The sequence below is a fragment of the Marinobacter sp. genome, assembly GCF_039977835.1.
Classification (GTDB): domain Bacteria; phylum Pseudomonadota; class Gammaproteobacteria; order Pseudomonadales; family Oleiphilaceae; genus Marinobacter.
Map to the genome: position 1 here is coordinate 1 of NZ_JBDWCL010000064.1, position 112,839 is coordinate 112,839.

103 protein-coding genes (1 of these 103 only partly in view) are annotated in these 112,839 nt (G+C 58.6%); 52 read left to right on the top strand and 51 right to left on the bottom strand.

Annotated elements, in window-relative coordinates; translation table 11 throughout:
* Positions 1–42 precede the first annotated feature (42 nt).
* Complete coding sequence (gene arsB / locus ABJM11_RS17820; protein ID WP_348294060.1) at positions 43–1,110, bottom strand: ACR3 family arsenite efflux transporter; 1,068 nt, start codon at positions 1,108–1,110, stop codon at positions 43–45.
* Between the two features lie 99 nt (positions 1,111–1,209).
* Between arsB and ABJM11_RS17825 the strand changes: the two genes are divergently transcribed.
* The 3 genes from ABJM11_RS17825 to arsJ are packed head-to-tail and all read left to right on the top strand — an operon-like array spanning position 1,210 to position 4,217.
* Positions 1,210–1,974 (top strand): metalloregulator ArsR/SmtB family transcription factor, encoded by a 765-nt coding sequence (locus tag ABJM11_RS17825; RefSeq protein WP_348294061.1) that lies wholly within the window; start codon positions 1,210–1,212, stop codon positions 1,972–1,974.
* A gap of 43 nt (positions 1,975–2,017) precedes the next feature.
* Positions 2,018–3,022 (top strand): ArsJ-associated glyceraldehyde-3-phosphate dehydrogenase, encoded by a 1,005-nt coding sequence (locus ABJM11_RS17830; RefSeq protein ID WP_348294062.1) that lies wholly within the window; start codon positions 2,018–2,020, stop codon positions 3,020–3,022.
* Between the two features lies 1 nt (position 3,023).
* The gene (arsJ, locus tag ABJM11_RS17835) at positions 3,024–4,217 is read left to right on the top strand and encodes an organoarsenical effux MFS transporter ArsJ (RefSeq protein WP_348294063.1); all 1,194 of its coding nucleotides are present in this window, start codon (positions 3,024–3,026) and stop codon (positions 4,215–4,217) included.
* 7 nt (positions 4,218–4,224) lie between these two features.
* Here arsJ and ABJM11_RS17840 read toward each other — a convergent pair whose 3' ends face one another.
* Positions 4,225–4,848 (bottom strand): hypothetical protein, encoded by a 624-nt coding sequence (locus ABJM11_RS17840; RefSeq protein ID WP_348294064.1) that lies wholly within the window; start codon positions 4,846–4,848, stop codon positions 4,225–4,227.
* A gap of 88 nt (positions 4,849–4,936) precedes the next feature.
* Here ABJM11_RS17840 and ABJM11_RS17845 point away from each other — a divergent pair, with 88 nt between their 5' ends.
* Entirely contained in the window at positions 4,937–5,545 is a 609-nt protein-coding gene (locus ABJM11_RS17845) for an ATP-binding cassette domain-containing protein (protein WP_348294066.1), read from the top strand.
* Positions 5,532–6,329, top strand: a complete 798-nt coding sequence (locus tag ABJM11_RS17850; protein ID WP_348294068.1) for an ABC transporter permease — start codon at positions 5,532–5,534, stop codon at positions 6,327–6,329. Before ABJM11_RS17845 ends, ABJM11_RS17850 begins: the two co-directional genes overlap by 14 nt.
* Before the next feature lie 6 nt (positions 6,330–6,335).
* Here ABJM11_RS17850 and ABJM11_RS17855 read toward each other — a convergent pair whose 3' ends face one another.
* Complete coding sequence (locus tag ABJM11_RS17855) at positions 6,336–7,292, bottom strand: arsenic resistance protein (RefSeq protein WP_348294069.1); 957 nt, start codon at positions 7,290–7,292, stop codon at positions 6,336–6,338.
* 12 nt (positions 7,293–7,304) lie between these two features.
* The gene (locus ABJM11_RS17860) at positions 7,305–7,709 is read right to left on the bottom strand and encodes an acyl-CoA thioesterase (RefSeq protein ID WP_348294070.1); all 405 of its coding nucleotides are present in this window, start codon (positions 7,707–7,709) and stop codon (positions 7,305–7,307) included.
* A 194-nt stretch (positions 7,710–7,903) separates the two neighbouring features.
* Here ABJM11_RS17860 and ABJM11_RS17865 point away from each other — a divergent pair, with 194 nt between their 5' ends.
* The 5 genes from ABJM11_RS17865 (at position 7,904) to phoU (ending at position 13,425) form a co-directional block, all read left to right on the top strand.
* Entirely contained in the window at positions 7,904–8,962 is a 1,059-nt protein-coding gene (locus ABJM11_RS17865) for a substrate-binding domain-containing protein (protein ID WP_348294071.1), read from the top strand.
* Positions 8,963–9,110: 148 nt separating this feature from the next.
* Positions 9,111–10,499, top strand: a complete 1,389-nt coding sequence (gene pstC / locus ABJM11_RS17870; RefSeq protein ID WP_348294073.1) for a phosphate ABC transporter permease subunit PstC — start codon at positions 9,111–9,113, stop codon at positions 10,497–10,499.
* The gene (gene pstA / locus ABJM11_RS17875; RefSeq protein ID WP_348294075.1) at positions 10,492–11,769 is read left to right on the top strand and encodes a phosphate ABC transporter permease PstA; all 1,278 of its coding nucleotides are present in this window, start codon (positions 10,492–10,494) and stop codon (positions 11,767–11,769) included. The genes pstC and pstA overlap by 8 nt, the downstream gene beginning before the upstream one ends.
* Before the next feature lie 10 nt (positions 11,770–11,779).
* Positions 11,780–12,670: a phosphate ABC transporter ATP-binding protein PstB gene (gene pstB / locus ABJM11_RS17880; RefSeq protein ID WP_348294076.1), complete on the top strand. Its 891-nt coding sequence runs from the start codon at positions 11,780–11,782 to the stop codon at positions 12,668–12,670.
* 32 nt (positions 12,671–12,702) lie between these two features.
* The gene (phoU, locus tag ABJM11_RS17885) at positions 12,703–13,425 is read left to right on the top strand and encodes a phosphate signaling complex protein PhoU (RefSeq protein ID WP_348294077.1); all 723 of its coding nucleotides are present in this window, start codon (positions 12,703–12,705) and stop codon (positions 13,423–13,425) included.
* A 186-nt stretch (positions 13,426–13,611) separates the two neighbouring features.
* Here the strand turns inward: phoU and ABJM11_RS17890 are convergent, their stop codons facing one another.
* From ABJM11_RS17890 to mnmH, 5 genes are all read right to left on the bottom strand, one after another.
* Positions 13,612–13,977 carry a histidine triad nucleotide-binding protein gene (locus tag ABJM11_RS17890; RefSeq protein ID WP_348294079.1) on the bottom strand — a complete coding sequence of 122 codons (366 nt, stop codon included), beginning with the start codon at positions 13,975–13,977 and terminating at the stop codon, positions 13,612–13,614.
* Positions 13,978–14,016: 39 nt separating this feature from the next.
* Positions 14,017–15,303 (bottom strand): FAD-dependent monooxygenase, encoded by a 1,287-nt coding sequence (locus ABJM11_RS17895; protein ID WP_348294080.1) that lies wholly within the window; start codon positions 15,301–15,303, stop codon positions 14,017–14,019.
* A gap of 86 nt (positions 15,304–15,389) precedes the next feature.
* The gene (locus ABJM11_RS17900) at positions 15,390–15,947 is read right to left on the bottom strand and encodes a YbaK/EbsC family protein (RefSeq protein ID WP_348294081.1); all 558 of its coding nucleotides are present in this window, start codon (positions 15,945–15,947) and stop codon (positions 15,390–15,392) included.
* A gap of 169 nt (positions 15,948–16,116) precedes the next feature.
* Positions 16,117–16,950 carry a mechanosensitive ion channel domain-containing protein gene (locus ABJM11_RS17905; RefSeq protein ID WP_348294082.1) on the bottom strand — a complete coding sequence of 278 codons (834 nt, stop codon included), beginning with the start codon at positions 16,948–16,950 and terminating at the stop codon, positions 16,117–16,119.
* 147 nt (positions 16,951–17,097) lie between these two features.
* A complete protein-coding gene (gene mnmH, locus ABJM11_RS17910; RefSeq protein WP_348294242.1) occupies positions 17,098–18,201 on the bottom strand; it encodes a tRNA 2-selenouridine(34) synthase MnmH in 1,104 nt (367 codons plus the stop codon).
* Positions 18,202–18,298: 97 nt separating this feature from the next.
* On the opposite strand from mnmH, the gene ABJM11_RS17915 reads away from it, so the two are divergent.
* A complete protein-coding gene (locus ABJM11_RS17915) occupies positions 18,299–18,964 on the top strand; it encodes a 50S ribosomal protein L11 methyltransferase (protein ID WP_348294083.1) in 666 nt (221 codons plus the stop codon).
* A 423-nt stretch (positions 18,965–19,387) separates the two neighbouring features.
* Here the strand turns inward: ABJM11_RS17915 and ABJM11_RS17920 are convergent, their stop codons facing one another.
* Positions 19,388–19,801 (bottom strand): VanZ family protein, encoded by a 414-nt coding sequence (locus ABJM11_RS17920; protein WP_348294084.1) that lies wholly within the window; start codon positions 19,799–19,801, stop codon positions 19,388–19,390.
* 84 nt (positions 19,802–19,885) lie between these two features.
* Here ABJM11_RS17920 and cysZ point away from each other — a divergent pair, with 84 nt between their 5' ends.
* The 3 genes from cysZ to ABJM11_RS17935 all read left to right on the top strand — a co-directional run bounded on the left by cysZ (position 19,886) and on the right by ABJM11_RS17935 (position 26,098).
* Positions 19,886–20,641 carry a sulfate transporter CysZ gene (cysZ, locus tag ABJM11_RS17925; RefSeq protein ID WP_348294085.1) on the top strand — a complete coding sequence of 252 codons (756 nt, stop codon included), beginning with the start codon at positions 19,886–19,888 and terminating at the stop codon, positions 20,639–20,641.
* A 35-nt stretch (positions 20,642–20,676) separates the two neighbouring features.
* Positions 20,677–23,541: an RNA polymerase-associated protein RapA gene (gene rapA, locus ABJM11_RS17930; RefSeq protein ID WP_348294086.1), complete on the top strand. Its 2,865-nt coding sequence runs from the start codon at positions 20,677–20,679 to the stop codon at positions 23,539–23,541.
* A 103-nt stretch (positions 23,542–23,644) separates the two neighbouring features.
* Positions 23,645–26,098, top strand: coding sequence for an acyl-CoA dehydrogenase (locus ABJM11_RS17935; RefSeq protein WP_348294244.1), 2,454 nt, complete (start codon positions 23,645–23,647; stop codon positions 26,096–26,098).
* A gap of 7 nt (positions 26,099–26,105) precedes the next feature.
* On the opposite strand, the gene ABJM11_RS17940 is transcribed toward ABJM11_RS17935, so the two are convergent.
* The gene (locus ABJM11_RS17940) at positions 26,106–27,776 is read right to left on the bottom strand and encodes a GMC family oxidoreductase N-terminal domain-containing protein (protein WP_348294087.1); all 1,671 of its coding nucleotides are present in this window, start codon (positions 27,774–27,776) and stop codon (positions 26,106–26,108) included.
* Positions 27,777–27,804: 28 nt separating this feature from the next.
* On the bottom strand, positions 27,805–29,316 hold the full coding sequence (locus ABJM11_RS17945; RefSeq protein WP_348294088.1) for a CoA-acylating methylmalonate-semialdehyde dehydrogenase: 1,512 nt from the start codon (positions 29,314–29,316) through the stop codon (positions 27,805–27,807).
* A 188-nt stretch (positions 29,317–29,504) separates the two neighbouring features.
* Here ABJM11_RS17945 and ABJM11_RS17950 point away from each other — a divergent pair, with 188 nt between their 5' ends.
* The 4 genes from ABJM11_RS17950 to ABJM11_RS17965 all read left to right on the top strand — a co-directional run bounded on the left by ABJM11_RS17950 (position 29,505) and on the right by ABJM11_RS17965 (position 32,141).
* The gene (locus ABJM11_RS17950; RefSeq protein ID WP_348294090.1) at positions 29,505–30,419 is read left to right on the top strand and encodes a LysR family transcriptional regulator; all 915 of its coding nucleotides are present in this window, start codon (positions 29,505–29,507) and stop codon (positions 30,417–30,419) included.
* Positions 30,420–30,479: 60 nt separating this feature from the next.
* On the top strand, positions 30,480–30,860 hold the full coding sequence (gene crcB, locus ABJM11_RS17955) for a fluoride efflux transporter CrcB (protein WP_348294092.1): 381 nt from the start codon (positions 30,480–30,482) through the stop codon (positions 30,858–30,860).
* A 240-nt stretch (positions 30,861–31,100) separates the two neighbouring features.
* Positions 31,101–31,307 (top strand): cold-shock protein, encoded by a 207-nt coding sequence (locus ABJM11_RS17960; RefSeq protein WP_007154967.1) that lies wholly within the window; start codon positions 31,101–31,103, stop codon positions 31,305–31,307.
* A 138-nt stretch (positions 31,308–31,445) separates the two neighbouring features.
* Positions 31,446–32,141, top strand: coding sequence for a lysophospholipid acyltransferase family protein (locus tag ABJM11_RS17965; RefSeq protein WP_348294093.1), 696 nt, complete (start codon positions 31,446–31,448; stop codon positions 32,139–32,141).
* Between the two features lie 4 nt (positions 32,142–32,145).
* Here the strand turns inward: ABJM11_RS17965 and ABJM11_RS17970 are convergent, their stop codons facing one another.
* Positions 32,146–32,979 carry a dienelactone hydrolase family protein gene (locus ABJM11_RS17970; RefSeq protein WP_407070013.1) on the bottom strand — a complete coding sequence of 278 codons (834 nt, stop codon included), beginning with the start codon at positions 32,977–32,979 and terminating at the stop codon, positions 32,146–32,148.
* A gap of 159 nt (positions 32,980–33,138) precedes the next feature.
* Between ABJM11_RS17970 and ald the strand changes: the two genes are divergently transcribed.
* The 4 genes from ald (at position 33,139) to ABJM11_RS17990 (ending at position 38,743) form a co-directional block, all read left to right on the top strand.
* Positions 33,139–34,257: an alanine dehydrogenase gene (gene ald / locus ABJM11_RS17975; protein ID WP_348294094.1), complete on the top strand. Its 1,119-nt coding sequence runs from the start codon at positions 33,139–33,141 to the stop codon at positions 34,255–34,257.
* Positions 34,258–34,280: 23 nt separating this feature from the next.
* Positions 34,281–34,853: a glutathione S-transferase family protein gene (locus ABJM11_RS17980; protein ID WP_348294095.1), complete on the top strand. Its 573-nt coding sequence runs from the start codon at positions 34,281–34,283 to the stop codon at positions 34,851–34,853.
* Positions 34,854–35,238: 385 nt separating this feature from the next.
* A complete protein-coding gene (locus ABJM11_RS17985) occupies positions 35,239–35,850 on the top strand; it encodes a Yip1 family protein (protein WP_348294096.1) in 612 nt (203 codons plus the stop codon).
* Positions 35,851–35,986: 136 nt separating this feature from the next.
* On the top strand, positions 35,987–38,743 hold the full coding sequence (locus ABJM11_RS17990; protein ID WP_348294097.1) for an HAD-IC family P-type ATPase: 2,757 nt from the start codon (positions 35,987–35,989) through the stop codon (positions 38,741–38,743).
* Here ABJM11_RS17990 and ABJM11_RS17995 read toward each other — a convergent pair.
* Both ABJM11_RS17995 and ABJM11_RS18000 read right to left on the bottom strand, forming a co-directional pair.
* Positions 38,724–41,132, bottom strand: coding sequence for a xylulose 5-phosphate 3-epimerase (locus tag ABJM11_RS17995; RefSeq protein WP_348294098.1), 2,409 nt, complete (start codon positions 41,130–41,132; stop codon positions 38,724–38,726). The two genes, ABJM11_RS17990 and ABJM11_RS17995, sit on opposite strands and share 20 nt — an antisense overlap.
* Before the next feature lie 126 nt (positions 41,133–41,258).
* On the bottom strand, positions 41,259–41,654 hold the full coding sequence (locus ABJM11_RS18000) for a glutaredoxin (RefSeq protein WP_348294100.1): 396 nt from the start codon (positions 41,652–41,654) through the stop codon (positions 41,259–41,261).
* Between the two features lie 212 nt (positions 41,655–41,866).
* On the opposite strand from ABJM11_RS18000, the gene ilvD reads away from it, so the two are divergent.
* The gene (gene ilvD, locus ABJM11_RS18005; RefSeq protein ID WP_348294101.1) at positions 41,867–43,543 is read left to right on the top strand and encodes a dihydroxy-acid dehydratase; all 1,677 of its coding nucleotides are present in this window, start codon (positions 41,867–41,869) and stop codon (positions 43,541–43,543) included.
* Between the two features lie 5 nt (positions 43,544–43,548).
* Here ilvD and ABJM11_RS18010 read toward each other — a convergent pair whose 3' ends face one another.
* The gene (locus ABJM11_RS18010) at positions 43,549–45,177 is read right to left on the bottom strand and encodes an EAL domain-containing protein (RefSeq protein WP_348294102.1); all 1,629 of its coding nucleotides are present in this window, start codon (positions 45,175–45,177) and stop codon (positions 43,549–43,551) included.
* A 300-nt stretch (positions 45,178–45,477) separates the two neighbouring features.
* Here ABJM11_RS18010 and pbpG point away from each other — a divergent pair, with 300 nt between their 5' ends.
* Both pbpG and ABJM11_RS18020 read left to right on the top strand, forming a co-directional pair.
* Positions 45,478–46,395: a D-alanyl-D-alanine endopeptidase gene (gene pbpG, locus ABJM11_RS18015; RefSeq protein WP_348294104.1), complete on the top strand. Its 918-nt coding sequence runs from the start codon at positions 45,478–45,480 to the stop codon at positions 46,393–46,395.
* 26 nt (positions 46,396–46,421) lie between these two features.
* Positions 46,422–46,901, top strand: coding sequence for an asparaginase domain-containing protein (locus ABJM11_RS18020; protein ID WP_348294105.1), 480 nt, complete (start codon positions 46,422–46,424; stop codon positions 46,899–46,901).
* On the opposite strand, the gene ABJM11_RS18025 is transcribed toward ABJM11_RS18020, so the two are convergent.
* From ABJM11_RS18025 to ABJM11_RS18040, 4 genes are all read right to left on the bottom strand, one after another.
* Positions 46,902–47,594, bottom strand: coding sequence for a pseudouridine synthase (locus ABJM11_RS18025; RefSeq protein ID WP_348294106.1), 693 nt, complete (start codon positions 47,592–47,594; stop codon positions 46,902–46,904). It lies immediately after the preceding gene.
* Between the two features lie 2 nt (positions 47,595–47,596).
* The gene (locus ABJM11_RS18030) at positions 47,597–48,628 is read right to left on the bottom strand and encodes a metal-dependent hydrolase (RefSeq protein WP_348294108.1); all 1,032 of its coding nucleotides are present in this window, start codon (positions 48,626–48,628) and stop codon (positions 47,597–47,599) included.
* A gap of 159 nt (positions 48,629–48,787) precedes the next feature.
* On the bottom strand, positions 48,788–49,498 hold the full coding sequence (locus ABJM11_RS18035) for a THxN family PEP-CTERM protein (protein WP_348294109.1): 711 nt from the start codon (positions 49,496–49,498) through the stop codon (positions 48,788–48,790).
* A gap of 158 nt (positions 49,499–49,656) precedes the next feature.
* Positions 49,657–50,835 (bottom strand): lytic murein transglycosylase, encoded by a 1,179-nt coding sequence (locus tag ABJM11_RS18040; protein WP_407070017.1) that lies wholly within the window; start codon positions 50,833–50,835, stop codon positions 49,657–49,659.
* Between the two features lie 277 nt (positions 50,836–51,112).
* Between ABJM11_RS18040 and ABJM11_RS18045 the strand changes: the two genes are divergently transcribed.
* A complete protein-coding gene (locus tag ABJM11_RS18045) occupies positions 51,113–51,964 on the top strand; it encodes a response regulator (RefSeq protein WP_348294112.1) in 852 nt (283 codons plus the stop codon).
* A 17-nt stretch (positions 51,965–51,981) separates the two neighbouring features.
* Here the strand turns inward: ABJM11_RS18045 and phoR are convergent, their stop codons facing one another.
* The 5 genes from phoR to ABJM11_RS18070 form a co-directional block, all read right to left on the bottom strand.
* Positions 51,982–53,298, bottom strand: a complete 1,317-nt coding sequence (gene phoR, locus ABJM11_RS18050; protein WP_348294113.1) for a phosphate regulon sensor histidine kinase PhoR — start codon at positions 53,296–53,298, stop codon at positions 51,982–51,984.
* Between the two features lie 56 nt (positions 53,299–53,354).
* Complete coding sequence (phoB, locus tag ABJM11_RS18055; protein ID WP_348294114.1) at positions 53,355–54,047, bottom strand: phosphate regulon transcriptional regulator PhoB; 693 nt, start codon at positions 54,045–54,047, stop codon at positions 53,355–53,357.
* A gap of 101 nt (positions 54,048–54,148) precedes the next feature.
* Entirely contained in the window at positions 54,149–55,036 is an 888-nt protein-coding gene (ubiA, locus tag ABJM11_RS18060) for a 4-hydroxybenzoate octaprenyltransferase (protein WP_348294116.1), read from the bottom strand.
* Between the two features lie 90 nt (positions 55,037–55,126).
* Complete coding sequence (locus ABJM11_RS18065) at positions 55,127–55,669, bottom strand: chorismate lyase (protein ID WP_348294117.1); 543 nt, start codon at positions 55,667–55,669, stop codon at positions 55,127–55,129.
* On the bottom strand, positions 55,650–56,207 hold the full coding sequence (locus ABJM11_RS18070) for a hypoxanthine-guanine phosphoribosyltransferase (RefSeq protein ID WP_348294119.1): 558 nt from the start codon (positions 56,205–56,207) through the stop codon (positions 55,650–55,652). Before ABJM11_RS18070 ends, ABJM11_RS18065 begins: the two co-directional genes overlap by 20 nt.
* A gap of 263 nt (positions 56,208–56,470) precedes the next feature.
* Between ABJM11_RS18070 and ABJM11_RS18075 the strand changes: the two genes are divergently transcribed.
* From ABJM11_RS18075 to tesB, 3 genes are all read left to right on the top strand, one after another.
* A complete protein-coding gene (locus ABJM11_RS18075) occupies positions 56,471–56,638 on the top strand; it encodes a rubredoxin (RefSeq protein WP_135803992.1) in 168 nt (55 codons plus the stop codon).
* A gap of 37 nt (positions 56,639–56,675) precedes the next feature.
* Positions 56,676–57,830 (top strand): FAD-dependent oxidoreductase, encoded by a 1,155-nt coding sequence (locus ABJM11_RS18080; protein WP_348294120.1) that lies wholly within the window; start codon positions 56,676–56,678, stop codon positions 57,828–57,830.
* An 80-nt stretch (positions 57,831–57,910) separates the two neighbouring features.
* Positions 57,911–58,768: an acyl-CoA thioesterase II gene (tesB, locus tag ABJM11_RS18085; protein WP_348294121.1), complete on the top strand. Its 858-nt coding sequence runs from the start codon at positions 57,911–57,913 to the stop codon at positions 58,766–58,768.
* On the opposite strand, the gene ABJM11_RS18090 is transcribed toward tesB, so the two are convergent.
* From ABJM11_RS18090 to ABJM11_RS18100, 3 genes are read right to left on the bottom strand one after another with little or no spacing between them, the layout of a single operon-like run.
* Positions 58,765–61,338, bottom strand: a complete 2,574-nt coding sequence (locus ABJM11_RS18090; RefSeq protein ID WP_348294123.1) for an EAL domain-containing protein — start codon at positions 61,336–61,338, stop codon at positions 58,765–58,767. The two genes, tesB and ABJM11_RS18090, sit on opposite strands and share 4 nt — an antisense overlap.
* A 57-nt stretch (positions 61,339–61,395) precedes the next feature.
* Complete coding sequence (locus tag ABJM11_RS18095; RefSeq protein ID WP_348294124.1) at positions 61,396–61,854, bottom strand: flavodoxin; 459 nt, start codon at positions 61,852–61,854, stop codon at positions 61,396–61,398.
* A gap of 55 nt (positions 61,855–61,909) precedes the next feature.
* Positions 61,910–63,016 carry a GGDEF domain-containing protein gene (locus ABJM11_RS18100; RefSeq protein WP_348294126.1) on the bottom strand — a complete coding sequence of 369 codons (1,107 nt, stop codon included), beginning with the start codon at positions 63,014–63,016 and terminating at the stop codon, positions 61,910–61,912.
* 203 nt (positions 63,017–63,219) lie between these two features.
* Here ABJM11_RS18100 and ABJM11_RS18105 point away from each other — a divergent pair, with 203 nt between their 5' ends.
* Together ABJM11_RS18105 and ABJM11_RS18110 are read left to right on the top strand one after the other, a co-directional pair.
* Positions 63,220–64,779, top strand: coding sequence for an inorganic phosphate transporter (locus ABJM11_RS18105; protein WP_348294128.1), 1,560 nt, complete (start codon positions 63,220–63,222; stop codon positions 64,777–64,779).
* Between the two features lie 104 nt (positions 64,780–64,883).
* Positions 64,884–65,150: a hypothetical protein gene (locus ABJM11_RS18110; protein ID WP_150990625.1), complete on the top strand. Its 267-nt coding sequence runs from the start codon at positions 64,884–64,886 to the stop codon at positions 65,148–65,150.
* A 157-nt stretch (positions 65,151–65,307) separates the two neighbouring features.
* Here the strand turns inward: ABJM11_RS18110 and panP are convergent, their stop codons facing one another.
* From panP to ABJM11_RS18130, 4 genes are all read right to left on the bottom strand, one after another.
* Positions 65,308–66,984 carry a pyridoxal-dependent aspartate 1-decarboxylase PanP gene (gene panP, locus ABJM11_RS18115; RefSeq protein ID WP_348294130.1) on the bottom strand — a complete coding sequence of 559 codons (1,677 nt, stop codon included), beginning with the start codon at positions 66,982–66,984 and terminating at the stop codon, positions 65,308–65,310.
* Positions 66,985–67,177: 193 nt separating this feature from the next.
* A complete protein-coding gene (locus ABJM11_RS18120; protein WP_348294131.1) occupies positions 67,178–67,519 on the bottom strand; it encodes a DUF503 domain-containing protein in 342 nt (113 codons plus the stop codon).
* Between the two features lie 196 nt (positions 67,520–67,715).
* On the bottom strand, positions 67,716–69,419 hold the full coding sequence (locus ABJM11_RS18125; RefSeq protein ID WP_348294132.1) for an isovaleryl-CoA dehydrogenase: 1,704 nt from the start codon (positions 69,417–69,419) through the stop codon (positions 67,716–67,718).
* A 2-nt stretch (positions 69,420–69,421) separates the two neighbouring features.
* A complete protein-coding gene (locus tag ABJM11_RS18130; RefSeq protein ID WP_348294133.1) occupies positions 69,422–70,054 on the bottom strand; it encodes a TetR/AcrR family transcriptional regulator in 633 nt (210 codons plus the stop codon).
* A gap of 269 nt (positions 70,055–70,323) precedes the next feature.
* Here ABJM11_RS18130 and ABJM11_RS18135 point away from each other — a divergent pair, with 269 nt between their 5' ends.
* From ABJM11_RS18135 to ABJM11_RS18155, 5 genes are all read left to right on the top strand, one after another.
* A complete protein-coding gene (locus ABJM11_RS18135; protein WP_348294135.1) occupies positions 70,324–70,545 on the top strand; it encodes a hypothetical protein in 222 nt (73 codons plus the stop codon).
* 146 nt (positions 70,546–70,691) lie between these two features.
* Positions 70,692–71,720, top strand: coding sequence for a lipase secretion chaperone (locus ABJM11_RS18140; RefSeq protein ID WP_348294136.1), 1,029 nt, complete (start codon positions 70,692–70,694; stop codon positions 71,718–71,720).
* A 121-nt stretch (positions 71,721–71,841) separates the two neighbouring features.
* Positions 71,842–72,855 carry a porphobilinogen synthase gene (gene hemB / locus ABJM11_RS18145; protein WP_348294137.1) on the top strand — a complete coding sequence of 338 codons (1,014 nt, stop codon included), beginning with the start codon at positions 71,842–71,844 and terminating at the stop codon, positions 72,853–72,855.
* Positions 72,856–72,914: 59 nt separating this feature from the next.
* Positions 72,915–75,053 (top strand): polyphosphate kinase 1, encoded by a 2,139-nt coding sequence (gene ppk1 / locus ABJM11_RS18150; RefSeq protein WP_348294139.1) that lies wholly within the window; start codon positions 72,915–72,917, stop codon positions 75,051–75,053.
* Between the two features lie 67 nt (positions 75,054–75,120).
* Positions 75,121–76,413 (top strand): DUF945 family protein, encoded by a 1,293-nt coding sequence (locus ABJM11_RS18155; RefSeq protein ID WP_348294140.1) that lies wholly within the window; start codon positions 75,121–75,123, stop codon positions 76,411–76,413.
* 53 nt (positions 76,414–76,466) lie between these two features.
* On the opposite strand, the gene coaD is transcribed toward ABJM11_RS18155, so the two are convergent.
* From coaD to ABJM11_RS18175, 4 genes are all read right to left on the bottom strand, one after another.
* Complete coding sequence (coaD, locus tag ABJM11_RS18160; protein ID WP_348294141.1) at positions 76,467–76,949, bottom strand: pantetheine-phosphate adenylyltransferase; 483 nt, start codon at positions 76,947–76,949, stop codon at positions 76,467–76,469.
* Between the two features lie 47 nt (positions 76,950–76,996).
* On the bottom strand, positions 76,997–78,592 hold the full coding sequence (locus tag ABJM11_RS18165; RefSeq protein WP_348294142.1) for a GMC family oxidoreductase: 1,596 nt from the start codon (positions 78,590–78,592) through the stop codon (positions 76,997–76,999).
* Positions 78,593–78,621: 29 nt separating this feature from the next.
* Positions 78,622–79,266 carry a hypothetical protein gene (locus tag ABJM11_RS18170; protein ID WP_348294143.1) on the bottom strand — a complete coding sequence of 215 codons (645 nt, stop codon included), beginning with the start codon at positions 79,264–79,266 and terminating at the stop codon, positions 78,622–78,624.
* A 191-nt stretch (positions 79,267–79,457) separates the two neighbouring features.
* Entirely contained in the window at positions 79,458–80,903 is a 1,446-nt protein-coding gene (locus ABJM11_RS18175) for a coniferyl aldehyde dehydrogenase (protein ID WP_348294144.1), read from the bottom strand.
* 204 nt (positions 80,904–81,107) lie between these two features.
* Between ABJM11_RS18175 and ABJM11_RS18180 the strand changes: the two genes are divergently transcribed.
* Positions 81,108–81,800, top strand: coding sequence for a TetR/AcrR family transcriptional regulator (locus ABJM11_RS18180; RefSeq protein ID WP_348294145.1), 693 nt, complete (start codon positions 81,108–81,110; stop codon positions 81,798–81,800).
* 142 nt (positions 81,801–81,942) lie between these two features.
* On the opposite strand, the gene yihA is transcribed toward ABJM11_RS18180, so the two are convergent.
* A complete protein-coding gene (gene yihA / locus ABJM11_RS18185; protein WP_348294146.1) occupies positions 81,943–82,584 on the bottom strand; it encodes a ribosome biogenesis GTP-binding protein YihA/YsxC in 642 nt (213 codons plus the stop codon).
* Positions 82,585–82,758: 174 nt separating this feature from the next.
* On the opposite strand from yihA, the gene ABJM11_RS18190 reads away from it, so the two are divergent.
* The 3 genes from ABJM11_RS18190 to ABJM11_RS18200 all read left to right on the top strand — a co-directional run bounded on the left by ABJM11_RS18190 (position 82,759) and on the right by ABJM11_RS18200 (position 85,070).
* Entirely contained in the window at positions 82,759–83,367 is a 609-nt protein-coding gene (locus tag ABJM11_RS18190; protein WP_348294147.1) for a c-type cytochrome, read from the top strand.
* Between the two features lie 141 nt (positions 83,368–83,508).
* The gene (locus ABJM11_RS18195) at positions 83,509–84,147 is read left to right on the top strand and encodes a thiol:disulfide interchange protein DsbA/DsbL (RefSeq protein ID WP_348294148.1); all 639 of its coding nucleotides are present in this window, start codon (positions 83,509–83,511) and stop codon (positions 84,145–84,147) included.
* Between the two features lie 62 nt (positions 84,148–84,209).
* Complete coding sequence (locus ABJM11_RS18200) at positions 84,210–85,070, top strand: endonuclease/exonuclease/phosphatase family protein (protein ID WP_348294149.1); 861 nt, start codon at positions 84,210–84,212, stop codon at positions 85,068–85,070.
* Positions 85,071–85,119: 49 nt separating this feature from the next.
* Here ABJM11_RS18200 and rpmG read toward each other — a convergent pair whose 3' ends face one another.
* The 3 genes from rpmG to radC form a co-directional block, all read right to left on the bottom strand.
* On the bottom strand, positions 85,120–85,275 hold the full coding sequence (rpmG, locus tag ABJM11_RS18205; RefSeq protein WP_007153739.1) for a 50S ribosomal protein L33: 156 nt from the start codon (positions 85,273–85,275) through the stop codon (positions 85,120–85,122).
* A gap of 11 nt (positions 85,276–85,286) precedes the next feature.
* Positions 85,287–85,523, bottom strand: a complete 237-nt coding sequence (gene rpmB / locus ABJM11_RS18210) for a 50S ribosomal protein L28 (RefSeq protein ID WP_027829915.1) — start codon at positions 85,521–85,523, stop codon at positions 85,287–85,289.
* A 201-nt stretch (positions 85,524–85,724) separates the two neighbouring features.
* Entirely contained in the window at positions 85,725–86,399 is a 675-nt protein-coding gene (gene radC, locus ABJM11_RS18215) for a DNA repair protein RadC (protein WP_348294150.1), read from the bottom strand.
* 140 nt (positions 86,400–86,539) lie between these two features.
* Between radC and coaBC the strand changes: the two genes are divergently transcribed.
* The 7 genes from coaBC (at position 86,540) to argA (ending at position 95,693) form a co-directional block, all read left to right on the top strand.
* Positions 86,540–87,754 carry a bifunctional phosphopantothenoylcysteine decarboxylase/phosphopantothenate--cysteine ligase CoaBC gene (coaBC, locus tag ABJM11_RS18220; RefSeq protein WP_348294151.1) on the top strand — a complete coding sequence of 405 codons (1,215 nt, stop codon included), beginning with the start codon at positions 86,540–86,542 and terminating at the stop codon, positions 87,752–87,754.
* A 12-nt stretch (positions 87,755–87,766) separates the two neighbouring features.
* Entirely contained in the window at positions 87,767–88,228 is a 462-nt protein-coding gene (gene dut / locus ABJM11_RS18225; RefSeq protein WP_348294152.1) for a dUTP diphosphatase, read from the top strand.
* Positions 88,229–88,314: 86 nt separating this feature from the next.
* On the top strand, positions 88,315–90,945 hold the full coding sequence (locus ABJM11_RS18230) for a phosphomannomutase/phosphoglucomutase (RefSeq protein WP_348294154.1): 2,631 nt from the start codon (positions 88,315–88,317) through the stop codon (positions 90,943–90,945).
* A 58-nt stretch (positions 90,946–91,003) separates the two neighbouring features.
* The gene (argB, locus tag ABJM11_RS18235; RefSeq protein WP_348294156.1) at positions 91,004–91,900 is read left to right on the top strand and encodes an acetylglutamate kinase; all 897 of its coding nucleotides are present in this window, start codon (positions 91,004–91,006) and stop codon (positions 91,898–91,900) included.
* 20 nt (positions 91,901–91,920) lie between these two features.
* Positions 91,921–93,174: an acetylornithine deacetylase gene (locus ABJM11_RS18240; protein WP_348294158.1), complete on the top strand. Its 1,254-nt coding sequence runs from the start codon at positions 91,921–91,923 to the stop codon at positions 93,172–93,174.
* Positions 93,175–93,203: 29 nt separating this feature from the next.
* On the top strand, positions 93,204–94,364 hold the full coding sequence (gene argE / locus ABJM11_RS18245) for an acetylornithine deacetylase (protein WP_348294159.1): 1,161 nt from the start codon (positions 93,204–93,206) through the stop codon (positions 94,362–94,364).
* Between the two features lie 18 nt (positions 94,365–94,382).
* The gene (gene argA, locus ABJM11_RS18250; RefSeq protein ID WP_348294161.1) at positions 94,383–95,693 is read left to right on the top strand and encodes an amino-acid N-acetyltransferase; all 1,311 of its coding nucleotides are present in this window, start codon (positions 94,383–94,385) and stop codon (positions 95,691–95,693) included.
* Here the strand turns inward: argA and ABJM11_RS18255 are convergent.
* The gene (locus tag ABJM11_RS18255) at positions 95,664–96,734 is read right to left on the bottom strand and encodes an aminopeptidase (RefSeq protein ID WP_348294162.1); all 1,071 of its coding nucleotides are present in this window, start codon (positions 96,732–96,734) and stop codon (positions 95,664–95,666) included. The genes argA and ABJM11_RS18255 overlap by 30 nt on opposite strands.
* A gap of 168 nt (positions 96,735–96,902) precedes the next feature.
* Between ABJM11_RS18255 and ABJM11_RS18260 the strand changes: the two genes are divergently transcribed.
* Both ABJM11_RS18260 and ABJM11_RS18265 read left to right on the top strand, forming a co-directional pair.
* The gene (locus tag ABJM11_RS18260; RefSeq protein WP_348294163.1) at positions 96,903–100,661 is read left to right on the top strand and encodes a DUF1631 family protein; all 3,759 of its coding nucleotides are present in this window, start codon (positions 96,903–96,905) and stop codon (positions 100,659–100,661) included.
* 18 nt (positions 100,662–100,679) lie between these two features.
* Positions 100,680–101,546 (top strand): phosphoribulokinase, encoded by an 867-nt coding sequence (locus ABJM11_RS18265; protein ID WP_348294165.1) that lies wholly within the window; start codon positions 100,680–100,682, stop codon positions 101,544–101,546.
* On the opposite strand, the gene ABJM11_RS18270 is transcribed toward ABJM11_RS18265, so the two are convergent.
* The 3 genes from ABJM11_RS18270 to ABJM11_RS18280 all read right to left on the bottom strand — a co-directional run bounded on the left by ABJM11_RS18270 (position 101,547) and on the right by ABJM11_RS18280 (position 103,958).
* Complete coding sequence (locus ABJM11_RS18270) at positions 101,547–102,404, bottom strand: pirin family protein (protein ID WP_348294166.1); 858 nt, start codon at positions 102,402–102,404, stop codon at positions 101,547–101,549. It lies immediately after the preceding gene.
* Positions 102,405–102,542: 138 nt separating this feature from the next.
* On the bottom strand, positions 102,543–103,334 hold the full coding sequence (gene speD / locus ABJM11_RS18275) for an adenosylmethionine decarboxylase (protein WP_348294168.1): 792 nt from the start codon (positions 103,332–103,334) through the stop codon (positions 102,543–102,545).
* Positions 103,335–103,535: 201 nt separating this feature from the next.
* Positions 103,536–103,958 carry an OsmC family protein gene (locus ABJM11_RS18280; RefSeq protein ID WP_348294169.1) on the bottom strand — a complete coding sequence of 141 codons (423 nt, stop codon included), beginning with the start codon at positions 103,956–103,958 and terminating at the stop codon, positions 103,536–103,538.
* 237 nt (positions 103,959–104,195) lie between these two features.
* On the opposite strand from ABJM11_RS18280, the gene crp reads away from it, so the two are divergent.
* Positions 104,196–104,837: a cAMP-activated global transcriptional regulator CRP gene (gene crp, locus ABJM11_RS18285; RefSeq protein ID WP_007153756.1), complete on the top strand. Its 642-nt coding sequence runs from the start codon at positions 104,196–104,198 to the stop codon at positions 104,835–104,837.
* A gap of 10 nt (positions 104,838–104,847) precedes the next feature.
* Here the strand turns inward: crp and modC are convergent, their stop codons facing one another.
* The 5 genes from modC to ABJM11_RS18310 form a co-directional block, all read right to left on the bottom strand.
* Positions 104,848–105,927: a molybdenum ABC transporter ATP-binding protein gene (gene modC / locus ABJM11_RS18290; protein ID WP_348294171.1), complete on the bottom strand. Its 1,080-nt coding sequence runs from the start codon at positions 105,925–105,927 to the stop codon at positions 104,848–104,850.
* Positions 105,924–106,604 (bottom strand): molybdate ABC transporter permease subunit, encoded by a 681-nt coding sequence (modB, locus tag ABJM11_RS18295; RefSeq protein ID WP_348294172.1) that lies wholly within the window; start codon positions 106,602–106,604, stop codon positions 105,924–105,926. Before modB ends, modC begins: the two co-directional genes overlap by 4 nt.
* Positions 106,605–106,618: 14 nt before the next feature.
* Positions 106,619–107,380: a molybdate ABC transporter substrate-binding protein gene (gene modA / locus ABJM11_RS18300; RefSeq protein ID WP_348294173.1), complete on the bottom strand. Its 762-nt coding sequence runs from the start codon at positions 107,378–107,380 to the stop codon at positions 106,619–106,621.
* A 63-nt stretch (positions 107,381–107,443) separates the two neighbouring features.
* Positions 107,444–108,367, bottom strand: coding sequence for an alpha/beta fold hydrolase (locus tag ABJM11_RS18305; protein ID WP_348294175.1), 924 nt, complete (start codon positions 108,365–108,367; stop codon positions 107,444–107,446).
* Between the two features lie 97 nt (positions 108,368–108,464).
* Positions 108,465–109,382, bottom strand: coding sequence for a sterol desaturase family protein (locus tag ABJM11_RS18310; protein ID WP_348294176.1), 918 nt, complete (start codon positions 109,380–109,382; stop codon positions 108,465–108,467).
* Positions 109,383–109,521: 139 nt separating this feature from the next.
* On the opposite strand from ABJM11_RS18310, the gene ABJM11_RS18315 reads away from it, so the two are divergent.
* Complete coding sequence (locus ABJM11_RS18315) at positions 109,522–110,559, top strand: helix-turn-helix domain-containing protein (protein WP_348294177.1); 1,038 nt, start codon at positions 109,522–109,524, stop codon at positions 110,557–110,559.
* Here ABJM11_RS18315 and ABJM11_RS18320 read toward each other — a convergent pair.
* Positions 110,549–111,286, bottom strand: coding sequence for a glutathione S-transferase family protein (locus ABJM11_RS18320; RefSeq protein ID WP_348294178.1), 738 nt, complete (start codon positions 111,284–111,286; stop codon positions 110,549–110,551). The two genes, ABJM11_RS18315 and ABJM11_RS18320, sit on opposite strands and share 11 nt — an antisense overlap.
* Before the next feature lie 141 nt (positions 111,287–111,427).
* Here ABJM11_RS18320 and ABJM11_RS18325 point away from each other — a divergent pair, with 141 nt between their 5' ends.
* Positions 111,428–112,180 (top strand): META domain-containing protein, encoded by a 753-nt coding sequence (locus ABJM11_RS18325; protein WP_348294180.1) that lies wholly within the window; start codon positions 111,428–111,430, stop codon positions 112,178–112,180.
* On the opposite strand, the gene ABJM11_RS18330 is transcribed toward ABJM11_RS18325, so the two are convergent.
* Positions 112,155–112,839: the 3' portion of a transporter substrate-binding domain-containing protein gene (locus tag ABJM11_RS18330; RefSeq protein ID WP_348294182.1), read on the bottom strand. Its footprint extends 170 nt past the window's final position; 685 of the gene's 855 nt are visible here — the last part of the coding sequence; its start codon lies beyond the right edge, outside the window — the gene reads right to left on this strand; its stop codon occupies positions 112,155–112,157. The two genes, ABJM11_RS18325 and ABJM11_RS18330, sit on opposite strands and share 26 nt — an antisense overlap.

Consider the following 112,839-nt stretch of genomic DNA (forward strand, 5'->3'; position numbering starts at 1 on the left):
GTTCGCTTTTGTTTAAAAGTGGACCTATTGAGCGGCCCCTAACTAGGCCGGAAACCGCCCCCGGGTTTGATTGGCAATCCGAACCAGAACCAGCATCAAAGGCACCTCAACAAGAACGCCAACCACTGTCGCTAAGGCCGCTCCAGATTGTAGACCAAACAGGGCGATAGCGGCCGCCACCGCAAGCTCGAAAAAGTTACTGGCGCCGATCATTGCGCCGGGTGCTGCGATGCAATGGCGGACTTTCCACAATCGTGCCCAGCCGTAGGCCAGGAAGAAAATCAGGAAGGTCTGCACGATCAGTGGCACCGCAATCAGCACGATATGCAGCGGATTGTTCAGAATGACTTCGCCCTGGAACGCAAAGAGCAGCACCAGGGTTACGATCAGTGCTGCCGGTGTAACCGGGCCAAGGCGCTTCATGAACACCTCGTCGTACCAGCGTTGCCCCCGCTTTGCGATCAGGATGCGGCGAGTGAGGTAGCCAGCAGTTAACGGAATGACGATGTACAGCACAACGGAAAGGAGGACCGTGTCCCAAGGCACCTGAATGTGGGAGATGCCCAGCAGGAACACCACAATGGGCGCGAAGGCGAACAGCATGATGATGTCGTTCAGGGACACCTGCACAAGGGTGTAGGCAGCGTCACCCTTGGTCAGGTAGCTCCAGACAAACACCATGGCGGTGCAGGGTGCGGCCCCAAGCAGGATGGCGCCGGCCAGGTATTCGCTGGCCAGTTGCGGGGCAATGAATGGCTCGAATACCACCATCAGGAAAAACCAGGCGATGGCGAACATGGTGAACGGCTTGATCAGCCAGTTCACAATGGTGGTAATAGCCAGTCCTTTGGGCTCCTTGCGTACGCCCACCACAGCACTGAAATCGATCTGCGCCATCATTGGGAAGATCATGGCCCAAATCAGAATGGCGATGGGGATGGACACCTGGGCGTATTCAAAACGGGACAATGTCTCCGGCACCACGGGGGCCAACTGACCCAGAGCCACTCCGGCGACGATGGCCAGAGCTACCCAGACTGACAGATATTTCCCGAACAGGTCCATGCCACCGCTGAGGTTTTCATTGGTAGCTTCGGCATTGCTGGTCATGGCCTACCTCTTTCCATATTGCTGACTTTACGCTGTCATATTGGTGGGCTATTATCGCAAAAAATGAATATATGGCAATCCGAATATACGGAATATCATATGAAGAGAAGAGTCCTGTTTGTCTGTACTGCCAACAGTGCGCGCTCACTGATGGCTGAAGCCCTGCTCCGTCATATGGCCGGTGACCGGTTCGAGGTGGCCAGTGCCGGCACCGAACCTGCCGAGCCCCATCCTATGGCACTGCAGGTATTGCACGAAGCGGGTGTTTCTGTCGACGGGCTCTACAGCAAGTCCCTGAAAGAGCTGCAGGGCCGCTACTGGGACTACGTAATCACCCTGTGTGAAAAGGCTGCGCGGGAATGCGTCTCGGTGGCTTCGGAAGCCCAGCAGATTGCCTGGGACTTCCCGGACCCTGCCGAAAGCAACCGCCATCTCACCTTTGCGTTGACGCTCAAGGAGCTCAAGGAGCGCATCGGCCTGTTCACCCTGGTCCATAAGAAAGAGACCAACCTGAAACCTGCCAGCTTCAACCCGGCGAGTATTTTCAAAGCGATGGCCGATGAGCTTCGCCTGGCTGCCCTGTTATTGATCAGGGGTGAGGAAAAACTGTGCGTATGCGAACTGACTGAGGCTTTTGACGTATCCCAACCGAAAGTCAGTCGCCACCTGGCGTCATTACGTGACGCGGGATTGCTGGAAACGGAGCGCCGGGGCCAATGGGTCTATTATTACCTTAACCCGTACCTGCCAGGCTGGGTGTTGCGGGTTCTGGAGGAAACCGCACACAACAATGCTGCACTGGTTGAGCAACCATTGGCCAGGTTGCAGGCCATGGCGGATCGCCCGGTAGTGCAGTGCCCCTGATCGGACACATTCCACGGATTGCGAATCCCGCAAGGAGAACATCATGAGCAAGATCAAAGTTGGTATTAACGGATTCGGCCGCATTGGCCGTTTGGCACTGAGGGCAGCCTGGGGCTGGCCGGAACTGGAATTTGTCGCCATTAACGATCCCGGGGCAGACACCCACACCCTGGCGCACCTGCTGAATTTTGACAGTGTGCATGGCCACTGGGGCCACGAAGCCGCCGCCGATGGCGATGATGTGGTGATCGATGGCCAGCGCATCCGCGTAACCCACAACAGGGCCATTGCCGAGACTGACTGGTCCGGCTGTGATCTGGTCATCGAGGCCAGTGGCGTGAACAAGAAGGTGGCGGTGCTGCAGGGCTACCTTGATCAGGGCGTGAAGCGCGTGGTGGTTACCGCGCCGGTGAAGGAAGCCGGGGCGAAGAACATCGTGTTGGGAGTGAATGACCACATCTTCGACCCGGCCAACGACCGGATCATCACTGCAGCTTCCTGCACCACCAACTGCCTGGCCCCGGTGGTGAAGGTGATTCATGAGAACCTGGGGATCAAACACGGCTCCCTGACCACTATCCATAGTCTGACCAACACGCAGACCATCATTGACGCGCCCCACAAAGACCTGCGTCGTGCCAGGGCCTGTGGCAGTTCGCTGATTCCCACCAGCACCGGTTCCGCCACCGCCATTATCGAGATTTTTCCGGAACTCAAGGGCCGTCTGGATGGCCATGCGGTGCGGATTCCGCTCATTAACGCGTCGCTGACCGACTGTGTGTTCGAAGTGAACCAGCCCACGGATAGAGACGAGGTGAACCGGTTGCTGAAAGAAGCCGCCGAGGGCGAACTGAAAGGCATTCTGGGCTACGAAGAGCGACCGCTGGTGTCCATCGACTACAAGACCGATCCCCGTTCTTCCATTGTCGATGCCCTGTCCACCCTGGTGGTCAACGGCACCCACGTGAAAATATACGCCTGGTACGATAACGAGTGGGGTTACGCCAACCGCACTGCGGAGCTGGCCCGCAAGGTAGGTTCCGCCTGATATGACCGCCGCCATCAGACAGTACCTGGTGATCACCGGCAATTACTGGGCCTTCACCCTGACGGATGGGGCTCTGAGGATGCTGGTGGTACTGCATTTTCACCAGCTTGGTTATTCGCCGCTGGAAATTGCCCTGTTGTTCATTTTCTACGAGTTTTTCGGGGTGGTTACCAATCTGGTGGGTGGGTATCTGGGCGCCCGAATGGGCCTGAACCGCACCATGAACATCGGACTGTTCCTGCAGATAGTGGCACTGGGCATGCTGGCGGTCCCCGCGGCCATGCTTACCGTGCCCTGGGTGATGGCTGCCCAGGCGCTTTCGGGTATCGCCAAGGATCTGAACAAGATGTCTGCCAAGAGTGGCATCAAGCTGCTGGTGCCGGACGAGCACCAGGGCACCCTGTACAAATGGGTGGCGATACTTACCGGCTCAAAGAACACTTTGAAAGGCGTCGGCTTTTTCCTTGGTGGTGTGCTTTTGATGGCGGCCGGCTTCAAAGGTGCCGTCATTATCATGGCGGTGGCACTGGGCGCTGTCTGGCTCGCCAGCCTGTTCCTGCTGGGGCAGGACCTGGGCAAAAGCAAGGCCAAGCCAAAGTTCAGCGAGATTCTTTCCAAGAGCCGGGCTATCAATGTCCTTTCGGCGGCGCGGATGTTCCTGTTTGGTGCCCGGGATGTCTGGTTTGTGGTGGCTTTGCCGGTCTACCTGCACACGGTCTTTGGCTGGGACTTCTGGAAAGTGGGCGGCTTTATGGCCAGCTGGATCATTGGCTATGGCTTTATCCAGACCATTGCGCCGCGCATCACTGGCAATATGGAAGGCAAACAACCCGCGGTGCTCTGGGCTGCTGCGCTGGCTCTGATTCCCGCTGCCATTGCCGGGGGCCTGATGGCAGGCGGGCCGCCACAGGTTGTGATTGTGGGCGGATTACTGTTGTTCGGGGTGCTGTTCGCCATTAACTCCTCGCTGCACAGCTACCTGATTGTCAGCTATGCCCGAGGCGATGGCGTGTCGTTGGATGTGGGGTTTTACTACATGTCCAATGCCGCCGGTCGCCTGCTGGGAACGATTCTGTCCGGCTGGGTTTACCAGGCCTACGGGCTGGAAGCCTGTCTGTGGATATCATCGGCGTTGGTGGCCATGGCAGCGCTACTGTCTTTGTTATTGCCCGAGAGACGGCCCGCAGTGGCGTGAGCCGGCCTCAGAAACGCATGACCAATCCTGCGCCGGCTTCCACCTGCAGGTAGCCGTCGCTGCGAAACCTGAGCGCGCATCCGCCGGAGCAGAACGCCGAGCCTCCCGAGTTCAGCGCGGTGTAAATGCCGCGAAGATCCAGCCGCAGGCGCAGTTGTTCGGTGAGGAAAAACTGATAGCCGCCACCGAGCGACAGAGCTGCCCGGTGGTGGTTATCGTATCTCGAGTCCTCCGGCTCCAGGCGGGTAACGCCCAGCACGCCGGAGACAAACCCACCGTAGCTTTCCCCGCCCGGAAAATAGAGCCCCCCGAACTGGAGTTGGTAGATCGTAAGATCAATGGACTCGACGCCCGGGGCGAACAGGCCGTTGTCCAGCCTGGCGGCGGTACTTTGCCGGCTGAAGTAAACTTCCCCCTGCTTGCCCGGTTCGGCCAGGTCAAAATTGAGTGCCAGCCCCTGGCTCGGGGCATCCCGGAAGTGGATCTGATCGTCGGCGCTGGCCCCGGCCGTTTCGATATCCACCGAGCTGCTCATGCGAAAGCCTGCAAATGGCGACAAGCCAACCTCTGCCACCGCTGGCGCTGGCAGGGTAAGGGCGAATAGGACCGCTGTGAAAGTTCGGAGGTTCATACATGCCCGCTCTGTATGGCTGGTTGCTGGCAAAATCCTCTGCAATGGTGTAACCATTATGGATTCTGCAAGCCCTGGTGAACCTATTTTGACAGAACTTTTGTTGGAAAACGTCAGTGTTGGCGCCCTGACTGAAGTGTCACTGGTGGTGCCTGCCGGGCAGATCGTTTGCCTGTCCGGCCCCTCCGGCAGTGGCAAAAGTCGCCTGCTGAGGGCAGTGGCCGATCTGGAACCTCATGATGGTGGCATTTATCTGGGGGGCACCCGTCAGCAAGACATGCCTGCCCATCAGTGGCGGAGCCGGGTGGTGATGGTGCCGGCTGACAGCCAGTGGTGGTTTGATGAGGTGGGAGGGCATTTCCCAGAGGACGACGGTTCGCGACTGCCGTCGGCTCTGGGATTCCCGGCCGAGGTGATGGGCTGGTCGGTTAGTCGGCTGTCCTCCGGCGAGCGTCAGCGGCTGGCCCTCTGGCGGGCGCTTTCTCTGGAGCCGGAGGCTCTGTTGCTGGACGAACCGACTGCCAATCTGGATGGCAGCAGCACGGAAGCCCTGGAAACCTGGTTGCTTGAGGAGATTCGGCGGCGGCATATCGCTACCCTTTGGGTCGCCCATGACCCTGGTCAGATTCATCGTGTGGCAGAGGCCCACTACCGGATTCACGGAACCAGACTGGAGCCTGTCCATGGAGGTGATTGACCTTGCCTGGTGGAAACTGGGGTTGGCGGCTCTGTTGATTCTGGCACTGGCCGGGACCGGGTATCTTGCCCGCCTGGGTATTACCCGCAGTCTGCTGATTGCCGGTACTCGAACTGTCATCCAGTTGGCCTTGATCGGGCTGGTACTGGAAGCCCTGTTTGCTTCCTCTGAACTTTACTGGATTGCCCTTCTTGCCGTCATCATGCTGATGGTCGCCGGCCGCGAAGTGGTGGCCCGTCAGGGCCGCCGACTGCATGGTTGGTGGGCTTTTGGTATTGGTACCGGAGCGATGTTTGTCTCTTCTTTCACGGTCACGGTCCTGGCCCTCACCGTGGTCATCGGGCCCACCCCCTGGTACGCCCCCCAATACGCCATCCCTTTGCTGGGCATGATGCTCGGCAATACCATGACCGGCGTCAGTCTGGCCCTGGATCGTCTTAATGAATCTGCCTGGCGGCAGCGGGCGGTCATCGAAAACCGGCTGATGCTGGGACAGACCTGGCAGCAAGCGCTGGAGGATATCCGCAGGGATGCCATGCGCAGCGGCATGATGCCATCGATCAATGCCATGGCGGCGGCCGGCATTGTCAGCCTGCCGGGCATGATGACGGGACAGATCCTTGCCGGTAGCCCGCCGGCGGTGGCGGTGAAGTACCAGATTCTGGTCATGCTGATCATTACTGTCGGCACCGGCTTCGGTGCATTGATCGCGGTTGCCTGGGGTGGCCGCCGGCTGTTTGATGATCGTGAGCGTTTACGGCTGGACCGGTTGGTAAGTTCCTGATGCCGGTCAGTCTGGTGCCCTGAACATCCGCGGTAACCACTTCAGGTAAGCGGTCATACCGAACAGCTCCACAAGTGACTGGAATACGACCACCACGACGGCCGGTGCCCACAGGTCGGGCAACGCCAGGGCAAAGGGGAGTACCACAAAGGAGTTGCGGGTGCCAAAGCTGAAGGTCAGGGTCCGTCCCCGTGCGCCGGGCAGGCGGAAGGCATTACTTAGCAGCTTGCCAACCAGCGCGGCGGCAAGCAGATAACCTGAAAAAATCAGGAGCAAATGAGGCAGCATGCGCCCGGTCTCCAGCACCAGGGCGATCTGTGATGCTGCAATCAGAAAAACCACCATAGCCAGGGCCGGCACCGGCAGCCAGCCCAGGTAGTGGATATAACCTGCAAGCGCAGGCCTTTTTTCAACGGTTTTCTCGGTAAGCCAGGCCAGCACCAATGGCGTAATGATCAGCCCGAAGAAGACGGGAACGAGGTGCGCGGTCAGGTTCGCACTGGCCACCTCCTCGCCGAGAAAGAGCCAGAGGTAAACCGGGAGTGTCAGAATTTGCAGAAGCAGCAGAACCGGAGTGGCTGCGATGGCCCTGCTGCTGTCCCCGCCGCCAAGGTGGGTAAAGCTGATAAACCAGTCAGTGCAGGGCACCAGCAGCACCAGCGCAATGCCAAGACGCATGGCAGGGTCTGCCGGCGCAAGGAACAGCAGCAGCCAGACGAAGGCGGGCATGATGATAAAATTGCCCGTTACCATGGCAGCATTGAACTGCCTGTCACGGATGGCCGTTGCCAGTCGGGTCAGTGGCACTTGCGTAAAGGTGGCATAAAGCAGTATGCCCAGCGCCGGCCAAAGCAGAACGTCAAACGCGTCCGCGACCGCAGGCCAGATCCAGCCGGTCATCATACCCAGAATGATCGTTGCCAGATAAAGCCAGACTTGATACCGCTCCAGCACATCTTTCATCAGGGCACCGGCTCAGCGGTTCTGTGAGGGGACTTCCCGAATACGGCCATGCTCGTCAATAGCAACATAAATGAAGAGCCCTTCGGTCACCTTCCGTGGGGCTTTGGCAGAGCGGTCCAGGGTCCAGACTTCAATGTTGATTTTCATCGAGCTGCGACCCACTTCGACCAGCTCGCCATAGCAGCCAACCTGGGAGCCAACCCGCAACGGCGAGAGGAACTCCATCCTGTCCATGGCAACTGTCGCGTTGCGGCCCTGGGAAATGCGCCCGGCCATGGTAGCGGCGGCAATGTCCATCTGCTTGACCAGCCAGCCGGCGAACACATCGCCATTGGGGTTGGTGTCCGAGGGCAGGGGAATTATCTGAATGATCAGTTCACCCCGGGGGGTGGGCTTATCGTCATCAAGCGCTGTCATGAATGAACCTTTCTGGTCTGGAATTGTTTTAGTACTGCGCATGTTAGCGGCCTGCGCGGCGTCTGCAAGAAAAATTGAACGCGCTGTTCTATATTTCAGTAGTTGTAACAAACTTGTCACAGACGGCCTTTATTGTTCACACATCGGTGAAGCAAACCCGTAAATAAAGTCAAAGTGACAAATGGAGACTCAACGTGATCAACCTTAAAACAGCCCTTACAACCGTGGCATTGGCAGGCAGCATTGCCGCCGTATCGACACCGGCCATGGCCCGCGACACCATTAATATCGTCGGCTCCTCTACTGTTTACCCGTTCGCCACCGTGGTTGCCGAGCGTTTTGGTCGTAACACTGATTTCCCGACCCCGAAGCTTGAATCCACGGGCTCCGGTGGCGGCCTGAAGCTGTTCTGTGAAGGTGTTGGCACTCAGCACCCGGACATCACCAACGCTTCCCGTCGTATGAAGAAAAGCGAGTTTGATAACTGCCAGGCCAATGGCGTCAAGGAAATCACCGAAGTACGTATCGGTGCCGACGGTATTGTTATGGCCAACTCCAAGGATGCGGATAAGATTGACCTGAGTCTGGAACAGGTCTTTCTGGCACTGGCCAAGGAAGTACCAGATCCCGACGGCGGTGATGAACTGGTTGCCAACCCGTACATGAACTGGAGCGAGATTGACTCAAGCCTGCCGGATATGGAAATCAGTGTGATGGGGCCGCCTCCGACTTCCGGCACCCGTGACGCATTCGTCGAGATCGCCATGGAGAGCGGTTGTAAGCAATTCGATATGATTGCGCAGATGGAAGACGAGAACGAGGACAGGTTCAAGAGCGTGTGTCACAGCATGCGTGAGGATGGCCCGTTTATCGAAGCCGGCGAAAACGATAACCTGATCGTTCAGCGCCTGGCCCAGGACCCGAAAACGCTGGGTATTTTCGGCTACAGCTTCCTGATGGAAAACACCGGCCAGATCCAGGCTGCGACCATTAACGGCGTTGAACCGACTCCCGAGAACATTTCCAGCGATCAGTACCCGGTTGCCCGCTCACTGTGGTTCTACATCAAGAAGGCCCACGTGGGTGTGGTTCCTGGCATCCAGGAATACGTTGCTGAATTTACCAGCGAAGCTGCCTGGGGCGACAATGGCTATCTGGTCGATGTAGGCCTGATTCCCAACCCGCGCAGTGAGCGCATGAAGATTGCCAAGGCGGCGAAGGAACTGAAGCCGATGACTGGTAACGAGCTCTAAGCCGTACCAGAGAGCGTCAGGGATGACGAAGAAGGAACGCGGGCCATCGGGTCCGCGTTTCTTTGTTACGTTCGTATGAATATTCTGGCGCGACAAACTGGCAAAATAGTCGCCCAGCGAATTTAAAGCCATCAATACAGAGACTGATATGCAGACGGCTAATCTTCTGCCCCTGGTTCTGGTTCTTGCAGTGGTTGCCTATGGCCTCGCATACATGCGATCCCGGGCCGTGGCGGCACCCCTGGGCGGCATCCGGAACCTGAAGGCACTACCTTTCTACTATGCGGCGCGAGCGTCACTGTGGTGCGCCATCCCGGCTCTCGTTGTGCTGGCAGTCTGGGCCGGTTTCGAGGGCAGGGTTATCCAGGGCATTGTGATCGCCTCATTGCCGCAGGATACCTGGCCGGAATCTGCCGGGCAGGCCAGCCTCATTCTCTCCCAGATCAGCAACGTGGCGGCGGGCAAACTCAATCCTGAGTTCGTGCCGGAGCATATAGCAGGCGCTGCTTCGCTGCTTGAAACCATGGAAAGCCGGAGCGAAAACTTCAAGGCTGTCCTCGTTATTCTGATCGCCGTACTGGGGGGAACGTTTGCATGGACCCGCGTCGCACCCCATGTAAACGCCAGAAAAAACGTTGAAACAACCCTGCGTCGGATTTTCTTTGTATGTGCCGCGCTGGCGGTATTGACCACTGCAGGCATTGTATTTTCGGTGATTCTGGAAACCGTACGTTTCTTTGGCAGAGTGCCGATTACCGAGTTTCTGTTTGGTACCACCTGGAGCCCGCAAACCGCGTTACGGGCCGATCAGGTGGGTTCCGAGGGTGCCTTTGGTGTTATCCCGCTGTTTACCGGTACTCTGTTGATTTCTGCCATTGCTTTATTGGTTGCCGTTCCCGTGGGCCTGCTCTCTGCCATATACCTGTCTGAGTATGCCAGTAAGCGAATGCGCTCAACGGTAAAACCGGTACTGGAAATGCTGGCGGGCATTCCAACCGTAGTTTACGGCTTTTTCGCGGCATTGACCGTTGCCCCGTTTATCCGGGACGTTGCCCAGATGGTGGGGCTGGAAGCCTCTTCACAGAGCGCGCTTGCTGCCGGGCTGGTGATGGGCATCATGATTGTGCCATTTGTGTCGTCGCTGTCGGATGACGTGATCAATGCAGTGCCGCAGACCATGCGCGATGGCTCACTGGCACTGGGTGCCACACAGTCGGAAACCATGAAGAAGGTGATTTTTCCGGCGGCCCTGCCGGGCATCATTGGAGGCATCCTGTTGGCGGCCTCCCGTGCCATTGGCGAAACAATGATCGTGGTGATGGCGGCTGGGCTGGCGGCCAACCTGACGGCTAATCCGCTGGAGTCGGTGACAACAGTGACCGTTCAGATTGCAACACTGCTGGTGGGTGACCAGGAGTTTGACAGCGCCAAGACCCTGTCGGCGTTCGCCCTGGGTATGCTGCTGTTCATTGTTACGCTGCTGCTTAACGTGGTTGCACTCAAGATTGTCCGGAAATATAGGGAACAATATGACTGATCGAGGTTCTCAGGCGGACATTGTCCGCAATTCCCTGAAGCGCCGGTACCGCAAGGAACGCCGATTCCGTCTGTACGGTCTGCTGGCGATTTTCATTGCACTGGCGTCTCTGTTCATCCTGTTTGCCGACATTATCAGCAAGGGACATACCGGGTTCGTAAAAACCACGATCACCCTGGAGGTGAACCTCGATTCGGGGATGATGTATCTGGATGATCCAACCGACGAGGATCAACGCTCCATGGCGGATTTTGTTGCGCCGATCGTCGCCGCATTGCAGGAGCATATTCCGGAGGCGGACAGCGCGGCCGAAAGACGCGAGCTCGGTCGTTTTCTGGGTACCTATGCAGCCAGCGAGGTCCGCGATCTGCTGACCAGAAATCCGGAGCTTCTGGACACCACCCAAACAATCGAGTTTCCGGCCCACGATCGGGTGTCGGTATACGTCAAGCATGCGGACAATCCCCGGTACAGCATCAAACTGTCCGAACAACAGCAACGCTGGGTGGACGAGTTGTTGGAGAAAGGGGTGATCGATACCAGCTTCAACGACGTGCTGTTCAGCCGGGGTGACTCCAGGGAGCCGGCCAACGCGGGTGTTCTTGGTGCAATTGTCGGCTCTCTGCTGACCATGCTGGTGACCCTCGCCATCTCGTTCCCCGTGGGTATTGCAGCGGCCGTTTACCTGGAAGAATTTGCACCCCAGAACAAGATTACCGATTTTATCGAGGTAAACATCAACAATCTGGCCGCGGTGCCATCGATCATCTTCGGTCTGCTGGGTCTCGCGGTTTTCATAGGTCTGTTCGGTATGCCCCGCTCCGTGCCCGTGGTGGGCGGCCTGGTTTTGGCGCTGATGACATTGCCGACCATCATTATTTCCAGCCGCGCCGCCATCAAGAGTGTGCCACCCTCCATACGCGAGGCTGCCGAGGGTATTGGCGCCTCCAAGATGCAGGTGGTGCTCCATCATGTGGTCCCACTGGCAATGCCCGGCATGCTGACCGGTTCAATAATCGGCATGGCGCAGGCCCTGGGTGAGACGGCCCCGTTGCTGTTGATCGGTATGGTGGCTTTTATTGTGGATATACCGAACGGATTTTTCGATTCAGCCACGGTGTTGCCGGTACAGATTTACCTTTGGGCAAGCAGTTCCGAGCAAGGATTCGTAGAGCTGGCCTCTGCCGCCATCATGGTGTTGCTCACCTTCATGATCAGTATGAATGCACTGGCGATCTGGCTGCGCAAGCGCCTCGAGCGTCGCTGGTAAGGAGAATGTTATGAACACGATGAACCCCAGTATTTCTGCGGAAGCCAATACGACAGACCAGGGAGCAGCAATTACAGTGCCTGAAGACAAGCCAGAGGATACGGTACTTGAAGAAGGCAAGACCGTTGGAAAACCGTTTGCCGACGACCCCAAATTCAAGCTCCGGAATGTGGATGTCTCCTATGGCGCCGACCGGGCTATCAAGAATATCAGCCTGGATATTGCCAGGAACGAAGTGATTTCATTCATCGGGCCATCGGGTTGTGGTAAATCCACCTTTCTGCGCTGCCTTAACCGGATGAATGACAGTATCGATATCTGCCGGATCAAAGGGCAACTGATGCTGGATGATGAGGACATCTATCACTCGAAGAGAGATGTGGTCGAGCTCCGTGCCCGGGTGGGCATGGTATTCCAGAAACCGAATCCCTTCCCCAAGTCCATTTACGACAATGTGGCCTATGGCCCCCGGATTCACGGCCTGGCAAACCGCAAGTCCGACCTGGACGAAATCGTGGAAAACAGTCTGCGCAAAGCCGGGCTGTGGAACGAAGCGAAAGACCGCCTGGATTCGATCGCAACCGGCATGTCCGGTGGTCAGCAGCAACGTTTGTGCATCGCCCGTGCCATTGCCGTCAGTCCGGAAGTGATCCTGATGGACGAGCCCTGTTCCGCCCTGGACCCGATTGCCACCGCACGTGTGGAAGAGCTGATTGCCGAGATGTCCGAAAGCTATACCATCGTGATCGTGACGCACTCCATGCAGCAGGCGGCGCGTGTGTCTCATCGAACCGCATATTTCCATCTGGGGCATCTGGTTGAAGTGAATGAAACCAACAAGGTCTTCACCTCGCCGGAGCACGAGCTCACCGAATCCTACATCACCGGCCGCTTCGGCTGAGCCCGGTACGCTGAACACTGGAGAAACGAGTTATGCCAACGAAAAAGGACGATGTTTACGGCGATCATATTTCGCACAAGTTCAATGACGAGCTGATGGCGCTGAAAAGCGAGTTCCTGGAAATGGGCGGCCTGGTGGAATCCCAGGTGGACCGTGCCATCACTGCACTGGTGGAGAACGACGGCCACCTGGCGGATGAAGTCCGAGCCACTGACAAGAAAGTCGACCAGATGGAAATTGAGATCGACGAGGAAGCCACGCTGATCATCGCCCGTCGACAGCCTACCGCGCGGGATCTCCGACTGGTGATTTCGGTCATCAAGATGGTGGCAGACCTGGAGCGTGTCGGTGACGAGGCCAAGAAAATCGCCAAGTTTGCCATCAAACTGTCAGAGGAAGGCCAGGCACCCCGCGGCTACGTGGAGGTGCGCCACATTGGCAACCACGTGCTGAGCATGTTGCACGATGCCCTGGACGCTTTCGCCCGCCTGGATTCCGAGCAGGCACTGCGGATCATGAAGGAAGACAAGCGGGTGGATGAGGAGTACCAGGCCGCCACGCGCACACTGCTGACGTTCATGATGGAAGATACCCGTAACATTTCCCGCTGTATGTCAGTGATGTGGATTCTGCGTGCGCTGGAGAGGGTGGGGGATCATGCCTGTAACATCGCCGAGAACGTGATCTTCATGGTCAAGGGCGAGGATGTTCGGCATACGCCGGTGGAAGAGGCCGAGAAGGTGGTTGGCCGCTGAGTCCGGTTTTGCCCTTGTAGTCTTCTGGTTTGGATGTTTCCGCCGGGCCGGGGGCACTGTTCAGGACACGCCCGTGACTACGTCCCTGTAGGGCTCGGTCGCGCCATCCCTGGCGCTCCACGGTCCTGAACAGTGGCCCCGGCCCGGCTTTGCAAACCTCGCAGATATCGCCTGGCTTTGAGACCATCAGGCCTGCTTCATTTTATCGGTATAGGGCGGCCACCCGAGGGGTTTGCCGGCCAGGAGATGCAGGTGGATATGAAACACCGTCTGCCCTGAGTTCTCTCCGCAGTTCATCACTGTCCGAAAGCCGTCGTCGGCGAAGCCCATCTCCTTTGCCAATTTGGCAGCCACCCAGTACAAATGGCCGACAAGCTCGCGATCATCTTTTTCGATGTCGTTGATTGTTGCGATTTCCTTTTTCGGGATGATCAGCAGGTGTACCGGTGCCTGGGGGTTGATGTCCCGGAAGGCCAGGCTGGTGTCGTCTTCATAAACAATGTCCGCCGGAATTTCGCGGTTGATGATCTTGGTGAAGATTGTTTCCGACATAGTGTTTCCCTTTTGGTGAATGTTTGCCAGAACAGCGGCTTACAGTTGTCTGAATCCTGGTAACCGCTCCGCCAGCTGGCGGATGACCGGGGGCAGTTCGTCGTCGATACCCATAGCGTATTTGGCCACCCGGTTTCTGGCAAATGGCATGGCCCTGGCCGCCCCCAGTCCCAGATTACGTAGCAGGTGCAGTGGTGGTGTGCGATTGCTGAACAGGTGGTAGAACACGTCCATGGCCAGCATCATGCGGCGGTTGGCGGGGCGGCGTTGCTGTTCGTATTCGGCCAGTCGTGCTGGTGTCGCCAGGTTGCTGCCGGCACGCCTGGCCTCGCGCAGAACGGACTGAAGGCAGCGGGCGTCCTGGAAGCCGAGGTTAACGCCCTGGCCTGCCAGCGGGTTGATGGTGTGGGCGGCGTCGCCAACAAGCACTACGCGATTGTTGACATAGTTTTTGGCGTGTTGGCGTGCTATCGGGAAGCTGGCTCTGGCATCAATATGCGTCAGCAAAGGCAGTTCTGGTGGAAATGCGTTCTGTATTTCCGCCATCAGTACGCTGTTGTCCAGTGACTTGAGGCGCGCCAGCTCTTCCGGGGAGTCGTACCACACCAGCGAGGCCCAGCTTTCACCATTGCCGCCAGCGTGCAGGGGCAGGAAGGCTCGTGGGCCGCTGGGGTAGAAGCCCTGCCAGGTAATGTCCTGTGCCGCGCCCTGGTAACGCACGGAGATCACCATCGCCTGTTGCTGGTACTGGTCGCGGGTGACGCCAATGCCGGCCAGGCTGCGAACGCCGGAGTTGGCGCCGTCCGCGCCTACCACCAGTTCACCGGTCAGTTCTCTGCCATCGTCCAGTGTCACCGTGGCCTGGTCGGCGCCATTATTGAGGCTGGTGACGGTGTGGCCGGCAAGCAGGGTGACCGACGGCTGTGCAGAAGCGCTGTTCCAGAGTGTCTGCTGGGTGATGCGGTTCTCTACAATATGGCCAAGATGGCTGGCGGACAGATGGCGGGCGTCGAACACCACCTCGGCAATCTTGCGGGACAGTACGCTACTCAGCGGGTGGTCGGCTTCATCCCATACGGCCAGGCGGGAATAGGGGGTGGCCCGCATCGCGAGGATGTCTGGCCAGGCTCCGAGCTCGGTCAGGTAGCGTTCACTGCCAGCACTCAGGGCTGATACCCGGATATCAGGAGACTGACCCGGATCGTAGGAGGGGGCAGCCCCCTGGTCCACAAGGCCAACGCGAAAGCCGCTGCTGCCAAGGCCGGTGGCAAGGGCAGCACCGACCATGCCGGCACCAACAATAACAACATCAAAGGCTTGGGTCATAACGGGTTCCTGTCTGATAGGCCCAGTTTACGCGATGGGCGCGTTCAGACAAGCGGCCCGGATCAGACCAGCGCCTGTTGGTGCTGTCAGTAACCCGCGACGTTGGCCGTAGGGCTGTCTGTCAGCGACTCTGCTCTGCGGGTGCGGCCTTTCAGCCACGCCGGTTTCTGAGCCCCGGGCTTGACGAAGCCCTGCTCCAGAACCATGGGGTGGACCAGGTTCAGGAAGTCCTCGGTTTTCATGTGAATGGACTCGGTATGGGTGCCGGCGGCAAAGGCCAGTTCCGGTTGCCGGGTCAGGGCTTCGGCACAGTACACCGACATATCAAAGAGGTTGCCAAACGGAGGCATGGCGCCCACTTCGCACTCGGGGAAGCGGTCCTGGAATTCCTGTTCGTCCGCCAGGTCAACAAAGTCGGTATCGAGAATATGGCTTAACCGGTCCCAGCGGATTCGCCAGGTTGCCGGCATGACCAGCATGGCCATCTTGCCGTCGAGTTCGATAATCACGGTTTTTACCACCCGGTCACCGGCTATCTTGACGTGGTGGGCCAGTTCCTGGGCGGTAAAGGCAGGGGGATGGGACAGACACATGTACTCGGTGCCTGCCTGGTCGAGGTATTCCTTCAACTGCTGTACCGGCATCGTGACAACCTCCTACCAGCAATGACAGCGTTACTGGAACCGATGGTTTCTGTGTGCCCGGCTCCGGTGGACTGACGGTGGCGCCGGTGTTCGAGCGCCCCGCCATATTGGTCAGCTTAGTTGAGCCCGCTCAGAATGCGAGTTACAGAATGTGTTGTTGAGATACCGATCACTCGGTTTTGTAGACATGCACATCCCGCTGAGGGAAGGGAATAGTGATACCTTCGGCATCAAACGCCTTCTTAACCTTCTCGTGCATGTCCCAGTAGTACGGCCAGAGGTCATCGGTGGCAACCCAGGGACGGAACATCAGGTTGACCGAATTGTCGCCCAGCCCGGCCACGCAGATACGGGGTTCCGGATCTTTCAGGGAGCGTTCATCCTCATCGAACAGGCGCTGGAGAATGGCTTTGGCCTTGTCGATATCATCACCGTAACCAATGCCAAAGGTCATGTCGCATCGGCGCTTGTCGTAGATACTGACGTTTACGAGCGTTGCGTTAGACAGGCTGCCGTTGGGGATGACGATACGACGGTTGTCGAAGGTGTTCACCACCGTGTAGAGGATCTGGATCTCGGCGACCGCGCCAAGGAAACCCTCGGCTTCGATGGTGTCGCCCACCTTGAAGGGCTTGAAGATCAGGATCAGCACGCCGCCGGCAAAGTTGGCAAGGCTGCCCTGAAGGGCCAGGCCTATGGCCAGGCCGGCGGCACCGATGACGGCAATGAACGAGGTGGTTGCAATACCGATCATGGAGGCGACCGAGATCAGCAGCATGATCTTTAAAATGGCGCTTATCAGGCCGCAAAGGAACTTGTTCAGGGTCGGGTCTTTCGCGCCGAGCTTCTTGTCGAGCACGGCAATGAAGCGATTAATCAGCCATAGGCCAATAACCAGCGTAACAATGGCCAGCAAGAATTTCGGGGCGTACGTCATGATAAGCGCTATGGCCTGATCCCACAGCTCTGTGGCATCTATATTCTGTCCCAGAAGATCTTCCATTCAGTGACTCCTTGTTCGAAATTGGTTGTTTGTGTCTTGAATCCTGCCCGGTTCAACGGCAATCGGGTGAAGTGGTATGGCTGCCCCTGTTATAGCAGAGATTTATGGCAAACGTGTAACCGCCATGCCCGATTGGGCAACGGCGATTTACGTTTCAGATCTGCGAGTGGCCCACTCTGTGATGGTTTCTGGCCCACCCTGCACAGCAATCCGGCCTTCTTTCTGGCTCAACTGGTAGTCATACATCGGGTCGTAGTAGTCCTCCAGCAGGCCCTGAATCCATTGGTGATGCGCGCTCCGATCCCCTGTCCTTGCCTGTATATCGAGGGCATTCTCCATCAGTTGTCGCAGCCGGCTGTGGCGCTCACCGCCGAGACGCTTGCGGATCCGGTCCAGGGCACTGAGCAGATAATCGCGGAAGTTGAGCCAGCCGGCCTCCTCGCCGTCCCGGAGGGCGTAGTCCGTGGTCATCTGGTCGACATAATCTTCCCGGATAATCCTGACCCGTTCCTCAACAGGCTGGTCGAGCACCATCAGCGGAGCTTCTGCCATGCGTTCCCGCAGGCTTTCCGGCAAGGCGCAGCGGCCCACCAGTCGACTCTCGTCTTCCAGACAGATCGGCCCACCAACATGGTGATGTGCCTTGAGCATGGCAGCGGCCAGAGCGTTTTCGAAGTCGATCTGCGAGGGCTGGGGTGTTACCTGTCGTCCGAAGCTGGAGCCCCGGTGATTGGCCAGCCCTTCAAGGTCTATCGGATTTGGCAGTTGTTGCAGCACCCGGGTTTTACCGGTACCGGTGCGGCCGCTGAGAATGACAAATCCGGACGATTTGATCAGTGCTTCCAGGCTATCGATGAGGAAGCGGCGCATTGCCTTGTAACCACCAGTAACCAGTGGGTAGTCGATGCGGGCGTCACGGAGCCACTGCTGGCTCAGACGCGAACGCAGGCCACCACGAAAACAGAACAGGTAGCCGTCCGGATTATCTGCGGTGAAGCGCCGCCAGGCGTCAAGGCGCTGGGCTTTGATATCTCCGGAAACCAGTTGGTGGCCAAGCCTGATGGCTTCGTCCTGTCCTTTTTCCTTGTAGCAGATGCCCACCCTGTGGCGTTCTTCGTCGTTCATCAGGGGTGCGTTGACGGCACCGGGAAAACTGCCTCTGCTGAACTCGACGGGGGCCCGCACGTCCATCAACGGCACGTCGTTGAGAAACAGGGAAAGGTAGTCGCTGGTATCGGGTCTGGACGGCATGACAGGTTCGGGTTCGTGCTGGAAATGAGGCAGCAGTATAACGGACATGAGGTTTTTTTGCTTACAATGCCCCCCTGGCTTGTGCTCCGGAGTATCCATGATCCCTGACATTCTTGACCAGCACCTCGCAAAAACGCTGAGCCGTGGACGGGTGGCAGCCACAGCTCCGGCGGGATGTCCTGACATTTCGCTGTATCTTTTCGATCCTTCGGTTCTGGAAGGCCCGATCAGTCACGATGAAGCCCAGGCCGTAGTGGCCGAACCTGCGTATTGGTCGTTTTGCTGGGCCAGTGGCCAGGTCCTTGCGGCCTATATTCTGGCCAATCCTCATCTGGTCAGGGGCGAGACGGTTCTGGACTTTGGATCCGGCTCGGGCATTGTTGCGATTGCCGCAGCTATGGCCGGGGCGCGAGAGGCTATCGCCTGTGATATCGACCCGGCGGCACTGGATGCTGTGGGAGCCAATGCCAGGCTGAACGGCGTAGAGGTGTCTCTGTGTGATGGCTGGAACAGCCGGCCAAGCAATGTGGGAGTTGTGACCGCGGCGGACGTATTGTATGACCCGGATAACCGGCCCCTGTTGTCCGTCTTCACATCGGCTGCGCCTCGGGTGTTGCTGGCCGATTCGCGGATAAGGGATCTGGGAGATGAGCGGTACCGGCAGCAAACGGTCATCGAAGCTCGTACCTGGCCCGACCTGCACGAGTTCGAGGAGTTCAATCGGGTCCGGATTTATCAGGCAACAGAGGGGGCGGCCGGATAGATAAACAAAAAAAAGGGCAACCTCTCGGTTACCCTCTTTCGGAACAGGCGCCTCCGTGCGCGGTGGGCAACCATCCCGTTGCCGTATTCCCTTGCCACTCCCTGGGGCCGGCGTCCGAGCCGGCGATCCGATTAGGTTTCCCTTAAGCGAGGCATCCCTGTGTCCTTGCCTCTCCCTGCGTCCAGTTGCAGGGGTGCATCCAGTGCGTCGTCCTTTTCCCTGTCATCCTTGATGTGATCACTATAGCAATTGAAATGTTATAAGTGAGTGAAATATGCATGTCAGGAAGGTTACAATCTTTTTACAAAACCGATAAATCGTTTTGTATCAATAAGTTATCAATTTATGCCCGACCTCTGTTATGTAAGCGTACGTAACAGAGCAGCATGAGCTTACGGCTTTGTAGGAAATATCTCACAAGACTCAGGGCGTATCTCGCACATCCGTTTTTTCGCAGTCTTTCACGGCTCGTCGCCGGATGAAGGCGGGGCAGGGCAGAAGGCCGATGGCAATGCCAGCGGCATCCGCCACAATGTCGGCCACTGCAAAGGTGCGATAGGGTAACTGGGCCTGTACGACTTCAATCGTAACGCCAAAGGCAAGTAGGCCGCAGGCTATCCAGATCCGGCTCAGGCCGGGCCAGGCCAGGCGTGTGACGATGGTCAATTGCAGAAAGGCCAGCAGATGGTTCAGCTTGTCGTTGTCCGAAGAAGGAACCGGGTAGGGTTCGCTTGTGGTCGCCAGATAGAGAATGGCAGTTGCAGAAACTACCAGCGTGGCCCTCCAGAATGGCTGATAATCAAGCAGAAAACGAATGCGCTGTGTCAGAAATCCCATGTACACCGTCGGGCTGTGGTGGAGTTTGCAACATGATATGCTTTGCGCCCCGTCACTGTCATTGAAGCTGAGGTGCTGCGAGGTATGTTGAAAGGAAACTTTTTCCGTGGCCTGGGATACCTCGGAGAGGGGTTCCGGCTGATACGGCAGCCGGGGCTGAGGCTGTTCGTCGTTATCCCTCTTGTCATCAATATTCTGTTGTTCGGCCTCCTGTTCTATTTCCTGGCCGAACTTTTCACTACCATGATCGCCGCCGCCATGGGCTGGCTGCCGGACTGGGCCTGGTTGCAAAGCCTCGACTGGCTGTTCTGGATTCTCTACGGTGCCGTGATTCTGTTAATGCTGGCTTACGGGTTCGTGATTGTGGCCAATCTGATCGGCTCTCCCTTCTACGGTTATCTTGCCGAACTGACGGAAAAGCACCTGACCGGGCAAGAGGTCAACACGGATGATAGCTGGAGCCAGATTATCCGGGACATTCCCCGGGCGCTCTGGCGTGAAGTCCAGAAAATCATGTATTACCTGCCCAGGGCGATCGGCCTGTTTATCATCGGTGTTATCCCGGTGGTGAATCTGGTGGCGGCGGTACTCTGGTTTGTCTTCAACTGCTGGATGATGGCGTTGCAGTATGTGGATTACCCGGCGGACAATCACCGGGTCAGCTTTCCCGCGCTGCGCCGTCTGCTTGGGGATACCCGCCTGTCAGCCCTTGGGTTCGGGCTGCCAGTTGCGCTGGCCGCGATGGTTCCGGTACTTAATCTGGTGGTGGTCCCGGCAGCGGTTTGCGGGGCAACTGCCTACTGGGTGCGTGAAAACGGCCCGTCGAACACAGACGTATAACGCCGTTAAAGCAAGCTGAATCTGTCGGAGGTTTCTTGGATACATCGGAATTTGTCATTGGCCAGCGCTGGGTCAGTCACAGTGATACAGCACTTGGGCTCGGGATTGTCACGGAGATTTCCGGCCGCCGGGTCACCCTGGGTTTTCCCGCGGCAGACGAGGAGCGTACCTACGCCATCGATAATGCCCCGCTTTCGCGGATCATCTATCAGATTGGTGAGGAAATCGAGACCTTTGAGGGCGAGCGCTACGTGGTGCGCGCGGTTGAAGACCTCGGGGGCGTGCTGATGTACCACGCCGAGGACGGCAGTGAAAACCTGACCCAGATTTCCGAAGTGAAGCTAAGTAGCGTGGTGGATTTCTCGGCGCCCCACCAGCGCCTGTTTGCGGGCCAGTTTGATCGCAATGGTGCGTTCCGTCTGCGGGTGGCGACGGCACAGCACCAGGACCGGCTTCGGGCATCATCGGCCCAGGGCCTGATCGGCGCGCGTACCCAGCACCTGCCGCACCAGATCTATATTGCCCACGAAGTAGCCACCCGCTATGCGCCCCGGGTCTTGCTGGCGGACGAAGTGGGTCTGGGCAAGACCATCGAGGCTGGCCTGATCCTGCATTACCAGTTGCATACCAGCCGTGCTCGCAGGGTACTGATTGTCGTGCCGGATTCCCTGATTCACCAGTGGCTGGTGGAAATGCTGCGGCGGTTTAACCTGCGGTTCTCGATCATTGATCAGGGTCGCTACGAGGCCATGGAAGACTTTGCAGAGCTGCCAGAGGAGGACGACGACCCGGCCGACGCTGACGAGAATCCGTTTGAAAGCGAGCAGCTGGCTCTTTGCAGCCTGGATTTCCTGATGTCCAGTGAACAGGCCCAGGCGGATGCCGTTGCTGCCGGATGGGACCTGATGGTGGTGGACGAAGCCCATCACCTGGCCTGGAGCCCGGAAGCGGCCAGCCCGGAATATCGTCTGGTAGAGCAGCTCTCTGCGGCCAGTAATGGCTTGTTATTGTTGACAGCAACGCCGGAACAGGTGGGTGTGGCCAGCCATTTTGCCCGCCTGCGCCTGCTGGACCCAGCGCGCTTCCACGATCTGGAGGCATTCAGGGAAGAGGAGAAACAGTACGAAGTCATCAACCGGGTGGTGTCCCGTATAAATGAGCAGGGGATAACGGCCCTTTCCGGCGAGGACCGACGTTCCCTGGAGGAGTGGCTGGGCGATGAACTTGATGCATTGATGTCAGCCCAACAGCCGGAGCGGGCGGTCATTGACGCCCTGCTGGACCGCCATGGCACCGGGCGTGTGCTGTTCCGGAATACCCGTGCAGCCATCAAGGGCTTCCCTGAACGCCACCCGTTACCGGCTGCATTGTCCTGTCCTGAGTCCTATCAGGAGCATGACCTGTGCCATGGTGTTGCCGGGCTGACCCCCGAGACAGCCATGGACGAGGAACAATGGCTGGCGGAAGACCCCCGCGTGGCCTGGCTTGAAAAGACCCTGGCGGGACTGAAGCCGGCAAAGGTGGTAGTGATCTGCGCCCATGCTTCGACAGCAATGGCGCTGGAAGACTACCTGCAACTGCGAGCCGGCATCCGCAGTGCCGCCTTCCACGAGCATCTTAGCCTGATCGAGCGGGACCGGGCCGCTGCCTATTTCTCCGATACCGAGCAGGGCGCCCAGGCGCTGATCTGTTCGGAAATCGGCAGTGAGGGGCGAAATTTCCAGTTTGCCCATCATCTGATCCTGTTTGACCTGCCTGCCAACCCGGACCTGCTGGAACAGCGGATTGGCCGCCTTGATCGTATCGGGCAGACAGATACCATCGACATACACATTCCTTACCTGCAGGGAACTGCGCAGGAGATCCAGTACCGTTGGTTTGAAGAAGGATTGAATGCGTTTAACGAAAGCTGCTCCGTGGGTGTTGCTGTACATGATCACGTTGCATCGCAGTGGCAGGCTGCCATCGATGGTCAGGCTGATCAGCTGCCGGCGCTGCTGGATGCCTCACAGAAAGAGGCGGAGCGCCTGCGCACCCTGCTGCGTAATGGCAGGGATGCGCTGATCGAGCTCAATTCCTGCCGGCCGGAGGTGGCGGACGCACTGATTGGCCAGATTGAGGCCGAGGAAGAATCGGCCCGGGTACGGGACTACATGATCGAGGCGTGCGACATCCTGGGTGTGGACGTGGAAGATCACTCAGAGCATGCAGATGTGCTGCGTCCGGGAGAGCAATACCAGGCGGGGCACGTGACAGAATTGCCGGAAGACGGCATGACCGTTACCTGGAGCCGTCAGCAGGCCCTTGAACGCGAAGATATGGCGTTCATGAGCTGGGAACATCCACTGGTGACCGGGGTGATGGAGTCGGTCACCAGTTCCGGCCTGGGGAAGGCGGCCCTGGCCAGCATGACGGTGAAGGCCCTGCCTCCAGGCACCCTGTTGCTGGAGGCGTTGTTCACGGTGCATTGCCCGGCACCGGAGTCGCTGCAGTTGTCACGCTATCTGCCGGTTTCGCCGTTGCGGCTGCTGGTGGACGTGAACGGGCGGGATCTCTCGGCAACACTGCCTCACGACAGGCTCAATGACATGTGCTCCAACATTCGCAGGCGCACCGCACAGGCCATCGTGCCCCAGGTACGCCCCCAGGTGGAAACCATGGTTGACCATGCAGAACGTCTGGCCGAGCCACAACTGGAGCCCCTGCGAGCGGCTGCCCTGGCCAGGGTCAGGGAGGTCTTTGGACCAGAAATCCGGCGCCTGGAGGCAATGCAGAAGGTAAACCCGGCCATCCGTGATGACGAGATCGGGTTTTTCCGGGAGCAACTGACGGCGGCGGAGACGGCGCTGGGCCAGGCCAGTTTGTCTCTGGAAGGTATTCGGGTCATTGTAACTGCCTGATGGTGAACCAGTTGCTGGTCAGAAATCATCTGATCAGGTAGGTTGAACGTAACAAATTGTAGTTTCTGACATTCAAAACCACGGACGACAGAGAGTATCCATGATGACTTTCATACTGTTTCTTGTTGCTGTTGCCGGGCTCCTTGTTGTACTGCGCAACGAGTCCGGTGCCAAACCCGCCATCGGGGTCATGGTAGTGACGGGCCTGCTTTCCCTGTTCTTCGCTTCGGGCGTGCTGGCGCTGGTCCTGTTCATTGGTGCAGCCATCACAGCGGCCGCCGGCCTGCCCGGTTTCCGCCAGAGCTGGCTGACTCCGCGGGTGTTTGCAATGTTCAAGAAAGTCGCTCCCAAGGTTTCAGACACCGAGAAAGTGGCTCTGGAGGCGGGTACCGTCAGTTGGGACGGGGAGCTGTTCACCGGTCGTCCTGACTGGCACAACCTGCTGATCAACCGTAATACCGGCCTGTCAGAAAAGGAACAGGCGTTCGTCGATAATCAGTGCACCCAGGCAATTTCCATGTGCAACGCCTGGGACCTGGCGGTTGAACGTGCCGATCTGCCTGCCGAGTTGTGGGAATTCCTCAAGAAGGAAGGCTTCTTCGGCATGATCATTCCCGAGGAATATGGCGGCCTGCACTTCTCCGCCAAGGCCCAGACGGCGGTGCTGCAGAAGCTGGCGGCCAACGAGATGCTGATGGTTACGGTGGGTGTGCCCAACTCTCTCGGCCCCGGCGAGCTGCTGGTTAAATACGGCACCGACGAGCAGAAGAACCATTACCTGCCACGCCTGGCGGACGGTCGTGAAATTCCCTGCTTCGGACTTACCGGTCCGCGTGCTGGTTCCGATGCCACCTCCTTGCCGGACACGGGTATCGTCTGCAAGGGTGAATTTGAAGGCAAGGAAGTGCTGGGCCTGCGGCTCAATTTCGAGAAGCGCTGGATTACCCTGGCGCCGGTGGCCACCGTGGTGGGTCTGGCCTTCCGCATGTTCGACCCCGATGGCCTGCTGGGCGATACCAAGGACTATGGCATTACCTGTGCCTTGATCCCCCGGAATACCAAGGGTATGGAAATCGGCCGCCGTCATTGCCCAATCGGCACGCCGTTCATGAACGGCCCCATCAAGGGCACCGATGTGTTCATCCCGCTGGACTACATCATCGGTGGCCAGGAAATGGCGGGGCAGGGCTGGCGCATGCTGGTTGAATGCCTCTCCGTGGGCCGATGTATTACGCTGCCATCCGGTGCGGCCGGCGCAGCTGCCTACGCGGTGGGTACGGCAGGCGGCTTCACCCGTATTCGTCGCCAGTTCAATACCCCGGTGGCGGATATGGAAGGCGTGCAGGAACCCCTGGCGCGCATTGCTGCCAAAACCTACATTGCCCAGTCAGCGGTTAACCACACCGCAAATATGATCGACAGGGGTGAAAAGCCGGCGGTGCCGTCGGCGATTCTCAAGTACCACCTGACCGAATTCCAGCGCGGTGTCCTGACAGACGCCATGGACGTCCACGGTGGCAAAACCGTCACGCTTGGCCCCCGCAATTACCTGGGTATCGGCTTCAGCGGAGCGGCAGTCTCCATCACTGTCGAAGGTGCCAACATCATGACTCGCAGCCTGATGATCTTCGGTCAGGGTGCGATTCGCTGCCATCCTTACGTGCTGAAAGAGCTGGCAGCCAAGGACAACGATGATATCGACGCGTTCGATGATGCCTTCTTTGGTCATGCCGGGCTGATATTCGGCAACGCCGCCCGCGCCTTTACCCAGGCGCTTGGACTTGGCAAGGCGGATGTACCTTTCGACCACGCGGCCCGCCGGTATGCCCAGGGGGTTGCCCGCTTCAGCGCGGCCTTTGGCCTGTGTGCCGACGCCGCCATGACTACGCTGGGGTCCGAGCTGAAAATGCGTGAGCTGATTTCGGCTCGCCTCGGCGACGTGCTGTCCAATCTTTACCTGGCCTCCATGGTGCTCAAGAACTGGCATGAAACACAGCCGGTGGATGGCGAACGGGATCTGATGGAGTACAGCATGGCGCTGCTGCTCAACCGCGCGGAAAATGCCATGGATGAGTTTCTCCAGAACCTGCCCAATCGTCCGGTAGCACTGGCCCTGCGCGCCATAACCATGCCATTGGGCCGTAGCTGGGACAAGCCTCACGACAATCTGGCCCGCAAACTGGCCCGGGCGATCTCAACCGACAGCCCGGTTCGTGAAAAACTGTTGGCTGGCGCCTGGGCCACGGCTGGTGAAGGCAAGGGGGCGGTTGAAAACCCCATTGCCCAGTACAACAGCCTGCTGAAAGACTACGACAAGGCAGAACAGCTTTACCGCAAGGTTACCAAGGCCTATGCCAAGGGCCAGTTGCCGATGGATGCACTGCATCCGGAGGAGCGCTTCGAGGCCGCACTGGAGGCGGATATCTTCACCACGGAAGAGGCCGAATTCATGCGCGACTACGAGGCGCTGGTCCTGGAAATGCTGACCGTGGACGATTTCCCGTTCGACGAGTTCGCGCGTAACAAGGACACGCTGATCGACCACAATCCGGCCTGATCAGAGGCTATGAGCCGCCCAGGATCCAGCGGGCGGCTTTTTCTGCAATCATCAGCGTGGGCGAGTTGGTGTTGCCGCTGGTAATGGTGGGCATCACGCCTGCATCGACAACTCTCAGGCCATCGACGCCGCGTACCCGCAAGTGAGGGTCCACCACAGCCAGATCATCGTCGGCCCGCCCCATACGGGTCGTGCCTACCGGATGAAAAATGGTGGTCCCGATATCGCCCGCCAGTTTGGTCAGTTCCTCGTCAGTCTGGTATTGCAGGCCGGGTTTGAACTCTTCCGGCCGGTACTGCGTGAAGGCTGGTTGCTCCGCAATGCGTCGGGTGACCCGCAATGAGTCCGCGGCCACTTTCCTGTCTTCCGGTGTGCTCAAGTAGTTTGGGGCAATGGCGGGAGCCTGCCTAGGGTCTTTACTGCGAATGCGCACCGTGCCTCGGCTGGTGGGGTTCAGGTTGCAGACACTGGCGGTGATGGCCGGGAAATCATGCAGAGGCTGGCCGAACGCGTCCAGGCTCAGGGGCTGGACGTGGTATTGGATATTGGCGTAGTCATATTCATCAGAGCTGCGGGTGAACAGGCAGAGCTGGGAGGGCGCCATGCTCATGGGGCCGGAGCGGGTCAGCAGGTATTCCAGTCCGATGCGGGCCTTGCCCATCAGAGAATGAACCATGGTATTCAGGGTAGTAACGCCGCTCACCTTGTACACGGACCGGATCTGCAGGTGGTCCTGCAGATTCTCGCCAACACCGGGCAGGTCTTTGACCACCTCGATGCCATGCTCCTTCAGAAGTGCTGCTGGCCCGATGCCTGAAAGCTGTAGCAGTTGGGGTGAGCCGATGGCCCCTGCGCAGAGAATGACCTCCCGCCTCACCCTGGCAACCACTTCACCGTCGCCCGGCCGCTCAACACGCACGCCGGTGCAGCGGGGGCGCTCGCCGGAGGTCGCCGTTTCCAGGCCGAGCACATGGGTGGAGTGCCAGAGTGTCAGGTTGGGCCGCTTTTCGGCGCCCCTGAGAAAGGCCTTGGAAGTGTTCCAGCGCCAGCCCGAGCGCTGGTTCACTTCGAAGTAGTCCACGCCCTCGTTGTCGCCGCGGTTGAAATCCCGGGTGCGGGGAATGCCGGATTCAACGCAGGCGGTGGCGAAGTCTTCCAGTATTTTCCATTTCAGGCGCTGGTGCTCCACGCGCCATTCGCCCCCGTGGCCGTGGTATAAGTCGTGGTCGGGGTCGGCATCACCCCCCTCATCCAGGCGATAGTGATCCTCATGACGCATGAAGTCGGGCAGGCAGTTGTCCCAGCGCCAGGCGTCCTCGCCGGTGAACTCGGCCCATTGATTGTAATCACGGGCCTGACCGCGAATGTAGAGCATCCCGTTGATGCTGGAGCAGCCGCCCAGGGTCTTGCCCCGGGGATAGATCAGCGAGCGTCCGTTGAGGCCCGGGTCCGGCTCGGTGCGGAAGCGCCAGTCGGTGCGGGGATTATCGATGCAGTACAGGTAACCGACGGGGATGTGGATCCAGTGGTAATTGTCCCGCCCGCCGGCTTCGATCAGTAATACCCGGTTCGCCGGGTCCGAACTCAGGCGGTTGGCCAGCAGGCAGCCAGCGGTGCCGGCACCGATCACGATGTAGTCGAACTCCTGCTGCCCCTGTGCGTTCTTGTTGTCGGACATGGCGTTTTCTCCACAGCTGGCTCAGCCGTTATTTGGCCGTCGGCATGACAAATTCCGCACCGGCGTCGATGGAATCGGACCAGCGCTGCATAATGGATTTCTGGCGTGTGTAGAACTTTACGCCTTCCTCGCCATACGCGTGGGTGTCTCCGAACAGGGACCGCTTCCAGCCCCCAAAGCCGTGCCAGGCCATGGGCACCGGAATAGGCACGTTAATGCCCACCATCCCTACCTGAATACGACGGCCGAATTCCCTGGCTACAGTGCCGCTTTCGGTAAAACAGCTCACGCCGTTGCCGAACTCATGGTCGTTGATCAGCCGGATGGCAGTGGCGATATCCGGAACCCGTACACAGGCCAGAACCGGGCCAAAAATCTCCTCCCGGTAAATGGTCATCTCCGGCGTCACATGGTCAAACAGGGAGCCGCCCATCCAGAAGCCATCCTCACAGCCTTCCCCGGTGTTCGAGGCATCAAATTCCCGGCCGTCGACCACCAGTTCGGCACCTTCGGTCACCCCCTTGTCAATGTAGCCGGTAATTCGCTGGTGTGCGGCAGCCGTGACGATGGGGCCCATCTCGGCGTCAAGATGCTCGCCATTTTTTACTTTCAGTGTCCTCGCCCGTTCCGCCAGCCGGGGCATGATGCGGTCCGCCACATCGCCAACCAGCACCGCCACGCTGATGGCCATGCAGCGCTCCCCGGCACTGCCGTAGGCCGCGCCAATCAGGGCGTCCACTGCCTTGTCCAGGTCAGCATCGGGCATCACCACCATATGGTTCTTGGCGCCACCAAGGGCCTGGATACGCTTGCCGTGTTTCGCGCCTTTCTCGTAGAGCAGGTTGGCTATCGGGGTGGAGCCGACAAAACTCAAGGCCTGCACATCCGGATGCTCTATCAGCGCTTCCACCGCTTCCTTGTCGCCCTGAATCACGTTGAACACGCCATCAGGCAGGCCCGCCTGTTTAAGCAGGTCTGCAATCATCAATGAGGCGCTCGGGTCCAGCGGGCTGGGTTTCAGCACAAAGGTGTTACCCGCCGCGATGGCGACCGGGAACATCCACATGGGCACCATGACCGGAAAATTGAACGGGGTGACTCCCGCCACCACACCCAGGGGCTGGCGCATGGTCCAGTTGTCGATGCCGGTGCTCACCTGTTCAGTGTAATCGCCTTTCAGTAACTGCGGAATGCCACAGGCGAATTCCACGATGTCGATGCCGCGGGCCACTTCGCCCTGGGCATCGGTGAAGACCTTGCCGTGCTCGGCAGTAATGGTCCGGGCCAGCTCGTCCTTGTGCCGGTTGAGCAGTTCCAGGAATTTGAACATCACACGGGCGCGGCGGATGGGCGGCGTGTCTGCCCACGCGGGAAAGGCCGCATCGGCCGCGGCCACGGCGGCATCGACATCTGCACGAGTGGCGAGGGCAACCTGGCCAGTCACCTTTCCGGTGGCCGGGTTGGACACGTCCTGACACTGGTCGGAAACGCCCGGTGATATTTCGCCATTGATATAATGCTGGATGGTTGCGGTGGTCATGAACGCCTCGATCGTTTCCCGTGAACTCTTCCCAATTCGCCTTTGATGTAACGATTCTGGTTTCTCAGCGAGATTGGTGGATATTTGATCATTCAGGCTAGAGTGGATCGGGCACCAAAGCAATTGAGATTTCTAAAACCACGATATAAGTTAAACTTATACCAATTTCATTGGGAAAGAGGCCCTTCATGCACCCGCTCCAGAGCCTGCGGGCATTCGTTACGGTTGCCCGTGAGGGCAGTGTCTCCCGTGCAGCGGCCAGACTTCACCTGACCCAACCGGCGGTGAGCCTGAAACTCAAGCACCTGCAGGATGAGCTGGACCTGAAGCTGTTCCTGCGGAGACCCCAGGGCCTGGTCCTCACGCCCGACGGTCAGGCGTTGTTGCCTTCCGCCGAGAAAGCGCTGGCGGCCATGTCGGCGTTCGAACAGAACGCCCGGGCACTGCACAGCACCCTGCGGGGACGCCTCAGGCTGGGCACCATCGTCGACCCCGAGTTCATTCGCCTGGGTGCCTTCCTGCACCGGCTGGTGGAACGCGCGCCCCAGCTCGAAACGGAGTTGCGACAGGGAATGAGTGGGAGCGTACTGGAGCAGGTCCGGGATGGCCGCCTGGACGTCGGTTTCTTCCTCGCTCCGCCCGGTGTCGGCCCAGGCGCACTGGCACCGGAAGTCGCCCATCGGGAACTCACCCGGTTTCACTACTACGTGATCGCTCCGGCGGGCTGGGGCCAGCGGCTCCTGTCCAACGGGTGGTCCGAGCTGGCCACCATGCCCTGGATCGTGACCCCGGAGAATTCCGTTCATCACCGGTTACTCAAGGGCACCCTGGAACCGCTGGGCCTGGTTCCCCACGGTGTTGCGCAGGTTGACCAGGAAGCCTGCATGCTGGACCTGGTCCGGGCCGGAGTCGGCCTCAGCCTCGCCAGGGACGCCCTGGCCATGGCCGAGCGCCAGGAACGGGGCTTGGTAGTGGTGGAAGGGGTTCAGTTGCCCTGTGCCCTGAGTTTCGTCTGGCATCGGGATCGGCAGGATGAACCACTGATTGCCGAAGCACTGGAGGCTTTGGCCGGCGTCTGGGGCGTTGGCGGACCAGTAGCTTAACTTCGAAGTGGTTTGACGGCATACTCCGGCGTACACCCAAGCATGAGGTAAACAAGAAGAATGTGGCTATCAATCCTGGCCGTAAGCGCCGGAGCCGTCATAGGCGCTAACCTGAGATGGGCCCTGGGCCTGTGGCTCAACAGCACCTACCACGCCATCCCCTACGGCACCCTTGCTGCGAACCTCTCCGGCGGCTGGCTTGTTGGCCTGCTGATTGGCTACTTCGTGCACGGCAGTTCCCTCGCCCCCGAGTGGCGCCTGTTTGCCATAACCGGCCTCTGTGGGGCACTGACCACCTTCTCTACCTTCTCCCTGGAAATGTTTTCTGCCATCCAGGAAGGCAAGTGGAGCATGGCCCTGGCCGGCATACTCGCCCACGTGGTGGGCTCTATCCTTATGACCGCATTGGGAATTTACACCTTTGGCCTGGTCCGCGGATGATGGGTACCACTACTTATGCAATAAATTGAAAATAGGCTTGGCAATCCCGGTAACAAAGAGTAAAGTTATTTTCGTAGGAAAGATTCAGCAAAGCTTTCATGAATAGAACGTATCTCCGCAGTTAGTAGTGACCGTCCTGTTTTTGATTCCGCGAGTTCTGTATTTCCGTAAACGCTGACCGGGCATCATGACGATGGCTTGGCAGCAAGATAAAATGATTGATTTCAGGAATGTTTAAGTATGTCTACTACTACCGGCACTGTTAAGTTCTTCAACGAAGCTAAAGGCTTTGGCTTTATCACTCGTGAAGGCGGCCCGGACGTATTCGTTCACTACAGCGCAATTCAGGGCAGCGGTTTCAAGACCCTGGCAGAAGGCCAGCAGGTTGAGTTCACCGTTACTCAGGGCCAGAAAGGTCCTCAGGCGGAAAATGTAACTGCTATCTAAACGATAGTTGTTATCGCCAGAAAGGCAGCTTAGGCTGCCTTTTTTTGTGCCCGGCTTTTGTGATTGCGGCCCGGATATGACATCTTTTACCCCCTGCCGTCTGCGATAGCAGAGCCGTTATATTGCTCAGGGGCCCCTATGCTGAAAATCCTGAAAGCTGTCTGGATACTGTTCTGGGCCGCGCTCCTCACACTGATTCTTTTCCTGCCTATCGTCGTTGCTGCATTGGCTGGCCGAAGTGGCAATGCCGCCTTTTTCGGCACTCAGGTCTATGCCTGGTGCATCCTTAAACTGACCGGCATTCGCCTGCGGGTTTCCGGGCGTGAGAACATCGACCCGGCCCAGCGTTACGTTATCCTCAGCAACCATGCTTCCTACTTTGATCCACCAGCCCTGGTACTGGCTCTGGGGCTGCAGTACCGCTGGGTAATCAAGAAAGAGTTGAGAAAAGTGCCGTTGTTTGGACTCGCCCTCGAGACGTCACGCAACCTGTTTATTGACCGCTCCAAAGGCAGCGATGCGCTGGAAAGCATCAAACGGGGGGTGGCGCAATTGCCTGAGAGCACCAGTATTCTGATATTTCCTGAGGGAACCCGTTCCTGGGATGGTAACTTACTACCATTCAAGAAAGGCGGGTTTGTGATTGCCCGTGATGGCAAACTGCCCATTCTGCCGGTGACCATACGGGGGTCTCATGACTGCCTTCCCAAGGGAACAGCGGCGTTTTTGCCGGGGGTCATAGATATTGTTATCCATCCGCCAGTTTCTACTGCCGATCGTGAGGTGGAAGAGGTGAGGGAAGAAGTGAAGGGCACCATCGAAGGTGCCCTCTGAAGGCTCAGTCTTTGAAGACTTCGTCGTACAGTCGCATGGTGCCGTCCCAGGAACGCTTTGCGGCATCCTCATCGTAGGCAATGGGCATGTCGAATTCCTCGGCCACCTGGTCTGCACCGGGGTTGGTGAAGGAGTGCAGTACCCCGGGAAAACTGACCAGGGTCAGATCGGCTTCGGCGTCCTGCATCTCTTTTACCAGGGCAGACACCTGGTCTGACGGAACCATCTGGTCCGCGCCACCCGTGTAGACGTGAATCCGGGGCTGGACCTTGCCCGCTTCAGCCTTGATGGGGCTTCCCAGGGCGCCGTGATAACTGACCACGGCGTCCAGATCCACACCCAGTCGGGCCATGTTCAACACCACGGCACCCCCGAAACAGTACCCTTGTGCCGCAATCTTGTTGCTGTCGACACTGTCGTGCTGTTGCAACAACTCCTTGGCGGCCATAAATCGGGCCTTCACCTGGTCAATATCTTTGGTTGCCTCCTTCATGAACGCCTGCGCGTCATCGGGGTGCTCGGCGAGTTTGCCCGAGCCGTACATATCCAGAGCAAACGCGGTATAGCCTGCGGCAGCAAGTTTTTCCGCCTGCTCACGGGCAAACTCGTTGTGGCCCCACCATTCGTGAACCACCAGAACGCCAGGGCGTTTGCCCTCGGCTTCGTCGTCGTAAGCCATGTAGCCGGTGAAGGACTCGCCATTGACTTTGTATTCCACGGTTTCTGTCTGCATTTCTGCTGTTACCTGCCCACTTGCCAGGGTAAGGGCTGCGGCGAGTGAAAGCGCCGCGGGCCGGGGAAAGGGAATTGCCGCTAGCGCACGTTTGTGAGTATTCATTCGTTCCTGCTCCGTTTGGGTCGATTGTCTGGTGGCTTCGGTGTTTTACGCCGGAGTCCGTTGAACCGATGCATTCATTTGCTACTGCCGGTGTCATACCTTTTTACTACACTCTACGGGATGACACATTGTTTACCGGATGGATTCAAGGGGCAACGTATGAAGATCGGCGTACCGAGGGAAATCAAGAACCATGAGTACCGGGTAGGGATGACCCCGGCAGCGGTTCACGAACTTTGTGGTCACGGGCACAGCGTGTATGTCCAGGCCGATGCGGGCGCTGCTATCGGGTTCGGGGATGAGGATTATCGCAAGGCCGGTGCGGAGATTCTCGCCGATGGCCCGGCCGTGTTTGCCGCCGCAGAGCTGATCGTCAAGGTAAAAGAGCCCCAGGCCGATGAAAGGTCCTTGTTGACCCCGGATCATACCCTGTTCACCTACCTCCACCTGGCGCCGGACCAGGCCCAGACGGATGATCTGGTGGAATCCGGCGCCACCTGCGTTGCCTACGAAACTGTCACTGACAGCCACGGCCGGTTGCCACTGCTGGCGCCCATGTCGGAAGTGGCGGGGAGAATGTCGATCCAGGCCGGCGCTCACTGCCTGGAGAAGTCCCTGGGCGGCCGCGGCGTGCTGCTCGGTGGTGTGCCTGGCGTCAGTCCGGCGCGGATAACGGTGATTGGCGGGGGTGTGGTCGGGCAGAATGCCGTAGCCATGGCTATCGGGCTGGGCGCCCAGGTCACCGTTCTGGACCGCAACATGGACGTGCTGAGAAATCTCGACCATCTGTACGCTAACCGCATCACCACACTGTTCTCCACCGCTGCCACCCTGGACGAGGCAGTGACCGAATCGGACCTGGTTATCGGCGGGGTGCTGATTCCGGGCGCGTCCGCGCCCAAGCTGGTCAGCCGCGACATGGTCAGCAGGATGCCGGAGGGGAGTGTCATCGTGGATGTGGCTATCGATCAGGGCGGTTGTACCGAAACCTCCAGGCCCACCACTCATGATGCCCCGACCTACGTGGTGGATGGTGTTGTGCACTATTGCGTTGCGAATATGCCGGGTGCCGTTGCCAGGACTTCTACACTGGCGTTGAATAATGTAACACTGCCGTTCATTGCCGCCCTGGCGAACAAGGGTCCGGAGCAGGCGATGAAAGATGACCATCACTTGCGTAATGGCCTCAATGTCTATCAGGGCAGGGTAACGTTTCGCGAGGTTGCAGAGTCCACCGGTTACGAGTTTGCTTCCCCCGAGTCTTTGCTCGGCCAGTAACCCCATCCACACGAGGAGATTCCATGAAACTGATCGGCTCTACCACATCCCCCTATGTTCGTCGTATCCGCCTGTTGCTTGGCAACAGTGACTACGAGTTCGTCAACCTCGACATCTATGGCGAGGGCAGGGACGAACTCCGGCGCAACAATCCCGCGCTTAAAATCCCCATGCTTGTTGATGGCAGCCAGGAGATTTACGACTCCCGGGTGATTGCCCGTTATATCAGTGAGAAACAGGGCAGTGCTCCGTTGACCTGGGATCAGGAAAATCAGCTGACGCTGATTGATGCCGCCAATGATTCCGCCGTTATCCTGCTATTGTCGTCCCGCTCGGGCATCGACATCAGCGAGAATCTGATGTTCTTCAACCTTCAGCGCGAACGCATCATGACAACGATGCGAACCCTCGCGGCCATGGTCGATGATGGCCAGTTCAGTCAGTGGAACTACCCCGCTATCTGCCTCTATAGCCTTGTTGATTGGGTGGACTTCAGGGACTTGGTGGATTTTACCGGCGTTGAAAGCCTGCTCAGTTTCCGGGACCACTTTCGCAACGATGAACTGGTTGGTGCCACAGACCCGAGAAAATCGTAACGTTCTGGCCGGCGAAGCCACACCTGGCCGGCTTTTTCACCTGAACAGATAAGTTCTCCAGGCGAGGGCTTCTACTTCGAGGCACCAACTTTGGTTGAACTCAGGGCCAGATGAGGGGGCCCAGGCGTGATCATTGATGTCTTCTCCCCATGGATTACCAGCGAAGATCCGATACTCGTCACGTAATTTAAAACCCTGTAGTTGCTACAGGGTCAATGACTGGACAGCCGTACAAGCGCGAGGGAGCACTGATATTTGCATGCCGGTGCGGTTTTTCCTTCTGCAATTCTTGACTATAGTTAAGAACAGCGGGTCTGATCCGTTAAGACCCGCACACCGTAATTTTTACCGGCGAATAACAATATCAACTCAAGAGGGTCGAGCTATGCTCCTGAATCACGCGTTTGGCCTGTTTACCCACCCCGACAGTGAGTGGGCGGAAATCCGCAAGGAACATGCCCCGCCCAGACGGCTTTATGTTGCCTACGTGTTCGTTCTCGCGGCCATCGCGCCTATATGTGCGTACGTCTCCACGGCGCATTTTGGCTGGACGGTGGGCAGTGACCGTTTAATCAAGCTTACAGAAATCAGCGCCCTGCAGATGAGTGTGCTGACCTATGTGGCCATACTTGTGGGCGTTTTTGCGCTGGGTTATGCGATCAACTGGATGGCTAAGACCTACGGCGCCAAAGAGGAGCTTATACCATCCAACGGCATTGCGCTGGCGGCCTATTCCTGCACCCCGTTGTTTCTGGCAGGGTTTGCGCTCCTGTACCCGGTGCCCTGGTTCAACGCCCTGGTTTTCCTGCTGGCCGCCGGCTATGGCGCCTGGCTGATGTACGAAGGCCTGCCGATTGTCATGGGTATCCCCAAGGATCAGGCGGTTATGTACGTCGGTGCGCTGCTGACCGTGGCACTGGTGATTCTGGTGTCTACCCGGGTAGGCTCCGTGATCCTCTGGAACTATGGTTTCGGGCCGGTGTTTATTCACGGCTAGACGAAGGCAGTGATCCGATACGTTGACTCAATGGCCGGTAACCCCGGCCAATTCGGGCGAATATTGATCTGAGGCAACCCTTGTGGGCCCAGGTCCGGTTTCAATAGCGGCAGGTACATAGCCAGGGAGTCCGCTAATGCCATCCTCTGAAGTTCCCCTTCCAAAACTGCAAGAAACTGAAGATAAGCGCGGCCGAAGGTGGCACGCCATCGATGCCGGCAGGGCCCGTTCCGAGCTGGCTGTAACCGGCCCCTTGTCGGCCCAGGCGGCGTTGGAAAGACTGCAGCAATATGGCCCCAACCGGCTTCCGGCCGCACGCCGTCGTGGCCCTCTGGCCCGTCTTGGCAACCAGCTTAAAAATTTCCTGATCTACGTGTTGATTACCGCTGCGGTAATTACCGCCCTGCTTGGCCACTGGGTGGACACCACGGTGATTTTGGCGGTGGTGGTTATCCAGACGCTGGTCGGGTTCATTCAGGAGGGTAAGGCTGAACAGGCACTTTCGGCGATTCGGCATATGCTGGCGCCAAAAGCCGTGGTGATCCGTGAAGGCGGGCAGAAAAAAATCGACGCTGCGGAACTGGTGCCCGGCGATACCGTAGTGCTGGAACCTGGTGACCGGGTGCCAGCGGATCTCCGACTGGAACGCTGCCATAACCTGAAAATCGAAGAGGCGGTGCTGACCGGTGAATCCGAACCGGTGGATAAAACCCCCAGCGTACAGCCCGCGGACGCTGTTCTCGGTGATCAGCTCAATATGGCCTTTTCGGGCACCATGGTGGCCACGGGCACTGGCCGGGGGGTAGTGGTCAGGACAGGAGAATATACTGAAATAGGGCGGATTTCCGGCCTGCTGCAGGATACGGCCACCCTCAAAACTCCGTTGCTCGAGCAGATTGACCGCTTTGCCTGCTACCTGTCCATGATCATCATTGTTGCCGGCATTGCGATATTCAGCGGTGGACTCGCGCTGAGCGGGCTTCCGGTTCGTGAGCTCTTCATGGCAGTCGTGGGCCTGACGGTGGCCGCTATTCCCGAGGGACTGCCGGCAATTCTCACTATTACGCTGGCCATCGGTGTGCGACGAATGGCAACCCGTCACGCCGTGGTGCGCCGCATGCCGGTGATCGAAACCCTTGGGGCGGTGTCGGTGATCTGTTCCGACAAGACCGGCACCCTGACCCGCAATGAAATGATGGTGACTGCTGCGGTGGTGGCCGGGAAGCGTCTGGATATCGGGGGTGAAGGTTACGAGCCTGAAGGGGACATCCGGGAAGGTAACGAATTGGTGTCGGGAAGTGAGCTTCTGGATCAATTGGCCAGGGCGTCTGCGTTGTGTAACGACGCCCATCTGGAGCGTCATGAGGGCAGGGTCCGGGTGGCCGGCGATCCTATGGAGGGAGCACTGAAGGTATTCGCCCAGAAAGCCGGGTTTGACCCTGAAACCGATGGACGGCACTGGTCACGGGCGGATGAGGTGCCGTTTGACGCCGAATACCGTTTCATGGCAACTCTCAACCATGACCACCACCGCCATGGCGTGGTTTACGTAAAGGGAGCGCCCGAACGGCTCCTGGAAATGTGTAACTGCATGGTGACGGACAGCGGCGATACCACGTCGCTCGACAAGGAGGCGTGGACTGACACCGTTTCCGAACTGGCCTCGGAAGGCCTTCGGGTGCTGGCACTGGCACGGAGGCCTGCCGATGCTTACCAGAACACCCTTGCCGTGGAGGAAGTAGAGGATGGCCTGGAACTGCTGGGGCTTGTAGGGCTGCTGGACCCACCGCGACAGGAGGCTATCCAGGCGATTCAGGACTGCCATGACGCCGGTATCCGGGTGAAGATGATCACCGGAGATCATGCCATGACAGCCGGCGCCATTGGCGCACGGCTGGGGTTGACGAATACCGACCGCGTGATAACCGGCGGGGAGTTGGACCAGCTCGGCGAGAACGAACTGAAGCAGGTGGTCAGCGAGGTGGATATCTTTGCCCGCACCAGCCCTGAACACAAACTGCGCCTGGTAGAGGCGTTGCAGGCCCTGCACGGTGTGGTCGCCATGACCGGAGACGGTGTTAATGATGCCCCCGCCCTCAAGCGGGCCGATGTTGGTATCGCCATGGGGGTAAAAGGCTCTGAAGCTGCCCGGGAGGCAGCTTCGGTGGTACTGCTGGACGACAATTTTGCCAGTATTGCGGCTGCCGTTCGCGAAGGGCGTACGGTCTACACCAACCTCAAGAAAGGCATTGCGTTCATGCTGCCGATTAATGGCGGCGAATCCGTCAGCCTTATTACAGCGCTTTTACTGGGGCTGACATTGCCAATTTCAGCATTGCAGATTTTATGGGTCAACCTGGTAAGCTCAGTGATTCTGGCCATGACACTGGCGTTCGAGCCTACCGAGCCCGATGTCATGAAGCGACCTCCCCGGCCAAGGGATGAGTCTCTGCTGGCAGGGTTCGTGGTCTGGCGGGTCGCTTTTGTGTCCCTGTTGTTCCTGATTGGTATTTTTGCCGCCTGGTACTGGGCCATGGCTCAGTTTGAGGATGAAGCGGTCGCACGTACGCTGGCAGTGAACACATTGGTGGCTATGGAGGTTTTCTATCTGTTCGCGGTGCGTTACCTGGATAGCGCTTCCATTACCCTGAGGGGGGTGCTGGGCACCCCTATCGTTTTGCTGGCAGTGGGTGCCGTGATTCTGTTGCAGCTGCTGTTTACTTACCTGCCGCTGTTTCACCAGACCTTCGCCAGCGCTCCGCTTACTCCTGGCGCGCTTGCCTTTGCAGCCAGCGCCGGGGTGGTCGTGCTGGTGATTCTTGAACTGGAAACCTGGCTCAGGCGGCAGTTGGGCCGGGGAGCCTCAGAATCTATCAGCGCGGACTCCGGGTAACAATCCCCGCATCACCGCGCCCCTCAATGGCTGCCAGCTCCGCGCTGGATAGCCATTCCCCGGGGGGACGTTCCAGAACGTCTGCGCATGCAGCGAGGGCATGGGCCCAGGAGCATCGATTCGCAAACAGCATACCCGCTTCGTTCAGGGTGCCCCCGCGGTTGATGTAGCCGAGAACGCGGGATTTCGAAGGCTCCGGGAACAGCAGTGACAGGTGGCCACGAAACACCTCGGGGCGCATGTGAGTAACGGCGACGCGACGCACCATCCGCCTGGGGAACAGGCGCTCCTTTTCCAGGTCACGAACACACTGGGCCGCCTCAAGGTTGTCCCGGGGTTCACGGAAACGGCCGGGCTCCTGCACATACACGAGCCGGAAGGGCGTACCGGTTTCCCGCAACCGCTCGCTGGCCCGGATCATTTCGGAAAGCTGGTAGGCACCACTGGCAATCAGCATGACAGGTTCGCCGGGGGACGTGTCCTCATCCACCACCAGAGCCCCGTTTTTTGCCAGGTCCTGTGCTTCGTCCCTGTTGAATACAACCGGCCGCTCACGTTTCGGTATTACCATGCAGGTCAGTTGGCCTCGCCCCAGATAGACGCCGGGCAGGGCCGCCAGGGTACTGTTGTAGTCGGCGGGGAAGAGAACACGGCTGACATCGCTCATTTCACCCAGCAGGCACTCGCAGAAGGTGGTGTCCTGGTGGGACTGCTGGTTTTTACCATTCTCCCAGGTATGTGAAGTTGCAATGACCGGAAAACCGAGCCAGCGGGCCGGCCTCCCCACTTCTTTCTGCTGGCGCGCAAAGATCAGTTCCTGGCGGATGGCGCCCAGCATTTTTACGCAGAAAGCCTCGTAGCTGGCCACCAGGTTCAGGCCCGCCTTGTTGGCCAGGCAGGCCGACACTACGGCCTCCTCATTAAGAGCGGTTATGATCTGCCCGTGAACAGACTCCTGCTCGCTTTCCGGCTTGTTTACCCGGTGCTTGAGGGCATTGAGCACACCTTCGAGGCGATTGCTGGCCAGTTCGTCCGGATTACCCACCCGTGGTCTTAATTCAGGATTTGCCTCGACCAGTGCATTGAAGAAATCGTTCACTGCCAGCATCGGGGAGCCCGGGTCGCGGGAGGGAGGCAGTATCGGTATGACCGGGTCTTGCGGATTGCGTGTCGCCAGCGCGTGGTCCCGCTCCAGCGGGCGCTCCTGCTGCCAGTGCTGATTGAGTTCGTTCACCGCATTCGTCAGTTGTTCAGGTGGTACCCAAAGTAAACCGGCATGATGATGGAACAGTTCCCTGGCCCGGGTGTCGATCTTCGGGTTTCCTGGCAGTGGCAGGTTATGGGCGGGATTGCTGCCGGCGCCGTAGAAGCCATGCCCTTTGGTGGTTTCGGCGATGCCATAGGGGATCGGGACGGGGTAGGGCCGTTCCCCGTTCAGGGCCTGATGGCGATAGCCTTTCAGTTTGCGCTCCATACTGAACAGGGCGCAAACGAAGGCGGCCGGGTCGCGGCCATCAAAACGTAACGGCTCGAAGCCGCAATGGGCCAGGTGTTCGCCAAACCGTTCCAGGCCTTCGCGCGTTCCCAGTTCAGTGCGTTGCTCTATCCGTCGTCCATTGGCAATCATGATGGGAAGCACCGAGCCGCAGTCCTCAGCGCGCCACCACCGTGGCACCCAGTCGCTACCGCGCTGTTCTTCCGCTGCACCGTCAGACAGGAAGGCCACCAGGGACTCCCCCGGCAGCGGCATGTGGGGGTACTGGAGCTCCGCGAAACCGAGATAGCCCCCTTCGATAATGCCTCCGGCGGTATGAGGACTGACGTGGCTGCCCAGCGGCGCCTCCATGCCGCCGTCCGGCCTCTGACGGTAGCTGTAGAAGTCGGAAACCAGACGGGAAAGCCCGTCCTTGCCCAGGTAGCGGTCCTGTTGTTCCGGATGCAGGTTGCCGGTCAGGACATTCAACGCGTCGATCGCGGCTACACAATGGCCCTGGCCCATAAGCCAGCTTCGGGTGTGGCCACTGAGATTGTTCAGCGCCAGGTAAGCCGCATAGGCTGGAACCATGTTCAGCGCCCCGCCTGTATGGCCCTCGGGACTGGTTTTGAAGTCGTTGGGCAGCAGGGGTGTGCCACTGGTGTCAACTCGCTTGGTGTAGGTCATATGAGCCACCAGCCAAAGGCCGGCACTGGCCAGGCGGTCCAGGCTGGCCAGCTTGCGGTAGACGGTGCCCGTGTCTGGTTGCAGCCCTTCGGCAACCAGATCTCTGGCCATCCGCCGGGCCTGGGCGCAGGTAGTTTCCGTGTGCTGGATTACGCCATAGCCGCGCCGCCAACGCTCGTATTCGGAAACGGGCTGCTCGACTGATTCCGGGTTTCTGGGGGATGCCATGGCGTGCCTCCTTGGCTTCAATAGGTGAAGCGATTATAGAGGCCAGAACCTGAAATACCGTTGATGCAGATCATTCGGACCTGCATCTTGTTTTACCGTCTGTTCACCGGGTAGGGGAGGAGGGAATCAGGTGCTGGCGGGTTCGAACCGCTGCTGGAGCCAGGACCTGATGTCGTCGGACTCGTACAGCCATTGTTCGTTGTCATTTTCCCGAATCAACAGGCAGGGTACCTTGACGCGCCCGCCACCGGCCGCCAGGGCTTCACGGTGACCGGCATCGTGCTGGGCATCACGGGTTTCGATGTTCAGCCCCAGGCGAGCCATTTCCTTGCGAACCTTGATGCAGAACGGGCAGGCGCTGAACTGGTAGAGTGCCAGGTTCTCGCAGGCGTCATCCACACGGCCTTGTTCTTCAGGGGACCGATCGACGCTCTTCGGGGTGCTGAGTTTTTCACTGATCAACATGAAGGGAGTCAGTATCAGGCGAAGGGTGCGAAAAAAATAACGGATAATAACTCTCATGGATGAAATAAGACTCCGAACTAAAGGGGTGAGCCGACAAAGCGCCTCACCAGACACGGGAGCGCGTACAGTATCATTCAGCAGGAGGCGGAGCCAGGCTTGGCGTACCCTGGGGTGCTGGTATGTTGCTGTGCGGGGGTGTTTCTGCCAATCTCATGTGCAAAACAGGTACAAGGCCGGGCTTACCGGTGGTTAAACAGGAGAACAATGCGATGACAGAAGACAAGCGCCGCCGCTACTCGTCCCCGGTTGTGGATGGTCTGGGCAAATCGGCAAGCCGGGCCATGTTGCGGGCCGTGGGGTTCACGGATGAGGATTTTCGCAAACCCCAGATCGGTATTGCCTCTACCTGGAGCAACCTGACCCCCTGCAACATGCACATCAATCAGCTTGCGGAAGAGTCTGCCGCGGGGGCCGACGAGGCCGGGGGCAAAAGCCTGACGTTCAACACCATTACCGTGTCCGACGGCATCGCCAACGGCACGGAGGGCATGAAGTACTCGCTGGTATCGCGGGAAGTGATTGCCGACTCCATCGAAACCGTGGCCGGCTGTGAAGGGTTTGATGGGCTGGTTGCCATTGGGGGCTGTGACAAGAACATGCCCGGCTGCATGATGGGCCTTGCGCGTCTGAACCGGCCGTCGGTGTTTGTCTACGGTGGCACCATCATGCCCGGGAAGAACCACACCGATATCATCTCGGTCTTCGAGGCGGTCGGGGCTCATGCCCGTGGCGATCTGGAACTGATCGACGTGAAACAGATTGAGGAAACCGCCATCCCCGGGCCGGGCTCCTGTGGGGGCATGTATACCGCCAACACCATGGCCTCGGCTATTGAGGCCATGGGGATGAGCCTGCCGGGCAGTTCGGCCCAGAATGCCGTTTCCGATACCAAAGCAGCGGACTGCCGGGCAGCGGGTGCGGCGGTACTCAACCTGCTCGACCGGGATATCAAGCCCTCGGATATCATGACCCGGGAGGCCTTTGAGAACGCGATTACCGTGGTCATTGCTCTGGGGGGCTCCACCAACGCCGTGCTGCATCTGCTGGCGATGGCCAGTACGGTGGGAGTTGAGCTTTCGCTGGATGACTTCGTGGAAATCGGCAAGCGGGTACCTGTGCTGGCGGACCTGCGCCCCAGTGGCCATTACATGATGTCTGAACTGGTAGCTATCGGGGGTATCCAGCCGCTGATGAAAATGCTGTTGGACAAGGGCATGCTGCACGGGGACTGCATGACCGTAACCGGGCAGACGCTGGCGGAAAACCTCAGGGACGTGGCGCCCTACCCGGAAAACCAGGACATCATTCATGCCTTTGACAACCCCATAAAGGCCGACAGCCATCTGCGGATTCTGTACGGCAACCTGGCACCCACAGGTGCCGTGGCCAAGATTACCGGCAAGGAGGGGACTCACTTTACCGGCAAGGCGCGGGTGTTTCACTCCGAGGAAGAGGCGCAGGAGCGGATCATGGATGGCACCGTGGTGGCGGGGGATGTGCTGGTCATCCGTTATGAGGGGCCAAAAGGCGGCCCTGGCATGCGGGAGATGCTGACACCGACATCCGCGATTATGGGCAAGGGCCTGGGCAGCGACGTGGCGCTGATTACGGATGGCCGGTTCTCTGGTGGCAGCCACGGCTTTGTGGTCGGGCACATCACGCCGGAAGCGGCGGAAGGCGGGCCACTTGCGCTGGTTGAGAATGGCGACACCATCACGATTGATGCCGTTGCCAACCGCATCGAACTGGACGTTCCCGCCGATGAGATGGAGCGTCGCCGGGGCGCCTGGTCAGAACCAGCCCCGAGGTTTACGCGCGGGGTTCTGGCAAAGTATGCGAGAACCGTAAGCTCGGCTTCGGAAGGGGCGGTGACGGACAAGCCCTGAGCGTTTCAGGGGCTGGCCGGTTCCGGGCGGCCCCAATAATACCCCTGTCCGAACAGGCCCGGGAACTGCTGCAACCAGCAAACCACGGCCTTGTCCTCTACGCCCTCGACTACGACATCCAGATCCAGCGCCTCGCCCAGCTCCAGAGCGGCGCGGAAGATACGCTGGCGAGTAGGATGGGCGAGGATATCCTTGAGAAAGCTGCGGTCAATCTTGAGTTCATCCAGGTCAAAGCTTGCCAGGGTGCCCAGTGAGGAATGGCCGGTGCCGAAGTCGTCCATCGCTATCCGGAACCCCCGGCGGCTGAGGGCATGGATAACGCTTCCGGATATCTCCGGATCGGTCATCATGGCCGTTTCCGTGATTTCCAGAATCAGGTCCCCGGTCTTCATGCCGTGGCGGGCAACGATGCCGGAAATTTCGTCCTCGAAACCGGAGTGCATCAGGTCCACAGCGGAAATATTCACGGCTACGGAAAGGTCAGTGCCATAGCGGGAAACCAGGTGGCGGTGCTCGCTACAAGCTCTCTCGATAACCCAGAGCGTCACCGGGTGAATCACGCCCACCTGTTCGGCCAGTGGTATCCATTGGTCAGGCGCTACCGCTCCGAATTCCGGGTGACGCCAGCGGATCAATGCCTCCACAGAGCGAACCCTCGAGTCGCGAATGCATACTTTTGGCTGGTATTCCAGCCACATGGCGTTGGTGGCCAGCCCGTCTTCCACGTCCAGCATCAGAACCTGCTGGCGGTACTGCCACTCGGCGATCGCCGGGTCATAGACAGTGAGTAGCTGGCCGGTATTCAGCGACGCAACGCCGGCGGAGGACAGGATGCCGGCTGCGTCGGCTCCATGCTCGGGCGCATGGGCAACGCCGAGCGAGGGGCCCCAGGAGAAGGAAAACCGGCCCTCCCGGAAGTTATCGGCCAGCCAGACTCGTATCTCCCCAAGCAGATCCTGAACGTGATCAGTGTGGGTTTCGCGATAAAGTGCGAACGCGTGGTTTGTGGTGTCCACCGAAGCCAGCCCGTATCCATTGATGATTACCAGCCGGGCGCCGGCAATACGCTTGAGATAGCGGTTCAACTGGCGCAGATAACTCTTGAGCAGGTCTTCGGCCGCACGGTATCCCAGTGCCTGTTCGATCTCGTTGAACCGGCAGAGCCTGACCATGCAGAGCGTATAGGGATTCTGGCTGGTATCGACGGTGGCCAGGGTTTCCTCGAGTATGGCCCGGTTGGGCTTGCCTGTGACCCGGTGGGATTTAAGCAGCCGATCATAGTCGTGTTCAATCTGGGAACGAACCTGTTGTTCCTGTCGAATCCGCATATCAATGCTCAGGCGTTTGCGCCGCTCCTGCCGCCTGACGCTCCTGAGGATATAGCCGCCACCGGTCAGAAACAGTAGGGCAAATACCACGACACCGCCGATAAAAGCCCTTCGGATCAGCTCTTCACTTGTTTCGAGGGCATAGGTTTCAAGCGCCTGTGGAAGCAGGCCGACGAGCAGCACGCCGTAGGCGATGGCAAGCAGGATGAGAATGAGGGGTAACGACCATCGGAACATATCGACCACGCGCAGGCTGATGTTTTTTCGTAGCTGGGTGCTGTCTGATGAGGTTGTGTTTGAATCCATTCTGTCAGTGCCCTGCCGGTTTTCCAGCATTCCTGTTACAATCTGTTTACCTTGGGAATCAATTTGTAACAATATGATTTATATGTAATTTTACGGGATTTAAAGAAATTTTGCATTTACTGTTTTAAACGCCCGTGTGTCGTGCTCCCCAAGCGGGTGACCACAATGAAGGCTGGTATAACTGACAAACCGGTAACGCATTTGCTGCCCCGGACGGCAGTCAAGGGGCGTTTTGGCTGGTATAGTTGTAACCTTGTCAGATCAGGCAAGCGCGTGCAGATAAATACAAGAAGGGTAGAAATGATGGTCCGATCGGCCGGTTTACTGGCGCTGACAATGTTCCTGTTGGTGACGTTTTCTTCCGTCAATGCCGTGGAAAGGGCAGAGTTGCAGCTGGCTTCGGTCAACGCAGCAGTGGCTTACGCTGACGCAGACGGACTGGTCTACGGCAAGAATGCCGACCGCCCCGTGCCCATTGCCTCTGTAACCAAGCTGATGACAGCGCTGGTTGTCATGGAGTCCGGCGGGCCGCTGACAGAGTGGCTGGAGTTCAGGGAGCGCCATATCCCGGCACCCGCCAACGCTTATACCCGTATTCGTAAAGGTTCCGAGCTGAAACGGGCCGATGTGCTGCGTATAGCGTTAATGTCGTCAGAGAACTTTGCCGCGTATACGCTTGCCCGCCATCACCCTGGGGGGTATGACGCTTTTGTTGCAGCCATGAATAGCCGTGCCCGAGAGCTTGGCATGGTTAATACCACGTTTGTGGATCCTACCGGGTTGTCGGCAGAAAATCTTTCCACGGCGGCGGATCTGGTACGTCTGGTCAGGGCGGCCAGCAAGTACCCGCAGATTCGGGAGTACTCCACCACTCGCTACTTCAGCGCCCACTTCCGGCAGCCCCGCTACCGCCTGGCGTTCGGAAATACCAATGTTCTGGTGCATCGTGATAGCTGGGGTGTGGGCATCAGTAAAACGGGTTACCTTTCGGAGGCCGGGCGCTGCCTGGTCATGCTCTCCCAAATGGGGGGCAAACCGGTCGTCACGGTGCTGCTGGATTCCCTGGGAACCCGGTCGCCAATGGGCGATGCCGGGCGCATCAAGCGCTGGCTGGCCACTGGCGCGGGTGGCAGTGTAGCCGCAGCGGCCCGGGCCTATGAGCGTAAAAAGAACGCCGCGTACGCGTCATCGGAAAGCGCCACGGTCAGCGCGAACTGACGCCGTATTTAAAAGGACTTCTGGCCATGATCGAAATCTTCACCACCGGCGGAACCATCGACAAGGTGTATTTTGATGCCAATAGCGAGTTTGAAATCGGAGACAGTCTGGTTGGAGAGCTGCTTGCGGAATCCAATATACGGGAAGGCTTTTCTGTCTCAGGCCTGATGAGAAAGGACAGCCTGGAAATGACGGATGAAGACCGCGAGGTTGTCAGGGCCGCAGTCAGCCGCTGCCCGGCGGAACATGTTGTTATCACTCACGGCACAGACACCATGGCAGAAACCGCACGAACACTGCTGTCAGTCCACGGCAAAACCATCGTGCTCACTGGCGCCATGCAGCCGGCCCGCATGCGCCGCAGTGATGCGGTTTTCAACATTGGTTTTGCATGGGCAGCAGTGAAGTTGTTGCCCCACGGCGTCTACATTGCCATGAACGGGGAGGTGTTCGAAGCCGGCTCTGTGCGCAAGAACCTGAAAGCCCAGCGGTTCGAGCGAACCTGATCAGCCCAGGCATTCCACTTCCTCCGCGGTTAGCGACCGGTACTGTCCCGGCGCCAGTGTCGGGTCCAGCACCACGCCTCCAATCCGCCAGCGATGCAGTCCGTCCACGTGGTTACCCACCGCAGCCAGCATCCGCCGGACCTGATGGTAGCGCCCCTCGGAAATGGTCAAATCGATCCGCCGTTCGTCCAGTTTGTGCACCCGGGCGGGAGAAGTCAGCCGGGAGTCATTGCGCAGTTCCACCCCCCGTTCCAGCCGGGTAATGGCTATGGTATCGATGGTTTCGCTGAGGGTCACACGATAGGTCTTGGGGCAATTGACTCGGGGAGAGGTTATTCTGTGGGACCACTGGCCATCGGTGGTCAGCAACAACAGCCCGGTGGTGTCCGCATCCAGCCGTCCAGCGATATGCAGCCCCTGCCGTACACCAGTGGGCAGGAGGTCCAGGGCGGTTGGTTGCTGGCTGTCCGTGGTGGCACTGATGACCCCCACGGGCTTGTGCAGCATCAGGTAGCGTTCGCCCGGAAGCGTCAGGGGTTGCCCCTCAAGTGTTACTGTGGACTCAGGGGGTACCAGCGCGCCGGCCTTGCGGCACGCCTGATCGTCGACCCGTACCCGACCTGCGCTGATGGCCTTTTTCGCCTCCCGGCGCGACAGAGTTGTGGCGTTGGCTATGAAATAATCCAGACGCATATTCAGGTGCAACCTTCGCCCGGAGGAGGCACGGTCAGGCTGGCAAGGCATAAAACCTCGGCGGAGCCGGTCATCCGGGCCCACAACAGCCCCAACAGCTCACCTGCAACAGCCGGGCGTTCCAGCCGGGCACTGGGCCTGGGTATGAGCCCCTCACCATTGTCCTCCGCCAGAATGAAGGTGAACGGATGCGCCCCGGGAATGCCAAGGCGGATATCCGTTGCCGTCAGCTTGCCATTGGCGCTTTCGTAGTGCAGGAAGCCATCCGTAAACCATTCCAGACGGCGGGCCTCGTCAAGCGATGCGGCTGCGCTTGCCAATTCGGCATCGCGCGGGAAGCTTTCCACGGTGACTGGCCCGCCTCCATCCAGAAATCCGGTGACGATTTCCATGCGCCGGTCCTCACCCATGACCGTGACCCGCCACAGGATGGTGTTAAAAGGCATTGGCTGTACCATTCTCGGGGCGTCCTGCAGATCTTCCTCTGCCAGGGCCGGCTCCACTCGGTCCGAAATGATCTGTTGCGCGGTGACACTCCAGCCAAGATACAGCGTAGACAACGCCAGGCCTGCCATGACGGCTCGGGTGTTGGGCCCACGGACCAGGAATGCCAATATCCCCGCCAGCAAGGGCAAGGTATACAGGGGGTCGATAATAAAAATACTATGGAGGGCAACCGGTGGCCCCACGGGCCAGAACAACTGGGTTCCGTAGGTGGTAAAGGCATCCAGTAGCGGGTGTGTCAGCAGTATCAGGGCGGTGACCGCCAGCCAGCGTTTGTAACTGAGAGCAGGGCGCCAGCGATACAGCGCGTAGGCGATAAAAAATGACAATGGAAGCAGGATGAACAGGGAGTGGCTGAAGCCCCGGTGCTGGGTAAAGTTGGCCACAGCGGTACCGTAGTCGATTACCACGTCCAGATCCGGCAGGGTGCCAAGGGCAGCGCCAATCAATAACGCTGAACGACCAAGGGTTTTTCCGGCAACAGCGCCAGCCAGCGAGGCACCCAGTGCAGCTTGGGTAATCGAGTCCATCGGAAGTGAAACCTTGTCAGTGGAGTCCAACAGGTATTATGCGTGGAAACGGCTTTTGGATCACGGGGTGTGGGTGGTCGGATAGATCACAGCAGGCAGAATAACAACAGCCGGTAGAATCGCTTCCACCGGCTGTTCGGGACAAGAGTCTGCGGAACGTCAGATTCTTCGGCGTCGGGCCAGGCCAATGCCCGCCAGGCCAAGACCCAGCAGTGCCAGGGTGCCGGGCTCAGGTACCGAGCGTGCGTTGAGTTTTGCCAGAAGATCCACCGAACTGATGGCGTGTTCTGCCGTGTGGAAGTCGTTCACTCCGTTCTCGAAACCGATGAGTTCCAGCGAATAGATCTGGCCACCGAATGTGAACTCGGAGTTGGACACGATGGATTCTTCAAAAATCACGACGTCATCGACAGGGCCGTCTTGCAGGTCCCAAAGTGTGAAGCACCATCCGAACAGGCAGATATTATAGGGGTTGGAGGCATTGTTGGGTGTTTCCTCATGCGAAAACACAAAGCTGCCTTCAGTGGCTGAGCCACCTTCAAAACCGAGCGTTACGTTCAGGTCCACGCCGGTCAGGGCATCACCGGTAACAGGGGCGTTGATGTGAGTGAATTTTCCCAGAACAAATGGCTGGTCATCACTGATCTGCCGAGGAAGTGGGCTGTAGGCGGTGAAGTCGTACCCGCTCTGGCTGCCGTGATACTGCGGTGTTCCCCAGCGAATGGAATCGGTCCCTTCACCGCTGACAGCGGAGCCAGTCGGATTCTCAAAGGTTCCATCAATGGTTTCCAGGTTGATGGGGAACGCTGCAACGCTGGTCGCCAGGGTCAGTAACGCACTGCTGACAATGCCTTTCCAAAATACCTTCATAGCGGGCCTTCAATTTCAATTATCTGTTTTACCACAGAGGGTTCCGTAGCGGTTAAATACAGATAAGCGAAATTTGTGCCACTATAAAAATATCTCATATTTCATAAAGGTAGGGCTAGTTGAAGAGTTACTGTGTATAAAATGTTGACACATTGTTCTCACAACTTTACACCCAGTGCGTTAAGAACCGCTTCGCCGGGATAGCCATCTGCTACCAGCTTGTTATCCGACTGATACTGTCGAATCGCCGAGCGGGTCTGGGGGCCCATAATGCCGTCCGGCTCGCCGGTGTCGAAGCCCTTTTCATTCAGAGCTTCCTGGATAGCGAGTATGTTATCCCGGGACAGGGCCGGCTGATCTTCCGGGGGCGGATTCTGCAGGCCTCCGGCGCCGGCAATCCGGTCCGCCAGGTGCCCCACGGCGATGGCATAGAATTCAGACCGGTTCCAGCCCATGATGACGCCAAAATTATGGTAAGCCAGAAAGGCCGGCCCGCGATGGCCGGACGGCACCACCAGAGAAGCCTTGATGGGTTCGTTTGCCAGGGCGTTGCCGAAAGCGTCGGTGACACCCAGCTGGCGCCATTCGTTGAGTTCAAGCCTGCGTCCGTCGGCCAGTTCGTAATCGAAGTTGTCTGGCAGCAGAACTTCCCGGCCCCAGCGGTAGTCGCCGTTCCAGCCCAGGTCCTCCAGGAAGTTGCCGGCTGACATCATGGCATCCGGCAGGCTGTTCCACAGGTCCCGTTTGCCGTCACCATCTCCGTCCACGGCATGCCGGAGGAAAACGGTAGGCATGAACTGCACGTGCCCCATGGCGCCGGCCCAGGACCCTTCCATCTGTTCGGCCGATATCGCCCCCTCGTCAATGATCCGCAGTGCGGCAATCAGTTGCTCGGTAAAGAACGTGCTGCGGCGCGGGTCACACGCCAGTGTGGCCAGGGAGCTCGGCACCGGCATTTTGCCAAAGTAAGCACCAAAGTTGGTTTCCAGGCCCCAGAAAGAGACCAGATAGGGGGCGGGTACACCGGTTTCACGGGTGACGCGGTCGAGCAGCTGGCGGTGTTCCTGCAACAATTCCCGCCCCTTGCTGACACGCTGGTCGTTTACCCTGCGGTTCAGATAGTCGGCGAAGGTGGTGGTAAATTCCGGCTGGCGCCGGTCCAGCTCGATAACCCGCTCTAGGTACTCGGCGCTCGCCAGCACGGTCGTGGCCGTTTGCGATGACACGCCGGCATCGATCGCCTGGCCCTCCAGCCGGTCAATGCACTGTTGAAAATCCTCTTTGGTGTCGCTGTAGGCCACGCCGGGAAGGCTTCCCAATGCCAATAGCCCGGCCATTGAAAAGTGGCAGATTGTCCGTTTGCCTGCAAAAGTCCCTGAGAATATGGTCGGCACGCTGAACCTCGGTCTGGGGTGGATATTCCAGGCTCATGGTAGCCTGTTTTCCGTGCTCTGAAATACCGTTGTGGACAGCTTTCGGTGACAATTCTTTAACCTGGAGTGTCCGGCTGCCATGCCTGTGTGGTCTTTTTGTAGCCCGGCTATTCCCGGGTAACGGCTTGTTCTATAGTTTGGGCGTATAAACGACTTACTCCTGAATAATAAGGTTCGAATCATGGCAACGCTGAAGGCGCTGGTGGTGGATGATGCCAGTTTTGTTAGGGACCTGGTCAAGCGGACGGTGCGCCAGCGCTTCCCGGTGATCGAAACTACCGACGCCCAGAACGGACGCAGGGCCCAGTCACTGATGTCCCGTACGGTATTTGACCTCATCCTGTGTGACTGGGAAATGCCCGAGATGTCCGGCCTGGAGCTGTTGCAGTGGATGCGCCAGCAACCCCAGTATGAAAAAGTGCCGTTCATCATGATTACCAGTCGCGGCGACAAGGATCATGTGGTGGAAGCCGTCAAGGGTGGAGTATCCGAATACCTGGGCAAGCCCTTCAGCCCCGAAGGGCTGAGCAACAAGATCATCAAGGTGATGGGCCGGCGGCTCAAGGAGGCCATGGATCGTAGCGGCAAGAGCATGGGTGGCCCAGCCGATGCCTTCAGGGAGTCTGCCACCCTGCTGACCCAGAAGCGGGAACCGTCAGCTTCGGTGCCACCCCGTGCGGGTAAGCCATCCACCGCCCGCGGCGCTTCATCGCGACCGGCCATGAGTGTGGCCTCGGTTCGTTTTGCGGACAGCACCCTGCGGTCGGTGGTCAAGGACATTACGCTCACGGAAGTCCGGGTGATCGCCAAGCGGGACCAGGAATTCCCGGGCATCCTCGACCAGGCAGTGGTGGATATCGAGGTAGCCGAAGATCAGGTAGCACGATTGAATGGTTACGTGCATCAGTTGCAGGCGGTAGAGAAGCGACAGGATACGGATTTTGTCAGCGTAACGATCCGCTTCGTCGACGAAGACCCCCAGAAGCTGGAAGACCTGTCCCGCTTCATTGCTCGCTTCCGCAGTGGGGGCTAGGCCCTTACGGGAAGGCTTCAGGAAGCGGTTTCCGGGAGCTTTTCCGCCAGTCGCTCCCGGGGAAAGTGGCAGATGAACTCGCTGCCATCGCCAATATGGCTGCGTATCTCCAGCCGGCCATCATGGTTCAGCAGAACGTGCTTGACGATCGCCAGCCCCAATCCGGTGCCGCCGGTTTCCTTGTGCCGGCTCGGGTCTGCGCGATAGAAGCGCTCGGTGAGGCGCGGGATGTGGACCGGATCAATACCGATGCCGGTGTCTTTTACAGACAGGTGCGCACCGTCACGATCGGTATTCCAGGTAATCGTAATCTGCCCGCCCGCCGGGGTGTATTTCACCGCATTGAATATCAGGTTTGAAAAGGCACTGCGCAGCTGGCTTTCGTCGCCCCTGAGCAGGTGGCGCTCGGAGATGTTGACGTTGAACTCATGGCCCTGCTCGCCGCTGAGGGCTTTAGCATCATGGCAGATCTGGTTGATCATTGCCTGGACGTCCGTGACCGCATCACTGACGGACTGTTCCCCGGTTTCAATCTTTGACAACAGTATCAAATCGGTAATCAGTGCTTCCATACGGGAGGATTGCTGGGCCATGGTGTTGATGGCACGGCGCCACTTGGGAGGCAGGTCATCGGCGTTGTCGACCAGCGTTTCCAGGTAGCCGCTGATCACCGTCAGCGGTGTACGCATTTCATGGGAGACATTACCGACAAAGTCCCGCCTCATCTGCTCGAGTTGGTAGAGCCGGGTGACATCCTTGGCCACAATCAGGCGATCATCGTCGCCAAAAAGGCTGATCTGGATCTGAAGGCGTATGTGGGGACGTGCCGGGGAGTTCAGGTCCAGAGGCTCGCGGTAGTCCCTGGAATCGAAATAGGCCTTGAACGCAGGATTGCGGATCAGGTTGTGGATGAACTGACCCTGGTCCGAACCGCGTCGAAAACCGAGCAGGTGTTCTGCCGAGCCGTTCCACCACTCCATGGCACCCCGTGAATCCGTCATGATGACGCCATCACGCATCGCATTGGTGGACTCCTGAACCCGGTTAATCTGGGCGCGAAGCCTGTCCTGAGTGCGGAGGTGAGTTTGATGGAGCTTGTGGAGGCCGTCAAAAATGTCGCCCCACAGGCCAACGCTTTGTGGGGCCTCATCGCTGCCGCCAGGGTTGCCAAACCAATGGTAGAGGCGCTTTGCCTGGGCGAGGGTCCACCAGAGGTAGACAAGGAGCCCTACGGTGAGCCCGTAAAGCGGCTCGCCAAAGAATAGCCCGATCGCCGTACAGGCAACCAGAAAGGCGATGATCCACCGCACATACCTTGACCAGTTGTGTTGCATTACTGCTGCCCCTGAATCAGTTCCGGCCCTTGCGGGGGGAGGGCGCCGGTTTGCGGTTATGCGGCCCTGGTAGAGAACCGGTAGCCGGTGCCCCGCACTGTCTGGATCAGGTGATCGTATTGGTCGCCAAGGGCTTTGCGCAGGCGGCGAATGTGCACATCAACCGTGCGTTCCTCAACGTAAACGTTCCCGCCCCAGACCTGATCCAGCAGTTGGGAGCGAGTATATACCCGTTCCTGGTGTGTCATGAAGAACTGAAGCAGCCGGTATTCCGTAGGGCCGATGTTCAGTGCGCCGGTTTCGGTGGTCACACGGTGGCCCACCGGGTCCAGTGTAAGGCCCTCCACCTCAATGGGTGTTTCCACACCCGGAGGAGTGGTGCGCCTCAGCACTGCCTTGAGCCGTGCTACCAGCTCCCGGGGGGAGAATGGCTTGGTAATGTAGTCATCGGCGCCGACTTCCAGCCCCTGAATCTTGTTGTCCTCTTCGACCTTGGCGGTGAGCATGATGATGGGGATTTCAGCGGTGGTCTCTTCTTTCTTGAGACGCCGCGCCAGTTCAACACCACTGGTGCCGGGAAGCATCCAGTCAAGCAGGATGAGATCGGGCTGTTTATCGACAATCAGGGCATGCGCTTCGCGGGCATCCGCTGCCTCAAGGTAGTCGTAGTCGGCCATTTCGAGGGCCACGGCAATCATTTCGCGGATAGGTGCCTCGTCATCGACGATCAGGACAGTTTTTCCAGTCATGAGCATTAACCTGTGTCAGACCTTGTTTTGTTGCTGCCTTATTACAACCCGACAGTGTTACAAGTATATGACAGCATCCGCCCGGCACAGGATTTGTTGGCTCAAGCGACCATCAGGTCCACCAGCAGGCCGGTAAACACCGCGAAACCGGCCCAGTTATTGTTGAGAAATGCTTTGAAGCAACCATCCCGTGTCCGGTCGCGGGCCAGATGTTGCTGGAAAACGAACAGGCAGGCCATGGCGACGAGCCCCATGTAGTAGAACACGCCCAGTTCGGATTGCTGGCCTACCAGTATCAGAATAAGCACCACCAGTCCCTGCAGAACCGCGATAACCGCGCGGTCCGCCTCCCCGAAAAGAATGGCCGTGGACTTGATGCCTATCCTGATATCGTCGTCGCGATCGACCATCGCGTAGAGAGTGTCGTAGGCGATGGTCCAGAGCACGTTGGCGGTAAACAGCAGCCAGGCCATGCGGGTAACCTCACCGGCTTCGGCGGCCCACGCCATGGGGATGGCCCAGGAAAAGGCCGCGCCGAGGAACAGTTGCGGCAGGTGGGTGTAGCGTTTCATGAACGGATAGATGAACGCCAGTATCACGCCACCGAAAGAGAGGTAGAGCGTCAGGGTATTGGTGAACAGCACCACCATCAGGAAGGCGATCAGGCAAATGCCGGCAAACAACGCAACGGCTTCCCAGGCATCGATCCGGCCAGATGTGAGTGGGCGGTCTTTGGTGCGCTTTACGTGGCGGTCCACCTTGCGGTCGGCGAAATCGTTGATAGCGCAGCCAGCGGCCCGCATCAGGAAAACGCCAAGGGTAAACACGATAAAGTTGCCGATGCCGGGAAAACCGTCCGCAGCCAGCCACAGTGCCCAGTAGGTCGGCCATAGCAGAAGCAGGCTGCCGATCGGGCGGTCGAGTCGCAACAGGCGGGCGTAGTCTGCAAGGCGGGCCTGTATGTGGTTGGGCACAGCATTGGACAGCATGGGCTTGATCCGTATCGGGTGAAGTGCAAGGGGTTGAGCGGAATTATAGCCAGCAGTGGCGCCCGGGTTAAAGGCTCGGTGGCTGGCGTGTCAACCGATCAGGGTAGGAAGGAAGTATTCGCCCACCAGCAGTGAGTGGTTGCCACTGAAGAACCGGGAACGGCGTGCCGCCAGAGGCTGGGCATTGCTGTCGCGGTGGCACAGCCCTGTTTCGAAGGGGCCCCGTTGCCACTCAGGGTTGCTGAACAGGTAAGCCCCCAGTGGTCTGCGGCCAAGGTTGCGCAGGCGGCGGCCCCGTCCTGCCAGGGTCACCAGGGGAACAATGGTGCGGGCAAGTACCCAGGGTGTGTCGTCGCCGTTGAGGCAGACCTCCCGTACCCAGGCATTCTGGCGCACCGGGATACCGAGGGTGCGGGCCTCTTCCAGAGTGGGGCGGGCAAAGCCTTCCTGAAGAATGTCCACACGAAAGCTGTCGCGACACTGAAGCTGCAGCGCCCGGGTCAGGGAACCCTCGAGTTTCAGCCAGTGGCCAAGTGCGCCATGAACCGCGGGGTTCCGAAGCCCGGCCGCTGAAAACGAGCGGTACCAGTCCGTTGGGGGAATGCCAACAGGGTTACAGTCCCTTGACGGCATAAATTCCCGGGGCGTTGCGCCAGTAGCCTTTGTAGTCCATGCCATAGCCAAACAGAAAGCGGTCTTCCACCTCCAGCCCGGTGAAGTTGGCTTTCAGGTCCGGCCTTGCTTTGCGGTCGTGCTGTTTATCCACCAGTACTGCTGTCATGACCTCTTTGGCACCATGGGCAAGACAGTAATCCGCAATGGCACAGAGAGTCGTACCTTCATCGAGGATATCGTCGACAATAAGAACGATGCGGCCATTCATGTCGGCGTCCGGCCTCAGTTTCCATTCCAGTATCCCGCCAGTCGTTTCCTGGCGATAACGGGTAGCGTGGAGGTATTCCGCCTGTACCGGGAACTTCAGCAGCGGCAGCAGCTGGCCTGTGAGAATCAGGCCGCCGTTCATCACGCAGAACAACAGGGGGTTGGTGTCTTTCAGGCGCCCGGTTATATCGTCCGCAAGGGACTGAATGGCGGCCTGTACCTGCTGTTCGCTTACCAGGCAGTCGGCTTCGGCCATTACCTGATTAAGTTCGGCGACGGTATCGGTCATAAAGGTCGGGTCCTGTCATAAAACCGGGGATTATACCGGAGGAGGCGCGCCGAAGGGAGGGGGCGTTCGGGCTGCGACCGGTCGGTATTTATGGCTATTGGCACAAAACCTGCCAAATGCCCGTCGGCACTGGCATTGGTCAACGCCGTAGCGATGGGTATGATGGTTTCCGGTTTGTGGAGTGCCGTGAAGGCATAGAAAGACTTGCGCGCATGATTGTCTGACAATTATCATCGCGCCCTGATGAGTTTTGGAGGAAGGCTATGAAAAAGTGGCAATGCGTTGTGTGCGGATTTATTTACGATGAAGCGGAAGGCTGGCCGGACGACGGCATCGCACCGGGTACTGCCTGGGAAGATGTGCCGGAAGACTGGGAATGCCCTGACTGCGGCGTTGGCAAGGAAGATTTTGAGATGATCGAAATCGGTTAATGGTGCCGGTATAAGCGACAGAGTCGGAGAGCAGGTAATGAGCGCAGACGCACCCATTGTGATTGTGGGAACCGGGTTGTCGGGTTACACCCTGGCGAAGGAAATTCGTAAACAGGACAGCAATACACCCCTTGTAATGGTGACGGCGGACGACGGCTTCAGCTATTCAAAGCCCATGCTGTCTACCGGCTTTACCAAAGGCAAGGAAGCGGACGAACTGGCCCAGGCATCGGCGGATGCCATGATCGAGCAACTGAACCTGGAGCTGCGCACCTACACCACCGTCACCGGTATTGAGCCGGAGGCCCATGAGCTGGTGCTGGGGGATGAACGGCTGGTTTACAGCAAGCTGGTGCTGGCCTGGGGGGCTGATGTCATACGTCTGTCCATCGCGGGCGATGGTCAGCAACACGTGTTCTCGATTAACGACCTGATGGACTATCGCGCCTTTCGTCATGCCCTGCAGGGCAAAAAGCGAGTGGCCATCATGGGGGCCGGCCTGATCGGTTGTGAGTTTGCCAATGACCTGCGCAATGGCGACTATGACGTTGACGTGATTGCCCCTTCCGATACCCTGATGCCCGGGCTGCTGCCCGCACCCGCCGCCGAAGCCGTGCGCAGTGGTCTGGAAAACCTGGGTGTGCGATTCCATCTGGAAACCGTGGTGGAACACATTGCTGAGTGCGACAAGGGCGTGAAGCTGACCCTGGCCAACGGCGAGACTCTGGATGCTGATCTGGTGATTTCCGCCGTCGGACTACGGCCTCGCACAGAGCTGGCGGCTGCAGCGGGTCTGCAGACCAATCGCGGAATCGTGGTGAACCGCAGTCTGCAGACATCCGCTCCGGATATCTATGCCCTGGGAGACTGCGCGGAAGTGGATGGCCACGTTTTACTCTATGTCCTGCCGTTAATGGCCTGTGCCCGAGCCCTGGCGAAAACCCTGGCAGGGGAACCAACCGAGGTGAAATACGGCACCATGCCGGTCATGATCAAGACGCCCTGCTGTCCCACCGCGGTCTGCCCGCCACCGACCGATGCCTCGGGTAGCTGGGACGTCGAGGCAGACGGCCAGGACGTTCGGGCGCTGTTCAGGAGCGATTCCGGCGACGTCCTGGGGTTTGCGGTTACCGGCCGATATGCGCTGGAGAAACAGGCCCTGTCAAAAGAAGTGCCGCCAATCCACGAGTAATCAGCGGTATCGGGATTGCGAAAGTCCCTGGCTTACGGTAGAAACTCATTCGTGAGCTAACGAAATTGACAGGAGCGGGCATGCTGGAAGTAACCAGAAAACTGGTGGATCTACTGGATCTTTCCCCGATGGGTGACGACCACTTTCAGGGGGACAGCGAAGACCTCGGCTTTCCCAATGTATTCGGGGGGCAGGTTCTGGGCCAGGCCCTGATGGCCGCCAGCCGCACCGTGGAGGGGCGCCTGCCCCATTCCCTGCATGCCTATTTCCTGCGGCCTGGCAATCACAGCATGCCCATCGACTATGAGGTGCAGCGGGTCCGCGACGGTGGCAGTTTTTCCGTAAGGCGGGTCATTGCGCGCCAAGGCGGTAAGGAAATACTGACCGGCTCCGTGTCGTTCCAGATCGCCGAGGAGGGTTTCGAGCACCAGTTGGATATGCCAGCTGCCCCAGACCCTGACAGCCTCAAGTCAGAGCAGGACTACGGCAAGATGCTTGCGCCCCATGTGCCTGAACACCTGCGAGATACATTGGTGCGGGATCGCCCCATCGAAATCCGTCCGGTGGATCCGGTCAACCCGTTAAAGCCCGAGCCCCGCCCCCCTTATAAGCAAAGTTGGTTCCGCACCCAGGGCCATCTGCCGGATGACCCGGTGCTGCACCGGTGCCTGCTGACCTATGCCTCAGACTTCTCGTTTCTGGGAACCGCACTGAATCCCCATGGTGTGACTTTCATGAGCAAGAAGATGCAGATAGCCAGTCTGGATCATTCGATCTGGTTCCACCGTGAGTTCCGGATGGACGATTGGCTGCTCTACGACAAGGACAGCCCCAGTGCGTCGGGCGGACGCGGCTTCAATCGTGGTAACTTCTTTGACCAGCAGGGACGGCTGGTGGCGTCAACAACACAGGAAGCGTTGATTCGCCAACGTGGTTAGCCAGTTCCGCGGCTTTTCTCCGGGCGCCCCCGTTTGTCCAGCCACGCTGTCAATTCATTGAATGGCAGCGGCGGCGTGATCAGGTAGCCCTGAATCATGTCGCAACCCATCTGCTCAAGCAGGTCCAGTGTTTCCTGCTTTTCCACACCTTCGGCGACCACGGTATAGCCTAGGCTATGACACATATCGATGGTGGTTTTGACGATGACACGGTCACCGGCTTCGGTGGCCAGGTCGGTCACCAGGGATCGGTCGATCTTGATTTCGCTGGCGGGCAACTGCTTGATATACGACAACGATGAGTAACCGGAGCCGAAATCGTCAATGGACAGCGGGATCCCCGTGGCGTGCAATGACTTGAGGGCCTTCAGGGAGTTGACCGGGTCCTGCATCATCGAAGTTTCGGTGACCTCCAGGGTAATCGCTCCCCGATGTGAGTGGTAACTGCTCATCAACCGCTGCACAAACATTGGAAAGTCCCGTTCCCTCAGGTTATTTGGAGAGATATTCACCGAAACGTCGAGGCTGTGACCCATTTCTAGCAGACGGCTTCGGATGGCCAGGGATTGCTCCAGTACCCAGCGGGTCAGCGGTTTGATCAGGCCGGTTTGTTCTGCCAGGGCAACGATTTCATCAGCGGGGACAGGGTTTTTATGGTCCGGCCAACGTACCAGGGCCTCAACTCCGACAACTTCGCCGGTTTTCAGTAACAGCTTTGGCTGCAGATAAAGCGCAAGCCTGCCGTTCTTCAGGGCGTGTCTCAGGTCCGAGGCCAGTGTCAGGCGATCCGCACTGTAGGAATCCCGCGATGGGTGGTAAAAGGCCTGCCCCCGGTCTCTGGCATCTTCCGAGCCCTGGGCAATGAAGGCCCGGCGTATCAATGTGTTGGCGTCTGTGGCGTCATCCGGACAGATGGCTGTTCCGGTGTGAGGGTCCAGGGGCAATTGCATGCCCAGATAATCCAGCGGTTCGCGGAGTTCCTGCAGTGCATGGGCCACGGCCCGTGGAACCTCTGCCAATGTGTCGGTCTCTACCACAAAGCCGAAGGTGGAGGATTCCAGCGAGGCGAGATAGAACGACTGTTGCTCCGTGGTCTCCACCGGAGAGATACCGGGCAGGTCCCCCACAATGCTGTTGAAACGTCGGGCAGCCAGTTCGATCAGGCGATCCGTATTGCGATGTCCGAGGGTTTTGGTGATAGACGGAAGGTTGGTGAGGTGGATCACGGATATGGAAAACCGTTTGTCCGCTTCCCGGGCGATCAGCTCGTTGATCATCATCTCCAGACAGGCGCGATTGGGCAAGCCCGTCAGTGGGTTGTGTAACGCCTGGTCAATCAGTCTCAGTTCTGCCGACCGTCTTGCCGCCATGGCAGCAATTTCCGCTTCCCGGGCTCGCACCTTGTCTTCCCGCTCCTGATAAAGCCTGGCCGCAAGGGCAATGGTTAACAGAATGGCTTCGAGGGCCGAGCCAATCTCCATGCCATAAGCAGTGACGAAGTTGGTGGGAATAAGTCCGTACTTGTTGGCGGCGGTCACCGCGCTGCCCACAGTCAGCAGTCCCCACGCAATGGTGTAATAGCTGGCCTGAGGGTTTCCCCGGATCCACTGCAGCGGCCCGATCACGGTCAGCAAAAGACAGCTGGGAATCGCCAGGGCAACCGTAAGCCGGCTGGCAATGCTGTAGTCAGTAATAAAGGTGAGTACCACAACCGCAAGGTTCACCACCACGGTGTACCATACCAGCCTGTCCATTTTCGGGCTGGTGGCTCGGAGGTTAAGGAACGCGCGGGAGAACAGCAGCGTGAAGATCAGCGCCACCGGAACGGTCAGCATCATTGCCTGGTTGTGTAACCAGGGCAGCCCTGGCCAGAGCAACTGGTAGGTGCTGCCGTTCAGGCTGCCAACCAGCAGGAGATACCCCAGGGTGGAAAGCACATACAACAGATACATACGCTCGCGCAGCGCCAGAAAAATAAACAGGTTGAAGAAGATCACCATGATCAGGATGCCGTAGTAAATCGCATGCATCTGGTCTTCGACCGATGCGGCTTCGAAAAACGCGGCGGTATTCCAGAGCCGGACAGGAATCTGCATGGCCCCCTGGCTACGAACTCTCAGCAGGATCTGGTAGTCACTGTCGGGATCTACGTTGTAGGCAAACAGGAAATTCCGGTGCCGGACCGGGCGCTGGTCGAACGGGTAATGATCACCTGTCAGTATGCGCTGCCGGACAACGGCGTTTTCAAGAAGATAGAAGGTAATATGGTCAAGCTGAGGATAGCGGATTTCCAGCACCTGGCGGGGGCCGGGTATTGCTGAAAGGTCTGACGCAGGGATGCGAAGCCACACGGTATCGCGGATGTAGCCGAAGTTCGGACTTTCGCCTTCCAGTGACTGCCAACGATCAGAAGCAAGCGCTTCCCTGAGATCCAGCTCTTCTGAAGGCGCCACCCGGATGTAGTCCATATCCGGCTCTGCGAACCCGGATTCAGGAGGGTTCGCCTGGGTTCCGAAAGCCATTATGATCAATGCGCCCATGAGGGCGAAAAGCTGAGCAATATGGCGCACGTAGTACCAATCTAGTTTGGAGTGTCCATTTCAGTATGGCTCCAACCACCCAGCTGCTCAAGGGACAAATGTCAGGTTTTCCACCCACTGGCGGGCCCAGGCTTCCGCTTCCATTTCCGGTTCTGTCGTTTCCAGGGCGTCGATCTGAAGCGTGTCACCCACTTTCCGTGCCGAGGTCTCATAGAAAGCCTCTTCCATAAGGTCGCCGGCACCGCAAAACGTATCGCCGTAAGAGCTGTCGCCCAGCACTATGACACCGAAAGGGCGCCCGGGTTGCTGGGGCAGTTCCTCGCGGAGCCTCAGGTAGAAGGGCAGCAGGTTAGGCGGAACCTCGCCCTGACCTGTGGTGGAGGTGCAGATCAGCACCGGGTCACTGTTACCGGTTATGTCTTCCAGCGCAGGATTCTCAAGGACGATGATCTGATGCCCTTCCTGCTCCAGGGTCTTTTTAAGCGCGCGTGCCGTCAATAATGCGCCACCATAGACGCTGCCAACCAGAATCCGGATTGATGCCATAAGTCGCCCTGCTCGTTGAATTGCGGCACGATCATAGCGAGTGCATGCCTGAGCCTCAAGCGTGGATGCGGGGTTTGGCCGGCTCGGTTGTGATGGTGCGTACCCGCGGTGCAATGCGATTGCGACCGTCTTCCTTGGCGTTGTATAGGTGAATGTCGGCCAGCTTCAGCAGTTCGTTCACGGAGCCGGCTTTGGCGATGGAACAGATGCCGGCACTGATCGTAATGGGAAGTCGCTTCCCGGCAAACGTGAACTCGGCACTGGCTACCTCGGAGCGCAAACGCTCAGCGAGGGTCAGGGCCTGGAGCAACGATGTATCCGGCAACAGGATCAGGAACTCCTCGCCACCCCAGCGTGCGGCCACGTCGGTCTGGCGGATCGCTGCCTGCATGAGTTCCGAAAAGCGGCGAAGTACGTCATCTCCCGCATCATGGCCATACTCGTCGTTGATGTGCTTGAACAGGTCGAGGTCTATGAGGGCGATTGAAAAGTGGTGTCCGGAGCGGCGATACCGGGAGTACTCCTCGTTCAGACGATGCTGTATGTCTCTGCGATTGGAGAGCCCTGTCAGTTCGTCGGTTCGGGCAGCGTGCTCGTGCGCCCGGGCCATTGCCATCAGCTCGTTGCGGGCCTTCAGTCGGCTGGCTTCCAGCACAAAACAGAAAATGGATTCGAACGTCAGGGTGGCGAAGAAACGAATCTTGAAGTCAGTGGTATATTCCGCCGTTACCAGCGGTAGCTGCGGAAACTGGAACACCACCACCGTCAGCAGGCAGCAGAACAGAAGCACCGCCGTTCCGGTTTTCAGGTCCGTCAGATAGAACAACAGGGGCGGAAACACATAGAACCAGAGTGGGCCGGTGTTGCTTTCACCTCCGGTGATGATCAGGTATCCGAACAGCAGTCCGACAATGGCAATCATGCCGACTTTCTGCTGCTGGCGATTACCATTCCGTGAGTAGGCCAACATGTTTGTCGCCACCAGTGCCGCAAAGAACCAGAGGGTCCCGCCATGGGTCGTATGGGTGGCGAACCAGGCTTTGGCTCCGATGCCGAGCAGGAACAGGATGGCCATGGCGGACAGGCCGGTCAGCAGTCGGGAAACCCTTTGTTCTTCACTTGCGTCGGTGAGGGTCTGGCTGGGGTCTGGAAGTCGGGTCATGGCACTCTTGTTGTTTTGCTGTGCGTGAGGCGCACAATTGCCCGTCAGGTTAACCAAACATGGCCGTCCTTACAGAGACTTTGGTCAAGCAATCGTGACAATGACGGTTTTGTTTCATTTTAATGGCAAAAAATTTATAGTTGCCGCCGTATGAAGGCTGAATTTCAGCTACCCGTCTTCCCAGTTGCGAGACCTGATGTGTTATGGCCAGCAAAAACGGATTCCTTGATACCCTCCTGACCAGCCCGTCCACCGAGCGCTACCGTGTTGGCATCAGCTTCCTGTTTCTGTTCGTTGTCTTCCTTATGGTTGGCCAGATCAGCAGCGGGATGCCCAATAGCATGTTGTTGATGGCTGCTGCGGTTATTGGCGGCTATATGGCCATCAATATCGGCGCCAACGATGTGGCCAACAATGTGGGGCCGGCGGTAGGGTCAGGGGCCCTGTCGCTGGGGGGCGCGGTTGTCATTGCAGCGGTATTTGAGGCAGCCGGTGCCATTATTGCCGGTGGGGACGTGGTGTCCACCATCAAGGGCGGCATTATCGCCGCTGAACGACTGGATGATGTGAGCACCTTCGTCTGGCTGATGACGGCAGCTCTGCTCGCCGGTGCCCTGTGGCTGAATCTCGCTACCTGGATGGGTGCGCCGGTTTCCACGACTCACTCCATCGTTGGGGGTGTGTTGGGTGCGGGTGTTGCGGCTGGCGGCTGGGGAATAGCGGACTGGGCCGTGATGGGCAAGATTGTCGCCAGCTGGGTAATTTCGCCGGTGATGGGTGGTGTCCTGGCCGCCCTGTTCCTGTATGCCATAAAAAAGACCGTGCTCTACCGGCAGGATGTGGTGCCGGCGGCACGAACGTTCGTGCCCTGGCTGGTGGCCATTATGGCGTGGGCGTTTGGTACCTACCTGATGGTCAAAGGTGTGAAGAAGATTGTCAGTGTGGACTTCATGGGTGCCACATTGGTTGGCCTGGGCGTAGCCGTTGTGGTGTTCATCGCGATGAGGGTTCTGGTCGGGCGCCGCGCAGCCACCATGGAAAACAGCTCCGCGGGCGTGAATGAGCTCTTTGTCTGGCCCATGATCTTCGCAGCCGCGCTGCTCAGTTTTGCTCACGGCGCTAACGACGTGGCCAACGCCATCGGCCCCCTGGCTGCGATAAACGATGCACTGTCTGCCGGAGCGGTGGTTACCTCTGCCACCATTCCACTCTGGGTGATGCTGGTGGGTGCCATCGGTCTGGCGGTGGGGCTTATGCTCTTCGGGCCAAGGCTGATCAAGACCGTCGGCAGCGAAATTACCGAGCTGGACAAAACCCGGGCTTTCTGTATTGCGCTGTCAGCAGCACTGACGGTCATCATCGCTTCACAACTGGGGCTGCCTGTCAGTTCAACCCACATTGCCGTGGGCGGTGTGTTCGGTGTGGGCTTCCTTCGGGAATATCTGAAATCCAACTACGCCACGCAGTTGCACAACATCATGGACAGCCATGAAGAGGAAGAGCGCGAGCGCTTACGTCCGTTCCTTGAGGACTTCCGCAATGCCTCCGTTGAGGAGATGGAGAACCTGCTCACCCAGGCCAAGAAAAAGAAGCAGGTCCCCCTGTCCAAGAAGGAGCGTAAGCGCCTCAAGAAGATTTACCGCGAAGAGATGGTCAAGCGTTCCCATCTGACCCGTATCGTTGCTGCCTGGATCATCACAGTGCCTGTGTCGGCCTGCCTGGCAGCCATCCTGTTCTTCACCCTGCGCGGCTTCCTGATGTAAGGGTCTCCCGCGCTGGTTGTCAGCTGCCGGTTTGGCCCATACTATTCTTTCTACGGGAGGCGTTTGCCTCCCCAACTAATGCCAACCTGTCCGGGGATTGATTCATGAGTTCAGCAGAAGAAAGCCGTCAGGCAAAGGTCATTGACGAGCTCAGGGTATTTATCAAGAAGGTGCTCAGCGACCCCACGATCGCCGTGAAGTCGGTGGAAATTGCGCGTAAATACCGTAATCAGCCCAATGCCAATGAGCTTATTGCCCGGGAAATCAGTGCCAACACCACCATCCGCATTCCGGAAAGCTGGAGTCGGGCGGATCATATGTTTCTTGAGATTCTGGACGAAGTGCTGGATGACGAGGAGGCGCTTTACTAGCTCTTAAGTCCAGGCTTGCACTGAGTGAGGGGCGGAGACACTCTTCCAAAACCGTGCGGAGCCATGGATGGCGGAGCCGAGCGTACAGGGACGTATTCACAGCGTGTTTTGGAAGAGTGTCTCCGCCCCTCGCGGTTTCGGACTGAGCACGCTGAAGTCAGGCTTGCTGAGCCCCAGCCTGATGCAATTTCAGAACGGCATCCGCCATCTGATCCAGAATTTCCATTTCGTCCTGAACACCTTCATCCGCTGACAGTTCCCGCTGCTCCTTCAATATGTCTGCTAGGATTTCTTTTGTGGTCAGAGGGTTGGCCAAAACCACCCGGAATACGATGCAGGGGAAGTTGAAGTAGCGCGACGGTTCCAGTCGCGTCCGGGAGACAAACGCCTTGCCCCGTTCACGCTGGGTTTTCTGCAGGAACTTGGTGATCCGGTTCAGGGAGGTGTTCAGCCGCTCAGCCTGCAGGGGGTCCGCAACAGCGAGTGCATTTTGCACCTTTTCCGGACAATAGCGATAGGTAAGAATATTGAGCTCGGGCCTGGTGATCATTTCGAAATCCGGCTCTGCATCAATCATCTCCGCAAAGGTTTTCGCCTTGTCGATGCCCTGGTCGATAAGGATTTCGTAGCCCTCGCGCGCCAGAATTCTCAGCCCGGACTGGATCAGCATGGACATACCTGGCCGAGAGCCTTCCAGCGTATTGCTGCCCAGATCTCGCGAGCCCTTACGGATAATGTACTGGGCGTGGTGCTCAACGGCACTGGCCAGGCCCGGGTCACGGAATACTACCAGCCCCACGCCCATGGGCACGTAAAGCTGCTTATGAGCATCAAAGGTCACCGAGTCTGCCTTTTCAATGCCCCGCAACAGGTGGCGGTGAGTGCGGGAGAACAGGGTTGGCCCGCCCCATGCGGCGTCCACGTGGAAGTGGGCGCCGAATTCCCGGGCAATGTCTGCCATGGCGTCCAGGGGGTCCACGTTGCCGGTTTCGGTGGTGCCGGCAATGCCGCAAATGGCCATGACCCGGATCTTCTGACGGTGCAGTTCCAGGCACTTTTCCCGCAAGGCGTCGGTGTTGATGCGGTTGTCATCATCGGTGTCGACCGGTACCAGAAAATCACGGCCCAGGCCGAGTACATCGGCAGCTTTGCGCAGGGAGTAGTGGCCACGGCGGGAAACCAGTATGGCGGCGCCTTCACAGCCGTAATAACGCAGGGCTCGGAACAGGCCTTCCTGGTGGATGCCGCGGAAGCTGCCCTCGGCAGGGAAGGCGTTATTGCGCGCCACCCAGAGCGCTGTCAGGTTGGCAACGGTGCCGCCGGAGCACATGGCGCCAAGCGCATAGCGGGGATCGTGCATCCACTTACGGTAAAAGGCGCCGTCCTGTTCGTAGACCAGCCGGTGGATCATGCCCAGCACCTGACGCTCCATGGGCGTGAACGCCTTGGAGGTTTCGGTTTTCACCAGGTTCTGGTTGAGGGCAATCATTATCTTGGACAATGGCAGCATGAAGTAGGGCAGTGCCGATGTCATATGGCCGATAAAGCTGGGCGAAGCGGTGTGTACGGAATTGGCCACCAGCTTGTCGAGCAGGAACTGTGCCTGTTCCGAGACGAAGATGGGCTTTTCCGGAATGGCGTAGTCCGAGAAATCTTTCTCAACGTCGGAAAGATCCCGTTCGACCGCAACGATGTGTTCCTGCAGGAATCCGGCAAGGTTACGGGATATGTTCTGGTCAATCCGGCTCAGTGTGGATTCGGGTGCCTCAGGCACGGTGAATACACGATACATGGCCTCTACTGAGGCCTGGGCGGATTTTTTCTTTCCGGTCATAGGTGCCACACACTATCAGTGGTCATCCACAGGGCCTGTCCCGGATGCTCTGCGGATATGGTCGGAAACACAGGTTCCGACGTCGGTAACTTGCCACCGGGCTACTGCCAGGCGCTCTGTTCTCCCTGAGGGGGCGTAGTATACGGTGTCGAGATACCATACGCTACAGCATGGCCTCTGCCCCGCGGGTGGGTCAAAGGATCTCCCGGTGTACGTCCAGTATGGCAGCGTCAACGCGTTCCTGTATGGCTTTTTCGATCTGGTCCAGGCGCTGGGATATCTGCTGTGAGGTTCCACCAAGGGCGGCGATGGTCCAGGTGGCGCAGTCGAGGGCATCCTGGTCGGCGGTTTCGGCGACGGCCAGGTCGGGTTCTTTACCCCAGACGGCTTTGAGAACGGTGAAGACCTTGCGTTTGGCCTTCAAGTCTTCGCAGCCGTAGAGCTGGAAGTGCAGGGTCAGGATGCCCACGTGGGGCGTGATGACTGGCTGCTGGGGGTTGCCTTGGTTCAGAAGTTTTCTCAGGGCTTCGGACATGGTTTTTCCGGCTTTGGTGCTGGAACCGGTGGGGGAGGCTTCTCCAAAACACGCTCCTTCGGCCCATCCCTGGGGCGCTTGAGCTCCGCCATCCATGGCTCCGCACAGTTTTGGAGAAGCCTCCCCCACCGGTTCGCGAACTATTCAGGTGGAGTCCATCAAGTCTAGCATTATGACAAGCTGATGGACGTCCAGACTAGCCTACTACAGGCGTTGCCCGTTTGATAATGGCTGCCGGGTCCGTACCTGAGGGCAGGTTGCCGTAGTTCAGGCCGCCGTTGTGTTCCAGCCGGGATGCGCAGAAGGCGTCGGCTACCGCTGGGTCGGAGTTTCTCAGTAGCAGGGAGGACTGCATCAGCAACGCCAGTCGGTCCACTAGGTTGCGGGCGCGGTATTCGAAGTCGCTGATGTCAGCGAAGTCGTTCTGTAGCTGTGCCAGGAAGCGGTCGAAGCGGGCGTCGCTGCCGCGGGCTTCGGCGGCTTCACTGAAGAAGGCGTCGAGGGTGTCCGGTTCTTTCTGCAGGGCCCGCAGGGTGTCCAGGCACTGGACGTTTCCGCTGCCTTCCCAGATGGCGTTGACCGGTGACTCGCGCAGCAGGCGGGGCATAATGCAGTCTTCCATCACGCCGCTGCCGCCGATGCATTCCATGGCTTCGTAGGCGTGGTTGGGGGTGCGTTTGCAGATCCAGTATTTGCCAACGGGGGTCGCCAGTCGGGCCAGCAGGCGCTCGTGTTCCAGGTGCTGGTTGTCCAGCGAACGGGCTACGCGCATGGTGTAAGCGAGCGCCGCTTCGCTTTCCAGGGCCAGGTCGGCCAGTACGTTCTGCATCAGTGGCTGTTCGCTCAGGCGGTTGCCGAAGGCGCTGCGATGGCGGCAGTGGTGGGTGGCCTGGGCAAGTGCCTGGCGCATACCGGCGGAGCTGCCGATCATGCAGTCGAAGCGGGTCATGGCGACCATTTCGATAATGGTAGGTACGCCGCGTCCTTCTTCACCGACCATCCAGGCCAGGGCGCCCCGCAGTTCCGCTTCACTGGAGGCGTTGGCGACGTTGCCCATCTTGTTCTTCAGGCGTTGGACCTGCCACGGATTCTTGCTGCCGTCCGGACGCCAGCGTGGCATCAGGAAACATGACAGACCGCTTCTGGTCTGGGCCAGCACCAGGAAGGCGTCGCACATGGGAGCGGAGACAAACCATTTGTGACCCACCAGCTCATAGGCCTGGCCGGGGCCTTCGGCGCCGATGGCGTAGGCGCGGGTGCTGTTGGCCCTTACGTCACTCCCGCCCTGTTTTTCCGTCATCGCCATGCCAATGGTAACGGACTGTTTTTCGCTGTCGGGCAGGTTGCGGGGGTCGTAGCCGTTGGCAAGAATCCTGTCTTCCCAGATGGCCGCCAGTTCCGGCTGTTTGCGGATCGACGGGATGGCTGCAAAGGTCATGGTGATCGGGCAGCAGTGGGCCGCTTCCACCTGGGAGTGCATGTAGTATCTGGCCGCCCGGGTAACCTGGGCACCTGCTCCGGGGTTGGTCCAGGGGCTGCTGTGGAGGCCGTGTTCCATGGCGATGGCCATGAGCTGGTGGTAGGCGGGGTGGAAGTCTACCTGGTCAATCCGGTGACCGAAACGGTCATGGGTGTTGAACACGGGCTTGTTCTCGTTGGCGCGGAATCCCAACTCGATTGTTTCCGCTGTGCCGGCCAGGGCGCCGAACTGTTTCAGATCGCTGGTCGCTGCCGCCGCGCCTTCCCGGGCCACGGCTTCCTGCAGGGCCTTGTCCTGCTCAAAAAGGTTATAGTTCTCCAGGGCCGGGGGCTGGTTGATAACCTCGTGTGTGACGGCCAGGTAGCGGTCGTCACCGGAAGCTTCTGTAGTGTCTTGTGGCAGGGGCTGGCGGGCGTTCATGTTTACCTCCTGGCGCCAGTCAACCCCTGCATGCAAAAGCAAATGATGGAGTCGACCAGCGGATTGTGATCGTTGTTGTCTGTCTGGTCTGTGCCGCCGGTCTGGGCCGGTGAAAGCGGCCCAACAAGGCTTTCGGCAATGGCCCCTACAAGGCAGGTGCTGCTTTGCCTGGCATCCTGGTCGGGAAGGCTGTTTTCCCCGATACCTTCCCTTATCGCCTGCTCGAACAGCTCGGCGTAGGACCGACGAAACTTCAGCCGTTCCTCTTCTACTTTCGGATCGACCGGCTCGGCGATCAGTGACCACGCCATTACCGGTCCTCTCAGGGCACGCTCTGCGAACTGACGCAGCGCCGTTTCCAGCCGGATTACCGCGTTGCCTTCGGTGGCCAGTGCTTCAGCTACCTTGTCCACTTCTTGCTGCGTTGCAATTCTGAATATCTCTGCAAACAGGTGTTCCTTGGACTCGAAGTGCCGGTAGATAGTTCCTGTGGCTACACCGGCACACGCTGCAACGCGGGTGATCTGAGCGCTCCGGAAGCCGCCGTCAGAGACGCATTCATAGGCACATTCAATGATGCGCTTGCGGGCCTCCGCCTTGCGGTTGCGCATTTTCTCCGTTTCCCGATATGGCATGCAGGTTCCTTATAAGCAGTGAATCATTATTCATTCTTTATGTCAATCAACTGGCTTGCACAGTCATGCGTTTATTGTTCTTTTAAAACAGCAGCTTAAAAGTTGATACAAAAAATTACAAAAAAATAGTTGTGAAGAAATAGCGTTGCAACCGAAAGCGGATTATAAAGACGCCAAGGTGGGGCGCAAGGCGTATCCACCGAGATGGGGCGGCCCGCCGGAACTGGCTTGGCGCGCTCGTTGTGCTGTTTTCGTTGATGGAGAAAATCATGAGTGAATTCGACGAAAGCAATCTGGAGCAATCCGGTAGCTGGACACATGACAGTGATGATACACATTCCATTGCCGGCCGAGCACGTATTCGTGCCCAGCTCCAGCAGGATATTGAATCATTCCTGAGCCAGGGTGGCAGAATTGAGGAAGTTGATACGACGTTCCGTTCGGATTCCCCCCGAAAGGTAGAGGTCGGCTTCAATAATCGCTCTCTCTGAATTTCTCTGGCCGTAGCCCCGTGCTGCGGCCAGTTTACCGCCGTCGTTTTGTGGTTGTTTTGACGCCGGTCTCACCGCCGTACCTTCCGTTCCTCTATGCTGCCATCAGCAGAATAGTTCTTAACCTCAGGGTCGACAGCTTTTAAATGAAAGGACTGCTTCGTTTTGCAACGGTCGCGCTTATCGCCATGGCCACCCTGTTTGCAGGCACGGTTATCTATCTCAGCGATGAGGACGGGGCACCGGATGACAGCGCTGGCTCTACGGATGCCAGTGGTCAGCCTGATGTTTCCCTGAGCCTGGCCGGAGAGGGCGAAATGCCGTCACAGCTGGTTGGTGATGCCGGTGTTTCCGTGCCGGATGAAGTGCCGGCCTCACTGAAGGGCACCAGCGTGCCTGACGGCTGGGCCGAAACCGACCGCAATGGCTCTCTGGTTCCTACGCCCGAATTGCGCCAGTTGTTCGAGTACTATCTTGCAGCTCTGGGAGAGGAAACTCTGCCTCACCTGGTGGCCCGCATTGAACAGGCGCTTGCCAGACTGGAGGAGCCGGCCCGCGGCGAAGCCCTGGCCATCCTGGGGGATTATCTGGACTACAAGCTCGCATTAGGGGAGTTGGAAATCTCCTATGGCAATGCGGTAGCCCCGGACCCTGACGAAATGCAGCAGAAAATGGCGGAAATCCATGCCTTGCGGCGCGCCTGGATGGATGCGCGGACCGCCGAGGCTTTTTTTGCAAGCGACGAGGCCATAGACCGTTTCCAGGCAGAACAGTTGCGTATCCGGACTGACGACAGCCTTTCCGATAATGAGCGGGAGCAGGCTTTGGCACGGGCCGAGCAGGCATTACCAGAGCCGATACGCGAAGCCCGCCGGGAAACCCGCAAGTTTACCGACTACCACAGGGCCCGCTCGGAGTTCGCCGATGACCCGGAAGCACTGAGCGCCTGGCGGGAAGCACATTTTGGAGAGGATGCCGCTCGCCGGCTGGAGCAGGCGGAAGCGGAACAGCAGGCCTGGGACAATAAATGGCAGGCCTACAGTGAGGAACTCGCCGGGCTTGATAACCTCGGTGTTGCGGGGCCTGAACGCGAAGCCGCCATCGACGCACTCCGGGACCATTACTTCGAAGGTGTGGAAAAGCTGCGGGCGGAAGCCCTGGATTCCATCCGGTAACAGTGCGGTCATCGGGCCATGACACTCTGAGTCTCATGTTCACCCGCCGGCCCTGCCACCGCTGCTTGCGGGCGTGTATGATGGAGCCGTATTGTGCTCCATTTGCCACAGGAGGTGTTCCGTGAGCTCGTCGGTAAACCGTGTTTTCCCTGCCACTCGTCTGCGCCGCAACCGGGTTGACAGTTTTTCCCGCCGGTTGGTGCGGGAAAATCAGCTCAGCGCTGATCACCTGATTTTCCCGGTCTTCGTACTGGAGGGTGACGGGCAGCGTGAGGCCGTGCCTTCCATGCCCGGCGTGGAACGCCTGAGCATTGATTTGCTGGTGGAGCAGGCGGCAGAACTGGTTGACCTGGGGATACCGGCAATCGCGCTGTTCCCGGTGGTTCCGACAGAGCACAAGAACCTGTCCGGTTCCGGTGGCTGGGACGCCGATGGCCTGGCGCAACGGGCCGTGCGAGCCCTGAAAAAGGCCCAGCCTGAACTGGGCGTTATTACCGATGTGGCACTGGACCCGTTCACCACCCACGGCCAGGATGGCATCATCGATAACGACGGTTACGTACTGAATGATATGACCGTGGAGGCGTTGGTCAACCAGGCGCTGTCCCACGCGGATGCCGGAGCGGATATTGTGGCTCCGTCGGACATGATGGATGGTCGGGTTGCTGCTATCCGGGAGGCGCTGGAGTCTGCCGGCTATGTGAATACCAGAATCCTGGCCTATTCTGCAAAGTATGCCTCAAGCTACTATGGACCTTTTCGGGATGCGGTGGGTTCCGCCGGAAACCTCGGCAAGGGTAACAAGGCCACCTATCAGATGGACCCGGCCAACAGCGACGAAGCATTACACGAAGTGGCCATGGACATCGCCGAAGGCGCGGACATGGTGATGATCAAGCCGGGCATGCCGTATCTGGATATCGTGCACCGGGTAAAGCATGAGCTGCAGGTGCCAACGTTTGTCTACCAGGTTAGCGGTGAATACGCCATGCACATGGCGGCGGCGGAAAATGGCTGGCTTGACGGTGATGCGGTCATGATGGAAAGCCTGATGGCCATGCGCCGTGCGGGCGCCGACGCCATCCTTACCTATTTTGCCGTCAGGGCGGCCCGGTTGATGCGCAGCCGCCCCTGACCGGCGTCAGTCACAATCAGGGAGTCCTACCGGCCCCCTGGCAATGGAAACAGTCAGCAATGAGTACCGATTCTGCAAATAACCTGAAGGCCGTGGATGACAAAAACGTACCGGCGCCGGTGGAAGTGCCGGCCCCCGGCAGTGACGTTGATGTGGCGGCCCAGGAAAATTACTTCAACCGCGAACTGAGCCAGCTTCAGTTCAACTACCGTGTGCTCAAGCAGGCCCTGGATACCACCCACCCACTCATCAACCGGCTGATGTTCTGCTGTATTTTCAGCAGTAATATGGACGAGTTCTTCGAAATCCGGGTGGCCGGCCTGCGTCAGCAGATCAAGTACGGCCGGGAAACCCTGGGCTCCGATGGCATGATGCCGGAACAGGTGCTGGGCGAAATCAGCCGCGTGGCGCACGAATACATCCGGGAACAGTACGACATCCTCAACAATGTACTGATTCCCGAGATGGAGCAGGAGAACATCCATTTTGTGCGTCGCCGTGAGTGGACGGAGGCTCAGGCGGACTGGGTGCGTCGGTATTTCGACGAGGAAATTCTGCCGGTTGTCAGCCCGATCGGGCTCGATCCGTCACATCCGTTCCCGCGTCTGGTGAACAAGAGCCTGAACTTCATTGTCGAGCTGGATGGCAAGGATGCCTTCGGCCGGGAAACCGGAATGGCCATTGTGCCGGCACCCCGCTCGTTGCCACGCCTGGTGCGTTTACCGGACGATGTCTGCAACGGCGGCGATAACCTGGTTTTCCTGTCCTCGATGATCCACGCCCATGCCGACGAGCTGTTCCCGGGGATGGAGGTGAAAGGCTGCTATCAGTTCCGCCTGACGCGCAACGCCGACCTTGAGCTGGAAGACGATCTGGAAGACCTTGCCTCGGCCCTGCGCGGCGAGCTTCTGAGCCGCCGCTTCGGTGATGGTGTGCGCCTGGAGGTCGCGGATAATTGCCCGGAAGAGCTGGTTCATTTCCTGCTGCGTGAGTTTGGTCTAACTGACCGTGACCTCTATCAGGTGCACGGGCCGGTTAACCTCACCCGCCTGATGGCCGTGGGTGGCCTGGTGGATCGTCAGGACCTGACCTATTCCGGGTTTTCTCCGTCGATTCCGCGCCAGATCCGCACCAAAGAGACGATGTTTGACGCCATTCGCAAACGTCCGCTGCTGTTGTTGCATCCCTTTGAAAACTTCAGCCCGGTGGTCGATCTGTTGCGCCAGGCCGCCAAGGATCCCCAGGTGCTGGCCATTCGCCAGACCCTGTACCGTACCGGCGCCGACTCAGAAATTGTTGAAGCGTTGATGGACGCGGCCCGTCGAGGCAAGGAAGTGACCGCCATTATCGAACTCCGGGCCCGTTTCAGTGAAGCGGAAAACCTGGAACTGGCCAGCCGCCTGCAGGAGGCAGGGGTTATTGTGGTCTATGGTGTCGTAGGCTACAAAACCCACGCGAAGATGATCCTGATTGTGCGGCGCGAAGAGGGGAAGCTGCGCCGCTATGTTCACCTGGGCACAGGTAACTACCACGCGGGGAATGCCCGTCTGTATACCGACTACAGTTTCATGACCTGCGACGAGTCTATTGGTGACGACGTCAACAAGCTGTTCCAGCAGCTTACGGGTATGGGCAAGGCACTGAAGATCAAGAAGCTGTTCCATTCCCCGTTTACCCTGCACAGCCGTCTGCTGGGGCTGGTAGAGCGGGAAGCGGAACTTGGTGAAAAAGGGCGTATTATTCTCAAATTCAACGCCCTGACCGAGCGTGAGCTGATCAAGGCGCTTTACCGGGCCTCCCGGGCCGGAGTGAAAATAGACCTGATCATTCGTGGCATCTGTTGCCTGCGACCGGAAGTGCCGGGACTGTCGGATAATATCCGCGTGCGGTCTATTATCGGGCGGTTTCTGGAACATACGCGGGTCTATTACTTCGGCAATAATGGCCGCCCGGAAGTCTACGGCTCCAGTGCGGATGGCATGGAGCGAAACCTGCTGAGTCGGGTTGAAACAGCCTTTCCTATCGAAGACCCGGCACTCATCGCGCGGGTGCGTGAAGACCTGGATACCTACCTGGCGGACAACTGCCAGTCGTGGGTGTTGCAGCCCGACGGCAGTTACATCCAGAATCAGCCGGCAGAAGGTGAAGACCGTCTGGCATCGCAATTGGTTCTGCTGGAACGCCTGACCGGTAAATAATAATAACCGGTGCCTCCCTGCGACCGTTGAGCAGGGGCGCGCGGGCGTTGTAATGGAGAACAGGCAGTTGAAAAAACAATGGATGGTTGCCGGCGCCGCACTGCTGGCGGTTGGTGTAGGCGCCCCCTGGATGGTGGGCTATGTCACAGAACAGCAGTGGCAGGCTGTCACCACGGAAGTGAATCAGGCCCAACCGCTGTTCCAGCTGGAAACGCGGAATTACGACCGGGGTTATCTGGGTGCTGAGTTTACCGGCACCCTTTCGGTTCAGAATCCGGATACCGGCGAAGAGCATGAGTTCGAGTACCAGGCGAGGGTAAGCCATGGGGTTACTGGCAGTCTGCTGGATTTTTCACCGCCCAGTGAGCTTGGCACCCAGGTAGAAAAGCTCTTTCCGGAGGAAAAGCCCAGGCTGACTCTTGAAACCCGTCTTTGGGGCACGGCCATCGTTGAGCTGACCGTTCCGGCGATAAGCGTGATCAATGAGGAAACCGGCGAATCCTTCGATATGTCGGAAAGCTACAGCCGCGCCGAAATCACTGACAGCGGCTCCCACGCGGACATTCTCATGCTCTGGCCGGGAGCTGTCATCCGGGCACCTGACCTTCGTGTCAGTATCGAAGATTTCCGCCTCGAGCAGACCATGGACCATCTTACCGGAGGTGTCTGGCTGGGTGATGGCGATATGTCGCTGAGTGGTTTTGAAGTGGCTTCCCGGGGCGAGCCCACGCTGCGGTTTGACGACCTGGAAGTCCGGAGCGAGACGGTTACCGAGGAAGATGGCGAGAGCATTGGCTCGGAGACGGTCATGACGCTGGAGACGGTTACCGCAGACGATATGAACTTTGGGCCCCATCGCATGGAGTTCGTATTCCGCGGTCTGGATGTGCAGAGCTGGAATGATCTGACCACAGCAATGACGGACATGCAGACGGCAGCACTGACCGCTTCCGGTGGTGATTCCCGGGCCGTGATGCAGCAACAGATGGCCTCCATGAACCGCATCAATCAGGCGTTGTTGGGTCTTGCCGGGGAAGGTTTCACGTTTGGCTTTCCGACGCTGTCGTTTGCCACGCCTCACGGGCCGGTGAAGGGTGAAATCATGCTCCAGCATCCGTCGTTGTCAGATGACGAGAAGGACCAGATGATGATGGTGATGCAACGGCTGACGGGTAACCTGGACCTGAGTATGCCGCTGGCGCTGGTAGAACAGTATCCAGAGCTGGGAATGCAGGTAGCGCCGCTGATAAAACAGGGAATGGTGGTGCAGGAAGGAGACCGTCTGAGGGTTCAGGGCAAACTGGAAGACCTTGCCCTGGACATCAATGGCAACCTTATCCCGTTACCGCCGTTGTTCTGATTTCCCCGTCCTGCTGCCCATGCAAGGGCAGCAGGACATCCTCTCTCCCCGATTTAATGCTTGTCGAACTTTTCCTTGAGTGCCGCTTCCACGGCCGGGTCGACAAATTCTGATATGTCCCCTCCCAGGGAGGCAATCTCCCGGATCAGGGTGGAAGAGATATAGGAGAGGTGGTTGGCCGGTGTCAGAAAGATACTCTCCACTTCCGGCGCCAGGCGCCGGTTCATGTCCGCAAGCTGGAACTCGTATTCAAAGTCAGAGACGGCTCTCAGGCCGCGAAGGATAACGGTAGCACCCTGTTCCCGTACGAAGTCTGCCAGCAGGTTGCTGAAGCCGGTAACGCTGACATTGGGCAGGTGGGAGGTGGCCTGGGCAACAAGTTCACAACGCTCTTCCAGGGTCAGCAGTGGCGACTTCTTCGGATTGTAGGCAATGGCGACGACTACTTCGTCGAAGAGGCGGCCGGCGCGTTCGATGAGGTCGGTGTGGCCGTTGGTGATCGGGTCAAATGTACCCGGGTAGATGACTTTTGGCATTCGGAGCTCCTTTTCACCGGAAGCGCACAGGATAGCAGCCTTCCCGCCTATGATGAACTCAACCTGTGGGCCAGCCTCGTGCTGTTTCTCGCGGCCAGTGCATAAACCGACAGTTGCGGGTTGGCGCCGATGCTTGTCGGGAAGACAGAGGCGTCATGGATGCTCAGGTTGGCGACCTGGTGATGTTCGCCGAAGCCGTTGACGACAGATTCTTCCGGGTTGCTGCCCATGCCGCAGCCGCCCATCTGGTGGGCAGTGAACAGGCGGACACGGTGCGGCTCCATGGCCAGGTTGTCGATGCCGGCTTTGGCATCGGCCCAGGTGCTGTACCACGGGGAGTCCAGATGCATGAGACGGACTTTGCGGGCACCGGCGGCGAACTGGATTTCGGCCATTTTGTAGAAGGCGTCTTTCAGGCCACGCCAGAGGTAGTCGGTGACCGGGTAGTCCAGTATCGGGCTACCGTCATCGCGAAGACTCACGGTGCCGCCGGGGCTCTCGGGGTGAAAACCGTCGCGCAACAGGGCGATGACGGAGTTCATTCGCGGCAGTTTTGATAGATCATTGACCTGTTGTTGCCCGTGGCCGGGTACTACCCCGGCAGACATGGCCGGGTGTAGCGGTGGTACTTCCAGCTTGAAGCCGGCGGGGCCGTCCACGCCACGGGAGAAGTTGAATTCGTCCGAGTAGATCGATTGGGGAGCACCGTAGTACGGCTCCACAGTTTCCGGCATTTCAGCCACTGTCGCGTTGACCGGGTGCAGGAAGGTGCGTTTGCCGATGCGGCCATGAGGGTCAGGAATCTCGGAACGCAGCAGCAGTCCCGGCGAGCCGATAGCACTGGCGGCCACCACGAAGTGCTTTGCTTTCAGTTCCACGGTGATACCGGAAGGGGTCACCCCGTCGGCGGCCATGGCAGAGGCTTGCAAATGGTCGATGCGGTCTTCTGTCATCACAAGTTTGTCAGCCCTGAGGCCATGGAACAGGCGAGCATTATGGTCAAGGGCGCCGGGAATGGTGGTGGTTAACGCCCCCTGCTTGGCATTGGTGGGGCAGCCCACGCCGCAATAGCCCAGGTTCCAGCAGCCCTTGACGTTGCGGGGAATCACTTCCCAGGACCAGCCCAGTGCCTCACAGCCCTGGCGCAGGATGTCGTTATTGACGTTGGGATCGGTCAACCAGGGTTCGATGTTATGCCGCGTCTCACGGCCATCGAACCAGGGCCGCATAGCGTCCGGGCTCAGGTCATCAAGCCCGAAGCGGCTGGTCCAGTAATTCAGGGTTGGCTCTGGCGTACGGAAGCTGGAGGTCCAGTTCACTGTAGTGGACCCTCCCACACAGCGGCCTTGCAGAATGGCGATGGCGCCATCGCTGGTAACCCGGCTCATGCCTTCCTGGTAGAGTGATGCGTAGGCGTCCAGCTCGTTCATCTTGAAGTCTTTCTGATAATAGAGCCGGCCTTCCTCCACCAGAATCACCGACAGCCCCGCCCTGGCCAGTATTTCCGCCGTGGTGCCACCACCGGCACCGGTGCCGATCACCACAACATCCGCTTCATGGGTCTGGTTTTGTGACAGGGTGGCGCCGTCGGTGACCTTCCAGCCGGCTTCAAGCCCACGAGCAATACGATCCGTTAGTGACATTGAAATACTCCGATAGGCAGGTGGGGCGCTCAGGCGTTGTCTTTGAACTGGGGCAGGGCATCCACGGCAAACGCGGGAGGCCCGGGGTACCCGGAAAGGTGCCAATGGTCCTGGTGGCCATAAAACGCCACGTTACTGACCTTGGTTAACGCGATGTAGCCGTTGTTGAACAGCCCAATGCCGCTGGTGCGCCAGCGCTCCAGGAACGCATGGGCGGTTTCCGCGCTGACGTTCTCCCAACTGGACCACACCCGAGCCACCGTCACCCGTGTCAGCCCGAAATTGAGCAGATCAAACAACCCACGGAGCTCTTTCTGGTTGGCGGGGCCAAACTGGTGGATGCCGGCATCAATACGCTCAATCGTGGCCTGAACCTGTTGTCGCCGGACCACTGGTTCCTCGGTCAGACCAGGACCGACCATAGCTGGTAGCAGGGCCTTGAACAGCACAATGTCGTCACGGGTGAGAAACCGGAACTCATAGCTCTGGTCCATCGCCTCCGGCATGGGGTAATCCCGTCCCGCTGGCGTTGTGGCACACCCGGACAGGCCGGCCGTTACACTCACCGTTCCCAGGAACATGGCACCACCAAGCCCCGTGCGAAGGAAACTTCGGCGGTCCATGGTGGTGTCGGCAATATCCGCATGCACGGATTGAGGAAGGATTTCAGGCATAAATACTCTCTTGTTTTTATTGTCTTGTGCTTTTCTTTATTGCAGACCATTCCCCAGCTTGCAGGAGCTGGTGAGAAGGGCCGTCCGGAACCCTAAAAAACATGGATGTTTTTTAGGAGCCTACATGGACGTATTAACGGCGTGTTCCGGACGGCCCTTCTTACCGGCTCCCACCAGCGAAGCCGGAATGTTCAGCGAATAAACAACTTGTATACCATCTTGTGCGCCCTGGTACCGTGAGGCGCATACACAAACTTGCCACTATTGAACTTCTGCTTGCTGAAAATTGCGCGATGATGGGAGAACGTCAGGAAACCTTCCTTGCCGTGGTAATGACCCATCCCCGAGTCGCCCACGCCACCGAACGGCAGGTCATCCTGGGCAACATGCATCAGCGCATCATTGATACACATACCGCCAGAGTGGGTATTGTCGACCACATGCTGCTGCAGCGACTTGTCGTAGCCGAAGAAATACAGTGCCAGCGGGCGAGGGCGGTCGTTGATGTAGTGAATCGCCTCATCCAGGTTGCCGTAACTGACCACCGGCAGGATCGGCCCGAAAATTTCATCCTGCATGATCTTCATGTCCGGCGTCGTCTTCAGCGCCAGCGTTATCGGCATCTTGCGAGTGCCGTCCTTCATGTTCTCGCTGGCCGGATTGATCTCAATCAGCTCCGCGCCCTTGTTGCGGGCATCCTCAAGATACCCCTGCAACCGGTCATACTGGCGCTCATTGATAATCGCCGTGTAATCGTCATTGTCGCGCAGGCCAGGGTACATCTTGGCGAACTGGTTGCGGTATTCATCCACAAATGCCTGCACCCGGTCAGCCGGGCACAGTACATAGTCGGGCGCCACACAGGTCTGGCCCGCATTCAGGGCCTTGCCGAAGGCAATGCGCTGGGCAGCATCTTCCATGGGCACATCAGGAGAAACAATGGCTGGTGACTTGCCGCCCAACTCCAGGGTTACCGGTGTCAGGTTCTCCGCCGCCGCACGCATAACCAGCTTTCCTACCGAGGTAGAACCGGTGAACAGCAGGTGATCAAAAGGCCGGCTGGAGAAATCCGCCGCCACATCGGCTTCACCATTAATGACACTGACCAGGTCCTCCGGGAATGCAGACTCGATAATCTCCCGGAACAGGGCAGAGGTGTGGGGCGTAAACTCCGACATTTTGATCATGGTGCGGTTGCCCGCTGCCAGCGATGCCACCAGCGGGCCCACCGCCAGATACAACGGGTAGTTCCAGGGAACGATTACACCCACAACCCCCTTGGGCTGGTAGTGAACACGGTTGCTGGCGGGCTGGAACAGCACCGACACATGCCGCCTGGATGGCTTCATCCAGCCTTCAAGATTCTTCAGGGCGTAATTGATGCCCTGAATAGAAGGCATAACCTCTGCAATCAGCGATTCGTCCTTCGAGCGGCAGCTGAAATCCCGATCAATGGCGTCCAGCAGTCTGTCCTGGTTGGTCATCAGTACCCGCTTAAGCCTTTTCAGATGCTCCTGGCGCTCGGTCAGTGACGGCATCGGATTATTGCGGAATGCCTTTTTCTGGTCGTCGAACACACGGTGAGTATGCTGGATCTGCTTCTTGCTTTCGGTAAGCTGGACAACGGTGGCAACCATATCGCTCTCTCCTCGCGACGCCGGCCGTGTGGCCGGGGCATCTTGTTCATTGTCTGCGGCCCTGGCGGTGGGGCCGGAAATCGCCTTGGCGAAAAAGTATTCAGTTTGCGCTTGGGGCTATTATTAGAGTATATACTCTAGTGAGTCAAGGCGACCGGATGGCGGATCGGGCCATCCCACACACAACAACGCATTGCAGAGCCTATGAAAACCCGAGACAAAATTCTTCTTTCGAGCCTGGAACTGTTCAACGAGAGGGGCGAGCGCAATATCACCACCAATCACATTGCTGCTCACCTGGCGATTTCGCCGGGTAACCTTTATTACCATTTCCGGAACAAGTCCGACATCATCTACGAGATTTTTCTTGAGTATGAAAAGCTGGTGGACTTCTACCTTGATATTCCGGAAGACCGGCCTATTACCCTGGAAGACCTGACGTTTTATCTTGAATCTGTGTTTGACGGGCTCTGGAGTTACCGCTTCTTTCACCGGGATCTGGAGTACCTCCTCGACAGCGATCGTCGGCTGCGCCAGGACTACCGGGAATTTACCAACCGCTGCCTGGCGGCAATCAGCAGAATATTCGAGAAACTGGCCGATGCGGGGATTATCCAGCCCCAGCCTGACGAACTGCGCTCGGCGATGTCACTGAACGTATGGCTGGTTATTACCAACTGGATGGCCTTTCTGAAAACGGCCCACGCCCTTGAGGAGTCGAACAGCCTGACTCTGACAGAGTTGAAGCAGGGTATCTATCAGGTGCTGACTCTCGAAATCCCCTATCTGACGGCAGATTATCGGGAGCAGGTGATGGCATTGCGGGAAAAATACCGTCCAAGTCTCCCCGAGTCTGCAGACACTTCAGGAACGGAGCAGAGATTGGGGAACTTTTGATCAACTGGCGTGTCACTAATTACGACATCGGGAATTCGGACATTCACGGTGTCGCCTGAGTGAGTTCTCAGGTTTTAGCACGTCGCAAACCCTGACGTTTCGCCGGCCTGTCATGCAGGCCGGTTTTTTTATGGGTGGATAGTTAGTCCAGCGCCTCGGGTTGGTCTTCTTCCAGCCATTGGGTAAGCGCATCCCTGGCTTCATCCAGGCCTCGCTTGGAGGTGGCGGAGAACATGACCAGGTGATGCAGGCATTCCAGCCCCTCCAGTTTTCTCGCAATGTTGAGCATTGCCGTCTTGGCCTGTCCGAATTTCAGTTTGTCGGCTTTGGTGGCCAGAATCATCAGCGGAAGCTTGTTATGTTCGCACCATTCCACCATCATTTGGTCGAAATCGGTCAGCGGGTGGCGGATGTCCATGACCAGCACCAGCCCACGCAGGCAGCGGCGGTCGTTCAGGTAGTGGCCCAGATGTTTCTGCCAGTCATCTTTCATGTCCCGGGAAACCTTGGCATAGCCATAGCCGGGCAGGTCCACCAACCGGCAGTGTTCCCGGTTGAGGGAGAAGAAGTTGATCAGGCGGGTGCGCCCCGGGGTTTTACTGGTGCGGGCCAGTTTGCCATTGGTGGTAATGCAGTTGATCGCGCTGGATTTGCCCGCGTTCGAGCGCCCGGCAAAGGCGACTTCGGCGCCATGGTCAGGAGGACATTCCTCCAGGCGCGAGGCGCTGGTCAGAAAGCGGGCGCTGTTAAACGAGATGCTTTTTTGAGTCAGGTCAGATGACACGGGTGTTGATATTCCTATTGGATTTCAGTTATCAGGGATTAATGTATAATGCTACACCAAATCCGGGCAGCACGCTGCGCGTTGCTGCTGATCAGCCCCGGTTTGTGCCTTTCAGGCCAGTGCCTGCCGGCTGCATAACGAAGAATACTTTTGGATGAGAGAAGCGGAGCGAGCATGAAGAAACTGATCGCAGGAGTTGTTCTCGGTGTTGGCCTCACAGCGATGGCTCACGGGGCAGGAGATCCTGAAGCAGGCGAAGCAAATGCAGCGGTGTGCGCCGGTTGCCATGGCCAGGGCGGATCAAAGCCGGTGATGGCTGTGTATCCAAAGCTTTCCGGCGTCGGAGAAAAATATCTTCACCAACAGCTGGTGCTGATCAAGGACAAGGATCGCGAGATTCCAGAGATGACTGGCCTGCTGGACAACATGTCCGACCAGGAGCTTCAGGACCTTGCTGCGTACTTCAATGAGCAGGATATGACTATAGCTCAGGCCAATCCTGATCTGGTCGAGGAGGGGCAGGCGCTCTACCGCGGCGGCAACATGGCTTCCGGTGTTCCGGCTTGTGCCGGCTGTCATAACCCGAGGGGCATTGGTAACGAACCTGCGGGTTACCCCAGGCTCAGTGGTCAGACTGCAGAATATGTTGAAAAGCAGCTCAAGGCCTACCGTGACGGAGAGCGCGACGGCGGCCGTAACGCCTCGGTCATGATGGATGTTGCTGCCAAACTGACCGATGCCGAGATCGAAGCTGTAGCCAGTTACGTTTCGGGCCTCAACTAATCGGAACAGATCAGTTTAAAACCCCGCCCTGGCGGGGTTTTTTGTTAGTTGCCGCTCTTTAATCCCTCCCTGGTGGAACTTTTCAGGCCTGCTGGGTCATAATCCTCTCTAATCGTCCAACTTGATAACCGGAGATAATAAATGATCGGACTCGTCCGGAACGCCGCATTATCCATTCTGGCCATGTCTTTTGTGGTCCATGCCAGCGCTGCAACCTGGGAAGAGGGAAAGCACTACCAGGAGCTGGATAACCCGGTCAGAACTGCCAGTGACAACGGTGTCGAGGTGGCTGAAGTGTTCTGGTATGGATGCCCTCACTGCTATACCTTCAAGCCCCTGATCGAGAACTGGGTGGAGAGCAGCCCGGAATACGTTAACTACGTAAACATCCCCGCTGCCCTGGGTAGCTCCTGGGAGCCCCATGCCAAGGCTTTTTATGCCTTGCAGACAATGGGCGAACTGGACAAGGTTCATGATGCCCTGTTCAAGGCACTGGCGGGGGAGCGCCGTCCGCTGAACTCAGGGGAGGCCCTGGCTGACTTCGTGGCAAATCACGGCGTGGATGGCGAGGAATTCCTCAATAATTACAACAGCTTCGGTGTGAATGCGAAAATGCAGCAGGCTCAGGCCAAGATCCGAGGCGCGCGAGTAACCGGTACACCGACTATGATTGTTAATGGTAAATATCGTGTCACTGCTTCAATGGCGGGTGGCCATGAAGAAGTGCTGGAGGTTGTTGATTACCTGGTTGAGAAGGAACGTGAAGGCCAGGACCAGTAATTGCCAGGGCCCGATTACGATACCGTAGCCGGGCCGTATCCTGAGTCAGAGCTGCCATCACAATGTATAACCGTATTCGCAAGCAGCTGAATGGTATTCTAAAGTCAACGAACGGGCCTCGCGGAACCTGTTCTGGTGATGCCCATGTTCCGGAATTTGAGGCCCACCGCCATATCCGGCTGCTGACATTCAATATCCAGGTCGGCATCAACACGTCTTCTTACCGTCACTACCTCACCCGCAGCTGGCAGCACTTTCTCCCCCACAGCAAGCGAATCCAGAACCTGGATCGTATCGCCACGCTGCTCAGCAACTACGATGTGGTCGCGTTGCAGGAATGCGATGGTGGCAGCCTGCGCAGCGGCTACATCAATCAGGTACAGTACCTGGCAGAAGCGTCGGGCATTCCTTACTGGCATCAACAGCTGAATCGTAACCTGGGGCAGCTGGCACAGCACAGCAATGGTCTGCTCAGCCGCTACCGGCCGCTGGATGTTACCGAGCACCGGTTACCGGGGCTGATTCCGGGCCGTGGGGCCATCGTGGCGCGCTATGGGGTAGAGGAAGATCCGCTGGTGCTGGTGATGATGCACCTGTCTCTCAGCAAGTCGGCCCAGCAACGCCAACTGGCTTATATTCAGGAATTGATTGCTCACTATCAGCATGTGGTTCTGATGGGTGATCTCAACAATCATGCGGAGGAATTGCTCAGAAACACCCCGCTGAAGCATTCCAACCTGGTCCCGCTGCCAGAGACCGCCCACAGCTTTCCCAGCTGGCGCCCGGAGCGGGCACTGGATCATATTCTGGTAAGCCCGAGCCTGGAGATACGGCGCTCGGAGGTTGTCAGCTACCCGGTGTCGGATCATTTGCCGATCGCCATGGATATCAAGTTGCCAAAGGGCTACCTGGAAACCTTTTAGGCACAAAAAACCCCGGCTGTGGCCGGGGTTTTTTGTGGTCGCCATGATCTTACTTGATCTTGGCTTCCTTATACGCAACGTGCTTGCGGACAACCGGATCATACTTTTTGATCTCGATCTTTTCCGGGGTGTTACGCTTGTTCTTGTTGGTCGTGTAGAAGTGACCAGTACCTGCTGATGAAACCAGCTTGATTTTCTCGCGCATGATGCGGCTCCTTAAAATTTCTCGCCGCGGGCACGAAGATCGGCCAGCACAGCGTCAATGCCTTTTTTGTCGATAACACGCATACCCTTGGTGGATACGCGCAGCTTTACGAAGCGCTTCTCTGATTCAACCCAGAAACGATGATTCTGCAGGTTGGGCAGAAAACGACGACGTGAGTGGTTCATCGCGTGAGAAACGTTGTTACCGGTGACCGGTCGCTTACCGGTAACCTGACAGACTCTGGACATACTTGCCTCCGACCTGAGCTTTGGTCCTGAAAATGCGTATTTAATTCGTTTAATTGCGTCTCTGGTCGCTACCTGCGCCGCAAAATTGCACGCTGCCCGCCAGACGCCGCCAGTAAAGGGACGCTTTTATACCAGAACTGCCGCCCCAACGCAAAAAATTGTTGGGAATTTGGCCAGTTTCCCGGTGAAATCCGGGCCGGCCTACATCAGTCCCCGTTCAGCCAGGGATATTACCTCACCATGGCCGACAACCATATGGTCAAGAACCCTGATATCCACCAGTCCCAGTGCTTCCTTCAATCGCCGGGTCAGGGATATGTCGGCCTGGCTGGGCTCTGCAACCCCGGAGGGGTGGTTATGGGCGAATATGACCGCCGCCGCATTGAACTCGAGAGCCTGCCTGACCACCTCCCTGGGATAGACGGCCGCGCCATCTATGGTGCCCCGAAACAGTTCCCGGTACTGGATGACCCGGTGTCGGTTGTCAAGAAAGAGCCCGGAAAAGACTTCATGGGGGTAGGTGCCAAGCCGGCTACAGAGAAAGCGGCGGGTGTCTTCGGGAGAGCGTAGCGGGTCGCCCTGGCGCAGAGGTTCATCCATTACCCGGCGGGCCATTTCCATGGCGGCCTGTACCTGGGCGTATTTTGCAGTTCCCAGGCCTTTTATTCCGCAGAATTGCCGTCTGGAGGCGGTCATCAGGCCGCGCAGGCCGCCGAAGTTCTCAGTCAGGTGGCGGGCCAGGGCCATGACAGGCATCCCCGGTGTGCCGGTGCGGAGAAAAATGGCCAGTAGTTCTGCGTCGGACAGACTTCCGGCCCCGTGGGCCAGCAGTCGTTCCCGTGGCCGTTCGTCGCAGGGCCAGTCGGTGTTGGGCATGGGTTGAATCCTTTCAGTTGTGGTTTGCGCTTCCTGCGCTTGCGACATCCACCGAATTCTACCATGCCGGACAGGCTGCCGGCAGCGCTCTGTCATGGTATCTTATAAGCCTTTCATTTTGTGATGGATACGGAGCCGTTATGGCCGCTAAGCGAATCCTGATGGGCGTGACCGGCGGTATTGCCGCCTATAAGAGTGCGGAACTGGTCCGGCTGCTGAAAAAATCCGGCCATGAAGTCCGGGTGGTGATGACCCGCGGTGCGGAAGCCTTTGTTACCCCGCTCACTTTCCAGGCCCTCAGTGGTGAACCGGTCAGGACGTCATTGCTGGATCCGGAAGCTGAGTCTGGCATGGGGCATATTGAGCTGGCGAAATGGGCGGATCAGGTGGTGATTGCGCCTGCCTCGGCCGGTTTCATCGCTCGCCTGGCCCAGGGGATGGCGGATGATCTACTGACCACTCTGTGCTGCGCCACAGAGGCACCGATCGCGATAGCCCCGGCGATGAATCAGGCAATGTGGAGTAATGGCCGCACGCAGCGCAATATTGCCCTGCTGGAATCGGACCCGCAGGTCAGCCTCTGGGGGCCTGATCAGGGCTCTCAGGCCTGTGGTGATGTAGGGCCGGGAAGAATGCTCGAGGCTGCAGCGCTGCATGACCTGATCGCCGGTGCTGCCCTGGGTCCGCTCTCGGGCAAACGGGTGGTGATCACGGCCGGCCCGACCCGGGAGCCTATCGACCCGGTGCGCTATATCAGTAACCATAGTTCCGGCAAGATGGGTTATGCCCTTGCAGCGGCTGCCCGTGCGGCTGGTGCGCAGGTGGTCCTGGTCAGCGGGCCGGTGGCCATTGCCGCTCCAGCCGGTGTCGAGGTTCGCGGGGTTACGACCGCGCAGGATATGTTGGAAGAGGCTGGCCGGGCGGTCGATGAGGGTTGCGACCTGTTTATTGCGACCGCGGCAGTAGCGGACTATCGCCCCGACGCCTGCGCCGGTGACAAGATCAAGAAATCGAACGAGAATATGAGTCTTTCACTGGTGCGCAACCCCGACACCCTCGCGACCATAGCTGCCCGGGACGATGCGCCGTTCGCCGTTGGCTTTGCTGCGGAAACTCGTGATGTAGAGCGCTACGCCCTCGACAAACTGACACGAAAAAAGCTCAATATGATCGTGGCCAACGACGTCTCGGCGCCAGGGTTGGGGTTCAATAGCGACAGTAATGCCGTTACCGCCTTCTGGCCCGAGGGCCGGGAATCCATAGGACCTGACACCAAGGCGATCATTGCGCAACGGCTGATTACCCTGATTGCAGATCAACTCACCGAAAAGGCTGGCCCCGCCGGCGCTTTCTGACAAGGAAAATCGATGACCCGAAGAACGTTTCAGGTACGCATTCTCGATGACCGGATTGGCAATACCGTGCCTTTTCCCCATTACGCCACAGAAGGCTCTGCCGGTCTTGATCTGCGCGCCTGTCTTGATGCACCTCTTACCCTGAAACCGGGGCAGACCGAGCTGATAAAGACCGGGCTCTCCATACACATCGCCGACCCGTCTCTGGCAGCAATGATTCTTCCCCGCAGCGGGCTTGGGCACAAGCATGGCATCGTGCTGGGCAACCTGGTGGGACTGATTGACTCCGACTATCAAGGCGAGCTGATGGTGTCCTGCTGGAATCGCGGGCAAACCGAATTCACCGTTGAGGTAGGCGAGCGCATTGCCCAACTGGTGCTGGTGCCTGTGGTGCAGGCAGACTTTGAAGTGGTGTCTGTTTTTGATGCCAGCCAGCGCGGGGACGGCGGGTTCGGTTCCACAGGCACCCGCTGAGCTTGCACGCGCAGAACCGTATTCAGGGGCTATACTTCCCTGATAAATGAAGAATCCGGGCGAAAATAACACCTGCAGGATGGACTATGAAGCTTGGCAAAAAGAAGAACTCTGACGAGGCCGCACCTGAAAAGAATCCAGCCAGGAAACAGGCAAAAAAACAGAGCAAAGACAGAAAATCCACATCTGGCCCGAGTCATAAACGACTGAGTTCTGTTTCTGTCAGCCAGGCTCTGGTTGTTGTCATAGCCGGGGCGGTAGCAGCTGCGCTGATTCACTTCCTTTTGGCCGCACCTTCCGAGGCCCGTCGTTATGACATGCAGGCTGCTCTGGAGGCTGATACGGTCGCAATCCGGATCAATCAACAGCTTTCGCTGCTTCAGTCTGCGGTGGAGGGCATCGCCGCCCAGGATCATGTCCGGGCCGCGCTGCGTGGGGAGGCGTCCATTGACGATACTGCCTCGGATCTTGCTGGTACCTTGCCGGGGATCGAGGCGGTGTATCTGTTCCCGTACGGGGAGATTCCGCGTAGTGCCAGCGAGCCTACCCTGGGCTTTGCCGGTCTGGACCTGGCAAGGCGGGCTGAAACCGGTCAGAGGCTTTACCCGGACGCGTTCCCGCGGGACGGACAATGGTACCTGCAGATGGCAGCCCCGGTCCGCAATCCACAGAGCCGCGCGGTCGCCGGCAGTGTGCTGGTTGTTTTCAGCACTGCGCAGTTGCAGCCACTGATGTCGGGCGTCAATGAGGCGCTGGGGGGGCAGTTCTCTCTGGTACAGTCCGTTAACGGCGCAAATCGCACCATTGTGAGCCAGGGGAGCGGGAGTGGCCCGGTACAGACACGTGATCTGACCAACCCGGACTGGGAACTTCAGTACCGCCCCGCTTCGTCACCGGCTCCGCTCCTCAACAGTACACTGGCAATTATCCTGATACTGGTTCCTGCGTTGATTGCAGCGATTGTTGTCTGGCTGCTGCTGGGCAATGCCCAGAGAGGTCTGCGGCAGGATGTGACCGCATTGATCCAGTGGGCTCACAAGGTGTTTGGTGGCGAAAGAATAAAGCCGCCCACGCTGAAGTGGGATATGGTGGCGTCGACTGCTGAAGTGCTTCACCGACTCTCACAGATGGTGGAAAAGCGGGTGGCCAAGGCCGGCGAGTCAGCGCGTCCAAAGGCGGCCAGCGGCGGACAGGCGCCAAAGCCCGCCGCCGATGAGCCGCTGTTCCAGGATAAGGACATGCTCGACATTGATATGCTGGACGGTGATGATGATGTGCTCGGATTTGGTGGTACCGGTGGCTCGGACGATACGCCGGATGTTGAGGAGGTGCAGCTGCCTGCAGCAGAGGTGTCGGACACCATATTCCGCGCCTACGACATCCGTGGCATCGTTGGCGAGACCCTGACCCCCGATATCGTGACGGTGATTGGCCGGGCCATTGGCAGCGAGGCCATGGCGCGTGGTCAGGACCGTCTGTGTATTGGCTATGATGGACGTCATTCCAGCCCTGAGCTGGCTGACGCCCTGGCCAGGGGCGTCATGGCGACCGGATGCAATGTGATTCAGGTGGGCGCGGTACCAACCCCGGTGCTCTATTTTGCAACCCATGAACTGGATACCGGCTCCGGCGTCATGGTCACTGGAAGCCACAATCCCGCCAATTATAACGGCCTCAAAATCATGCTGGGGGGCGAAACCCTCTCCGGTGAAGCCATCCAGAAACTGTTACAGCGAATCCGTACCGGCGACTTCGCCAGCGGTCACGGCAGCCAGTCCTCGGAAGATGTGCGCCGAGCCTATCTGGACCGCATCGTTGGTGACATTGCGGTTGCAGCTCCCCTGAAGGTTGTTCTGGATGCCGGTAATGGCATTGCCGGTGCGCTGGGGCCCCTGCTGATCGAAGAGTTGGGCTGCGAGGTCATCCCGCTTTACTGCGAAGTGGATGGCAGTTTTCCCAACCACCATCCGGATCCTGGAAAGCCAGAAAACCTTGCGGATCTGATCGAACGGGTGAAGGCCGAAGGTGCAGATATTGGCCTGGCCTTCGACGGCGATGGCGACCGCCTGGGCGTGGTGACGAACACCGGCAAGATCATCTGGCCCGACCGGCTGCTGATGCTCTTTGCCAGGGACGTGGTCTCGCGTAACCCGGGTGCCGATGTGCTTTATGACGTGAAATGCAGCCGCCGTCTTGCGGGCGTCATTTCCGAGGCCGGTGGGCGACCGGTCATGTGGAAATCAGGCCACTCCCTGATGAAAGCGAAAATGAAGGAGACCGGGGCACTGTTGGCCGGAGAGATGAGCGGCCATATTTTCTTCGGAGAGCGCTGGATGGGTTTCGACGATGGCTTGTATTCCGCCGCCAGGCTTCTGGAAATCCTGGGTATTGAGGACCGTCATTGTGACGAGGTGTTCGAGGATTTCCCCGAAGATATCAGTACGCCGGAGCTGAGCGTAGCGGTACCGGAAGAGGCCAAGTTCCCGTTGATGGAGCGCCTGGGCAAAGAAGCCAACTTTGGTGAGGCAAACATCAGCACTATCGATGGTCTTCGTGTGGAATACACCGATGGCTGGGGGTTATGCCGTGCTTCCAATACCACTCCGGCGCTGGTGCTTCGCTTCGAGGCAGAGACGGAAGAAGCGCTGGAGCGCATCAAGGCTGTTTTCCGGGAACAGCTGCAGAAAGTGGCACCGGATCTTGTCGCGGATTTCTGACGGCTCTGGAATAATCGTAAACCCAATGATGAGACTTCTGACCAACAAGGCAATGTGAATGGCTCTGGATCGTGAAACAGCAATGCAGGTGGCGGCAGTACTGAGCAAGGGCCTGCCTTATATTCAGCGGTTTACCGGCAAAACCGTGGTGATTAAATACGGCGGCAACGCCATGGAAAACGAGGAGCTGAAAAGCAGTTTCGCCCGGGATGTGGTGCTGATGAAGCTGGTGGGCATCAATCCCATCGTGGTCCACGGCGGTGGCCCACAGATTGGCGAGTTGCTGGAGCGCCTCAACATCAAGTCCAACTTCGTGAACGGCATGCGTGTCACCGACAGCCAGACCATGGATGTGGTGGAAATGGTGCTGGGAGGTCAGGTGAACAAACAGATTGTGTCTCTGATCAACTCTCATGGCGGCACTGCCGTGGGCCTGACGGGTAAGGACGCCAACCTGATCCGTGCCCGCAAGCTGGAAGTCATGAACCGCTCCCCCGAGCTTGAGCGCCCGGAGATTATTGATATTGGCCATGTGGGCGAAGTGGCCAGTGTGAATGTGGAAGTGATCGAAATGCTTACCCGCAGCAATGTGATTCCTGTCATCGCACCCATCGGCGTTGGCCCCGATGGCGCATCCTATAACATCAATGCGGATCTGGTGGCCGGCAAGGTGGCCGAGGCCATGAAGGCCGAGAAACTGATCCTGCTGACTAATGTTTCCGGCCTCAAGAGCAAGGAAGGTAAGGTGCTGACCGGTCTGACCGTGAAGCAGGTCAACGAGCTGATTGAGGACGGCACCATCCACGGTGGCATGCTGCCGAAGATTCGCTGCGCCCTGGATGCGGTCGAAAACGGGGTTCGTACCTCTCATATCATTGACGGCCGTGTGGCCCATGCCACGTTGCTGGAAATCTTCACGGATGAAGGTGTGGGTACGCTGATTTCCCGTAACTGACTCCCCGAGAGGAACGATTGATGAAGCGCCTGCTCACCTTTTTGGTTGTCCTGGCCCTGATTGGCTACCTGTCGTTCAAGGGTGCGGTGTGGTGGCTGGCAGACCAGCGGCTTGCCGAGGCCCGCAAGGCGGTTGAAGAAGCAGGCGTCATTGATCGGGGCGAGATCCGTTCCGGCATCGAAGGTCGGCTGGTATTGGGCAATGGCAGTTATCAGGATTTTCGCCTGACCAGGCCTGTGGGGTTCGGCCGCCTGATGGTTGATGCGGGTTCCCCCCTGGCGTTGCTTACCGCACTGCTGGATCCGGCGGACCTGCCCGCTGAATGGTCCCTGCAGGCTGAAAACCTGCACCTGATGCTGGACAGCAACATGTTCCGTAACTGGGTCACTGCCGGCAGTGAAAAGGCGCCAGCCCTGTTTTCCCCGGTTTGCGGCCCCGATCATCGCCAACAACTTGGCAGTGGCGACCTGCTCAGGCTGGGTATATCCGGTGTGTCTGGTGAAGCTCTCGTTGCCCAGCGTGCGGGCGGTGTTTATGGCGAACTGACCACTGTCGATACCGGCAGCGTGGAAGTGAACTGGCCCGGCGCGAGGCTCAACCCGCTGGATTTGCCAGGCATTGTGGAATCCACGACATCCGCGATCAGTGTGACGCTGCGGGACGGCGGCATGATGCGGCAGGTAGCGGCCTACTGTTCCCGGGAAGCCGGAGTAGAGACCGACGAATGGACCAGCATTGTCATGGGCGCCTTCAGCGAAGGGCTCAAGGCCCGTGGATTCAGCGCCAGCGAACAGTTGCTGGCGCTCTATCGGCAGTGGCTGACCGAGGGTGGTGAACTGACCCTGGAGTTGAACCCATCGGCCCCGGTTTGGGGGGTGCCTGTACGAGAGGACGAGCAAGCCGCAGGAAACAGCCTGAACGTCCGTTATAACCGTTCTGAAGTGCCCGACGTCTATCTGACCCGGGTGGAGCCGAAGATGCCGGAGCGGCCAGAAGTCCCGCTCGAGCCGGTTACAGCAGGTGACGATGGTGACGGAGGCGTCGATATTGTTGCAGGTTGGAATTCTGTCGCCAGTGAGAATGCCGACGGCTGGATAGGGCAGACAGTGAGAGTCACCCTGGAGAATGGTAACGTTGTCGAAGGCAGGCTGGTGAGCGTAGGTGACTCGCGTATGGAAATCGCGCGGCTGATGGATGGTGGCGAAGTTGCCTACCCCCTTGCCATCCGGCTGATTGCAACTTTTGAGGTCTGGCGTCGGGGCCAGGCCCGCTAGCTCCCAGACGGGGCGGAGTACTATTTATTATGTCCGGATCCACACAACATTTGCCCGGCGTTCGTGAAATGCTGACAAAGCTGATCGCCCAGCCATCGATCAGTAGCGCCTCTGCGGAGTGGGACCAGAGCAATGAGCCCGTGGTGCGTACTCTGGCGGAATGGCTCGAGCCCATGGGCTTCAATGTCGAGCTGCTGGAAGTGCCGGGCATGCCCGGTAAATACAACATGATTGCCACCCTTGGCAGCGGCGCCGGCGGTCTGGTGCTTTCCGGGCATACGGATACCGTGCCTTTTGACGACAAACGCTGGCAGAGTGACCCATTTACTCTGACCGAGCGGGACGGCCGCTGGTACGGCCTGGGCACCTGCGACATGAAAGGCTTTTTCCCATTGGCCATTGAAGCGGCCAGGGCTTTCGCCGATGAGGAGCTGAAGCAGCCACTTATTATTCTTGCCACTGCTGACGAGGAAAGCTCCATGAACGGCGCCCGGGCCCTGGCTGAGGCAGGTCGCCCCAAGGCCCGTTATGCGGTGATCGGAGAGCCCACTGGTCTGCGGCCCGTGCGCATGCACAAGGGCATCATGATGGAGCGGCTGGTATTCGAAGGCCAGTCCGGTCATTCCTCAGACCCCTCCCTGGGCCGTAACGCCATGGAAGGGATGCATGAGGCGCTGGGTGAGCTGCTGTCGATGCGTGCAGGCTGGCAGGCAAAATACAGCAACCCCAATTTCAAGGTCCAGGTGCCCACCATGAACCTGGGCTGCATCCACGGCGGCGATAACCCCAACCGTATCTGCGCCCGTTGCGAGTTGCACTTCGACTTGCGTCCTTTGCCGGGCATGGATATGAAGGCGCTGCGCGAGGAGATTCTCCATAAGCTGCAGCCATTGGCGAAAAAGCGCGAGCTTTCGATGGAATTCGAGCCGTTGTTTGACGGCGTACCGCCGTTTGAAACGCCGGCAGATGCCCAACTGGTGCGTGCCTGCGAAAAACTGACAGGCCATACGGCAGAGGCCGTAGCCTTCGCAACGGAAGCACCCTGGTTGCAAAAATTGGGGTTGGAAACTCTTGTCATGGGCCCCGGTTATATTGATCAGGCCCACCAACCGGATGAATTTCTGGAATTATCACAGCTGGACCCGGCTGTCAGGGTTCTCAAAGGGCTGATCAAAGAATTCTGCCTTTAAGGCGTGCAGGAGAAGAGCTTGAAATCGAACGACTGGTTGCATGGCTTCCGCCACTCATCGCCCTACATCAATGCCCACCGTGGTCGCACGGTGGTGCTGACGATAGGCGGCGATGCGATTATCCATGGCAATCTGATCAATATTATCCATGACATAGCATTGCTCAGCAGTTTGGGCATCAGGCTGGTGGTCGCTTTTGGTGCGAGGCCCCAGATTCAAACGAGGCTGGATAGCGCCGGTGAAGAATCCAGCTTTCATCGGGGATTGCGGGTAACCCCGGAGCAGCAGCTCCCTCTGGTGCTGGAGGCAATCGGGGGGTTGCGGGCGTTTCTGGAGAGCCGGCTCTCGATGGGGCTGGTGAATTCACCGATGCATAACGCACGGATCAGGGTGAGCAGTGGCAACTATGTAACAGCGCGACCGGTAGGGGTGCTGGACGGAATCGATTTTGGCCACACCGGTCGGGTGCGCCGGGTGGATGTCGGCGGTATCGAGAAGCTGCTGGAGCTGGGACACATTGTGCTTTTGCCGCCGCTTGGGTATTCGCCCACCGGTGATGCCTTCAACCTGTCCTACGAGGATGTAGGCAGTCAGGTTGCCGCCGCATTGCAGGCTGAGAAGCTGATCATGTTTACCGAGAACCTGGGGCTGCTGGACGAGGACGGTCAACTGATGCGTGAGCTGTCCGCCCGGCAGGCCTCTGACCGGCTGACTGCCGGCATGGTTCAGGGCCACGACGGCGATCTGTTGCGAGCTGCCTGTGATGCCTGCGTCAGGGGCGTACGCCGGGCCCATATTATCAGTTACGTGGACGATGGCGCGTTGCTGGAAGAGCTCTTTACCCGCGACGGTTCCGGCACCCTGGTCAGCAGTGATAACTACGAGCAGATTCGTCAGGCACGGGTCGAAGACATTGGGGGCATCCTGGAGCTGATTCAGCCGCTTGAGGAACAGGGCATTCTGGTCCGCCGTTCCCGGGAAATGCTGGAAACGGAAATTGGCAGTTTTGTGGTGGCGGAGCGAGACGGCACAATTGTGGGATGCGCAGCGCTTTACCACTACCCTGATGAGAGTGCAGGCGAGCTTTCCTGTTTTGCGGTGGACCAGGCCTACCGTCGTGCTGGTCGCGGCGATGAGCTTCTTGCCATGATCGAGAAGCTGGCAAAGGGGCAGAGTATACAGCGGTTGTTCGCACTCACCACTCAGACTGAGCACTGGTTCCGGGAACGGGGTTTTCAGCCATCAACTGTACGCGAGCTGCCCGGGCTCAAACTGGCGTCATACAACGCCCAGCGTAACTCAAAGGTTTTCGTGAAAGTGCTGGCCTAGTCTGGCCAGGGTTTTCTGGCGCTTCTCATAGGGTTGCCCGGAAAGGCTTTCCACTGCCCCGTAGAAGGCTTCGAAGTTGCCACCGACATTGCGGAACAGTTGTCGGAAGGCTGGCACATGCTGGTTGTACTGACTGAACAGAGCCAGGTTGGCGTTGTTCAGCTCCGTTGGATTGTCTCCCAGGGGGCCTGGCTGGTCCCAGCGTGCCGACAGTGCGCGATAGTCCTCCAGAAGCTTCTGGAATATCTGTGCTTTTCGCTGCCGGAGTTCGGCCTGGGGCCGTGTGTCTCGTTCCTCATAGAGCACTTCCAGCTGCGCGGACGCGGCCTCAACCAGCCTGAGCGTCTGAGTGCGCTGGTGCAGACGCGTCAGCGCACGCCGGAAACCGTCGTCGTCACCCTGTCGCTCCAGCCACAGTCGCAGGCCCTCCAGCTCCACGGCGGTTGCAAAGCTCTCGTTGAAGGCCGTATCGTCGTTGATGTAAACCACGCGGTGTGCCAGTTCGTGGAACATGAGGGCGACCATGCGGTCAACAGCCAGAGAAATGAAACCGGTGTGCAGTGGGTCATCAAACCAGCCCAGGGTTGAATAAGCGGTGACACCCCCGATAAACGTGTCGTAGCCCCGGGCAATGAACGACTGTTCTTCCGCTTGCGCCCTCTCCAGTTCGTAGTACCCCCGATAGGCCTGGCAGCCAATAATCGGATAACACCAGCGATGGGGTTCAAGAGAAAATTCCGGGGCCGCCACCAGGTTGACCACCACCCATGGCCGTCCAAGTTCGGCATAGCTGGAGAAGGCATCGCCTACGGGCAGCGCGAGCTGGGCAGCGGCAAACTCACGGGCGTCATGTGCCACGGCAAGTTTCTGCCGCAATGCCGGTGGCGTGGAGGGTGCGTCGAGCAACTGCTGCACCGATTGCGTGGCCATCATCAGTGACAGATGGCCACTGGCGGCCTGGCTGTAATAGCCTAATGTCGTACACCCGGAAAGTGTCGTTATCAGTAGCATAACAAGATAGATCTGACTAAGCTGTGTCATGGTTCAGGCTGTTATTTTGTTGCTGGCTGGCAAGTGGGTCAGGGGTTATATTACAGCTATGTTCCCCCAAGTAGCAGGTGGCTGTCGCCGCCTTTCAGGGATACCGGCCGGTGACCGGAACCGTATGCATAACCGGTCCACCAGGCTTTGCCAGATATCAGGTAGTTCATGGATCCGAAAGATCGTCGTTCTAGTCCCCGTCAACCGATCAAACTCGCAGCCCAGCTGGATGTTGGCAGTGGCGAAAACCTGCCCTGTCAGATCGCGGATTTCTGTGCCGAGGGACTGTTTGTGCGGTATTCCGGGGAAACGTCCAGAAAGCTGGACCAGGTTCTTTCGCGGGGTGCACCTGAGCTGGTGGTCCGTTTTCGCAGTCCTGACGGCCGCAAACGCCACGAATTGTACGTCAATGTCATGCGCCGTATTGAAGGTGCCATGGGTGTGGGCTTTACACGCTCCAACCCGGAGGCAGTGAATGCCATGCTGGAGCAGTGTGGCGCCAATCGCCATCAGGACCGCGCCTCCCTCCGGGCGCCCAGTGACAAGGTCCAGTTCGTCCTGCACCAGTCAGCAAAGGCCGTTGTCCAGTATATAGAGCCGCTGATGGATGCGTGTTTTGTGCAGATGGTTAGCGGCCTGCGTGAAGCGGCGCAAAGGGCGGGTAATGATCAGCAGGCAAATGAGTTCATGGATGCGTCTGGCCAGCTTCAGGCGCGCCAGAGGGTTATCTGGCACCAGATGGCCCGCAGTCTGGAATCGCCGCTCAAACCGGCGCCAAGGGGTGCTCCGGGGGCTGAGTTATCGGTAGTGGACAAGGGCGAGTTTGAAGACTGGCTGACAATCCGCGTAATGGTCACCAAGGCCGACACCCAGTACCGGGGTGACCTGCTCCAGCTCAAACTCCGCCTCGACAAGCTGGGCATTGCCAATTCCACGGGCCACCATAACCCGCTTGGCCCTGCGCTGATCTGCGAAGCCTTTCATTCCGGCCTGACGCTGCTCAAGGCTGACCGTGAAGTGGAGAAGGCCTGCCTCAAGGTCTTTGAAAAATCCGTACTGATGCATCTTGGCCCTCTTTACCGGGAATTGAATAATATTCTGGTGCGCCATGGCGTACTGCCGGACCTGGATCTGAGCAAGTATCTGAGTGAACATTCACCGGCCGAAGCAGAGGCGAACCGAACAAAGGCGTCTGCCGCACCCAGGGCTGAGGAGCCGGCGAAAGAGGCAGCCGCACCTGTCAGTGAGGTGGCCCCCCCCGAGGATAAAATGCCCCGCTTCCCCAGCCGGAGATCCTCCTCGGACTTCCGCGGCTATGCGGCAGCCGCCCAGACTGCCTTTGCAACCGTGAAGAATCTGCTTGGCACTTTGACCGCCAGTCGTCTGGCTCGTGGCGATATGGCACCGGTGGAATTTTCCCCGGATGCGAGGAAGCTTTCTGCCGGGGAGTTGCAGAAGCAGCTGCAGGAGCTCCAGTTACAGGCAGCAGCTGCCAACCCTGAACAGCCATCGCTTCGTGAGCGTGTTGTGGAAAGGGTGAGGGAAAGTGGAGAGCACGCGCTGGGGGAGGAAGAGCAGAGTACCCTGGACGTGGTCGACCGGTTCTTCAGTAGCGTGGTGGAAAGCCCGAAACTCAGCGAGTATGCCCAGTCGCGTATGCGACAGCTGGAAGTGCCGGTACTGAAAGTGGTCATGAGGGATCCCGAGTTCTTCGATGATCAGGATAGCCCCGTGCGCGGGGTCATGAACCGGCTGGCTCAACTGGGTGTCAAGGGTGGCCGCATCAACCCCGTGGTTCAGCGGCGAATCGACGAGCTGATTCAGCGCATTGCCACCGATTTCGAGCAGGATACCGGCGTGTTTGAGAATGCGGTGCAGGAACTGGACGGGCTGATAGATCGGCAGAACCTTGTGTATCGGCGCAATGTCGAGCGGGTGACTGCCGCCGCCGAGGGTGCCCAGAAGGTGTCGGAGTCCAAGAAGGCTGTGGCGGCGGTGCTGGAGCAGAAACTCGCAGGCCGGAAAGTGCCGAAGGCGGTCGTCAGCCTTCTGGACGGAGGCTGGCGTGATCTGCTCTCGCTGACCTGGATCCGCCAGGGACAGGACAGCCCGCTGTGGCAGGATTATCTTTCGGTCATTGATTCGCTGATGACCTTTGCGGATGACCCCGACAATACCATTAATCTGCCGGAGTTATTGCGGGTGATCCAGGACGGTCTGGCGTCAATATCCAGTAACCATATGCCGTCTTCCCAGATCCGTGACGAGCTCAAGCAGTTCCTGGTGCGCCGCCCCGAAAGCCCGCCGGCGATGGTGGAAATTCCGCCGGCGAAGACCGAAGACGACAAGAAACAGGCGCTGTCGGAGCGCGACCAGCGCAGCCTGCAGCGCTGGATCAACCGTGCCCAGCAGTTGCGCACGGGGGACTGGCTCAAGGACCAGGAGAAGCCGGACGAGCCACAGTATATTCGCCTGGTCTGGGTGGCCCGTGGTTTCAGTCGCTTTGTCTTCGTGAACCATCAGGGCATGCGAGTGGTAGAGCTGGAGCTGGAGGCTCTGGCCCAGCATATGCGCAAGGGTATTATCGTTCCGGACAGCCAGTACGAGCGGCCGCTGGTGGACGAGAGCATCGACCGGATGGTGCGCAAGGTATACGATCAGCTGTCCTGGGCGTCCACCCATGATGAGCTGACAGGCCTGCTGGGGCGCCGTGAGTTTGAGCGTATGCTGGAGCAGCAGCTGGCGCGGCGCGAGGATGAACGCGCACTGGTCAGGCTTGATCTTCGCCAGTTCCGGCTCCTCAATGATACCGCCGGCTATCAGGCGGGGGATGAAGCGCTGCGCATGATAGCGGATGTGCTTCGCAGCCGTGTGGGTGATGGCATGCCACTGGCACGGCTGTCCGGTAATGAGTTCGCCCTGATGCTGCCGGCGGAAAACGCCCTTGAGGCTTCCCGGGGCATCGTGGCGGCCATTGAGGCTATTGAGTTCCGTTTTGACAGCGGTATTTACCACCTCTCCGCCAGTGCCGGGCTGGCTCAGGAAATGCCGGCGCTGGCCAATGCCGAGCGCTGGCTGAAGGCGTCCGAAGTAGCCATGAAAGTGGCCAAGAAACGCGGTCATGGCAAGGTGGTGGAGTATTCCCTGGATGCGCACGACCATGCCCGCCAGGAGCAGATTGCGGCCAAGGTTGCCAACCTGGGAGATCTCAATGAAGAGCGTATGTTACTGCGTTGCCAGAAGATCATCCCGTTGCATCCCCACACCACCATGGCTCCGCAATATGAAATTCTGATCAGCATGTATGACGATACTGGCAGTCTGATTACCGGCAAGGATTTTGTCCGTATGGCGGAGCGCTACGATCGTATGCAGGCGGTTGACCGCTGGGTGGTGGGGCAGATGCTGGACTGGCTGCGGGACAAGGCGCCTGATCCTGCGCACCTGGGGGGTATCTGTATTAACCTGTCGGGGCATTCGCTGAACGACCAACTGCTGATGGAATTCATCTATGACAAGCTGAGCCAGAAAGACGCCCCCATCGAGAGGATCTGGTTTGAGATTACCGAGGCCTCTGCCATCAACGACATTCAGGGCATCTCCGAGTTTATTGAGGAGATGAAAGAGCTGGGGTGTCGATTCTGCCTCGGCGATTTTGGCAGCGGCCCCACCTCCTTCCAGTTCATGCGCAGCCTGCCCGTGGACTTCATCAAGCTGGACAGCGCCTTTACCAGCCAGCTGGATACCAGTGAAACAGACCGGGCAATGGTGAAGTCGATGGTGGACATGGCCCACTATATGAAGCGGGAAGTGATTGCCTCACAGGTTGAAACCCGCGGGGTTCTCGATATGCTGACCGGTTTGGGTGTGGACTATGCTCAGGGTTTCATCATCGAAAAGCCGCGGCTGCTCACCAGCCTGGACTGACTTTCCGGACCACCTGTTATGTCAAAACGCCATCCGATCATCGCGGTTACCGGTTCCTCCGGTGCTGGTACCACCACCACCGGCAACATTTTCAGCCGTCTTTTCGCCGGCGAGGGGCTCAGGGCTGCCATGGTCAGTGGTGACAGTTTTCACCGCTATAACCGTGAGCAGATGGCCCGCCTTGCCGCCAAGGGCCAGTTCGGCGAGCGTAACCACTTTGCGCTGGCGGCAAACCATATCGACAAGCTTGAAGCTCTGTTTTACGACTACGGCCACACCGGCAGCGGCCAGTTCCGGCAATACGTTCATGACGAAGACAGGCAACTGATCGAAGCGGGACACAAGCCCGGGACCTTTACGCCATGGGGGCCGCTGGCACCGGATACCGACCTGCTGTTTTACGAAGGGCTCCATGGCGGAGTGGTCAGTGAAGCCTATAATATTGCCCAATATGTGGATTTGCTGGTGGGCGTGGTACCCATCGTCAATCTCGAGTGGATCCAGAAAATCCACCGCGACACCAACAAGCGAGGGTATTCCCAGGACGCGGTCGTGGAGACCATCATCAATCGCATGGACGATTACGTACACGATATCGTTCCGCAATTTACCCACACCCACGTGAACTTCCAGCGTATTCCGCTGGTGGACACATCCAACCCCTTTGTCGTACGGGATGTTCCCACGGAAGATGAGAGCCTGATCGTCATCCATTTCCGTGATCCGACGGATGTGGATTTTCCTTATCTGCTGCAGATGATCGCTGGCAGCAGCCTTTCCCGACACGACACCCTGGTGATTCCCGGGACCAAGCTGTCGTTGGCCATGGACTTGATCATGCGGCCGCTGGTATCGGAACTGATGGCACGCAAACCCTTCGCCTGATCAGGCGGTCAGGCGGCCGTCGCGGTAGTCCCTCAGTGTTTGCTCAATCTCTTCCCGGCTGTTCATGACAAACGGGCCGTACTGAACCACGGGCTCCCCGATCGGCTTTCCCGCGATAAGCAGTAACCGTGCGCCTTCCTCACCGGCGCCGACCCGGATGCTGTCCCCCGGGGACAGGACGCTGGCTGCAGAAAGCTGAAGCGCCTGGGAGCCCCCGTCTGACACCAGTGCAGCTTCGCCGTCGTAAAGGTACAGCATGCCATCCAGCTCCGGTGAGACCGGCAGCAGGGTTTCCTTTCCCGGCTCAAGGTGAATGTCCGCATACATCGGGCGGGTGCTGCCTCCGTTCACCGCGCCCTGGTGTTCCTGGCCTTCCACCGTCAGTATCCCGGCAATCAGCTTTACCAGGCCGCCGTCTACCGTAATGGCCGGTATCTCCTCCGGTTGAATATCGCGGTAGCCGGCTGGCTTCATCTTTTCTGCAGCGGGCAGGTTGAGCCACAGCTGGAAGCCGCGCATCTGTCCCGATTCTTGCTGGGGCATTTCCGAGTGCACGATGCCGCGCCCGGCGGTCATCCACTGAACACCACCGTTTTTCAGGTTGCCGCGGTTGCCCAGGTGGTCTTCATGGAGCATGTGGCCTTCGATCATGTAGGTGACTGTCTCGAACCCACGATGGGGGTGGGACGGGAAACCGGCAATGTAGTCCTGGGGTTGGTCCGAACCGAATTCGTCCAGCATCAGGAACGGATCAAGACGGATGTGCTGGTTTTGACCGATGGAGCGCTTGATGCGCACACCGGCGCCATCAGAGGTTTCCAGAGCAGAGATGGTCCTGGTGACGGATCGCAGGGGCATGGCGTATTCCTCCTCAAAGGGTATGTGTCTTATTAGACGCCCTTGGGGCACCGGGAATAAACCGGAGAATTCTGGAAGGAGACATCAAAAAAACTGAAGGTCCGGTGATGATGGGGCATCACCGGTGCCAGATACAGGTTATTCCACGTTGCGGGAATAGAACATTTCCAGCATTTCCCGCTTCAGGCGTTCTTCAATGGAGCGGGCTTCTTCCGGGTCCAGGTCGCTGGCATTGACTCCGAACACATAGTTATCCAGATTGAAGTTCTTGAGCATCATCTTGGTGTGGAACAGGTTTTCCTGGTACACGTTGACGTCAATCATCTGGTAGGCGTTCTGGGTATCTTCGGTCAGGTAGTTCTGGATCGAGTTGATGTCGTGGTCAATGTAGTGCTTGGTACCATCGACATCGCGGGTAAAGCCCCTGACACGGTAGTCCACGGTAACAACATCGGAATCAAAGCTGTGGATCAGGTAGTTCAGTACCTTCAGCGGCGAGATCAGGCCACAGGTAGAGACGTCGATGTCCGCCCGGAAGGTGCTGATGCCCTCATAGGGATGGCTCTCCGGATAGGTATGCACGGTGACATGACTCTTGTCCAGGTGTGCCACGATGGCATCCGGCAGTGGGCCCGGTGACTCCTCGTTGTCCGGCTCGCCGGTGCTGAGTTCGTGCTCGGCGATCAGCATGGTGACGGACGCACCATGTGGCTCGTAGTCCTGGCGTGCGATGTTCAGTACATTGGCGCCGATGATCTTGACTACGTCGGTGAGAATCTGGGTCAGACGCTCTGCATTGTACATCTCGTCGATGTAGTCGATGTAGGCTTCACGTTGCTCTTCGGTCTGCGCATAACAGATGTCGTAGATGTTGAAGCTCAGCGATTTGGTCAGGTTATTGAAACCATGCAGCTGTAGTTTGGTTTCCATGTTCAGCCCCCCCAAGTGACTGGAGATGAGTGTCGGTGGTCATGTCTGCGCGTTGCATGCATGCCACCAAGGCCGCCACCGATAACTGACCGGGTTGTTTACCTTTTGCGCAGACCGGCGGAGAGGGTGCGTATTATGCACACCGACCCTTGATTTGGGTAGAGTTCACGGCAATATTGTAGCATCCGTATTCGTCCCGATTCAGGGCGCCTCACGGATTTCATGGCTGTGGGTAATTTCCACGCCGGCCTTCTCCAGCATGATGGAGGCAGAACAGTACTTTTCTGCGGAAAGACTGACCGCTCTTTTCACCAGGTTTTCCTTCAGACTGCGTCCGGTAACAACAAAGTGCAGGTGGATGCGGGTAAATACCGCAGGCACTGCATCGGCGCGTTCCGCTTCCAGTTCGGCATGGCAGGCGGTGACGTCCTGCCGGCTTTTCTCGAGGATGTTCATGACGTCGAAGGAAGAACAGCCGCCAAGGCCCATCAGCATCATTTCCATGGGGCGTGGCCCCAGGTCCTTGCCGCCGTGGTCAGGCGGCCCGTCCAATTGCACAGAGTGGCCGCTGCCACTGGTTGCTCTGAAGCTGGCGTCGCCCGTCCAGTCAATGGTTGCTTTCATCGGTTTTCATGCTCCGGATGAGGTGTGATGTGCGATTGACCGGGATGCTAGCATATCCCGGAGTGTGCGGCAGCTTCGCAAAAAGGCAGCTCTGTGGATCTGGTCTATACTGTTTCAGGTTGCCGAAACCGGGCCTTCTTGTTATAAGTTGCCTTCATAATGAATGAACCCGCACGGAAAGCAGGGTGAATAAAAACATCGGGATCCCGCCAGTACTAAGGAGGCATGACTCGCACTATGGCCACTATCGTCAAGCCGGTTGAGCAGAAAACCAAGCACCTGGACTATTTTCTTTCGCAATGCCATCGCCGGCGTTACCCTGCCAAGAGCACCATTATCTATGCGGGGGATAAAAGCGATTCCCTGTTCTACATCGTCAAGGGTTCCGTTACCGTCATTATCGAGGATGACGACGGCCGCGAGATGATCATGGCCTACCTGAACGCCGGGGACTTCTTCGGTGAGATGGGGCTGTTTGACAACATGGACTCACGCAGTGCCTGGGTGAAGGCCAAGACCGAGTGTGAAGTTGCCGAGATCAGCTATACCAAGTTCCGTGAAATTGCCCAGCAGGACCCCAGGGTGCTGTATTTCATCGGCGAGCAGATGGCTTCGCGTTTGCGTCAGACCACCCGCAAGGTGGGCGATCTGGCGTTCCTGGATGTTACAGGCCGTGTTGCCCGTACGTTGCTGGACCTGTGCAAGGAACCGGACGCCATGACCCACCCCGATGGCATGCAGATCAAGATTACCCGCCAGGAAATCGGCCGCATCGTGGGTTGTTCCCGCGAGATGGTCGGCCGGGTACTGAAAACTCTGGAAGATCAGGGGCTGGTGCGGGTCAAGGGCAAGACCATGGTGGTGTACGGTACCCGATAAACGGGCCTGGTTATTCGACGATGGCCACGCTCTTGATCTGCAGGCAGACGTCCATGCCGGGGCTGAGCCCGAGCTGATGGGCCGAGCGACTGGTAATCCGTGACAGAAACGATGTCGTGCCGGCCTGGAGTCGGACCGTGGTCAGACCGGGGCGCTGCTCGGCGGCGATATCCATCACCCTGGCCGGCAGCAGGTTCTGGATGCTCTGGTCAGGATTTGCTGACAGGGCAATACTCACATCCCGTGCCAGTATCTGCAGCCGGACCCGGCTGCCGGGTTCGGGCTGGCGGTCATCCCTTACCCACAGGTTGCCGCCGTCGAATTCCGCACGGCACAGATGCCACTGGGGGTCCCCTTCGCGGATCACGGCAGGCACAATCACCGCTGCGTCCTCTTCCAATGCAAATGGCTCGTCGGGACGGGCCAGTGTCTCCTGCAAGCAGCCCCGGGCGACCACCCGGCCCTGATCCATCATCACAATGTAATCAGCCAGCCGTGCCACTTCGGCGGTGGAATGAGAGACATAGACAATCGGAATGTCCAGGCTGCCGCGGAGGGTTTCCAGATAGGGCAGAATCTCCCGTTTGCTTGCCTGGTCAAGCGCGGAGAGGGGCTCGTCCATCAGCAACAGCCGGGGGCTGGTCAGCAGTGCCCGGGCGATCGCAACGCGCTGGCGCTCGCCGCCGGATAATCGGTCGGGCCCGCGGTCCAGCAGATGCGAGAGTCCCAGCCAGTCGATCACCTGCGGCGGGTGAATCCGCCGCTGGGCCACCGGTGTGCGACGGTAGCCAAAGTTCAGGTTGCCATTGACCGACAGGTGCGGGAACAGGCTGGTTTCCTGGAAGACATAGGCGAGTGGGCGTTTATGGACCGGCAGGCAGGTGCTATCGTCCTGCCAGACATCACCGTTAACGGACAGTTGCCCGGCACAGCTCTGCAGGCCGGCAATACATCGAAGCACAGTGGTTTTGCCGCAGCCGGAATGGCCGAACAGTGCAGTCACGCCGTTGCCCGGTAGATCCAGGTCCACATCCAGGCGGAAAGCCGCGAAATCGGTTGTGAAGCGGGCAACAATCCCTGGCTCTTTCATGATTTCAGGTTCCCGTTATTCAGGCGTCCATTGATCAGATAGAGACTCAGCAGAACAAGGAATGAAAATACCAGCATGCCCCCTGCCAGCAGGTGGGCCCTGCCATATTGCAGTGTTTCCACATGGTCGTAGATAGCCACGGAGAGCACCCGGGTTTCGCCGGGAATATTGCCGCCAATCATCAGCACTACGCCGAATTCCCCCAGTGTATGGGCGAAGGTCAGCACGGCCGCGGTCAGGAAGCCGGGGCGGGCCAGGGGGATCACTACGGAGAAAAAGCAATCCAGCGGAGATGCGCGCAATGTAGCGGCGACCTCCAGCATGCGTTCGTTAACGGTGGAAAAGACATTCTGCAGTGGCTGGACCGTGAAGGGCAGTGAGTAGAGCACAGACGCCACCACCAGGCCGGCAAAGGTGAACGGCAGGGTGCCCAGCCCCAGGGTGTCAGTCAGCGTACCCACAACGCCTTCAGGCCCCATGAGTAACAACAGGTAGAACCCCAGAACGGTGGGTGGTAAAACCAGAGGCAGCGCTACAATGGCGGCTACCGGTTGTCTGAGCCAGTGGCTGCTGCGGGCCAGCCACCAGGCGATGGGGGTTCCGATGACCATCAGCAGGGCAGTCGTGATGCCGGCGAGTTTCAGGGTCAGCCAGACGGTTTGCCATTCCGGGCTCATCAATACTCCATGGGTTAATCGGACGCGTGCGGGATATCGTAGCCGTATTGGCGAATAATGTCCTGCGCTTCACCGCTGGCAAGAAAGTCCATCCATGCCCGGGCGGCCTCGTTATCCCGGCCCCGTTCCAGCAGGATGGCCTGCTGTGCGATGGGGTCGTGGTAACTGCCGGGTACGGTCCAACGGGCACCGCCGTCACGGTCATTACGGAGCTGGGCCAGTGCCACGAATCCTGCTTTGGTGTTGCCTGTAGCCACGAACTGCAAGGTCTGGGCAATGGATTCCCCCCGCACCAGCCGGTCCTCCAGGGTGCTCCAGAGGCCGAGACGCTCCAGGGTTTGCTGGGCGGCAAGGCCGTAGGGCGCGGTTGCTGGATTGGCGATAGCCAGGCGTCGAAAGTTGCCGTCACGCAGGAAGGCTATTGGATCCCCGAATGCCTGCGGATCCGGGCTCCAGAGAATGAGTTGACCGACGGCATAGGTAAAGCGTGTGCCCGTAACCCCGGATCCGTTCTGCTCCATGAGCCGTGGCCGTTCCTGATCCGCAGCGAGAAACACGTCGAACGGCGCGCCGTGAAGAATCTGCGCGTAAAGCTTGCCGGTGGAGCCGTAGCTGATGCGGCTACTGTGCCCCGTTGCCTCTGTAAACCGCACAGCAAGACGTTCGGCGGCATCGTGGAAATTGGTTGCAATGGCCAGCCTGACTTCACCTGCCAGCGCCGTTCCCGTAGCAATCAGCAGGCTCAGAACCAGCAATGAACGGATGGTGGCCGTCATGGAGAAGTGCACTCCCGAGGGTTGATTAGTGGCCGTGATCATACCGTCCTTGAGCGGCCGCCGTCATGCTTCAATTGGTCGATGTGCCAGTCTGGGAATACAACTGAGAAGATGGCTCCAGACCTCACTGGCATTGGTTTCGTTCACCAGTTCGTGACGGGCCCCGGGAAACAGCCTTTCAGAGACGACATTGAGCCCCGCTGCCCGCAGGTTGGCAACATGCCGGCTGAACCCCGTGCCCATTTCCCCCACCGGGTCCTGGTCCCCCGCAAGCAGATGGACCGGCAGGTCTTTGCGCCACGCTGCCGGATTAATGTCCAGCATACCGCCAATGAAGTCCGACCACAGGCCGATGGTGCAGGAAAAGCCACACAGAGGGTCTTTCAGATAGCGGTCCACCTGGTGCGGGTCGCGGCTCAGCCAGTCATGGCTGGTGCGATTGGGTGCAAACGCCTTGTTGAAAGCGCCGAATGTCATGTTGTCGATCAGCGGGCTGTGGTGCCGTTTTCCCCGCAGTGCCCGGATCAGTCGTACCAGAACCAGGGAAACCAGCAGTCGCGGTTTGTCGATACGATTGGTGGCGCAGAGAACCAGGTTGTCGATCTGGTCACCGTATTGCTGGGTGAATGCCTGGGCGATAAACGAGCCCATACTATGCCCGAACAGTGTCAACGGTAGGTCGGGAGACTGTTTTCTGGCGTGGACAACGACCTGCTGCAGGTCGTCAACCACTTTTTGCCAGCCACGATCATTGGCGTAGTGGCCAAGTTCGCTGTCGGGGCAGTGCGGCCCATGGCCCCGGTGCTGGACGGCGATAACCGCCACCCCTTGCTGGTTGAACCACTCGGCCATTGGCTGGTAGCGGGCAGCATGTTCGGCCATGCCATGGGCAATCACGAGGACCGCGGTCCTGTTTTCCGGCACCCAGGACAGTAACGGAATCCGGTGATGGTCCGGGCTGTTGATGAGACTTTCCTGCTGGTCCATGCGATTGAATCCGGGCTGGTTATTTGCGTACAACGGAGTCTAGCGGGAAAACGGGTCTAAAATTGAGACAGGTCCTGAAAATCGGATGTTTGTGTTGCTAATCCCTGTCCCATTCCGGTGGCTTCCACAGGTGCTTCAGCCGCAAGAGCAGGCCGCCGGGCCTGGCCATGGCCCGGAACAGGTCGACATATTCGTGAGTCCATAACACCAGTAGATTGTTGGAGCGCACCGGACGGGTAATGCCATATTCCGGCGGCGCCTGCACATCTTCCGCCACGAAGGTGCCGAACAGCCGGTCCCAGATTATCAGTGTGCCGCCGTAATTACGGTCAATATAGCCCGGATTGCGACCGTGGTGGACCCGATGGTGACTGGGTGTATTGAAGGCCAGCTCCACCCAGTGTGGCAACCGGCCGATGAGGGTGGTGTGGATAAAGAACTGATAAACCAGTGACAGGGCGTAGGCAACGCCGATCCACACCGGATTGAAACCGATAAGCGCCAGCGGCAGGTAAAACGCCCACATTCCGTTGAATATGTTGGTGGCGTTCTGGCGCATGGCGGTGGAGAAATTCATCCGCTCCGAGGAGTGATGGACCACGTGTGCCGCCCAGAACCAGCGAATGCGGTGGCTGGAACGATGCATCCAGTAGAAGCAGAAGTCCACGCCCAGGAAAGTCAGGAAGCCGGTCACCCAGTTCAGCTCCAGGTCCAGAATGCGGTGATGGTAGAGGAAGGCGTAAACGGGAAAGGCAATCAGGCCCGCGAACAGCAGTTCCGTAACCTGATAGCCGGCGCCCAGGGCAAAGTTGCGGATGGCTTCCGGCACATTCATCCGCGTAGGGTCATGGCGAATACGCAGGTACTCCCAGAGGGTGACGGCAATGAAGACTGGCGTGGCGACCACGAAGATCAGTTGCCGCTCATCCAGTGCCAGCCAGGGAGTCAGGGTGTTCCAGAGCGACAGCAACCCACTGTCCTCCAGTACTGCCATCATCATGTCTGCCAACGCCATAGTCTGCCCGTATTATTTATGTTTATTGGTACTGGTTCATTCTGAGCCTGTCATCATTGTAAAAATTGACAATCCATGCCACAAAATTGACTATTGATGCCAATAGTATGGGGATTAACACCATGAGGGGAAATGAACGGTGGCCAGGGTAATCCGGGTAACCGGTGCCTGGACCGGTCTGCTGTCTGACTGGCTGGACCAGCAGGGGCTGGAGGCCGGTCCTTTACGGGCGGCGTTGGCCCGGTGGGCAGCACGGGACAATGTTCCGGTATCGGTCTGGCGCGATCTGCTGTCGCAGGGGCTGGCGCTGGTGCCGGGCCGTTTGGCGCCCGAGCTCGGCGTGGGTGCCTGCGTGCTTCCGGGTCATGTCGGGGTACTGGGTTACCTGGTGCTGGCCTCGGATACCCTGGGGGAAGCCATGCTGGCTTATCAACGCTATGAAACCCTGTTCTATGGTGCCAGCCTAGCGGAGATCGAAGTTATCGGCGACCAGGCCGAGATGCGCTGGCCACCCTCCGACAATGAACTGGGGCAGCAGGCCGATGGCGCCGCAATTGCGGCGTTGGTCACGTTCATGCGTCGGCAGATTGAGCAACCCCCTCCACCTTCCGCCATAAGTTTTCTTGAAAGTGTTGATACAGAAACCGCCAAGGCCTATAAGGCATTCTTCGGTTGCCCGATAACATGGAGCGACAGCCACGTGCGGGTGCGGTTTCCGCTGCATTATCTGAGCCTGCCAATGCCACGGCGGGATCCCACCCTGCTGGCCCTTCTGGACCGGCAGGCGAGGGCGCTGATGAGGGCCCTGCCAGCAGGTGTCTGCGAAAATGCCAGCCAGAGCCGCGGGGAAAGTTCCGGTACTGACCGCCAGTTGCAGCAAGTCTTGCTCAGGCTGCTGGCCGACGGCGAGCCCATCCTGGCGCGAGCCGCAAGTGCCATGCACATGGCGCCGCGCACCCTGCAGCGACGGCTGGCCCGGCACCAGCTAAGCTGGCAGCAGTGGCTCGACCGCAGCCGCGAGCAACTGGCCCGGCAGTATCTGGCGGACCCGTCGCTGACCCTGACGGACATCGCCCTGTTGCTGGGCTTCTCCGAACAGAGTGCCTTCACCCGGGCCTACAGTCGCTGGACCGGTAATTCGCCGGGCAGAGAGCGCCGGCAGCAGTTCAGCGATTAGCGGTGTATATTCTCTCCAGAAGGGTGATCTGCGGCTGCCACTGGTCCAGCCAGGCCTTGATGTCGCGGGGGATTTTTGCCGGTTTTGGCCAGGGCACCGGATACGGCCGGGGCTGGAACATGGGGGCGAACAGCGCCGCAGCGGTAAGGTCGGCGCGGGAGAAGCTGTCACCGGCCAGATAGGGTTTCTGCCGGTAGGCTTCTGCCAGTTCGGTTAGATAGGCTTCCATGGTTTCACGGGACTGTTCCGCCGTCTTCGGGTTGATCTTCATCCACTTGCGCATGATTTCGTCCACACGGCTGAAGGCCAGTTTCAGTAGAATCCGATTGTAGAAAGGGGTGCCCGCTGCCAGCAGGGGAACCACCACCTTGGGGCGCTGCAGGAAATGGTGGTAGGAGTAACACCGTACTGCCGGGCCGGCTTCCTCGTCCAGCCGCTGCTCCCAGGCCATGGCCGCCTCGCGCGCACGCAGGTCTGCCGGCGTCAGTGGGTTATCCGGAAAAGTTTCGTCGAGGTAGTCGATGATCTCCTTTGACCCCTGGACCCGGTGGCCGTCATGGTCAATCACTGGCACTGACGAATTCCCACCGGTGAGTTTGCGGATCGTGTTGACGTGCTGGCCGGGGAGCAGGCTGATGGTCTCATAGCTCAGCCCCTTGTAATCCAGCGCCCAGCGAACCTTTTCGCAGTAATGGGATATCGCAAACTGGTAAAGTCTGATGGCCATGGTGCATTGTTCTCCAGTGTTTTAAGTGGCCCAAGCGTAATGCGTTGAGGCAGGAAATGGTAACGACTGTGCATTAAAATCGGCAACGCCCCAGACAGGCTGCCGCGATGGCAACACATCTAATGGAACAGGAAACGGATAATGAATGGATTCACTCGCTGTATTGCGCCAACTCTCGTGGCTTCAATTGTGCTGGCGACAGGTTGCTCGTCCACTCCTGCAGACACGGCGCCCACCCACGCTATCGACCCGGCTGGAGGGGCCATTGAGCTGCCCTTTACCGCCAGGGGCAACGAACCCTTCTGGCGCGCCATTGTGGAGCCGGGCCAACTGGTGCTTGAGCGGATGGGCGAACCTCCGGTCGAACTAAGCTATGAAACCATCCAGCGCAGTGCCACCGGTCGCACCTTCCGTGCTCAAGGAGAAGGTGTCCTGATATCGCTGGTAACCGCCCGCCAGTTGTGTCATGACTCGATGACCGGCATGCCTTATCCCAATCAGGTTCGCCTGAAGGTCAATGGTGACCCGTTCCGCGGTTGCGGGGGCGACCCGGAGGAGATGCTGCAGGGAGCTGAATGGGTGGTGGAGGATATCGACGGTGCCGGCATCATCGATAGCTCACGGGTAACGATCGATTTCATGGCGGCGAACCGGGTGGCGGGAAGCGCCTCTTGCAACCAGTTCAGAGGGGACTGGAAACTGACCGGCGAAGGCCTCGGGTTTACCCGCATAGCGGCTACCAAAAAAGCCTGTGCGCCAGCATTGATGGAGCAGGAAAGCCGCTTCCTGTCGGTGTTGTCAGACATCACCCGGTTTGATATCGGGCGGCATGGTGAGCTGTTGCTGATATCTTCGGATGGCCGGATGATTACGGCGCTTCAGTCCACAGAGTGAGCCCGTATCTGGCGAGGATCCGCTGCGCACGACCATCATCGATGCGCTGTCGGGTGCCCTCTGATAGCAGTTGTGCCAGTTCTTTTGCGCCTTCCCGGGCGGGGGAGAAGGCCACGAAAGCGCCGGTCTTGCTGATCAGTCCCGCTTCGCGGGGCCGGTTTGCGGTCTCTCCGGCGCTTCTGGCCCACCAGGCCATCACGTATTCATCCTCAACAAAAATATCCGTGCGATCCTGCTCCAGCAGAGCAATGGCGCGATTCAGTGGGGAGGGGCCGGAAATGACCCAAACCTTGTCCTGCTCAGTCTGGTGCCGCTCGATGTAGCGGTCCAGTTCCTCAGTGTAGGAATAGCCGTTGATCACCAGCAGTTGCTGGTCCTTTAGTGAGTTGATGCCACTGTAATGCCAGGGGTTGTCATGGTGGGTGAAGAGTGCAATGGATGAGTATCCCTGGGGGACGTCGGGGAAAATGAAATCCGGCGCGTCGGTAATGAAAGCACCCACCACAGCGTCCAGCTGGCCCTCACGGGTCATCTGCAGTGCCCTTGCCCAACTGAGGTTGACGTACTCGACGGTGTAACCTGCCTCGCCGAGGATATCCCGGGCAAGGTCGACCATGTAGCCCTCATGATCACTTCCCGCTTCACAGTTGTGGGGGCAC

Excerpts from the sequence above, each read along its gene's own strand:
- ABJM11_RS17940 (WP_348294087.1), bottom strand. The coding sequence starts at position 27,776 with ATGTCCGACAACAAGAACGCACAGGGGCAGCAGGAGTTCGACTACATC.
- ABJM11_RS18280 (WP_348294169.1), bottom strand. The coding sequence starts at position 103,958 with ATGAAAGCAACCATTGACTGGACGGGCGACGCCAGCTTCAGAGCAACC.
- ABJM11_RS17950 (WP_348294090.1), top strand. The coding sequence starts at position 29,505 with ATGCACCCGCTCCAGAGCCTGCGGGCATTCGTTACGGTTGCCCGTGAG.
- pstB (WP_348294076.1), top strand. The coding sequence starts at position 11,780 with ATGAACACGATGAACCCCAGTATTTCTGCGGAAGCCAATACGACAGAC.
- ABJM11_RS18070 (WP_348294119.1), bottom strand. The coding sequence starts at position 56,207 with ATGACCGATACCGTCGCCGAACTTAATCAGGTAATGGCCGAAGCCGAC.
- radC (WP_348294150.1), bottom strand. The coding sequence starts at position 86,399 with ATGCCCAACACCGACTGGCCCTGCGACGAACGGCCACGGGAACGACTG.
- modC (WP_348294171.1), bottom strand. The coding sequence starts at position 105,927 with ATGAAAGAGCCAGGGATTGTTGCCCGCTTCACAACCGATTTCGCGGCT.
- ABJM11_RS18190 (WP_348294147.1), top strand. The coding sequence starts at position 82,759 with ATGAAGAAACTGATCGCAGGAGTTGTTCTCGGTGTTGGCCTCACAGCG.
- ABJM11_RS18130 (WP_348294133.1), bottom strand. The coding sequence starts at position 70,054 with ATGCCATATCGGGAAACGGAGAAAATGCGCAACCGCAAGGCGGAGGCC.
- coaD (WP_348294141.1), bottom strand. The coding sequence starts at position 76,949 with ATGCCAAAAGTCATCTACCCGGGTACATTTGACCCGATCACCAACGGC.
- ABJM11_RS18310 (WP_348294176.1), bottom strand. The coding sequence starts at position 109,382 with ATGGCGTTGGCAGACATGATGATGGCAGTACTGGAGGACAGTGGGTTG.
- ABJM11_RS17850 (WP_348294068.1), top strand. The coding sequence starts at position 5,532 with ATGGAGGTGATTGACCTTGCCTGGTGGAAACTGGGGTTGGCGGCTCTG.
- ABJM11_RS18045 (WP_348294112.1), top strand. The coding sequence starts at position 51,113 with ATGGCAACGCTGAAGGCGCTGGTGGTGGATGATGCCAGTTTTGTTAGG.
- phoB (WP_348294114.1), bottom strand. The coding sequence starts at position 54,047 with ATGACTGGAAAAACTGTCCTGATCGTCGATGACGAGGCACCTATCCGC.
- ABJM11_RS17980 (WP_348294095.1), top strand. The coding sequence starts at position 34,281 with ATGAAACTGATCGGCTCTACCACATCCCCCTATGTTCGTCGTATCCGC.
- ABJM11_RS17990 (WP_348294097.1), top strand. The coding sequence starts at position 35,987 with ATGCCATCCTCTGAAGTTCCCCTTCCAAAACTGCAAGAAACTGAAGAT.
- pstA (WP_348294075.1), top strand. The coding sequence starts at position 10,492 with ATGACTGATCGAGGTTCTCAGGCGGACATTGTCCGCAATTCCCTGAAG.
- dut (WP_348294152.1), top strand. The coding sequence starts at position 87,767 with ATGACCCGAAGAACGTTTCAGGTACGCATTCTCGATGACCGGATTGGC.
- ABJM11_RS18000 (WP_348294100.1), bottom strand. The coding sequence starts at position 41,654 with ATGAGAGTTATTATCCGTTATTTTTTTCGCACCCTTCGCCTGATACTG.
- ABJM11_RS18320 (WP_348294178.1), bottom strand. The coding sequence starts at position 111,286 with ATGGCCATCAGACTTTACCAGTTTGCGATATCCCATTACTGCGAAAAG.
- ABJM11_RS18140 (WP_348294136.1), top strand. The coding sequence starts at position 70,692 with ATGAAAGGACTGCTTCGTTTTGCAACGGTCGCGCTTATCGCCATGGCC.
- ABJM11_RS17905 (WP_348294082.1), bottom strand. The coding sequence starts at position 16,950 with ATGGAAGATCTTCTGGGACAGAATATAGATGCCACAGAGCTGTGGGAT.
- ilvD (WP_348294101.1), top strand. The coding sequence starts at position 41,867 with ATGACAGAAGACAAGCGCCGCCGCTACTCGTCCCCGGTTGTGGATGGT.
- ABJM11_RS17895 (WP_348294080.1), bottom strand. The coding sequence starts at position 15,303 with ATGACCCAAGCCTTTGATGTTGTTATTGTTGGTGCCGGCATGGTCGGT.
- arsB (WP_348294060.1), bottom strand. The coding sequence starts at position 1,110 with ATGACCAGCAATGCCGAAGCTACCAATGAAAACCTCAGCGGTGGCATG.
- panP (WP_348294130.1), bottom strand. The coding sequence starts at position 66,984 with ATGACCGGAAAGAAAAAATCCGCCCAGGCCTCAGTAGAGGCCATGTAT.
- pbpG (WP_348294104.1), top strand. The coding sequence starts at position 45,478 with ATGATGGTCCGATCGGCCGGTTTACTGGCGCTGACAATGTTCCTGTTG.
- ABJM11_RS17860 (WP_348294070.1), bottom strand. The coding sequence starts at position 7,709 with ATGACAGCGCTTGATGACGATAAGCCCACCCCCCGGGGTGAACTGATC.
- ABJM11_RS18120 (WP_348294131.1), bottom strand. The coding sequence starts at position 67,519 with ATGTCCGAAGCCCTGAGAAAACTTCTGAACCAAGGCAACCCCCAGCAG.
- rpmG (WP_007153739.1), bottom strand. The coding sequence starts at position 85,275 with ATGCGCGAGAAAATCAAGCTGGTTTCATCAGCAGGTACTGGTCACTTC.
- ABJM11_RS18170 (WP_348294143.1), bottom strand. The coding sequence starts at position 79,266 with ATGCCTGAAATCCTTCCTCAATCCGTGCATGCGGATATTGCCGACACC.
- ABJM11_RS18040 (WP_407070017.1), bottom strand. The coding sequence starts at position 50,835 with ATGGCCGGGCTATTGGCATTGGGAAGCCTTCCCGGCGTGGCCTACAGC.
- speD (WP_348294168.1), bottom strand. The coding sequence starts at position 103,334 with ATGGAAACCAAACTACAGCTGCATGGTTTCAATAACCTGACCAAATCG.
- ABJM11_RS18240 (WP_348294158.1), top strand. The coding sequence starts at position 91,921 with ATGAAGCGCCTGCTCACCTTTTTGGTTGTCCTGGCCCTGATTGGCTAC.
- ABJM11_RS18305 (WP_348294175.1), bottom strand. The coding sequence starts at position 108,367 with ATGGACCAGCAGGAAAGTCTCATCAACAGCCCGGACCATCACCGGATT.
- ABJM11_RS18125 (WP_348294132.1), bottom strand. The coding sequence starts at position 69,419 with ATGAACGCCCGCCAGCCCCTGCCACAAGACACTACAGAAGCTTCCGGT.
- ABJM11_RS18230 (WP_348294154.1), top strand. The coding sequence starts at position 88,315 with ATGAAGCTTGGCAAAAAGAAGAACTCTGACGAGGCCGCACCTGAAAAG.
- ubiA (WP_348294116.1), bottom strand. The coding sequence starts at position 55,036 with ATGCTGTCCAATGCTGTGCCCAACCACATACAGGCCCGCCTTGCAGAC.
- ABJM11_RS17935 (WP_348294244.1), top strand. The coding sequence starts at position 23,645 with ATGACTTTCATACTGTTTCTTGTTGCTGTTGCCGGGCTCCTTGTTGTA.
- rpmB (WP_027829915.1), bottom strand. The coding sequence starts at position 85,523 with ATGTCCAGAGTCTGTCAGGTTACCGGTAAGCGACCGGTCACCGGTAAC.
- ABJM11_RS18030 (WP_348294108.1), bottom strand. The coding sequence starts at position 48,628 with ATGGACTCGATTACCCAAGCTGCACTGGGTGCCTCGCTGGCTGGCGCT.
- pstC (WP_348294073.1), top strand. The coding sequence starts at position 9,111 with ATGCAGACGGCTAATCTTCTGCCCCTGGTTCTGGTTCTTGCAGTGGTT.
- ABJM11_RS18025 (WP_348294106.1), bottom strand. The coding sequence starts at position 47,594 with ATGCGTCTGGATTATTTCATAGCCAACGCCACAACTCTGTCGCGCCGG.
- arsJ (WP_348294063.1), top strand. The coding sequence starts at position 3,024 with ATGACCGCCGCCATCAGACAGTACCTGGTGATCACCGGCAATTACTGG.
- ABJM11_RS18270 (WP_348294166.1), bottom strand. The coding sequence starts at position 102,404 with ATGCCCCTGCGATCCGTCACCAGGACCATCTCTGCTCTGGAAACCTCT.
- ABJM11_RS18065 (WP_348294117.1), bottom strand. The coding sequence starts at position 55,669 with ATGCCGTCAAGGGACTGTAACCCTGTTGGCATTCCCCCAACGGACTGG.
- ABJM11_RS18200 (WP_348294149.1), top strand. The coding sequence starts at position 84,210 with ATGTATAACCGTATTCGCAAGCAGCTGAATGGTATTCTAAAGTCAACG.
- ABJM11_RS17900 (WP_348294081.1), bottom strand. The coding sequence starts at position 15,947 with ATGCCGGTACAGCAGTTGAAGGAATACCTCGACCAGGCAGGCACCGAG.
- ABJM11_RS17825 (WP_348294061.1), top strand. The coding sequence starts at position 1,210 with ATGAAGAGAAGAGTCCTGTTTGTCTGTACTGCCAACAGTGCGCGCTCA.
- ABJM11_RS18100 (WP_348294126.1), bottom strand. The coding sequence starts at position 63,016 with ATGACCCGACTTCCAGACCCCAGCCAGACCCTCACCGACGCAAGTGAA.
- phoR (WP_348294113.1), bottom strand. The coding sequence starts at position 53,298 with ATGCAACACAACTGGTCAAGGTATGTGCGGTGGATCATCGCCTTTCTG.
- ABJM11_RS17890 (WP_348294079.1), bottom strand. The coding sequence starts at position 13,977 with ATGTCGGAAACAATCTTCACCAAGATCATCAACCGCGAAATTCCGGCG.
- ABJM11_RS17945 (WP_348294088.1), bottom strand. The coding sequence starts at position 29,316 with ATGACCACCGCAACCATCCAGCATTATATCAATGGCGAAATATCACCG.
- ABJM11_RS18075 (WP_135803992.1), top strand. The coding sequence starts at position 56,471 with ATGAAAAAGTGGCAATGCGTTGTGTGCGGATTTATTTACGATGAAGCG.
- ABJM11_RS18325 (WP_348294180.1), top strand. The coding sequence starts at position 111,428 with ATGAATGGATTCACTCGCTGTATTGCGCCAACTCTCGTGGCTTCAATT.
- ABJM11_RS17920 (WP_348294084.1), bottom strand. The coding sequence starts at position 19,801 with ATGGGATTTCTGACACAGCGCATTCGTTTTCTGCTTGATTATCAGCCA.
- crcB (WP_348294092.1), top strand. The coding sequence starts at position 30,480 with ATGTGGCTATCAATCCTGGCCGTAAGCGCCGGAGCCGTCATAGGCGCT.
- crp (WP_007153756.1), top strand. The coding sequence starts at position 104,196 with ATGGCCACTATCGTCAAGCCGGTTGAGCAGAAAACCAAGCACCTGGAC.
- ABJM11_RS17960 (WP_007154967.1), top strand. The coding sequence starts at position 31,101 with ATGTCTACTACTACCGGCACTGTTAAGTTCTTCAACGAAGCTAAAGGC.
- ABJM11_RS17995 (WP_348294098.1), bottom strand. The coding sequence starts at position 41,132 with ATGGCATCCCCCAGAAACCCGGAATCAGTCGAGCAGCCCGTTTCCGAA.
- cysZ (WP_348294085.1), top strand. The coding sequence starts at position 19,886 with ATGTTGAAAGGAAACTTTTTCCGTGGCCTGGGATACCTCGGAGAGGGG.
- ABJM11_RS18105 (WP_348294128.1), top strand. The coding sequence starts at position 63,220 with ATGGCCAGCAAAAACGGATTCCTTGATACCCTCCTGACCAGCCCGTCC.
- ABJM11_RS18255 (WP_348294162.1), bottom strand. The coding sequence starts at position 96,734 with ATGACACAGCTTAGTCAGATCTATCTTGTTATGCTACTGATAACGACA.
- ABJM11_RS17985 (WP_348294096.1), top strand. The coding sequence starts at position 35,239 with ATGCTCCTGAATCACGCGTTTGGCCTGTTTACCCACCCCGACAGTGAG.
- ABJM11_RS17840 (WP_348294064.1), bottom strand. The coding sequence starts at position 4,848 with ATGAACCTCCGAACTTTCACAGCGGTCCTATTCGCCCTTACCCTGCCA.
- mnmH (WP_348294242.1), bottom strand. The coding sequence starts at position 18,201 with ATGCCGTCCAGACCCGATACCAGCGACTACCTTTCCCTGTTTCTCAAC.
- ald (WP_348294094.1), top strand. The coding sequence starts at position 33,139 with ATGAAGATCGGCGTACCGAGGGAAATCAAGAACCATGAGTACCGGGTA.
- ABJM11_RS18095 (WP_348294124.1), bottom strand. The coding sequence starts at position 61,854 with ATGGCATCAATCCGGATTCTGGTTGGCAGCGTCTATGGTGGCGCATTA.
- phoU (WP_348294077.1), top strand. The coding sequence starts at position 12,703 with ATGCCAACGAAAAAGGACGATGTTTACGGCGATCATATTTCGCACAAG.
- ABJM11_RS18260 (WP_348294163.1), top strand. The coding sequence starts at position 96,903 with ATGGATCCGAAAGATCGTCGTTCTAGTCCCCGTCAACCGATCAAACTC.
- coaBC (WP_348294151.1), top strand. The coding sequence starts at position 86,540 with ATGGCCGCTAAGCGAATCCTGATGGGCGTGACCGGCGGTATTGCCGCC.
- ABJM11_RS18080 (WP_348294120.1), top strand. The coding sequence starts at position 56,676 with ATGAGCGCAGACGCACCCATTGTGATTGTGGGAACCGGGTTGTCGGGT.
- ABJM11_RS18010 (WP_348294102.1), bottom strand. The coding sequence starts at position 45,177 with ATGGATTCAAACACAACCTCATCAGACAGCACCCAGCTACGAAAAAAC.
- ABJM11_RS17830 (WP_348294062.1), top strand. The coding sequence starts at position 2,018 with ATGAGCAAGATCAAAGTTGGTATTAACGGATTCGGCCGCATTGGCCGT.
- tesB (WP_348294121.1), top strand. The coding sequence starts at position 57,911 with ATGCTGGAAGTAACCAGAAAACTGGTGGATCTACTGGATCTTTCCCCG.
- ABJM11_RS18020 (WP_348294105.1), top strand. The coding sequence starts at position 46,422 with ATGATCGAAATCTTCACCACCGGCGGAACCATCGACAAGGTGTATTTT.
- ABJM11_RS18110 (WP_150990625.1), top strand. The coding sequence starts at position 64,884 with ATGAGTTCAGCAGAAGAAAGCCGTCAGGCAAAGGTCATTGACGAGCTC.
- ABJM11_RS18175 (WP_348294144.1), bottom strand. The coding sequence starts at position 80,903 with ATGGTTGCCACCGTTGTCCAGCTTACCGAAAGCAAGAAGCAGATCCAG.
- ABJM11_RS17965 (WP_348294093.1), top strand. The coding sequence starts at position 31,446 with ATGCTGAAAATCCTGAAAGCTGTCTGGATACTGTTCTGGGCCGCGCTC.
- ABJM11_RS18165 (WP_348294142.1), bottom strand. The coding sequence starts at position 78,592 with ATGTCACTAACGGATCGTATTGCTCGTGGGCTTGAAGCCGGCTGGAAG.
- ABJM11_RS18265 (WP_348294165.1), top strand. The coding sequence starts at position 100,680 with ATGTCAAAACGCCATCCGATCATCGCGGTTACCGGTTCCTCCGGTGCT.
- ABJM11_RS17855 (WP_348294069.1), bottom strand. The coding sequence starts at position 7,292 with ATGAAAGATGTGCTGGAGCGGTATCAAGTCTGGCTTTATCTGGCAACG.
- argB (WP_348294156.1), top strand. The coding sequence starts at position 91,004 with ATGGCTCTGGATCGTGAAACAGCAATGCAGGTGGCGGCAGTACTGAGC.
- ABJM11_RS18035 (WP_348294109.1), bottom strand. The coding sequence starts at position 49,498 with ATGAAGGTATTTTGGAAAGGCATTGTCAGCAGTGCGTTACTGACCCTG.
- ABJM11_RS18195 (WP_348294148.1), top strand. The coding sequence starts at position 83,509 with ATGATCGGACTCGTCCGGAACGCCGCATTATCCATTCTGGCCATGTCT.
- ABJM11_RS17970 (WP_407070013.1), bottom strand. The coding sequence starts at position 32,979 with ATGAATACTCACAAACGTGCGCTAGCGGCAATTCCCTTTCCCCGGCCC.
- modB (WP_348294172.1), bottom strand. The coding sequence starts at position 106,604 with ATGAGCCCGGAATGGCAAACCGTCTGGCTGACCCTGAAACTCGCCGGC.
- modA (WP_348294173.1), bottom strand. The coding sequence starts at position 107,380 with ATGACGGCCACCATCCGTTCATTGCTGGTTCTGAGCCTGCTGATTGCT.
- argE (WP_348294159.1), top strand. The coding sequence starts at position 93,204 with ATGTCCGGATCCACACAACATTTGCCCGGCGTTCGTGAAATGCTGACA.
- ABJM11_RS17915 (WP_348294083.1), top strand. The coding sequence starts at position 18,299 with ATGATCCCTGACATTCTTGACCAGCACCTCGCAAAAACGCTGAGCCGT.
- ABJM11_RS18180 (WP_348294145.1), top strand. The coding sequence starts at position 81,108 with ATGAAAACCCGAGACAAAATTCTTCTTTCGAGCCTGGAACTGTTCAAC.
- ppk1 (WP_348294139.1), top strand. The coding sequence starts at position 72,915 with ATGAGTACCGATTCTGCAAATAACCTGAAGGCCGTGGATGACAAAAAC.
- ABJM11_RS18135 (WP_348294135.1), top strand. The coding sequence starts at position 70,324 with ATGAGTGAATTCGACGAAAGCAATCTGGAGCAATCCGGTAGCTGGACA.